78 protein-coding genes, 2 tRNA genes, 3 rRNA genes, 2 pseudogenes and 1 riboswitch (2 of these 86 running past the window's edge) are annotated in these 115,343 nt (G+C 45.7%); of the genes and pseudogenes, 56 read left to right on the forward strand and 29 right to left on the reverse strand.

Features of this window, described 5'->3' with window-relative positions; all coding sequences use genetic code 11:
• The 18 genes from fkpA to WDV74_RS01280 all read left to right on the forward strand — a co-directional run.
• Nucleotides 1-665 carry the 3' portion of an FKBP-type peptidyl-prolyl cis-trans isomerase gene (fkpA, locus tag WDV74_RS01195; protein ID WP_338884135.1) on the forward strand. It extends 100 nt beyond the left edge of the window, so the window shows 665 of its 765 coding nt (coding positions 101-765); the start codon falls outside the window, past its left edge; it ends in the stop codon at nt 663-665.
• 483 nt (nt 666-1,148) lie between these two features.
• Entirely contained in the window at nt 1,149-1,886 is a 738-nt protein-coding gene (locus tag WDV74_RS01200) for a transcriptional regulator (protein WP_338884136.1), read from the forward strand.
• Entirely contained in the window at nt 1,886-2,281 is a 396-nt protein-coding gene (gene tusD / locus WDV74_RS01205; protein ID WP_338884137.1) for a sulfurtransferase complex subunit TusD, read from the forward strand. The genes WDV74_RS01200 and tusD overlap by 1 nt, the downstream gene beginning before the upstream one ends.
• A 34-nt stretch (nt 2,282-2,315) precedes the next feature.
• Nucleotides 2,316-2,675, forward strand: coding sequence for a sulfurtransferase complex subunit TusC (gene tusC, locus WDV74_RS01210; RefSeq protein WP_338884138.1), 360 nt, complete (start codon nt 2,316-2,318; stop codon nt 2,673-2,675).
• Between the two features lie 19 nt (nt 2,676-2,694).
• The gene (tusB, locus tag WDV74_RS01215; protein ID WP_189759325.1) at nt 2,695-2,982 is read left to right on the forward strand and encodes a sulfurtransferase complex subunit TusB; all 288 of its coding nucleotides are present in this window, start codon (nt 2,695-2,697) and stop codon (nt 2,980-2,982) included.
• 210 nt (nt 2,983-3,192) lie between these two features.
• Complete coding sequence (rpsL, locus tag WDV74_RS01220; RefSeq protein WP_010848548.1) at nt 3,193-3,567, forward strand: 30S ribosomal protein S12; 375 nt, start codon at nt 3,193-3,195, stop codon at nt 3,565-3,567.
• 98 nt (nt 3,568-3,665) lie between these two features.
• On the forward strand, nt 3,666-4,136 hold the full coding sequence (gene rpsG / locus WDV74_RS01225) for a 30S ribosomal protein S7 (protein ID WP_047770766.1): 471 nt from the start codon (nt 3,666-3,668) through the stop codon (nt 4,134-4,136).
• A 93-nt stretch (nt 4,137-4,229) separates the two neighbouring features.
• The gene (gene fusA / locus WDV74_RS01230) at nt 4,230-6,338 is read left to right on the forward strand and encodes an elongation factor G (RefSeq protein WP_338884140.1); all 2,109 of its coding nucleotides are present in this window, start codon (nt 4,230-4,232) and stop codon (nt 6,336-6,338) included.
• A gap of 70 nt (nt 6,339-6,408) precedes the next feature.
• Nucleotides 6,409-7,593 carry an elongation factor Tu gene (gene tuf, locus WDV74_RS01235; protein ID WP_338804007.1) on the forward strand — a complete coding sequence of 395 codons (1,185 nt, stop codon included), beginning with the start codon at nt 6,409-6,411 and terminating at the stop codon, nt 7,591-7,593.
• Nucleotides 7,594-7,928: 335 nt separating this feature from the next.
• Nucleotides 7,929-8,312 (forward strand): preprotein translocase subunit SecE, encoded by a 384-nt coding sequence (secE, locus tag WDV74_RS01240; RefSeq protein ID WP_074020841.1) that lies wholly within the window; start codon nt 7,929-7,931, stop codon nt 8,310-8,312.
• Nucleotides 8,313-8,315: 3 nt separating this feature from the next.
• Nucleotides 8,316-8,861, forward strand: coding sequence for a transcription termination/antitermination protein NusG (gene nusG / locus WDV74_RS01245; RefSeq protein ID WP_189759071.1), 546 nt, complete (start codon nt 8,316-8,318; stop codon nt 8,859-8,861).
• 214 nt (nt 8,862-9,075) lie between these two features.
• Nucleotides 9,076-9,504, forward strand: coding sequence for a 50S ribosomal protein L11 (gene rplK, locus WDV74_RS01250; RefSeq protein WP_047684958.1), 429 nt, complete (start codon nt 9,076-9,078; stop codon nt 9,502-9,504).
• 3 nt (nt 9,505-9,507) lie between these two features.
• Nucleotides 9,508-10,212 carry a 50S ribosomal protein L1 gene (gene rplA, locus WDV74_RS01255; protein ID WP_189759072.1) on the forward strand — a complete coding sequence of 235 codons (705 nt, stop codon included), beginning with the start codon at nt 9,508-9,510 and terminating at the stop codon, nt 10,210-10,212.
• A 337-nt stretch (nt 10,213-10,549) separates the two neighbouring features.
• The gene (gene rplJ, locus WDV74_RS01260; protein WP_074020846.1) at nt 10,550-11,047 is read left to right on the forward strand and encodes a 50S ribosomal protein L10; all 498 of its coding nucleotides are present in this window, start codon (nt 10,550-10,552) and stop codon (nt 11,045-11,047) included.
• 63 nt (nt 11,048-11,110) lie between these two features.
• Nucleotides 11,111-11,476 carry a 50S ribosomal protein L7/L12 gene (gene rplL / locus WDV74_RS01265; RefSeq protein ID WP_189759073.1) on the forward strand — a complete coding sequence of 122 codons (366 nt, stop codon included), beginning with the start codon at nt 11,111-11,113 and terminating at the stop codon, nt 11,474-11,476.
• A gap of 383 nt (nt 11,477-11,859) precedes the next feature.
• Nucleotides 11,860-15,888 (forward strand): DNA-directed RNA polymerase subunit beta, encoded by a 4,029-nt coding sequence (rpoB, locus tag WDV74_RS01270; RefSeq protein ID WP_273570628.1) that lies wholly within the window; start codon nt 11,860-11,862, stop codon nt 15,886-15,888.
• A 130-nt stretch (nt 15,889-16,018) separates the two neighbouring features.
• A complete protein-coding gene (rpoC, locus tag WDV74_RS01275; protein WP_338884141.1) occupies nt 16,019-20,245 on the forward strand; it encodes a DNA-directed RNA polymerase subunit beta' in 4,227 nt (1,408 codons plus the stop codon).
• Nucleotides 20,246-20,439: 194 nt separating this feature from the next.
• A complete protein-coding gene (locus WDV74_RS01280; protein WP_338885508.1) occupies nt 20,440-21,600 on the forward strand; it encodes a polysaccharide deacetylase family protein in 1,161 nt (386 codons plus the stop codon).
• 499 nt (nt 21,601-22,099) lie between these two features.
• On the opposite strand, the gene malM is transcribed toward WDV74_RS01280, so the two are convergent.
• The 3 genes from malM to malK are packed head-to-tail and all read right to left on the reverse strand — an operon-like array spanning nt 22,100 to nt 25,447.
• Nucleotides 22,100-23,041 carry a maltose operon protein MalM gene (gene malM, locus WDV74_RS01285; RefSeq protein ID WP_338884143.1) on the reverse strand — a complete coding sequence of 314 codons (942 nt, stop codon included), beginning with the start codon at nt 23,039-23,041 and terminating at the stop codon, nt 22,100-22,102.
• Nucleotides 23,041-24,303, reverse strand: a complete 1,263-nt coding sequence (locus tag WDV74_RS01290) for a maltoporin (protein ID WP_338884144.1) — start codon at nt 24,301-24,303, stop codon at nt 23,041-23,043. Before WDV74_RS01290 ends, malM begins: the two co-directional genes overlap by 1 nt.
• Before the next feature lie 34 nt (nt 24,304-24,337).
• Nucleotides 24,338-25,447 (reverse strand): maltose/maltodextrin ABC transporter ATP-binding protein MalK, encoded by a 1,110-nt coding sequence (malK, locus tag WDV74_RS01295; RefSeq protein WP_338884145.1) that lies wholly within the window; start codon nt 25,445-25,447, stop codon nt 24,338-24,340.
• Between the two features lie 436 nt (nt 25,448-25,883).
• Here malK and malE point away from each other — a divergent pair, with 436 nt between their 5' ends.
• From malE to malG, 3 genes are all read left to right on the forward strand, one after another.
• The gene (gene malE / locus WDV74_RS01300; protein ID WP_338884146.1) at nt 25,884-27,083 is read left to right on the forward strand and encodes a maltose/maltodextrin ABC transporter substrate-binding protein MalE; all 1,200 of its coding nucleotides are present in this window, start codon (nt 25,884-25,886) and stop codon (nt 27,081-27,083) included.
• Nucleotides 27,084-27,173: 90 nt separating this feature from the next.
• A complete protein-coding gene (malF, locus tag WDV74_RS01305; protein ID WP_338884147.1) occupies nt 27,174-28,730 on the forward strand; it encodes a maltose ABC transporter permease MalF in 1,557 nt (518 codons plus the stop codon).
• Between the two features lie 12 nt (nt 28,731-28,742).
• A complete protein-coding gene (malG, locus tag WDV74_RS01310) occupies nt 28,743-29,633 on the forward strand; it encodes a maltose ABC transporter permease MalG (protein ID WP_189759082.1) in 891 nt (296 codons plus the stop codon).
• Between the two features lie 189 nt (nt 29,634-29,822).
• Here malG and malQ read toward each other — a convergent pair whose 3' ends face one another.
• Nucleotides 29,823-31,958, reverse strand: a complete 2,136-nt coding sequence (gene malQ / locus WDV74_RS01315; RefSeq protein ID WP_338884148.1) for a 4-alpha-glucanotransferase — start codon at nt 31,956-31,958, stop codon at nt 29,823-29,825.
• A gap of 9 nt (nt 31,959-31,967) precedes the next feature.
• A complete protein-coding gene (gene malP, locus WDV74_RS01320) occupies nt 31,968-34,412 on the reverse strand; it encodes a maltodextrin phosphorylase (protein ID WP_338884150.1) in 2,445 nt (814 codons plus the stop codon).
• Nucleotides 34,413-34,884: 472 nt separating this feature from the next.
• Here malP and malT point away from each other — a divergent pair, with 472 nt between their 5' ends.
• The 6 genes from malT (at nt 34,885) to WDV74_RS01350 (ending at nt 42,688) form a co-directional block, all read left to right on the forward strand.
• Nucleotides 34,885-37,599: an HTH-type transcriptional regulator MalT gene (gene malT, locus WDV74_RS01325; RefSeq protein ID WP_338884151.1), complete on the forward strand. Its 2,715-nt coding sequence runs from the start codon at nt 34,885-34,887 to the stop codon at nt 37,597-37,599.
• A gap of 236 nt (nt 37,600-37,835) precedes the next feature.
• On the forward strand, nt 37,836-39,089 hold the full coding sequence (locus WDV74_RS01330) for an aspartate aminotransferase family protein (RefSeq protein WP_338884153.1): 1,254 nt from the start codon (nt 37,836-37,838) through the stop codon (nt 39,087-39,089).
• Nucleotides 39,083-40,144, forward strand: coding sequence for an alcohol dehydrogenase catalytic domain-containing protein (locus tag WDV74_RS01335; protein ID WP_338884155.1), 1,062 nt, complete (start codon nt 39,083-39,085; stop codon nt 40,142-40,144). Before WDV74_RS01330 ends, WDV74_RS01335 begins: the two co-directional genes overlap by 7 nt.
• Nucleotides 40,145-40,169: 25 nt before the next feature.
• Nucleotides 40,170-40,826, forward strand: coding sequence for an HAD-IA family hydrolase (locus tag WDV74_RS01340; RefSeq protein ID WP_338884156.1), 657 nt, complete (start codon nt 40,170-40,172; stop codon nt 40,824-40,826).
• Between the two features lie 99 nt (nt 40,827-40,925).
• Complete coding sequence (locus WDV74_RS01345; protein ID WP_338884157.1) at nt 40,926-42,077, forward strand: MFS transporter; 1,152 nt, start codon at nt 40,926-40,928, stop codon at nt 42,075-42,077.
• 14 nt (nt 42,078-42,091) lie between these two features.
• On the forward strand, nt 42,092-42,688 hold the full coding sequence (locus WDV74_RS01350) for a DUF1349 domain-containing protein (protein WP_338884158.1): 597 nt from the start codon (nt 42,092-42,094) through the stop codon (nt 42,686-42,688).
• A gap of 128 nt (nt 42,689-42,816) precedes the next feature.
• On the opposite strand, the gene thiH is transcribed toward WDV74_RS01350, so the two are convergent.
• From thiH to WDV74_RS01385, 7 genes are all read right to left on the reverse strand, one after another.
• Complete coding sequence (gene thiH, locus WDV74_RS01355; protein ID WP_338804300.1) at nt 42,817-43,941, reverse strand: 2-iminoacetate synthase ThiH; 1,125 nt, start codon at nt 43,939-43,941, stop codon at nt 42,817-42,819.
• On the reverse strand, nt 43,938-44,708 hold the full coding sequence (locus tag WDV74_RS01360) for a thiazole synthase (RefSeq protein WP_338884160.1): 771 nt from the start codon (nt 44,706-44,708) through the stop codon (nt 43,938-43,940). Before WDV74_RS01360 ends, thiH begins: the two co-directional genes overlap by 4 nt.
• Before the next feature lie 19 nt (nt 44,709-44,727).
• Complete coding sequence (thiS, locus tag WDV74_RS01365) at nt 44,728-44,943, reverse strand: sulfur carrier protein ThiS (RefSeq protein ID WP_273570657.1); 216 nt, start codon at nt 44,941-44,943, stop codon at nt 44,728-44,730.
• Nucleotides 44,940-45,725: a HesA/MoeB/ThiF family protein gene (locus WDV74_RS01370; RefSeq protein WP_338884161.1), complete on the reverse strand. Its 786-nt coding sequence runs from the start codon at nt 45,723-45,725 to the stop codon at nt 44,940-44,942. The genes thiS and WDV74_RS01370 overlap by 4 nt, the downstream gene beginning before the upstream one ends.
• Nucleotides 45,719-46,393 (reverse strand): thiamine phosphate synthase, encoded by a 675-nt coding sequence (thiE, locus tag WDV74_RS01375; RefSeq protein WP_273570661.1) that lies wholly within the window; start codon nt 46,391-46,393, stop codon nt 45,719-45,721. Before thiE ends, WDV74_RS01370 begins: the two co-directional genes overlap by 7 nt.
• Nucleotides 46,377-48,353: a phosphomethylpyrimidine synthase ThiC gene (gene thiC, locus WDV74_RS01380; RefSeq protein ID WP_338884162.1), complete on the reverse strand. Its 1,977-nt coding sequence runs from the start codon at nt 48,351-48,353 to the stop codon at nt 46,377-46,379. Before thiC ends, thiE begins: the two co-directional genes overlap by 17 nt.
• Nucleotides 48,354-48,422: 69 nt before the next feature.
• Complete coding sequence (locus WDV74_RS01385; RefSeq protein ID WP_338882532.1) at nt 48,423-49,322, reverse strand: IS982 family transposase; 900 nt, start codon at nt 49,320-49,322, stop codon at nt 48,423-48,425.
• Between the two features lie 194 nt (nt 49,323-49,516).
• Nucleotides 49,517-49,641: riboswitch (TPP riboswitch) on the reverse strand.
• Between the two features lie 264 nt (nt 49,642-49,905).
• Here WDV74_RS01385 and nudC point away from each other — a divergent pair.
• From nudC to WDV74_RS01415, 6 genes are all read left to right on the forward strand, one after another.
• Nucleotides 49,906-50,673, forward strand: a complete 768-nt coding sequence (gene nudC / locus WDV74_RS01390) for an NAD(+) diphosphatase (RefSeq protein WP_273570665.1) — start codon at nt 49,906-49,908, stop codon at nt 50,671-50,673.
• Nucleotides 50,674-50,779: 106 nt separating this feature from the next.
• Nucleotides 50,780-51,844: a uroporphyrinogen decarboxylase gene (gene hemE / locus WDV74_RS01395; RefSeq protein ID WP_338884163.1), complete on the forward strand. Its 1,065-nt coding sequence runs from the start codon at nt 50,780-50,782 to the stop codon at nt 51,842-51,844.
• 4 nt (nt 51,845-51,848) lie between these two features.
• Nucleotides 51,849-52,526 carry a deoxyribonuclease V gene (gene nfi / locus WDV74_RS01400; protein ID WP_273570668.1) on the forward strand — a complete coding sequence of 226 codons (678 nt, stop codon included), beginning with the start codon at nt 51,849-51,851 and terminating at the stop codon, nt 52,524-52,526.
• A 76-nt stretch (nt 52,527-52,602) separates the two neighbouring features.
• Nucleotides 52,603-53,193 carry a YjaG family protein gene (locus WDV74_RS01405; RefSeq protein ID WP_273570670.1) on the forward strand — a complete coding sequence of 197 codons (591 nt, stop codon included), beginning with the start codon at nt 52,603-52,605 and terminating at the stop codon, nt 53,191-53,193.
• Nucleotides 53,194-53,378: 185 nt separating this feature from the next.
• Nucleotides 53,379-53,651 carry a nucleoid-associated protein HU-alpha gene (gene hupA, locus WDV74_RS01410; RefSeq protein ID WP_010848914.1) on the forward strand — a complete coding sequence of 91 codons (273 nt, stop codon included), beginning with the start codon at nt 53,379-53,381 and terminating at the stop codon, nt 53,649-53,651.
• 41 nt (nt 53,652-53,692) lie between these two features.
• Nucleotides 53,693-54,367, forward strand: coding sequence for a DUF1481 domain-containing protein (locus WDV74_RS01415; protein WP_338884165.1), 675 nt, complete (start codon nt 53,693-53,695; stop codon nt 54,365-54,367).
• A gap of 29 nt (nt 54,368-54,396) precedes the next feature.
• Here WDV74_RS01415 and purD read toward each other — a convergent pair whose 3' ends face one another.
• Both purD and purH read right to left on the reverse strand, forming a co-directional pair.
• Nucleotides 54,397-55,692 carry a phosphoribosylamine--glycine ligase gene (gene purD, locus WDV74_RS01420; RefSeq protein WP_273570671.1) on the reverse strand — a complete coding sequence of 432 codons (1,296 nt, stop codon included), beginning with the start codon at nt 55,690-55,692 and terminating at the stop codon, nt 54,397-54,399.
• Nucleotides 55,693-55,722: 30 nt separating this feature from the next.
• Complete coding sequence (gene purH, locus WDV74_RS01425; protein WP_338884166.1) at nt 55,723-57,312, reverse strand: bifunctional phosphoribosylaminoimidazolecarboxamide formyltransferase/IMP cyclohydrolase; 1,590 nt, start codon at nt 57,310-57,312, stop codon at nt 55,723-55,725.
• A 589-nt stretch (nt 57,313-57,901) separates the two neighbouring features.
• Between purH and WDV74_RS01430 the strand changes: the two genes are divergently transcribed.
• The 5 genes from WDV74_RS01430 to rrf all read left to right on the forward strand — a co-directional run bounded on the left by WDV74_RS01430 (nt 57,902) and on the right by rrf (nt 62,970).
• A 16S ribosomal RNA gene (locus WDV74_RS01430) occupies nt 57,902-59,443 on the forward strand.
• A 66-nt stretch (nt 59,444-59,509) separates the two neighbouring features.
• Nucleotides 59,510-59,586: transfer RNA gene (locus WDV74_RS01435), tRNA-Ile, on the forward strand.
• A 20-nt stretch (nt 59,587-59,606) separates the two neighbouring features.
• Nucleotides 59,607-59,682: transfer RNA gene (locus WDV74_RS01440), tRNA-Ala, on the forward strand.
• Between the two features lie 171 nt (nt 59,683-59,853).
• Nucleotides 59,854-62,765, forward strand: a 23S ribosomal RNA gene (locus tag WDV74_RS01445).
• A gap of 89 nt (nt 62,766-62,854) precedes the next feature.
• Nucleotides 62,855-62,970: ribosomal RNA gene (gene rrf / locus WDV74_RS01450) — 5S ribosomal RNA — on the forward strand.
• Together the 16S, 23S and 5S rRNA genes with 2 tRNA genes alongside form the textbook arrangement of a ribosomal RNA operon.
• A gap of 55 nt (nt 62,971-63,025) precedes the next feature.
• On the opposite strand, the gene WDV74_RS01455 is transcribed toward rrf, so the two are convergent.
• Nucleotides 63,026-63,691 carry a GntR family transcriptional regulator gene (locus WDV74_RS01455; RefSeq protein WP_338884167.1) on the reverse strand — a complete coding sequence of 222 codons (666 nt, stop codon included), beginning with the start codon at nt 63,689-63,691 and terminating at the stop codon, nt 63,026-63,028.
• 370 nt (nt 63,692-64,061) lie between these two features.
• Between WDV74_RS01455 and WDV74_RS01460 the strand changes: the two genes are divergently transcribed.
• The 5 genes from WDV74_RS01460 to WDV74_RS01480 all read left to right on the forward strand — a co-directional run bounded on the left by WDV74_RS01460 (nt 64,062) and on the right by WDV74_RS01480 (nt 71,717).
• A complete protein-coding gene (locus tag WDV74_RS01460) occupies nt 64,062-65,312 on the forward strand; it encodes an NRAMP family divalent metal transporter (RefSeq protein WP_338884168.1) in 1,251 nt (416 codons plus the stop codon).
• 10 nt (nt 65,313-65,322) lie between these two features.
• Entirely contained in the window at nt 65,323-66,090 is a 768-nt protein-coding gene (locus WDV74_RS01465; protein ID WP_338884170.1) for a 5-oxoprolinase subunit PxpA, read from the forward strand.
• Nucleotides 66,091-66,133: 43 nt separating this feature from the next.
• Nucleotides 66,134-67,762 (forward strand): 5-oxoprolinase/urea amidolyase family protein, encoded by a 1,629-nt coding sequence (locus WDV74_RS01470; RefSeq protein WP_338884171.1) that lies wholly within the window; start codon nt 66,134-66,136, stop codon nt 67,760-67,762.
• The gene (locus WDV74_RS01475; RefSeq protein ID WP_338884172.1) at nt 67,759-69,528 is read left to right on the forward strand and encodes a biotin carboxylase N-terminal domain-containing protein; all 1,770 of its coding nucleotides are present in this window, start codon (nt 67,759-67,761) and stop codon (nt 69,526-69,528) included. The genes WDV74_RS01470 and WDV74_RS01475 overlap by 4 nt, the downstream gene beginning before the upstream one ends.
• Nucleotides 69,529-69,623: 95 nt before the next feature.
• Nucleotides 69,624-71,717 (forward strand): TonB-dependent receptor, encoded by a 2,094-nt coding sequence (locus tag WDV74_RS01480; protein ID WP_338884173.1) that lies wholly within the window; start codon nt 69,624-69,626, stop codon nt 71,715-71,717.
• 91 nt (nt 71,718-71,808) lie between these two features.
• Here WDV74_RS01480 and frdD read toward each other — a convergent pair whose 3' ends face one another.
• Genes frdD through frdA form a run of 4 tightly spaced genes read right to left on the reverse strand, consistent with a single transcriptional unit; the run spans nt 71,809 to nt 75,112 of the window.
• Complete coding sequence (frdD, locus tag WDV74_RS01485; RefSeq protein ID WP_273571106.1) at nt 71,809-72,165, reverse strand: fumarate reductase subunit FrdD; 357 nt, start codon at nt 72,163-72,165, stop codon at nt 71,809-71,811.
• Nucleotides 72,166-72,178: 13 nt separating this feature from the next.
• Complete coding sequence (gene frdC / locus WDV74_RS01490; RefSeq protein WP_338884174.1) at nt 72,179-72,574, reverse strand: fumarate reductase subunit FrdC; 396 nt, start codon at nt 72,572-72,574, stop codon at nt 72,179-72,181.
• Between the two features lie 14 nt (nt 72,575-72,588).
• A complete protein-coding gene (locus WDV74_RS01495) occupies nt 72,589-73,323 on the reverse strand; it encodes a succinate dehydrogenase/fumarate reductase iron-sulfur subunit (protein ID WP_338884175.1) in 735 nt (244 codons plus the stop codon).
• Nucleotides 73,316-75,112, reverse strand: coding sequence for a fumarate reductase (quinol) flavoprotein subunit (gene frdA / locus WDV74_RS01500; protein WP_338884176.1), 1,797 nt, complete (start codon nt 75,110-75,112; stop codon nt 73,316-73,318). The genes WDV74_RS01495 and frdA overlap by 8 nt, the downstream gene beginning before the upstream one ends.
• A 711-nt stretch (nt 75,113-75,823) precedes the next feature.
• Here frdA and epmA point away from each other — a divergent pair.
• Nucleotides 75,824-76,801 (forward strand): elongation factor P--(R)-beta-lysine ligase, encoded by a 978-nt coding sequence (gene epmA / locus WDV74_RS01505; protein WP_189759582.1) that lies wholly within the window; start codon nt 75,824-75,826, stop codon nt 76,799-76,801.
• A 73-nt stretch (nt 76,802-76,874) separates the two neighbouring features.
• Here the strand turns inward: epmA and glpQ are convergent, their stop codons facing one another.
• Both glpQ and glpT read right to left on the reverse strand, forming a co-directional pair.
• Nucleotides 76,875-77,951, reverse strand: coding sequence for a glycerophosphodiester phosphodiesterase (gene glpQ / locus WDV74_RS01510; protein ID WP_338884177.1), 1,077 nt, complete (start codon nt 77,949-77,951; stop codon nt 76,875-76,877).
• Between the two features lie 610 nt (nt 77,952-78,561).
• A complete protein-coding gene (gene glpT / locus WDV74_RS01515) occupies nt 78,562-79,914 on the reverse strand; it encodes a glycerol-3-phosphate transporter (protein ID WP_338884178.1) in 1,353 nt (450 codons plus the stop codon).
• Nucleotides 79,915-80,893: 979 nt separating this feature from the next.
• On the opposite strand from glpT, the gene WDV74_RS01520 reads away from it, so the two are divergent.
• The 3 genes and pseudogenes from WDV74_RS01520 to WDV74_RS01530 all read left to right on the forward strand — a co-directional run bounded on the left by WDV74_RS01520 (nt 80,894) and on the right by WDV74_RS01530 (nt 82,648).
• Entirely contained in the window at nt 80,894-81,199 is a 306-nt protein-coding gene (locus WDV74_RS01520; protein WP_338884179.1) for a hypothetical protein, read from the forward strand.
• Entirely contained in the window at nt 81,187-81,369 is a 183-nt protein-coding gene (locus WDV74_RS01525; protein WP_273571095.1) for an MbtH family NRPS accessory protein, read from the forward strand. The genes WDV74_RS01520 and WDV74_RS01525 overlap by 13 nt, the downstream gene beginning before the upstream one ends.
• Before the next feature lie 185 nt (nt 81,370-81,554).
• Nucleotides 81,555-82,648, forward strand: a pseudogene (locus tag WDV74_RS01530) (Fic family protein).
• Between the two features lie 70 nt (nt 82,649-82,718).
• On the opposite strand, the gene WDV74_RS01535 reads toward WDV74_RS01530, so the two are convergent.
• A complete protein-coding gene (locus WDV74_RS01535; protein ID WP_338884180.1) occupies nt 82,719-83,819 on the reverse strand; it encodes a glycerol dehydrogenase in 1,101 nt (366 codons plus the stop codon).
• Between the two features lie 195 nt (nt 83,820-84,014).
• Entirely contained in the window at nt 84,015-84,683 is a 669-nt protein-coding gene (locus WDV74_RS01540; RefSeq protein ID WP_338884181.1) for a 7-cyano-7-deazaguanine/7-aminomethyl-7-deazaguanine transporter, read from the reverse strand.
• A gap of 168 nt (nt 84,684-84,851) precedes the next feature.
• Here WDV74_RS01540 and tusA point away from each other — a divergent pair, with 168 nt between their 5' ends.
• Nucleotides 84,852-85,106, forward strand: coding sequence for a sulfurtransferase TusA (gene tusA, locus WDV74_RS01545; RefSeq protein WP_338884182.1), 255 nt, complete (start codon nt 84,852-84,854; stop codon nt 85,104-85,106).
• 256 nt (nt 85,107-85,362) lie between these two features.
• Here the strand turns inward: tusA and WDV74_RS01550 are convergent, their stop codons facing one another.
• From WDV74_RS01550 to rsmD, 4 genes are all read right to left on the reverse strand, one after another.
• Entirely contained in the window at nt 85,363-87,723 is a 2,361-nt protein-coding gene (locus WDV74_RS01550) for a zinc/cadmium/mercury/lead-transporting ATPase (protein WP_338884183.1), read from the reverse strand.
• Between the two features lie 262 nt (nt 87,724-87,985).
• On the reverse strand, nt 87,986-88,612 hold the full coding sequence (locus WDV74_RS01555) for a lysoplasmalogenase (protein WP_338884184.1): 627 nt from the start codon (nt 88,610-88,612) through the stop codon (nt 87,986-87,988).
• Nucleotides 88,613-88,823: 211 nt separating this feature from the next.
• Complete coding sequence (locus WDV74_RS01560) at nt 88,824-89,105, reverse strand: DUF1145 family protein (RefSeq protein WP_338884185.1); 282 nt, start codon at nt 89,103-89,105, stop codon at nt 88,824-88,826.
• A gap of 41 nt (nt 89,106-89,146) precedes the next feature.
• Nucleotides 89,147-89,725 carry a 16S rRNA (guanine(966)-N(2))-methyltransferase gene (gene rsmD, locus WDV74_RS01565; protein ID WP_338884186.1) on the reverse strand — a complete coding sequence of 193 codons (579 nt, stop codon included), beginning with the start codon at nt 89,723-89,725 and terminating at the stop codon, nt 89,147-89,149.
• A 227-nt stretch (nt 89,726-89,952) separates the two neighbouring features.
• Here rsmD and ftsY point away from each other — a divergent pair, with 227 nt between their 5' ends.
• The 6 genes and pseudogenes from ftsY (at nt 89,953) to WDV74_RS01595 (ending at nt 95,921) form a co-directional block, all read left to right on the forward strand.
• The gene (gene ftsY / locus WDV74_RS01570; protein WP_338884187.1) at nt 89,953-91,497 is read left to right on the forward strand and encodes a signal recognition particle-docking protein FtsY; all 1,545 of its coding nucleotides are present in this window, start codon (nt 89,953-89,955) and stop codon (nt 91,495-91,497) included.
• Between the two features lie 6 nt (nt 91,498-91,503).
• Nucleotides 91,504-92,169, forward strand: a complete 666-nt coding sequence (gene ftsE / locus WDV74_RS01575; RefSeq protein WP_338884189.1) for a cell division ATP-binding protein FtsE — start codon at nt 91,504-91,506, stop codon at nt 92,167-92,169.
• The gene (gene ftsX, locus WDV74_RS01580; RefSeq protein ID WP_338884190.1) at nt 92,162-93,136 is read left to right on the forward strand and encodes a permease-like cell division protein FtsX; all 975 of its coding nucleotides are present in this window, start codon (nt 92,162-92,164) and stop codon (nt 93,134-93,136) included. The genes ftsE and ftsX overlap by 8 nt, the downstream gene beginning before the upstream one ends.
• Nucleotides 93,137-93,346: 210 nt before the next feature.
• Nucleotides 93,347-94,204 (forward strand): RNA polymerase sigma factor RpoH, encoded by an 858-nt coding sequence (gene rpoH / locus WDV74_RS01585; RefSeq protein ID WP_338884191.1) that lies wholly within the window; start codon nt 93,347-93,349, stop codon nt 94,202-94,204.
• A 76-nt stretch (nt 94,205-94,280) separates the two neighbouring features.
• A pseudogene (locus tag WDV74_RS01590) lies at nt 94,281-94,701 on the forward strand (transposase); the annotation flags it as partial.
• 86 nt (nt 94,702-94,787) lie between these two features.
• Complete coding sequence (locus tag WDV74_RS01595) at nt 94,788-95,921, forward strand: glycerate kinase (RefSeq protein ID WP_338885509.1); 1,134 nt, start codon at nt 94,788-94,790, stop codon at nt 95,919-95,921.
• Between the two features lie 15 nt (nt 95,922-95,936).
• Here WDV74_RS01595 and WDV74_RS01600 read toward each other — a convergent pair whose 3' ends face one another.
• A complete protein-coding gene (locus WDV74_RS01600) occupies nt 95,937-97,151 on the reverse strand; it encodes an MFS transporter (RefSeq protein WP_338884192.1) in 1,215 nt (404 codons plus the stop codon).
• Between the two features lie 137 nt (nt 97,152-97,288).
• Between WDV74_RS01600 and WDV74_RS01605 the strand changes: the two genes are divergently transcribed.
• On the forward strand, nt 97,289-97,753 hold the full coding sequence (locus tag WDV74_RS01605; RefSeq protein WP_338884193.1) for a MarR family transcriptional regulator: 465 nt from the start codon (nt 97,289-97,291) through the stop codon (nt 97,751-97,753).
• A gap of 89 nt (nt 97,754-97,842) precedes the next feature.
• Here the strand turns inward: WDV74_RS01605 and WDV74_RS01610 are convergent, their stop codons facing one another.
• Nucleotides 97,843-98,145: a helix-turn-helix transcriptional regulator gene (locus WDV74_RS01610; RefSeq protein ID WP_338884194.1), complete on the reverse strand. Its 303-nt coding sequence runs from the start codon at nt 98,143-98,145 to the stop codon at nt 97,843-97,845.
• A 2,865-nt stretch (nt 98,146-101,010) separates the two neighbouring features.
• Here WDV74_RS01610 and WDV74_RS01615 point away from each other — a divergent pair.
• On the forward strand, nt 101,011-115,343 hold the 5' portion of the coding sequence (locus WDV74_RS01615; RefSeq protein ID WP_338884195.1) for an amino acid adenylation domain-containing protein. It continues 1,165 nt past the right edge of the window; the window shows 14,333 of its 15,498 coding nt (coding positions 1-14,333); it begins with the start codon at nt 101,011-101,013; its stop codon lies beyond the right edge, outside the window.

Below are 115,343 nucleotides of genomic sequence, written 5' to 3' on the forward strand. Positions count from 1 at the left end.
TAAAACTAAATAATGCTTTTAAAACAGCAGAACAGCAAAATTCTTATGCTCTGGGTGCTTCTTTGGGAGGCTACATGGCCAACTCATTGCAAGAGCAGAAAACGCTCGGTATCAATATAGAAAAAGAACAGTTGCTGGCCGGTGTTGAAGATGCATTAAATAATAAAGCCAAACTGACGGACAAAGAAATTCAGGAAACTCTGAAGGCCTTTGAATCTAAAGTGAAAAGTGCTGCCTTGGCCAAGGTAGAAAAAGAAGCCAGTGAAAATGGTGAAAAAGGGGCCAAATATCGCAAAGAGTTTGCTAAGCAAGCGGGTGTAGTGGAAACCAAAACCGGGCTGCTTTACAAAATTGAAAAAGAGGGTACTGGTAACGCACCTAAAGAGACTGATACTGTCGTTGTTAACTACAAAGGTTCTTTGATTGATGGCCAGGTTTTTGACAGCTCTTATGACCGTAAAGAGCCTCTGACAATTCGTTTGGACAGTGTCATTCCGGGTTGGAGAGAAGGTATACAGCATGTGAAGAAGGGGGGAAAAATCACATTAGTTATTCCTCCTAAGCTAGCTTATGATCAGGCAAACTTACCTAAAATTCCAGCTAACTCCACTTTAGTTTTCAATGTTGAATTACTGGATATTAAGCCTGCTGCTAAGGCAAAATAATTCCTGTAATTAAAAGATATTTGCAGGGGCTTGAGGCTCCTGCTTTATCATACATTTCTTCCACCTTTCGATTTGCTGCTGATATTTATCACTATTTGATTAGTAATTAGTAATAAGCATGGAAAGAATAATAAATTTATTTGCTTATTATTTCCCACGGTATTAAATGGGGTATTGCTTTCCGTATTTCAGGTGGATTCGGCATAAAGCTGTGATAGAACCCTGCGCTATACTCAGCAAGAGCTTGACGGCAGTTCAATGTGGTTTTAACGTCACTATTCTGAATAGTCCGAATAGAATATAGAACAAATATTTTAACCTTTTGTTTTTTTAGAGCTTATCACATAAGGCTATTTAACTTGCTTGTAACAACAGGTAGTTATCGAAGTAGTCGATGCTGAGTTGCAGTAATATGATTTTATAATAAATCTTGCCCTGGTGTTTTTGTGAGGCAAAGTCAGAATTTGAAGGATGGTGTATTACATGTCTACCCCACTATTAATTGGTGATAATATCTCTACTGATAACAGTGATATTGATTTACTGGAAAACCAACCGTTTAGTGAAACTGATCACGAAATTTTAAAATCTTACGAAGCTGCTGTTGATGGCCTGGCTATGTTGATTGGTGGGCATTGTGAAATAGTTCTTCATTCACTGGAAGATCTTAAATGTTCAGCCGTCAGAATAGCTAATGGCGAGCATACAGGGCGTAAAATTGGTTCTCCGATTACTGATCTGGCGTTGCGAATGTTGCATGATATTACGGATGAAGACAGTAGCGTTTCCAGGGCGTATTTCACACGGGCTAAAAGTGGCTCGTTGATGAAATCTGTCACGATTGCTATCCGCAATCGCCAGCGTCGAGTCATTGGGCTTTTGTGCATCAATATGAACCTTGATGTGCCTTTCTCTGAAATTATTCAGACCTTTATCCCAGAAAAAACCCATGAAGTTGCTTCAAACGTCAATTTTGCCTCTTCCGTGGATGATCTGGTCGCACAAACGCTGGAATTTACTATTGAAGAAGTGAATGCTGATCGCAATGTTTCCAATAATGCGAAAAACAGACAGGTAGTGCTGAACCTTTATGAGAAAGGTATCTTTGATATTAAAGATGCCATCAATCAGGTCGCTGATCGTTTGAATATCTCCAAGCATACGGTATACCTCTATATTCGCCAGTTTAAAAATGGTGAATGTGCGGGTTCGGAGAAGTAATGTCGTCACTGTCTTATTGTTTGCTGGTCACTGGGCCAGCTTACGGTACTCAACAAGCCAGCAGTGCTTACCAATTTGCTCAGGCGCTGATCGCCTCAGGTCATAAACTGCATAGCGTGTTTTTTTATCGCGAAGGTGTCCAAAACGGCAATCAATTGGTTGCCCCTGCCAATGATGAGTTTGATTTGGTCAAAGCCTGGCAGATATTGGCAGTCCAACATCAATTCGATCTGTTTATCTGTGTTGCCGCGGCATTGCGCCGTGGTATCGTAGATGAACAACAAGCCCGTGAATTGAATCTGCCCACCGCTAATTTAGCCGAAGGGTTTGAGCTTAGTGGATTGGGATCGTTAGCGGAAGCCATGATGCTATGTGATCGTGTCATACAATTTTAGCGCTGGTTAGGTTTGGGAATCTTCGTGGGTATCGATGAAAAAAATTGCCTTTGTTTTTACTGAAGCTCCTCACGGCTCTTCTGCCGGTAGGGAAGGGTTGGATGCACTGCTTGCGACGTCAGCATTGACTGAACAGATCGGTGTATTTTTTATTTCTGATGGCGTATTTCAATTACTGTCCGATCAGCAGCCGGATAAAATCCTGGCTCGTGACTACATCTCAACTTTTAAAGTTTTGCCGCTTTATGACATTGATAAATGTTACGTTTGTCTGGATGATCTGGTGATACGAGGAGGCAGTCCAGCCAGCAATTTTGTGCTGGAAGCTGAATTTCTTTCTGCCGCAACAATCCGAAAATTGTTGGCGGGCTATGATTTTGTGTTGAAATTTTAATCTATTTCAGGCAGGTAACATGTTATATACTGTCAGTCGCTCACCTTACCATGACGACTTCAATGCAATGCTTGGTCTTGTATCTGATACTGATGATGTTCTATTGATGCAAAATGGAGTGTTATTGGGCATCAATGATAACCGCTATTTGGCTGAGTTGTTCCGTACCGGGGCAGGCATTTATGTTTTGAAGGAAGATCTCAATGCACGTGGGCTGATTGAACAGATTTCAGACCGTGTAAGGGTGATTGATTACAATGGTTTTGTTAGTTTAACGGTAAAACATCAGCAAAATTTTGCCTGGTAGATGTAAATGGCACTTTTCAGTAACTTTACCCGCTCAGCGCTTTACCAGTAGTACCTTACCGATATTATTTTGCCGATATAGAAAAACTGTATATTTCTTGACACCTCGTCAAGTCAGCAATAAAATTCCGCGTCCTCTTGTTTTGTCATAATGACAGAGAGAGGATAAAATCCGTGTTTACGAAGCAAAAAACCAGGAGCTTTTTTAATAATGGCAACTATTAATCAGCTGGTTCGCAAATCTCGTAGCTCGAAAGTTGTGAAAAGCAACGTTCCTGCTCTGGAAGCTTGCCCGCAAAAACGTGGCGTATGTACTCGTGTATATACCACCACTCCTAAAAAACCAAACTCCGCACTGCGTAAAGTATGCCGTGTGCGTTTGACTAACGGTTACGAAGTTTCTTCCTACATCGGTGGTGAAGGCCACAACCTGCAGGAACACTCCGTTATCCTGATCCGTGGCGGTCGTGTTAAAGACTTGCCAGGTGTGCGTTACCACACCGTTCGCGGCGCTCTGGACTGTGCCGGTGTTAAAGACCGTAAACAAGGTCGTTCTAAGTACGGTGTGAAGAAGCCAAAGGCTTAATGGTTCTCCGTTAAGTAAGGCCAAACATTTTTCACATTAATGTCAAAATAAACTCGTAGAGTTTTGGACAACCCTGAAATTCGAAACGGAGTATTTCCATGCCACGTCGTCGTGTAATTGGTCAACGTAAAATTCTGCCAGATCCAAAGTTCGGATCTGAACTGCTGGCCAAATTTGTAAATATCCTGATGGTAGACGGTAAAAAGTCTGTCGCAGAAGCAATTGTATATGGTGCGCTTGAGACCCTGGCTCAGCGTTCTGGTAAAGATCATCTGGAAGCATTCGAGCTGGCACTGGATAACGTGCGCCCGACTGTCGAAGTTAAGTCCCGCCGTGTTGGTGGTTCTACTTATCAGGTTCCAGTTGAAGTTCGTCCGGTTCGTCGTAATGCTCTGGCAATGCGTTGGATCGTTGAAGCTGCTCGTAAACGCGGTGATAAGTCCATGGCTCTGCGCCTGGCAAATGAATTATCTGATGCGGCTGAAAATAAAGGCGCTGCTGTGAAGAAACGTGAAGACGTTCACCGTATGGCAGAAGCTAACAAGGCGTTCGCACACTACCGTTGGTAATCCCCTATTGGGTATTTCATCGGCAGTGAATATGTTCCGGGTGGCTGTCTGGCTACCCGTTCTCTAAATTGAACGCCCACGAGAGAGGAAAAAATGGCTCGTAAAACCCCTATAACTCGTTACCGTAATATCGGTATCAGTGCGCACATTGACGCGGGTAAAACCACTACCACCGAACGTATTCTGTTCTACACTGGTGTAAGCCACAAGATCGGTGAAGTTCATGATGGCGCTGCTACTATGGACTGGATGGAGCAGGAACAAGAGCGTGGTATTACCATCACGTCTGCTGCGACTACCGCATTCTGGTCTGGTATGGCTAAGCAGTATGAGCCACACCGTATCAACATCATCGACACCCCAGGCCACGTTGACTTCACTATCGAAGTAGAACGTTCCATGCGTGTTCTTGACGGTGCAGTAATGGTTTACTGTGCAGTTGGTGGTGTTCAGCCACAGTCTGAAACTGTATGGCGTCAGGCGAACAAATATAACGTTCCACGTATCGCGTTCGTTAACAAAATGGACCGTATGGGTGCGAACTTCCTGCGCGTTGTTGAGCAGATCAAAACTCGTCTGGCTGCCAACCCTGTTCCTCTGCAATTGGCAATCGGCGCAGAAGATACCTTCACCGGTGTTATTGATTTGCTGAAAATGAAAGCAATCAACTGGAACGACGAAGATCAGGGTATTACCTTCGAATACGAAGATATCCCGGCTGACATGCTTGAGCAGGCTCAGGAATGGCATCAAAACCTGATCGAATCCGCAGCAGAAGCATCAGAAGATCTGATGGATAAATACCTGGGCGGTGAAGAGCTGACTGAAGAAGAAATCAAGGCAGCTCTGCGTAAGCGTGTTCTGGCTAACGAAATTATCCTGGTTACCTGTGGTTCTGCATTTAAGAACAAAGGTGTTCAGGCAATGCTGGATGCAGTTGTTGAATATCTGCCAGCGCCAACGGATGTTGAATCCATCAAAGGTATGCTGCCAGACGGTAAAGACACTCCAGCAGAACGCCACTCCAGCGATGAAGAGCCGTTCTCTGCACTGGCGTTTAAAATCGCGACTGACCCATTTGTGGGTAACTTGACGTTCTTCCGCGTTTACTCTGGTGTGGTTAACTCTGGTGACACCGTACTGAACCCGGTAAAAGACAAAAAAGAACGTTTTGGCCGTATCGTTCAGATGCACGCTAACAAACGTGAAGAAATTAAAGAAGTCCGTGCAGGCGACATCGCTGCTGCTATCGGCCTGAAAGATGTCACCACCGGTGATACTCTCTGTGACATGAACTCTCCAATCATTCTGGAGCGCATGGAATTCCCAGAGCCAGTTATCTCTGTTGCTATCGAGCCAAAAACTAAAGCTGACCAAGAAAAAATGGGTATCGCTTTAGGCCGTCTGGCTCAGGAAGACCCATCTTTCCGCGTGAGCAGTGATGAAGAGTCTGGTCAGACTATCATCGCAGGTATGGGTGAGCTGCACCTCGACGTTCTGGTTGACCGTATGCGTCGTGAATTCAACGTTGAAGCGAACGTAGGTAAACCTCAGGTTGCTTACCGTGAAACCATTCGTGCTTCTGTTGAGCAGGAAGGTAAACACGCTAAACAGTCCGGTGGTCGCGGTCAGTACGGTCACGTTTGGCTACGTATCGAGCCTCTGGAAGCCGGTGGTGCTGGTTACGAATTCGTGAACGAAATCGTTGGTGGTGTTGTTCCTAAAGAATACATCCCAGGTGTTGACAAAGGCGTTCAGGAACAGCTGAAGAGCGGTGTTCTGGCTGGTTACCCAATCGTTGACGTTAAAGTTGCCCTGTTCGATGGTTCTTACCATGACGTTGACTCCTCAGAAATCGCCTTTAAAATTGCTGCATCCATGGCATTTAAAGAAGGCTTCATGAAAGCGAAACCAGTTCTGCTGGAACCTATCATGAAAGTCGAAGTGGAAACACCAGAAGATTACATGGGTGACGTCATCGGTGACCTGAACCGTCGCCGTGGTATGATCGATGGTATGGATGATATAGCTACGGGCAAAATTGTTCGTGCTCAAGTACCATTGTCTGAAATGTTTGGTTATGCTACTGACCTGCGTTCTCAGACCCAAGGTCGTGCTTCTTACTCCATGGAGTTCTTGAAGTACAACGAAGCGCCTAGCAACGTCGCTCAGGCTATTATCGAAGCTCGTAAATCTAGATAAGTTTTCGAGTTTACTATCTTTTTGGCTCCCTCATCTTTGTGACGGGGGAGCGGTATTAAGGAATAGAGTCGTGTCTAAAGAAAAGTTTGAACGTTCAAAACCGCACGTTAACGTTGGTACTATCGGCCACGTTGACCACGGTAAAACTACCCTGACTGCTGCAATCACTACCGTTTTGGCAAAAACTTACGGCGGTAACGCGCGTGCATTCGACCAGATCGATAACGCACCAGAAGAAAAAGCGCGTGGTATCACCATCTCTACTTCTCACGTAGAGTACGATACTCCAACTCGCCACTACGCACACGTTGACTGCCCAGGCCACGCCGACTACGTGAAAAACATGATCACCGGTGCTGCTCAGATGGACGGCGCGATCCTGGTAGTTGCTGCAACTGATGGCCCAATGCCACAGACTCGTGAGCACATCCTGCTGGGTCGTCAGGTTGGCGTTCCTTACATCATCGTGTTCCTGAACAAATGTGACATGGTTGATGATGAAGAGCTGTTGGAACTGGTGGAAATGGAAGTTCGTGAGCTGCTGTCTCAGTACGATTTCCCAGGCGACGACACCCCAATCATCCGTGGTTCTGCGCTGAAAGCGCTGGAAGGCGATGCTGAGTGGGAAGCGAAAGTTATCGAACTGGCTGAAGCACTGGATTCTTACATCCCAGAACCAGAGCGTGACATTGACAAGCCATTCCTGCTGCCAATCGAAGACGTATTCTCTATCTCTGGCCGTGGTACTGTAGTTACCGGTCGTGTAGAGCGTGGTATCGTTAAAGTTGGTGACGAAGTTGAAATCGTAGGTATCAAAGAGACGACCAAAACCACTTGTACCGGCGTTGAAATGTTCCGCAAACTGCTGGACGAAGGCCGTGCGGGTGAGAACGTGGGTGTTCTGCTGCGTGGTACTAAGCGTGATGACGTTGAGCGTGGTCAGGTTCTGGCGAAGCCAGGCTCTATCCACCCACACACTCAGTTCGAATCTGAAGTGTATATCCTGAGCAAAGATGAAGGTGGTCGTCATACGCCATTCTTCAAAGGTTACCGTCCACAGTTCTACTTCCGTACGACTGACGTAACCGGTACTATCGAACTGCCAGAAGGCGTAGAGATGGTAATGCCAGGCGACAACATCAACATGAAAGTGACTCTGATTGCGCCAATCGCAATGGACGAAGGTCTGCGTTTCGCAATCCGTGAAGGTGGCCGTACTGTAGGCGCCGGTGTTGTTGCTAAAGTGATCGCATAATTTTTTTAATGTGTTCATTTTGGAAGGGCATCGATAGATGCCCTTTTTATACGTTGTCTTAAGAAGAACCTATCTCATCAATAGTTGTTCATTATTGGCCAATTAAGGCAGATAAATTGCTATTTGATTGCTATCCTTAATTATTGGTGAGATAGGCTCTGATACAACGGATAGGCTTAAATATCATTAAGATATAAAAGTCCTGCTGAATTAAGGTGCCGAGTCAGATACAATTACAATTATCTTTGGGTTCGGTCTGATTTGTTTTGCTCTTGCGAGGCAAGCTGGCTATCTATTTACATCATAGTTACTTACATATAGTTACAGGTTGGTTTATGAGTGCGAATAGCGATGCTCAAGAAAGCGGGCGTGGTCTTGATATAGCAAAATGGCTATTGGTGGCAGTGCTACTGGTGGTTGCTATTGTGGGTAATTACTATTACCGAGAGTATAACCTGCCTCTGCGCGCGATAGCCGTGGTTGCTATTGTTGCCCTTGCAGGAGCAGTTGCATTGTGGACTGTAAAAGGTAAAGCTGCATTAGCCTTTGCCCGTGAAGCCCGCATTGAAATGCGTAAAGTCATTTGGCCAACTCGCCAGGAAGCACTGCATACGACTTTAATTGTTGCAGCTGTAACGGCTGTCATGTCTCTTATTTTGTGGGGGCTTGATGGTATTCTGGTGCGTTTAGTTTCATTTATTACAGGCCTGAGGTTTTAAAAAATGTCTGAGTCCCCAAAAAAGCGTTGGTATGTCATCCAGGCATTTTCTGGGTTTGAAGGTCGCGTCGCTCAATCTCTGCGTGAACATATCAAATTACAAGAGATGGAAGATTTTTTTGGCGAAGTGATGGTGCCGACAGAAGAAGTTGTTGAGATCCGCAGTGGTCAGCGCCGTAAAAGCGAGCGTAAATTCTTCCCTGGCTATGTCTTGGTACAAATGGTAATGAACGATGCGACTTGGCATTTGGTTCGTAGTGTACCTCGCGTAATGGGTTTTATCGGTGGCACCTCTGACCGCCCAGCACCAATCAGCGATAAAGAAGTTGATGCGATCATGAATCGTCTTCAACAGGTTGGTGATAAACCACGGCCAAAAACTCTGTTCGAACCAGGCGAAATGGTTCGAGTCAGCGATGGCCCGTTTGCAGACTTCAATGGTGTGGTAGAAGAAGTCGATTACGAGAAGAGCCGCTTGAAAGTATCGGTTTCTATCTTTGGTCGTGCTACGCCTGTTGAGCTGGATTTCAGCCAGGTAGAGAAAGTCTAATCTGGTGATTAAGTAAGCGTTTATGCTTGCAAAGGGTGTGAAATTAGCATACAATTTCGCGCCTTTTGTTTTTATCCAAGCATCATTTTTAGATGATACTTAGATAATATTAGGTTAGTTAAAGTTTTTAGTGACCTGGTCTTTAATAGACGGGGTTCGAATCGTCAGGGGAGCCTCATTTTGAGGCGATAAGACCCGCATAGAGGAAAAATAAATGGCTAAGAAAGTACAAGCCTACGTTAAGCTGCAAGTTGCAGCGGGTATGGCTAACCCAAGCCCACCAGTTGGTCCAGCTTTGGGTCAGCAGGGTGTTAACATCATGGAATTCTGTAAGGCATTCAATGCTAAAACTGAAAGCATTGAGAAAGGCTTGCCAATTCCAGTTGTTATTACTGTTTACGCAGACCGTTCTTTCACTTTCGTTACCAAAACCCCACCAGCGGCTGTTCTGCTGAAAAAAGCAGCAGGCATTAAATCTGGTTCTGGCAAACCGAACAAAGATAAAGTTGGTAAAGTAACCAGCGCTCAGATTCGTGAAATTGCTGAAACTAAAGCTGCGGACATGACTGGTGCTGACGTTGACGCGATGATGCGTTCAATCGAAGGTACTGCTCGTTCCATGGGCCTGGTAGTGGAGGGTTAATCAATGGCTAAACTGACCAAGCGCATGCGCACTATCCGTGAAAAAGTTGATGCAACTAAACAATATGACATCAACGAAGCTGTTACTTTGCTGAAAGAACTGGCGACTGCCAAATTCGTAGAAAGCGTTGACGTAGCTGTTAATCTTGGCATTGATGCTCGTAAATCTGACCAGAACGTTCGTGGTGCGACTGTACTGCCACACGGTACTGGCCGTTCAGTACGTGTTGCTGTATTTACTCAGGGTGCAAACGCTGAAGCGGCTAAAGCTGCTGGCGCAGAACTGGTAGGTATGGAAGATCTGGCTGAACTGGTTAAGAAAGGCGAGATGGATTTCGACGTTGTTATCGCATCTCCAGATGCAATGCGCGTTGTTGGCCAACTGGGTCAAATCCTGGGCCCACGCGGTCTGATGCCAAACCCGAAAGTAGGTACTGTAACTCCTAACGTTGCTGAAGCTGTACAGAACGCTAAAGCGGGTCAGGTTCGTTACCGTAACGACAAGAACGGTATCATCCACACCACTATCGGTAAAGTTGACTTCGACGCTGACAAACTGAAAGAAAACCTGGAAGCTCTGCTGGTTGCGCTGAAAAAAGCAAAACCATCTTCTGCTAAAGGCGTTTACGTTAAGAAAGTTAGCCTGTCTACTACCATGGGTGCAGGTGTTGCGATCGACCAGTCTAGTCTGAACGCATCAGCAGCTTAATGATTTAAGCTGAGAATAACGCTTTACCTTAGCGTCAGATTTGTCTAAAATCTGACGCTTCAAATTTGCCTGATCAGTGTGTTTTATAACACACAGCTTTCGAAAAATAAGGCAGTATCGGCAAATAACAAGTTTTCGGTTGGAGCTTGGCCTCATCCAAGCCCCGTCCAAGACCGCAGGCGTAAGTAATTACTTAATATCCTGCGTAGACGGTGACAGAGCCAAATGAAATTTATTTTCTGGATTCTGCTCACCGTGTTTCAGCGCTCAGGCACATTTGGTGTTTTGAGTGAAGTGAGTCCCGGGTTTGCCCGGTTAATCCAGGAGCAAGAAGCTAATGGCACTAAATCTTCAAGACAAACAAGCGATTGTTGCTGAAGTCAGCGAAGTAGCCAAAGGCGCGCTGTCTGCGGTTGTTGCGGATTCTCGCGGCGTTACCGTAGATAAAATGACTGAACTGCGTAAAGCAGGTCGCGAAGCTGGCGTTTATATGCGTGTTGTTCGTAACACTCTGATGCGCCGTGCTGTTGAAGGTACTGAATTTGAGTGCCTGAAAGAAGCGTTTGTTGGTCCAACCTTGATTGCTTTTTCTAACGAACATCCGGGCGCAGCTGCTCGTCTGTTCAAAGATTTCGCGAAAGCGAACCCAGCATTCGAGATTAAAGCAGCAGCCTTTGAAGGTGAGTTTATCCCAGCGAGCAACATCGATCGCCTGGCAACACTCCCAACTTACGAAGAAGCAATCGCACGCCTGATGTCAACCATGAAAGAAGCCGCTGCAGGCAAACTGGTTCGCACTCTGGCTGCGCTACGCGATCAGAAAGAAGCTGCTTAATTGCTTATTTCCTTCGTTGCTTTTTAACGTATAAATTTTTTCTGAATTTTAGGAACACTTGTTATGTCTATCACTAAAGAACAAATTCTGGACGCAGTTGCAGAAATGTCTGTAATGGACGTTGTTGAACTGATCAGCATGATGGAAGAAAAATTCGGCGTTTCTGCTGCTGCAGCTGTAGCTGTAGTTGGTGGTGCTGCTGAAGCCGTTGAAGAAAAAACTGAATTCGACGTAATCCTGACTGGCGCTGGCGCTAACAAAGTTGCTGTAATCAAAGCAGTACGTGGCGCAACTGGCCTGGGTCTGAAAGAAGCGAAAGACCTGGTTGAAAGCGCACCAGCAGCTCTGAAAGAAGGCATCAGCAAAGAAGACGCTGAAGCTCTGAAAAAATCTCTGGAAGAAGCAGGTGCTTCTGTTGAGATCAAGTAAGATCTGTTTGAAGTTCGCAGCCTGATTTTTTAAGGCTGGCGGCTGGCGGTTTTTTAATCGCCAGCCTTTTTGCGCTGTAAGGGCATTATCTGAAAACCAGATTTGCCTGAAAGGCATTAATAGGGAGTTAGTAGCATTTCACACTGTTTGGCTGCTAATAAACCCAAAATACTTCTTCCTATTGACGACTTAATATACTGCGTTCTCAGCTACGATCCACTCGGGTAGCTCGGTAGTAAAGGTAACGCAATGAAATGATTTAAGAGTAATAGTAATGGGTATTACGGAAAATATTCTGTTTTCTGTTCGAAAAAATAGTGTTGCAGAGTGCTGTCCTTAAGGGCGGACAGAGTGGGTCACTTATCAGCGAGCTGAGGAACCCTATGGTTTACTCCTATACCGAGAAAAAACGTATTCGTAAGGATTTTGGTAAACGTCCACAAGTTTTGGATGTTCCATACCTTCTTTCTATCCAACTTGACTCGTTCCAGAAGTTTATCGAGCAAGATCCTGAAGGCCAAAATGGACTGGAAGCGGCCTTCCGTTCAGTGTTTCCAATTCAGAGCTACAGCGGCAATTCAGAGCTGCAATATGTAAGCTATCGTCTTGGCGAACCTGTCTTTGATGTCAAAGAGTGTCAGATCCGTGGCGTGACTTTCTCCGCACCTCTGCGTGTTAAGTTGCGTCTGGTGATCTATGAGCGCGAAGCGCCAGAAGGTACAGTTAAGGACATCAAAGAACAAGAAGTCTACATGGGTGAAATTCCACTCATGACTGATAACGGGACTTTCGTTATCAACGGTACTGAGCGCGTTATCGTATCTCAGTTGCATCGTAGCCCAGGCGTTTTCTTTGACAGCGATAAGGGTAAAACCCATTCATCCGGTAAGGTACTGTATAATGCACGTATCATTCCTTACCGCGGTTCGTGGTTAGATTTCGAATTTGATCCAAAAGATAACCTGTTTGTGCGTATCGACCGCCGCCGTAAGTTGCCGGCTTCGATTATTCTGCGTGCGATGGATTATTCTTCTGAAGACATCCTGAATCTGTTCTTCAAAAAAACCGTTTTCGAAATTCGCGACAATAAATTGCAGATGATCCTGATTCCAGAACGTCTGCGTGGCGAGACAGCTTCATTTGATATCGAAGCAAACGGCAAGGTTTATGTTGAAAAAGGCCGCCGTATCACTGCTCGTCATATCCGCCAGTTAGAAAAAGAGCAGGTAGACCGTATTGAGGTGCCTGTTGAATACATCGCGGGTAAAGTTGTAGCAAAAGATTACATCGACCAGAACACAGGTGAAATCATCTGTGCGGCTAACATGGAACTCTCTTTGGATCTGCTGGCGCGTTTAAGCCAGGCTGGTTACAAATCTATCGAGACCCTGTTCACCAATGATCTGGACCACGGTGCTTATATTTCCGAAACTCTGCGTGTTGACCCAACCAATGATCGCCTGAGCGCATTGGTTGAAATCTATCGCATGATGCGTCCGGGTGAGCCACCAACACGTGAAGCCGCAGAAAACCTGTTTGAGAACTTGTTCTTCTCTGAAGATCGTTATGATCTGTCTGCGGTTGGTCGTATGAAGTTCAACCGTTCACTGGATCGTGAAGAGGTTGAAGGTTCCGGTATCCTGAGCAAAGAAGACATCATTGACGTGATGAAGAAGCTCATCGATATCCGTAACGGTAAAGGTGAAGTCGACGATATCGACCACTTGGGCAACCGTCGTATCCGTTCCGTTGGTGAAATGGCTGAAAACCAGTTCCGTGTTGGCCTGGTTCGTGTAGAACGTGCAGTGAAAGAGCGTTTGTCTCTGGGCGATCTGGATACCCTGATGCCACAGGACATGATCAACGCCAAACCAATTTCTGCGGCGGTGAAAGAGTTCTTTGGTTCGAGCCAGTTATCTCAGTTCATGGATCAGAACAACCCACTGTCTGAAATCACCCATAAACGCCGTATTTCTGCGTTAGGTCCAGGTGGTCTGACCCGTGAGCGTGCAGGCTTTGAAGTTCGAGACGTACACCCAACTCACTACGGCCGTGTATGTCCAATCGAAACGCCTGAAGGTCCAAACATCGGTTTGATTAACTCATTGTCCGTTTATGCGCGTACCAATGAGTATGGTTTCCTGGAAACCCCTTACCGCTTAGTTCGTGACGGCGTGGTGACTGATGAAATCCACTACCTGTCTGCAATCGAAGAAGGTAACTACGTTATTGCTCAGGCGAACACCGTATTGGATGAAGAAGGCCATTTTGTTGAAGAATTGGTTACTTGCCGTCATTACGATGAATCCAGCTTGTTCAACCGTGATCAGGTTCAGTACATGGACGTTTCGACACAACAGATCGTGTCCGTCGGTGCTTCTCTGATCCCATTCCTTGAACACGATGACGCCAACCGTGCATTGATGGGTGCGAACATGCAACGTCAGGCGGTTCCAACTCTGCGCGCTGATAAGCCGCTGGTCGGAACAGGTATGGAGCGTGCGGTAGCGGTTGACTCCGGTGTAACCTCTGTGGCTAAACGCGGCGGTGTGGTTCAGTACGTTGACGCATCTCGTATCGTTATCAAGGTTAACGAAGATGAAATGTACGCAGGTGAAGCGGGCATTGATATCTATAACCTGACCAAGTATACCCGTTCAAACCAAAACACCTGTATCAACCAGACACCATGTGTTTCTTTGGGTGAACTGGTAGAACGCGGTGACGTGCTGGCTGATGGTCCATCCACTGACTTGGGTGAACTGGCTCTGGGCCAGAACATGCGTGTGGCGTTCATGCCTTGGAATGGTTATAACTTCGAGGACTCCATCCTCGTCTCTGAGCGTGTTGTTCAGGAAGACCGTTTCACCACTATTCACATTCAAGAACTGGCTTGTGTGTCTCGTGACACTAAACTGGGGCCTGAAGAGATTACGGCTGACATCCCTAACGTGGGTGAAGCTGCGCTGTCTAAACTGGACGAATCCGGTATCGTTTATATCGGTGCGGAAGTGAAAGGTGGCGACATTCTGGTTGGTAAAGTGACACCGAAAGGTGAAACTCAGCTGACTCCAGAAGAAAAACTGTTGCGTGCGATCTTCGGTGAGAAAGCGTCTGATGTGAAAGATTCCTCACTGCGTGTACCAAACGGTGTTTCTGGTACTGTTATCGACGTACAAGTCTTTACCCGTGATGGTGTAGAAAAAGACAAGCGTGCGTTGGAAATCGAAGAGATGCAGTTGCGTGAGGCTAAGAAAGACCTGACCGAAGAACTGCAAATTTTCGAAGCTGGCTTGTTTGCGCGTATCCACTCTGTATTGGTTGCCGGTGGTGTTGAAGCGGAAAAACTCAGCAAACTTCCTCGTGCGCGTTGGTTGGAGCTGGGTCTGGCTGATGAAGAAAAACAAAATCAGTTGGAGCAGTTGGCAGAACAGTATGACGAACTGAAAGTAGAGTTCGAGAAAAAACTGGATGCTAAACGCCGTAAGATCACTCAGGGTGACGATCTGGCACCAGGTGTGCTGAAAATTGTCAAAGTGTACCTGGCGGTGAAACGTCAGATCCAGCCTGGTGACAAGATGGCAGGTCGTCACGGTAACAAAGGTGTTATCTCCAAGATCAACCCGATCGAAGACATGCCTTACGATGAAAACGGCACACCAGTGGACATCGTCCTGAACCCGCTGGGCGTACCATCACGTATGAACATCGGTCAGATTCTGGAAACTCACTTAGGTATGGCGGCGAAAGGCATTGGTGACAAGATCAATGCAATGCTGAAACAGCAACAAGAAGTTGCCAAGCTGCGTGAATTTATCCAGAAAGCGTATGATCTGGGTGATGATACCCGTCAGAAAGTTGACTTGAGTACCTTCACCGATGAAGAAGTGATGCGTCTGGCAGAAAACTTGAGAAAAGGTATGCCGATCGCAACACCTGTCTTTGACGGTGCAAAAGAGACCGAAATCAAAGAGTTGTTGAAACTGGGTGGCTTGCCGACTTCCGGTCAGATCACGCTGTTCGACGGCCGTACAGGTGAACAATTCGAGCGTCAGGTAACCGTTGGTTACATGTACATGCTGAAATTGAACCACTTGGTTGATGACAAGATGCACGCCCGTTCTACCGGCTCTTACAGCCTGGTGACTCAGCAACCGCTGGGTGGTAAGGCACAGTTCGGTGGACAGCGTTTCGGTGAGATGGAAGTGTGGGCATTGGAAGCATACGGTGCGGCGTACACCCTGCAAGAAATGCTCACCGTTAAATCCGACGATGTTAACGGTCGAACCAAGATGTATAAAAACATCGTGGATGGTAACCACCAGATGGAACCTGGCATGCCGGAATCTTTCAATGTATTGCTGAAAGAAATCCGTTCGTTGGGTATCAACATCGAGCTGGAAGACGAATAAATCGTTTTCCCGCTGGTACTGCCCGATATAAGAATGTCGGGCGGCTTACCGGCCAGTGGTTATACTGGTTATAGAGGGGAGTGGCATGGGCCACTCACCTAACAGGTCTAACTCCGACAGGAGCCATTTCGTGAAAGACTTATTGAAGTTTCTGAAAGCGCAAACCAAGACCGAAGAGTTTGATGCGATCAAAATTGCTCTGGCCTCTCCAGATATGATCCGTTCGTGGTCATTCGGGGAAGTAAAAAAGCCGGAAACTATTAACTACCGTACGTTCAAGCCTGAGCGTGACGGTCTTTTCTGTGCGCGTATTTTCGGGCCAGTAAAAGATTACGAATGCTTGTGTGGTAAATACAAGCGTTTGAAACACCGTGGTGTGATTTGTGAGAAATGTGGCGTTGAAGTAACCCAGACTAAAGTTCGTCGTGATCGTATGGGTCACATTGAACTGGCATCTCCAACCGCTCACATTTGGTTCCTGAAATCTCTGCCATCCCGCATCGGCTTATTGCTGGATATGCCTCTGCGCGATATTGAACGCGTACTGTACTTCGAATCCTATGTGGTTGTTGAAGGGGGGATGACCAGCCTTGAGCGTGGACAAATCCTGACTGAAGAACAGTATCTGGATGCACTGGAAGAGTTCGGTGATGAATTTGACGCAAAAATGGGTGCAGAAGCTATCCAGGCTTTGCTGAAAAGCATCGATCTGGAAAACGAATGTGAAACCTTGCGCGAAGAACTGAACGAAACCAACTCTGAAACCAAGCGTAAGAAGCTGACCAAGCGTATTAAGCTGCTGGAAGCGTTCATTCAGTCTGGCAACAAACCAGAGTGGATGGTTCTGACCGTTCTGCCAGTTCTGCCACCGGATTTGCGTCCACTGGTTCCACTGGATGGCGGCCGTTTCGCAACTTCAGACCTGAACGATCTGTATCGTCGCGTGATTAACCGTAACAACCGTTTGAAGCGCCTGTTGGATCTGGCCGCGCCAGATATCATCGTACGTAACGAAAAACGTATGTTGCAGGAAGCGGTTGATGCGCTGCTGGACAACGGCCGTCGCGGTCGGGCAATTACCGGTTCCAATAAGCGCCCTCTGAAATCCCTGGCAGACATGATCAAGGGTAAACAGGGTCGTTTCCGTCAGAACTTGCTGGGTAAACGTGTTGACTACTCAGGTCGTTCGGTTATTACCGTAGGTCCATATCTGCGTCTGCATCAGTGTGGTCTGCCTAAGAAGATGGCACTGGAGCTGTTTAAGCCATTTATTTACGGCAAACTGGAACTGCGTGGCCTGGCGACGACTATCAAAGCCGCCAAGAAAATGGTTGAGCGTGAAGAAGCGGTGGTATGGGATATCCTGGATGAAGTCATCCGTGAGCACCCTGTTCTGTTGAACCGTGCACCTACCCTCCACCGTTTGGGTATTCAGGCATTTGAACCCGTTCTGATCGAAGGTAAAGCTATTCAGTTGCACCCACTCGTGTGTGCGGCATATAACGCCGACTTCGACGGTGACCAGATGGCTGTTCACGTACCGTTAACACTGGAAGCTCAGTTGGAAGCGCGTGCGTTGATGATGTCTACCAACAACATCCTGTCTCCAGCGAGCGGTGAACCTATCATCGTTCCATCTCAGGACGTTGTATTGGGTTTGTACTACATGACCCGTGACTGTGTTAACGCGAAAGGCGAAGGCATGGTTCTGACTGGTCCTAAAGAAGCAGAACGCGTATACCGCGCAGGTCTGGCTTCTCTGCACGCCCGTGTCAAAGTTCGTATCACAGAAGAAGTGAAAGACGGTGAAGGTAATGTCACTGTCAATACAGGATTGGTTGATACGACCATTGGCCGTGCCATCCTGTGGATGATTGTACCGCGTGGCTTGCCATACTCATTGATTAACCAGCCACTGGGTAAAAAAGCTATCTCCAAGATGCTAAATACCTGTTACCGCATACTGGGTTTGAAGCCAACCGTTATTTTGGCTGACCAGACCATGTATACCGGTTTTGCTTACGCTGCTCGTTCAGGGGTATCCGTAGGTATTGACGACATGGTTATTCCTGAGAAGAAAGAAGGCATCATCGCGGAAGCAGAAGCGGAAGTGGCCGAAATTCAGGAACAGTTCCAGTCAGGTCTGGTAACTGCTGGCGAACGTTATAACAAAGTTATCGATATTTGGGCTGCGGCGAACGAACGTGTTGCTAAGGCGATGATGGAAAACCTGTCTTCTGAAACAGTGATTAACCGTAACGGTGAAGAAGAACAACAGGTTTCCTTCAACAACATCTTTATGATGGCCGACTCCGGTGCGCGTGGTTCTGCGGCTCAGATCCGTCAGTTGGCGGGTATGCGTGGTCTGATGGCAACGCCAGATGGCTCCATCATCGAAACCCCAATTACCGCGAACTTCCGTGAAGGTCTGAACGTACTCCAGTACTTCATCTCAACCCACGGTGCTCGTAAAGGTCTTGCGGATACCGCATTGAAAACGGCGAACTCCGGTTACCTGACCCGTCGTCTGGTTGACGTTGCTCAAGACTTGGTTGTAACTGAAGATGACTGTGGTACTCACGACGGTATCCTGATGACCCCAGTTATCGAAGGTGGTGATGTTAAAGAACCACTGCGTGAACGTGTATTGGGACGTGTAGCGGCGGAAGACATCCTGAAGCCAGGCACAGCCGACATTCTGGTTCCACGTAACACGCTGCTGAACGAAAAATGGTGTGATCTGTTAGAAGAGAACTCCGTTGACAGCGTGAAAGTACGCTCCGTAGTAAGTTGTGAAACTGACTTTGGTGTTTGTGCGAACTGTTACGGCCGTGACCTTGCTCGTGGTCACCTGATCAACAAAGGTGAAGCGATCGGTGTTATCGCAGCACAGTCAATCGGTGAACCAGGTACACAGTTGACGATGCGTACGTTCCACATCGGTGGTGCGGCATCTCGTGCGGCAGCAGAATCCAGCATTCAGGTACGTAACAAAGGTCATCTGAAACTGATCAACGCGAAATTCGTTACGAACTCAGCAAGCAAACTGGTTATTACCTCTCGTAATACCGAATTGCGCCTGATCGACGATTTCGGTCGTACCAAAGAGAGCTATAAAGTTCCTTACGGCTCGGTATTGACGAAAGGTGATGGTGAGACAGTAGCTGGCGGTGAAACCGTTGCAAACTGGGATCCACACACCATGCCAATCGTGAGTGAAGTATCCGGTATCATCCAGTTCTATGACATGGTTGATGGTCAAACCATTACCCGTCAGACGGATGAACTGACGGGCCTGTCTTCACTGGTGGTTCTGGATAGTGCAGAACGTACTGGTAGCGGTAAAGACCTGCGTCCGGCACTGAAAATCGTAGACGCTCAGGGTAACGACGTTCTGATCCCAGGTACAGATATGCCTGCTCAGTACTTCCTGCCGGGTAAAGCGATCGTTCAGCTGGAAGATGGTATGTCCATCTCTGCGGGTGATACATTGGCGCGTATTCCTCAGGAATCTGGCGGTACTAAAGATATCACCGGTGGTCTGCCACGCGTTGCGGACTTGTTCGAAGCTCGTCGTCCGAAAGAGCCTGCTATCCTGGCAGAAATCAGCGGTATTGTTTCCTTCGGTAAAGAAACCAAAGGTAAGCGCCGTCTGGTTATCACTCCGCTGGATGGTGGTGAACCTTACGAAGAGATGATCCCTAAATGGCGTCAGCTCAACGTGTTCGAAGGTGAGGTTGTTGAACGTGGTGATGTGATCTCCGATGGTCCAGAATCTCCACATGACATTCTGCGCTTGCGTGGTGTTCATGCTGTTGCTCGTTATATCACTAACGAAGTACAGGAAGTTTACCGTCTGCAAGGCGTTAAGATTAACGATAAACACATTGAAGTTATCGTTCGTCAGATGCTGCGTAAAGCAACCATTGCGAATGCGGGTAGTTCCGAATTCCTTGAGGGCGAGCAGGTTGAATACGCCCGCGTTAAGGTTTCGAACCGCAAACTGGAGCAGGATGGCAAAGTACCAGCTCTTTTCCAGCGTGACCTATTGGGTATCACCAAGGCATCACTGGCAACAGAATCCTTCATCTCTGCGGCGTCGTTCCAGGAAACAACCCGCGTTCTGACTGAAGCAGCTGTTGCTGGTAAACGTGATGAACTGCGTGGCCTGAAAGAGAACGTCATCGTTGGTCGCTTGATCCCTGCGGGTACAGGTTATGCTTACCATCAGGATCGCATCCGTCGTCGTCAAGAAAATGAAGTGGCTGAAGCGCCACAGTTTAGCGTTGACGAAGCCACTGCAAACCTTGCTGAATTGTTGAATGCAGGTTTTGGTAGCAGCAGCGATAACGAGTAATCGTGATGCATAGCATACCCTATATAGTATAGCTAGTCGTAAAATGCCCTCTCCTGGTAGAGGGCATTTTTTTTGGATGGAAAATTAAAATGAGACGAATTATTTATGTTCTTACAAAAGGTTTCTTAGCACTTTTGATATGTTTTTCTAATCCGGCTTTATCGCAATACCATGATTTTCCACATTATCATTACATGGAAGTGACTAAAGAGAGTGAAATCTATTCTTGGGTAGGTGAGCATATCATTAAGGTTGGTTTATTCAAGAAAGGGCAAGTCCTTAAAGTTGCTGAAGAAGAAGGGGAAGAAAGTGGTCACTATGTGCTTCATTTCGGAAATGGAAGAGGTTATATAGCTAAAGAAAATTTAAAGGAAATTAAGCAATCTGCATTCCCCAGTGATCCCTTTAGCATTGATCTCTTTCACAAAAAAGCAGTCCAAAACTTGATGATAATTAAGGCAGCTCAAGTTTATAGCACACCTGATACGGATAGCCAGCCAATTGCTGTTTTGAGGGAAAATCTCCGCTATCCGGTTTTAGATAAATTACAAGATCCTTTCCATCATACTTGGTACGAAATTAATTTGGGTGATCGATTAGGTTACATTAGTGATCGGGATGCTGAACTGGATAATGGTATTCCTTTATTAACCTACCATCATATTCTTAAAGATATTAAACGTTTTTTACATAGCTCAACAACAACATCCTTGACTGCTTTTCGTGAGCAGATGGCGTATTTGAAGCGAGCAGGTTATATCACAATTTCATTCTATGAATTAGAAGGCTACCTAAATGGCTCCATTAACTTGCCGGCAAAAGTGGTTGGTTTAACCTTTGATGATGGGCTGAAATCCGTTTATCGTTATGCTTATCCCATTTTGAAAGAAAATGGTCAGAAAGCTACACTCTTTATTATTTCATCCAGAATTAAACGCCACCCGCAGAAATGGGATCCGGATACCTTGCAATTCTTGAGTTTCCCAGAGTTGTATGCCATGCAAGATGTATTTGATATTCAGTCTCATACCCATTTCTTGCATCGTTTTAGCAAGAATAATCAAAAACCCATACTATTAAGTCGGTCATATCATAATATCCTGTATGATTTCAAACGTTCCAAACGGGTATTATCGCAATTCAATCCGCATGTGTTTTATCTCTCTTATCCTTTTGGTAGATATAATTTAAAGGCAATGAAAGCAGCTAAACAAGCTGGATTTCATTTGGCTGTTACCACGGTAAAGGGAAAAGTTAAATTGGGAGATAATCCCTTTTCTTTGAAACGGTTATATATATTGCGCACAGATCCAATTGAGAAAATGGCAAAAATGATTGCTAATAAATCTACTTAACGCCTTTACGATCGCTTAATAATTGAATATAGGATATAAAATCATGTAATTGCTAAATAGCAAGAGAATATTTTAATATAATATTTTTCATTGAGGATAGAAGTGATAGGTTTCTTGGGATTAATATTGGAAATCTTTTATAGGATCATAAAGTGCACTATCAAGTTTTTTGCGTGGATATTTAAGATTACCATGAAGGAAAGGGTGATTTTATGACTTTCCATAGGGGGTTTATTTTGCATTATATTTTCATTCATAATACCTCGGTTTATTTTTAGTATTTTGCTATTACTAATTTTTATCTATTTGGTTTATAAATTTCGTGAAAAAATAAATAATTATCTGAATAAGAAAGGGATTATGGGTTACTTTAAGTAAATATGATGTTGATAATACTATGTAATGAAAATTTATCCAATAAGGATAATAAATGTATCTTTTAAGAGCCTATTCCTTTAGGCTCTTAAGTTTAATATCTCGCTATAATGATTTGATGAATTTATTTTTTGTTTTTTATCGCCTTAATAAAAGTTTCCCGTGCGGTTGAAGAACCAAGTCGTTCTGCTTCATCTAACAGTTTCAATGCCTTATCAACATCACCATTGTTAATAGCGCTTTTGATAGCGTCATTGAAATACTGTTCGGTATCGTTCAGTACAGGTTTAACTACTGGGGCATCAGCCGGGGTTGTTTTTATCGGCGATGCAGATACTGTTTGTGTTGAACCAACTGTAACGGGTTTAGGTGAAGGTGAAGAAAATACCTGGCCTATCAGGATATTGCCTGCATTGTTTTCTGATTGCATTTTTAGCGTCAGTATACCTGTTGCTGTATGGCGAGCGATCGGATCTGGAATATCTGGCACAGAATTACCGACACCTTTGGCATAAGCCTTAGCAGGATCAACCATTTGTGTTGAAGCTTGTACATCAGAACGAGTGGTGTAAATCAGCAAATAGATGCGTTGTTGTCCCAATGCTGGGGTTAGCTTTAACACTCCTTCAAGCCTATCGGTGGACATAATACTGGGTTGTTGATAGCGGAAGTAGTGGCTTGGATAGAAAGCGGCAGGGTGGAGTTGTTCATCAAGAACTAAAACATTCGGTGAGTATACCTGCTTATCTTTTACCAGGCTGTTCAGAGTGATTTCCAATGAACCCTGATTGGCCGGTAAAGCAAATGTGGCTACCGCACCCTGAATATGACCATCATTAAGCTGCTGTGATGTGCTATCAAGAATAATAGTCTGTGTGCTATGAGTATTAATGGGCTGCCACTGTAATTTCTGCAAGGTTGGCAAAGACAACGTTGGGGCAGAGTTGGTTGTCTCTATGCCAGCTTTAGCTGTGTCAGACAGTGCAGCATCTGATGTAGCATAACCCGCCGGAATTAAGTTGCAGAGCAGGGCGCTGAGACAAAGTGAGAGTAATTGCTTTTTCATTACCACCAAGCCTCAAATTGGGCGCCAAATGTAAACTCATCTTTGTTCCCACGACTGAATCGATGGGCTGCTGTATCTTTGGCGGCAATGTTACCATCATAACCCCATTTTTCATTCCATTTGGAGTAAGAAGTAAACAAACGGATAGCCGGACGTGACCAGATACTATCACCTGCTTGCCACTGTTGAGCCAAAGTAATCTTGAACTGATCATTATTTGCTTTGGTTCGTTGTGACTTCACATGATCATAACCGACTTCCATTAAGGTACTCATTATTGGCGTCCACTTATACATTGGACGGACACCCACGGTGTACCATGTGTTGCCATTGTTATTGTCGAGGTCAATGTCTTGATACATGGCGGCATACATGAGATCCCATTTCTTGGTGATACTAATGGCACCATGATTCAAAACGCGCAGCATATGCCCGTCATTATTCACATTAGCACCTTCGGCACGGCCATTGCCGCTAGATGTCATAGCGTCGGTTGCGTACTGTAAGACAAATTTGTTGAAACCACCTAACAGGCTTTGGGTATGTTCGGCAGTCAGCATCACACCGTCTTTAGGTGCTTGTTTATCAAGATGGTATCCCTTACGGGTATTCGCACGTCCATAATCAATACCAAGTTCCAGTGTACCGCCAGCATTAACGGGTAAGTTGGCTAACCGTATATCAAAAATGTCATTTGAAGTGTTTGGGGCTTCCTTGCGTTTATCATCAATCCACCCATATGAACCGCCTTCTTCTGTATTGCGGGTTACGGCGAAGGAAAGCTTACCAAACCCAAGGTCAATATTTTCCAATCCTGCACCAGGACCGGAAATATCCCAGTAATAGAAGTCGATCATATGTACATCGTGACGCTGGTAGAAACGTTTACCCGCCCACAGTGTTGAACCAGGCAACCAATCAATAATATTGGTTGCTTTCACGTTGACTTCACGAAAACCAGGTTTGGTATCTTCCCAGTCTTTTTGTTGGCTGACGGAATAGGCTAAATTGGTATCAAAGTAGAAACTTTTATTCCCTTCTTTCCATAACTCTTGCCCTAACTTAAGTTCGGCGTAGGTTTCACATTCGTTACCGAGACGGTATTTACTTGGCGCACCAGTGACTTTGGCACATTTCTGCTCACCACCATTACCAGTCCAGCCAATTCCTGAACGGGCATAGCCGTGGAAGTCAATAGCAATAGCTTGCGTGGATAATAAACCAGTCGTTAGCATAGCCAATGAGAGAGACAATATACGCATAATGATTCTCCTATTATTTTTTATGGCCGCGGATCTAGATTCCGGGTTCTTTATGTAAACGCTGACATGCAGTTCCATCTTCACGGAAAAGATGACATCGGTGGGGAGCGAGTCCTATAGAGAAATCTGCACCTTCTTTAACGAGAACAACATCGGGTTGGCGGTAAATCAAATTTTGATGAATGGCAGGTATGCGGACGTGAATCTGAGTTTCGTTCCCCAGTTGTTCCACGATCTGTACTGTCCCTTCTAACGTAACATCAGCTACATCATTAGGCAAAAGATGTTCGGGGCGAATTCCCAAAGATACATTACTCCCGACAGTTAGCCCTTTACTTTCAACAGGTAACCAAACGAGCTGACCGTTAGGCAGGATGATCTGTACCTGATCAACAGCAATCGCTGAGACTTTGACTGGCAGGAAATTCATTTTCGGTGAACCAATGAAACCCGCGACAAAGCGGTTGGCAGGATAGTGATAAATTTCAAGTGGTTTACCAACCTGAGCAATATTGCCCCCATCCAGAACGACAATTTTATCTGCCAGAGTCATGGCCTCGGTTTGGTCATGGGTGACATAGACCATCGTACGTTGTAGTCGCTTGTGTAGACGTGATATTTCAATTCTCATCTGTACACGCAGAGCTGCATCCAAATTGGAAAGCGGTTCATCCAGCAGAAAGATATTGGGTTCAGCAACAAGTGTTCGACCAATGGCTACTCGCTGGCGTTGACCGCCAGATAACGCCTTGGGACGGCGATCCAATAGATGGGCAAGCTGGAGAGTTTCTGCCACTTGTTGCACTCGCTTTTGGATATCGCTTTTTTTGACACCCGCCAGCTTCATACCAAAGGACATATTGTCTGCAACAGAGAGATGGGGATATAACGCATAAGATTGAAAAACCATGCCGACACTGCGTTTGGCGGGTGGAACATCATTCATTCGCTTTCCGTCTATCAGCAAATCACCGGACGTAATGTCTTCCAACCCCGCGATCATCCTTAGCAACGTCGATTTCCCACATCCTGATGGGCCGACAAAAACGACGAATTCTCCTTCCTGAATATCAAGATTAAGATCTTTGGAGATGACTGTTTCACCATATGATTTAGATACATTGCGGAATGTGATGCTAGACATTTGTTCCCTCCCTCGGATTTACCGCCTCAGTTTTCTGTTCGTTTCTTATGAGTCTTCGTTTTCTATGTTTTCTATTTATTGCAGCGAGAAACTTAATGGAAAACTGATGGCTGGATTGTGTATAAAATACCAAGCGCGAAAATCCTCCATTCCATAATTTTTGATGGTGGAGGAGTCAGGAGGACGAGCTTAATGTGATTGGGAAAGAAAGAAGAAAATTGTCAAGTAAGATGTGATTTAAATCGCAAAAAAGGGCACTGTCTTGGTATTAAGGTTCTGATTTCAATTGTTTTTGTAAGCAAGTTCACACTCATACAGTATGAGGCGTAGAACAGGGGAGGATGAGTCTTTTTTACATTGATTGCACACTGGTGCCATTTTATCACGATGTAACAAAGATAATTATCTTAAATTAACAAATGAAAAAGGCGGAATGATGACCAAGAAAATTTTAAAAGTAGGGACTCGTACCCTGATGCTTTCCGTTCTAACAACATGTGTATTGTCTGCTTCGGCTTTTGCAAAGCCGGAAGAAGGAAAGTTGGTTATTTGGATCAATGGTGATAAAGGTTATAACGGACTGGCACAGGTTGGTGAGAAATTTGCAAAAGAAACGGGAGTTCCTGTCACTGTCGAACATCCTGACAAGCTGGAAGAGAAATATACCCAGATTGCAGCCAGTGGAGATGGGCCGGATATTATTTTCTGGGCACATGATCGCTTTGGTGGCTATGCCCAGTCAGGATTAGTGGCTGAAATCACGCCTGATAAGTCATTTATTGATAAGCTATTTCCCTTTACATGGGATGCCGTTCGTTATGACGGAAAATTGGTCGGATACCCTGTTGCAGTTGAAGCTCTTTCTCTTATCTACAATAAAGACTTGATTAAATCTCCGCCCAAAACTTGGGAAGAAATCCCTGCCTTAGATAATGAGCTGAAAAAGCAAAATAAAAGCGCAATTATGTTCAATTTGCAGGAACCGTATTTTACTTGGCCGCTGATTGCTGCTGATGGTGGATATGCCTACAAGGCAGAAAACGGGACTTATAATGTTAAAGACAGCGGAGTGAATAATGCGGGTTCTAAAGCGGGGCTGACATTTCTGGTTGATTTAGTCAAAAATAAACACCTCAATGCTGATATCGATTACTCCATCGCCGAAGCTGCCTTTAATAAGGGCAAAGCAGCAATGACGATTAATGGTCCCTGGTCATGGGCGAATGTTGATAAAAGTAAGATCAATTACGGCGTTGCGCTATTACCAACCTTTAAAGGAAAGCCCTCCAAACCTTTTGTGGGTATTTTAACGGCGGGAATTAATGCGGCCAGTCCTAACAAAGAGTTAGCGAAAGAATTTTTGGAAAATTATCTACTTACCAATGAAGGTTTGGCAACGATGGATAAAGATAAGCCGTTGGGGGCTGTGGCTTTGAAATCCTATCAGGAGATCCTGGCGAAAGATCCACGTATTGCTGCCACGATGGCAAATGCCCAAAACGGCGAAATTATGCCGAATATCTCCCAAATGAGTAGCTTCTGGTACGCCATGCGTAGTGCTGTTCTTAACACAATCAGTGGGCGTCAGACAGTAGAGGCTGCTCTCAATGATGCTGAAGCGAGAATGACAAAATAAACGAATGACAGGCTCCTGAGTTTGAGGAGCCTTCGCCCTTATTGTGATAGGTGTTGGATAATCACAGTTGTTGGTAACAGGAAGTGCAAGATGTCAGCGACATTAGAAAAAACAGTATGGTGGCAGCATCCTGCCCTGAAATGGTTTGCTGTAGGTTTTTGCCTACTTTTTACAGGTTATCTGGTTGTGCTGATGTATGCACAGGGAGAATACCTGTTTGCTATGGTGACACTGGTATTATTGGGAAGCGGTATCTATGTTTTTTCCAACCGGAAGGCGTATGTTTGGCGCTATACCTACCCTGGAATTGCTGGAATAGGGATATTTATACTATTTCCGCTTATTTGTACGATTGCTATTGCTTTTACAAATTATAGCAGCACCAACCAATTGACGTTTGAACGTGCCCAAACAGTATTAATGAGCCGCCATTATCAGAGTGGAGAGCCATTTAATTTTAAACTCTATCCGGTATCTGAACAGTGGGTTTTGGCGTTGAGCGCCCCCGATAGCACTCACGTATTGATCTCTGAGCCTTTTTCTCTTGCGGGAACGGAAGAAATTATTCTGCCTCTCCATGAGCAGGCGGAAAAATTTGAAGGCAATGTTGCGACATTGCGTACTATTACTCAGTATCGGCAGGCATTGAACCAGTTGGTCGTTGCTCTTCCTGATGGCAGTAAACTGAGAATGAGTTCCTTGCGTCAGTTCTCTGCTATAAATCCTCTTTATTCCCTTGATGAAGATGGCGTTACGCTGACCGATAACCAAACGGGTATAAGATACCAGCCGAATATGGATACGGGGTTCTACCAATCCATTAATGCTAAAGGAGAATGGGATAAGGAAACGTTAAGCCCTGGATTTACTGTTTCTATTGGTTGGAAAAACTTCTTACGGGTGATACAGGATGAAGGTATCCAAAAACCTTTCCTGTCCATTTTTGTCTGGACCGTGGTTTTCTCCCTACTGACAGTGGTATTGACGGTAATATTGGGGATGATTCTCGCTTGTATTGTACAGTGGGAAGCGCTTAAAGGACGAGCAATTTACCGTGTACTGCTTATTTTGCCCTATGCTGTTCCCTCGTTTATTTCCATTCTGATTTTTAAGGGATTATTTAACCAGAGTTTTGGTGAAATTAATTTGGTGCTAAACGGGTTGTTTGGTCTTAAACCAGACTGGTTCACAGATCCGACACTAGCTCGAACTATGTTGATTATTGTAAACATGTGGTTGGGCTATCCCTATATGATGATTCTTTGCATGGGGTTGCTGAAATCTATTCCTGATGATCTTTATGAGGCATCGGCGCTTGATGGTGCAGGGCCATGGCAGAACTTCACCAAAATTACTTTTCCATTATTGATTAAGCCATTGACTCCGTTAATGATTGCCAGCTTTGCTTTTAATTTTAATAACTTTGTTCTGGTTCAACTGCTAACTAATGGTAAACCTGATCATATTGGTACATCGACACCGGCGGGTTATACCGATCTTTTGGTGAATTACACCTACCGTATCGCATTTGAAGGTGGTGGTGGACAGGATTTTGGTCTGGCTGCCGCAATTGCAACATTGATCTTCTTATTGGTGGGGGCATTAGCCATCATCAATTTGAAAACTGCCCGCATGAAATTTGATTAAGGAGGAAAGAAAATGGCGATGGTACAACCAAAATCGCAACGATGGCGGGTATGGGGGACACATATATTGATGCTGGCTTTTATTGCCCTGATTTTGTTCCCCTTGCTGATGGTCATTGCAATTTCTTTACGTCCGGGTAATTTTGCTACGGGTAACCTGATCCCAGATACCATTTCATGGGAACACTGGAAGCTGGCATTTGGTTATAGCGTGGAATCTGCTGATGGACACGTCATGCTTCCCCCATTTCCGGTCATGCAATGGCTTTGGAATTCTGTCAAGGTTGCCTTGATTACTGCCACTGGTATTGTGGCATTATCAACGACGTGCGCTTATGCATTTGCTCGAATGCGTTTTCGTGGAAAAAGTACCCTACTCAAAGCGATGTTAATTTTTCAAATGTTTCCGGCGGTACTTTCTTTGGTGGCACTATATGCCTTGTTTGATCGATTAGGAGAATATATTCCTTTCCTTGGTCTTAATACCCACGGTGGTGTGATTTTTGCCTATTTGGGTGGAATTGCTTTGCATGTATGGACGATAAAAGGTTATTTCGAAACGATAGATCGTTCTCTGGAAGAAGCCGCTATGTTGGATGGAGCGACATCGTGGCAAATTTTCCGTTTGATACTGTTGCCACTTTCTGTACCTATATTGGCGGTGGTATTTATTTTGTCGTTTATTGGCGTGATCACCGAAGTACCTGTTGCATCTCTGTTATTACGTGATGTGGACAATTACACGCTGGCGGTGGGAATGCAGCAATACCTTCACCCACAGAACTATCTCTGGGGGGATTTTGCTGCGGCGGCTGTGCTTTCTGCTATCCCTATCACGGCAGTTTTCTTACTTGCCCAACGTTGGTTAGTCGGTGGATTAACGTCGGGAGGTGTGAAAGGCTAATCCTCTTCCCCAATCATATTTATCTATACGCATTAAACTTCAAATTGTAATTTACAACACTTTATTAAATCTGATTTCTCCCCGCGAAGCGGGGAGAAATCACACGCATATTGAAATTAGATTGGTATAGATATGATTGGGGGTGTTTCTTGCTACTTGGCTACATATAACTGTGCGCTGAGTCAGTTATTAACCCTGTTTTCGGCACTCTCCAATTGTTTTTAACAAGTCATTGATATGAGCATCCGCAAACATCGTTTCCAACGTGGAAGTCAGTTTTCGTCGCCAGTTGGGATACTCCTCTGTTGTGCCAGGGATATTAACGGGACGTTCCATATCCAGCCAATCTTCAGGTTGTAATCCTAACAAGGCACAGGCGCTATGGGCTATATAGCGGTGTATGCTTTGATTTATAGCATGTGACATCGGATGTTCAGCTGGTGCCTGTGATATCGCTCCCTGCAATGGGAAGAGGGTATCTGTTTTGGGCGATAAATAGCCGTGACGATTTAAACTGGTTAATAACGCTTGCTTGCAGCGTTTGCGTTCCGAATATAAATCAGCAAGAAGAGCTTTATCAGGGTATAAACCGATGGAGTCCCCTAAAGTGAGATCTTCATTTTGCCAGAATCCACGTAAGGTAGGTAAATCATGGGTAGTAATAGTTGCCATTGCTTGCACGGGATATTCATCGGGGGAACGGTATTCACCTTGCTCATTGCGTTCGAAATAAAATACCTTATAGGAATAAACACCTCTGTCCCGTAACTTATCGACAATTTCTGCCGGTACAATCCCCAAATCTTCGCCTATCACCAGGCAATGATTGCGCTGGCTTTCTAATGCCAATATTGCCAGCAGATCGTCAACTGGATAATGGACATAAACGCCTTTATCGGCAGTTTCTCCTTGTGGTATCCACCAGAGTCTGAGCAATGACATCACATGATCGATACGCAATGCACCGCAGTGACGCATATTGCTACGCAATAATTCAATGAAAGGTTGATAGGCTTGCGCTTTTAATACATGGGGATTCATTGGCGGTAGCCCCCAGTTTTGTCCCAGAGGCCCCAGAATATCGGGTGGTGCTCCGACGGATGCCTTAGTGCAATAGATGCTTCGGTTACACCAGGTTTCTGAACCCCCTTGCGCTACTCCAACGGCAAGATCACGGTAAATGCCAATTGGCATGTGGTGGGTTTGGCTGGTAGTGAAGCACTCGGCAAGCTGGGTATCAGCCAGCCATTGTAGCCAAAGGAAAAACTCTATCTCCTGTGGATATGAATGGCAGAATGCCTTAACTGCGTCATTTTTTGGTTCACGGTATTCTTCCGGCCATACAGGCCAGCCCCAATAAACATTATTTTCCCCATATAACTTATGGTGTAGGGCATCATAAGCAGCTTGATAATAAAGATTTTTGCCTCCTTTAGTTACAAACTGTTGGAAAGCGATCTGTTGGGGATCATCGCCAGAACGGTGCTTAAATTGCGGATAAGTCAGACGCAATGCAGCCATTTTTAGAGACATGACTGTGGTGTAATCAACCCATTCCGCCTGGCGGGCTTGCTGGAGTTTGGATTGTGTTTCCGTTGAATGCCACCACTTTTGTGCTTCGATGCTATAACTAAAGTCTTCTACTTGGTGCACTGCAATATAGATGATATTGAGCCAGTGGCGAGAAGACGGACTGTAAGGGCTGGCATTTTCCGGCATTGCGGGATATATGGCATGAAGAGGATTCAGGCCAATAAAGGCACCACCACGCTGTGCCAGTTCTTGCAGCATATATCTCAGATCACCAAAATCACCAATTCCCCAGTTATTTTCCGATCGCAGGGTATAAAGCTGAACGCAAGCACCCCAAAGCTTTTCTCCACGTGTTATGGCATCGGGTTCGTAACAACGTTCAGGGGCAACAATAAGTTGTATAGCGTATTGCCGACAGTCAGTTTCTGGTTTTTCCTCCAATATCAGGTTCAGCGTGTGGTATCCCAAAGGGAGATTGGCGGGCAACGTGAGTTGATGTTGGCAGTGGCCATGAAATATTTCCCCTTGTTCAGTCTGTATTTGCCACTGGTAATTATTTGTATCTTCCAGAGGCAGGGTTATCTTTTGTGCCTGAATAACCACCTTAACATTAGGTAAGGGAGAAGCATGTAAATGAGAAACCGGCCTCCCGACCGGTATATCTGTACTCATGGCTTCTAATATTCGATGCCTGATTTCAGCGGGGATCGCCTGGGGTTTTCCATAGGCATTAATATATTCGCTGACAATGCCGGCCTCAGTTGCCAATTCATTGAGGCAGTTTTTTTCCATACTAAGCCCTTATTTGGTTTGCCAGATACGTTGTTGATAATCCTGAATAGCGCGATCAGAACTAAAGTTACCCATTCGAGCGGTATTGAGTACAGTACTGTACGTCCAGCCTTGGGTATCGCGATATCGAGCATCAATTTGCTTGTGAGCGTGGCAATAAGAGGCAAAATCAGCCAGAACTAAATAAGGGTCACCACCGTCAGTCAGGCTATGTAACATAAGATCAAATGCGTGCGTATCTCCGTGGCTGAATTCACCCTTAGCAAGGGAACCAAGGATATCTTTCAGGTGCTGATCCTGTTGAAGTATATCTTGCGGATTGTAGCCACTGTTTAGTAAAGCCTTAGCCTCTTCTACGGTCTTACCGAAAATAAAGATATGGTCGTTTCCAACTTGTTCGGCTATTTCGACATTCGCACCGTCCAGTGTCCCAATGGTCAGTGCGCCGTTTAAGGCCAATTTCATATTACCTGTACCAGAGGCTTCTTTGCCTGCTGTAGAGATTTGTTCTGACACATCAGCTGCCGGGATCATCAATTCCGCGGCGGAAACATTGTAATCGGGGATAAAGGCAATTTTGATGCGATCACGGACAAGCGGATCATGGTTGATTTTTTCGGCGGCATGATTGATGGCAGAGATAATATTTTTCGCCAGATAGTAACCGGGAGCCGCTTTGGCACCAAACAGGAAAACACGAGGATGAATATCCAAGGCCGGATTTTCCTGGATTTGTCGATAAAGTGACAAGATATGGAGTAGGTTCAGATGCTGACGTTTGTATTCATGCAGTCGTTTTATCTGTATATCGAAAATGGCATGGGGATCAATTTTGAGTCCCATGACCTTATTGACATAGTTGGACAAGCGAATTTTATTGTTTTGCTTAACGGTTCGATAGGTGTCACGGAAGGCAGCATCATCGGCATAAGGTTCGAGCTGTTTTAAGGCGGCAAGATTATTTACCCATTCCTGACTTAATGTTTGGTCAATTAATGAAGAGAGTGCAGGGTTGCACTGTTTTAACCAACGACGTGGAGTTACCCCATTAGTCACATTGTGGAATTTAGTTGGCCACAATTGATGATATTCAGGGAACAGATCGGTCACGATCAAAGATGAATGCAGGGCTGCAACTCCGTTGACGGCAAAGCAAGCGACAACACACAGATTAGCCATTCTGACTTGATTGTCATAGATAACTGCCAATTTTTCCCAGACTTGTTGGTTATCAGGCCAAATTTGCTCTACGGTTGTTTTAAAGCGTCGGTTAATTTCCTGGATGATGCGATGATGGCGTGGCAGAAGCTCACTCATCAATTGTTCATCCCAACGTTCCAAGCCCTCTGGTAGCAAAGTATGGTTGGTATAGGCGAAAGTTTTTCCTGTGATTTCCCATGCGGTTTCCCAACTTAATTGGTATTCATCAAGCAGAAGACGCATCATTTCAGGGATTGCGATAGTGGGGTGGGTATCATTCAGTTGGATAACTTCGTATTGTGCTAGCGCTTCTATTTTTCTCCCTGCCTGTTGGTGGCGGCGCAGAATATCTGCCACGGCACAAGCACACTGAAAATATTGTTGCATCAGGCGCAGTCGCTTACCTGCCTGATGATTATCATTCGGGTAGAGAACTTTGGTCAGGCTGGCGGCTTCAATGCCTTGCTGTTCGGCATGTAGGAACTGCCCATCATTGAAGAGTGACAGATCAAAGGGGTTATCGTATGTGGCCTGCCACAACCGAAGTGGCTGGGTTACGCCATTGTTATACCCAATCACGGGTAAATCCCAGGCTTCACCAATGAAAGTAAATGCGGGGAGCCACTTTTCATTGCCATCGGCCGTTGTCACGATTTCGCCACCAAAATTGACGCTCACTTTTAATTGCGTGTTATGGCGAAGCCACGGATAGGAACCACGTTCCCAATCATCAGGCGTTTCAATTTGTTGCCCTTTTTTAAAGGATTGGCGGAAAAGACCATACTGATAATTAAGACCATACCCAATAGCAGGTTGGTTGAGTGTCGCCATTGAATCGAGAAAACAGGCAGCTAATCTTCCTAGTCCACCATTACCCAATGCGGGATCGGTTTCTTCTTCCAGCACGTCACTCAAAATGATGCCATATTCTGCCAGATAAGACTGAATATCGTCATACCAACCAAGATTCAATAAGTTGTTGGCTGTCAGTCGGCCTATCAGAAATTCCATCGAGATATAGTTCACGTGGCGTTGGTTGTCACAGGATGGATTAGCATGGCTTTGCTGAGTGGATAGGGGGAGTAATTCAGATACGGCGGCACTGATAGCCTGCCACCACTGATGTGGCGTCATTTCCTGAGCTGAGTTGAGACCGAAATATTGCCATTGGCGTGTGAGTGCGGCCTGAAATAAGGCTTTATCGAGTTTCGGGTTTTTATCTAATGCAGATGTTTTCAATGTAGATAGTTGCATGGCGTTGCATCCTGTCACTAACTGAGGAAAGTTTGGTGAATTATTTACAGGGATATGCTGAAGGTTAGTGGCTTGGGAAACATCATCCCGTGAAAATATTCGCGGGGGAGGAGCGCAAGGGCGTAGCTATTTCTTTCGAGCTTTTTCGCAATTTCATAGAAAAATAGCAAGGTTGCAAGCAAAGAATGTGACAAGGTGCAATTTAACACAATGAAATTAATCAACTTGTTTGCAAAAGATGGGCGTTTCTCTACATTTGTTGGTCGTAAAGGAATGTTAATGTGTAAGTGACTTAATAGTGTCAAACAGAATTCAGGTATCAGTTTTATACGTATAAAACTTCAAGTTGCAATTTACAACACGCTATGAAGCCTGATATCTCCCCGCTTCGCGGGGGAGATATCACATGCATCTTGAAGTGAGATTGGTATATTCGTTGCTTTTATGCATTACGTGTGAGGGGAGAAATTTAATGCTTATCCCATCGAAACTCAGTCGCCCTCTTCGACTCAATAATATGGTTATGCGGGAGCGCCTGTTGGAAAAGTTCAATGAAATTCAGGATCATCGACTGGTATTGATAACCAGTCCCGCAGGGTATGGCAAAACGACCTTGATGTCACAATGGGCTGCCGGACAGGAACATCTAGGATGGTATTCTCTTGATGATAGTGATAATCAGCCAGAACGTTTCGCTAGCTATCTGATTGCAGCCATTCAGCAGGCAACGCAGGGACACTGTGTGAAAAGTGAGATATTGGCCCAGAAACATCAATATGCCAGCTTATCTGCACTGTTTGCGCAATTATTTATTGAACTTAGCGAATGGCAGCAACCGATTTTTCTGGTGATCGATGATTATCATCTGATCGTGAATGGGATTATTCATGAAGCAATGCGCTTTTTTCTCCGCCACCAACCCGAAAATTTAACATTAGTGGTTCTGTCACGCCATTTGCCCTCGTTGGGAATTGCCAACTTACGCGTGCGTGAACAGTTATTGGAGATTGATAGCCAGCAGTTGGCTTTTGATTATCAGGAAACCCAGCAATTTTTTGCCAAGCGGTTAGCCAATCCATTGGCGCCTGAACACTGCGAACAGTTATGTAATGACGTTGCTGGGTGGGCAACGGCCTTGCAACTGATTGCCCTTTCTGCCCGTCAATCCGGTAATACGACTGAAAGTTCAGCAAAGCGCCTTGCGGGAATTAATGCCAGTCATCTTGCTGATTACCTTGTGGATGAAGTGTTAAATCGAGTGGATCAGAAGACGCGGGATTTCTTGTTGCATAGTTCTATCCTGCGTTCCATGAATGATGGATTGATTAATTGCCTGACGGGAGAGGAAAACGGTCAGCAACGTCTGGAAGACATTGAACGGCAGGGGTTATTTATTCAGCGAATGGATGATTCTGGTGAGTGGTTTTGCTTTCATCCTTTGTTTGCTTCATTTTTGCGCCAACGTTGCCAATGGGAAATGGCAGCAAAATTGCCCGAATTACATAGAGCAGCCGTGCAAGGATGGCTGATGCAGGGGTATCCAGGGGAGGCGATTCATCACGCCCTGGCAGCAGGAGATACTATCTTGTTACGGGATATTTTGTTGCAACATGCCTGGGAGTTATTTAACCACAGTCAACTTTCCCTATTGGGGGAGTGTATGAATGCACTGCCGTATGAACAGTTACTGGAAAGCCCTCGCCTGGTACTGTTGCAAGCGTGGTTGGCACAAAGCCAGCATCGTTACTATGAGGTAAATGCATTATTGAATCAGGCAGAGCAATCACTAAAGCAGAAGCAAATCGCCATAGAACCGGAATTACTGGCAGAGTTTGATGCTCTGAGAGCGCAAGTGGCGATGAATGATGGGCGCCCCGCTGATGCCGATGTTTTGGCCGAAAAGGCGTTAGCGAATTTACTTCCAAATAATCAATATGGCCGTATTGTGGCGATGTCAGTAAAAGGAGAGGTATTGCATTGCCATGGTCAGTTGGTCAGCGCATTGGCATTAATGAAGCAAACGGAGCAGCTTGCCCGCCTTTGTCATGTTTATCACTATGCTTTATGGGCGTTATTGCAACAAAGTGAAATTTTACTGGCACAAGGTTATTTGCAAGCGGCTTATGATACCCAGTCCCATGCTTTTGATTTAATCCGTGAACAGCATCTGGAACAGTTGCCGATGCATGAGTTTCTATTGAGGATCCGTTCACAACTTTTATGGTGTTGGGCCCGTATTGATGACTCAGAAGAGGCCGCGCGTCAAGGGTTGGAAGTGTTGGCCAATTACCAGCCACAGCAGCAATTACAGTGTTTTACCCAATTGGCGAAATGTTCTTTGGTTCGGGGTGATATTGATAACGCTCGCCGTTACTTGACCCGTTGTGAAAATTTACTGAGTAATGGGCAGTATCATCGCGATTGGCGAACGAATACTGACGAGTTGCGTGTCATTATTTGGCAGACTTTGGAAGATAGCAATTCCTTGACTCAATGGTTGGTACAGGCAGAGCGACCAGAGAGTTTCTGTAACCATTTCAATCAAAACCAATGGCGCAACATTGCACGGGCAAAAATCTTATTAGATCAGAATGAGGAAGCCGAATCTATTTTGGTGAAACTGAATGAATATGCCAGAAAATTGGCATTGGTCAGCGATTTGAATCGTAATCTTCTGTTGTGTAATTTGCTTTATTGGCAGCTTGGGCGTAAGGCAGAGGCTCAGGATGTTTTGATCGAAGCCTTGAATTTGGCTAACAGTACAGGCTTCATCAGCCATTTTGTTATTGAAGGTGAGTTGATGGCATTGCAATTGCGCCAGCTTATCCAACTGAATATCTTGCCTGAAATGGAACAACATAGAGCTCAGCGTATTCTTCGGGAAATCAATCGACAGCATCGGCATAAATTTGCTCATTTTGATGAAACGTTTGTAGAACAATTGCTCTCTCATCCTGACGTACCTGAGCTTATCCGTAATAGTCCACTTACTCAGCGTGAATGGCAGGTGTTAGGGTTAATTTATTCTGGTTACAGCAATGATCAAATTGCTACAGAACTGGATGTCGCAGCGACCACGATAAAAACCCATATACGTAATTTATATCAAAAAATGGGAATTGCTCATCGGCAAGAGGCGATTCAGCAGGCCCAGAAATTAATGCGAATGATGGGATTAGGGGTTTAGTTATTAATTGCTAAATGTGATTTGTCCTGCATTTAATATAATTAATCGCTATTAATGAATAACTGTATGATTTTTCAAATTTAAATTAAATTTTAAATTTACTTAATATTTTTTATGGCATTTTCGTGATCGAAATCCAATTTGGATGTGCTTAATCTATTCTCATCACAGTAAGTAGGGTTCTTCGTTGTTTTATATAACGAGTCGTTTAATGTAACTAATAGTGGTGAGTCATTATGGAAAATAAAAACCATCTTGAAAGCATGCTTTCTCGTTTTATCGGTCATGGCCCTTATTTGATCATTGATGGTGAAAAATATATTGACGCGGCATCGGGAACTTTTAATTTGCCGCTCGGCTATACAAATCATCGGATTGCAGAAAAACTCAAACAACAGATTGATAGATGTACACATTTAAGCTCGGCTTATACACGTGAAATGTCACAATATATTTTAAGTAAATTAATTAAATATACACCTGAAGGCGTCGATCGCATCTGGCTGCGAGATGTTTCTGGCTCGGGAGCCGTTGAATGTGCTATCCGCATAGCGCAAAAATCAACGGGACGCTCAGGCGTTATTTCACTTTTCCTTGCTCATCATGGGCAATCTCTTGCTACCGCTCAAATTTCTGGCAATGCATTCAGAATTAAAGACTTCCATATAACTATTGATGGTTCAATAAAAATTCCTACGCCAGCCAGTGTCCTGGCAGGGCAATCGCAGCCGAGCGAAGAACAATTTGTCGATTTAGAACAGTTTATTCAATTAGGCTCTAATGACAATATTGCATGTCTGATTATTGAACCGATTCAGGGGAATGGTGGCAACATGGTTTTCCCTGTGGCTTTCTACCGGAAGCTTAGAGAAATCTGTCACCAGCATGGCATCATCATTATCGCGGATGAAGTACAAACAGGTTTTGGCCGTACAGGTACGTTCTTCGCATCGACGGGTTATGCCAAAGAACTGGAGCCAGATATCATCGTTTTTGCCAAAGGGGCAGGGGGTATCGGTATTCCAACGGGGGGTGTATTGATGCGTCATTCACTGGATATCCTGGAATCATTCGAACATTCCAGTACCTCTGGTGCTAATCCACTCTCTTTAGTTGCCCTCAACGAAGTTATCGACATTATTGAAGATGAGCACGTTTTGGAAAATGTGCAACAAAATGAAGCCTATCTGCGTGATGGTTTGTTGAAATTACAGGAGCAATATCCCGAAATCACGGGAGTGAGAGGTGTGGGATATATGTATGGCTTTGACACACCAACCCCAGATTTTGCAGCACAGGTGATCGCTACTGCTAACCGCCATCACTTGATCTTGCGTGGCTCTCGTTATGGTAAAGGCCGGGCAATCAAAGTTCGCCCACCACTGATTTGTACACAGGAACATTTGGCAGAAATTCTCCATAAACTGGAACTGACTTTCTCAGAATTAACCACTCTCGCACAGATACATAAGGAGGCGGTATCATGTTAGCACTTAAATATCATCAAACCTGGGATGTTGAAATCCAGCAAGTTGAACCTTTATCTTGCACTGAACCCGATGATGTTGTCGTTGATATTGCAGTGTGTGGTATTTGTGGCACGGATGTGGGCATTATCACGGGTGCTTATCCTGTTGCAATTTCAGGAACTACTTTGGGGCATGAAACCACTGGCGTGGTATCCCAAATTGGCAGTAGTGTTACTCAATTTCAGGTGGGTGATCGTGTTGTTGTTAACCCGACTTATTTTTGTGGGCATTGTCGGATGTGTCAGACAGGTAGTCCTAACCATTGTGAGAGAAAACTGGGAACAGAAGCCGGGGTTTCTTATGATGGCGCGTTCGCAGAGCAATATTTGGCAAAAGAGAATTTGCTTATCAAGCTGGATGATCATGTCAGTATGGAGGAAGCCTCACTGACTGAACCACTAAGCTGCACAATAACGGGCGTGGATAAGCTGGGGATCTCTCATACTCATATTCGTGCGGCAGTGGCAGGTGCTGGCCCGATGGGGATGCTGTACATTTGGGCGTTGCATGAGCGGGGTGTAAAAGCCTTTATGGTCGAAAAGAATGAAAACCGAATTCAGTTTGCAAGAGATAATTTGCCGCCGGAATGCCGGTTGTATTCTGGCTTTAATGAAGCATTAATGCAGGAATATGGTGATACGTCAGCCCTGATTGATTTATGTGTGGATACGACGGGGCAGTTGACTGAATATATTTTTGATCATCTGGCACCGGGTGGAAAATTATTAAATGTTGCGCTGAAAGATAAACATGCCAATTTGGATATTATGAGAATTGCAGATAAAAGTCTTTCAGTAATAGGTTCCATTGATTCCCTGAATAATAGTTTTGAACGTGCCTATGCCATGATCCGGGATGGTGTAATCCCCGTTAAGCGTTTTATCAGCCAGATTTTTGATTTCAAAGATTACCAACAAGCTTTTCTGACTATCGGTTGTGATATTGCATCGAAAACACAAGTTCCTCTCAGTACACCAAACTGCAAGGTATTAATTCGTATTTCTGATCTAAAATAATGGATTATTTTGAAGGACGACTTCGATGAATAGATGCAATGTTATTTTTGATATCGACGGAGTTATTGTCGATAGTGAACAACTGCATTTTGATGTATTGCTTGATGTCTTAAGTAATGAATTAGGAGAACAGGCACCTACTCAAATAAGTAATATCCAACCTCAGCAATTAATTGGACTAAGTTTGGTGGAAACCTTAGATAAAGTTGGTGTCCCTCCCGTAATGCATCAAGATATTACCGAGAAAATTATTTCGCGTTACCAGGAAAAATTGTCTATACGCTATTTGCGTCCCGGAGTTACTGATTTAATTGCCGCCTTACAACAAGATGGCACTAACTTTGGATTTGTTTCTACCGCGCCACGTAATGTGTGTCTGGCCAATCTTAGTTTGTTGGATCTCCATGAACCACCGGCTTTGATTTCTGGCGATGATGTGGAAAGAACTAAACCCTTCCCTGATCCTTATTTGGCTATGCTGAAATTAAAAAAGATGGATGTTCAGCAAACGTTGGTGATTGAAGATACCGATTTGGGGATCGCGGCGGCAAAGCAGGCGGGTATTCCGTGGATATATGCCTGGCCCCATGCATTGTCAGTAGCAGAGCAGTATGAACAGGCTTCCTGTGTTATTGAGAAATTAATGGATATTCCCCAGTTTTCAGGAACAAATATAAAGTGATTTTTTATTGAAGACCACTATTTGGCGCTTTCCGCCAGAACGCGTGGAAAGCGTTGTTTTAAAGGGTATGGTTTGAAGGAATAGTTTGGAGGAGTCAAATTGTCTGAAGAATATGCAGTCTCTTCAATAAAGCAGCCTATCATAGCAACGCGAATTTCGTTTTTTATTGCAGGATTCAGTATTGCGAGTTGGGCACCACTGATCCCATTGGTGAAGGAACGACTGGGTCTGGATGATGGTTCAATGGGGCTTCTGATACTGGTGTTTGGTATTGGTTCTTTCATTATGATGCCAATAGCGGGAATGTTGGCTACTCGCTTTGGTTGCCGGAAAGTTTTTACCTTTTTTGCCTTGTTAGCTGTTTTGATATTACCGGGATTAAGTGTGTTCTCAGCCCCGCTGACATTGGCTTGTGCTTTGTTTGTCTTTGGAATGGGAATTGGGGCGACAGATGTGGTGATCAATATCCATGCGGTCAATATTGAGAAAAGAGTACATCAACCGATTATGTCGGGTTTTCACGCATTATTCAGCCTGGGGGGAATTGCGGGAGCCGGTACTGTCAGCCTATTGTTGTTTTTGGGGATCTCACCCTTTCAGGTCACCCTCGCCGTAGGGGTATTCGTTATCCTGTTATTGTTGCCAACATGGAATGGCATGTTGGATAACGCCGAAACGGAGGAAACGCCATTTTTTGCCTTGCCTCGTGGCATTGTTACTCTGATTGGTTCTCTCTGTTTTGTGGTTTATTTGATGGAAGGCTCCATGCTGGATTGGAGCGGGATTTTATTAAGTAGTGTGCATAATATGAGTAGCCATCAGGCAGGTTTTGGTTATACGCTGTTTGCCATCACCATGACTGCGGGGCGATTTTTGGGTGATAAAATTATTGCAACATGTGGATATCGGCGCGTATTTTTAGGCAGTGCGATTTTGGCGACGTCAGGTTTTGTCCTGATCTATCTGGCAACCAACACGATCCAATTGGGAATTTCTTTCCTGATGATTGGGGCGGGGTTATCCAATTTGGCGCCAATGTTTTTCACTGCTTCAGGCCAGCAGAAGGTGATGCCTGATGCGTTGGCAGTTTCTGCCGTTTCTACGATGGGATATTCAGGGATTTTGCTTGGGCCGGCAATTATTGGTGGTTTGGCACATCAGGTAACATTACATGGTGCTTTTGCCTGTATTGCTGTGCTTTCCCTTTCATTGTTAGCGGGATATGGTTTGATTAATCCCACCAGAAAATAACAGGGTAAATATTGATGAATTTGCAGCAATGCCATTGGTTGAATGAACCTGCTTTATGGCGGTGTCAGGATAATGAACTTCATGTCACGACAGACAATAAAACCGATTTCTGGCGTGATACATGGTATGGTTTTCAGCGTCATAGTGGTCATGTATTTGGTGGCTATGTTGATGATTTTAAACTTGAAGAAGGTTTTACTTTCCAGTTTTGTATCGAAGGCCAGTTTGAACAATTATATGATCAGGCTGGTGTTATGTTGTTGGTGGATGAGCAACATTGGCTAAAAGCGGGCGTTGAACATTCTGATGGACAGGCAACTATCGGCAGTGTATTGACAAATGGCTGTTCTGACTGGGCTATGGGGATCTTTCCCGGTAATCCAGAGAAGTTTTGGCTACGGCTGACTTACCAGGATGGGGCTATCAGGTTGCAGTATTCTACAGATGGGGTGACATGGCCGTTACTGAGATTGTCTCCTTTTACCGTTGACAGTCAGCGGATTTTTGTCGGGGCGATGTGTTGCTCACCAGAACGTGAAGGATTGCAGGTGAGGTTTTCCGATTTTAGTCTCACGTCATCGTTGAAAAAGCACCTGCATGATTTAAGTTAGCTTTCTATTCGTTATCACCATAATGTGCATCTTCCTGCACATTAATGGTTCTTTTGCCTATGTATGGTCATATTTTTGCATCTTATAAGAAGGTATGCCGCGATTGCAGCATACCCAAATACCTAAAATTATCGGCCTAGATAATTGTCCCAGTCTTTCCAGACAGGCTGTAAACCCGATTTAATCAAAGATTCAGCGACCTGAAAAACAGAACGATTGTCGTGGGGAGCGAATTGTTCCAACTCGTGGTGCTCATCGGCATAACCGCCTGGCTGGGTTTTTGAACCTGCACTGATATTGTTGATCGCGAGAGGGACAACGTGATCACGGAAAAAGGGGGATTCACGGGTGGACAGGGACAGCTCTACATCCGGTGCCAATAGGCGAAAAGCGCAAATCAGTTGTACCAGTTCAGCTTCATTCATTAAAGAAGCGGGTTCTATGCCACCTGCACAGGGGCGCAGGCGTGGAAAAGAGATGGAGTAACGGCTTTTCCAGAACTGTTTTTGCAGGAAAAAAAGGTGCTCAGCCACCATATAACAATCTGCTCGCCAATTGTGGGATAACCCAATCAAGGCGCCTAGCCCAATCTTGTCAATTCCCGCCCGACCAAGGCGTTCCGGCGTTTCTAATCGCCAATGAAAATCCTGTTTTTTGCCTTTCAAATGATGCAGTTGATAACTGGGTTGATGATAGGTTTCCTGATAGACCATCACGCCATCCAATCCCAATGTTTTCAGTTCAGCATATTCCTCTTGTGCCAGTGGCTGGACCTCCATTGAGACAGAGCTGAAATGGCGGCGGATCAGGGGAAGGTAGCGACGAAAATAATCCATGCCAACTTTGTTTTGGTGTTCCCCTGTGACCAACAGAATATGCTCAAATCCCCGTTTTTTCAGCGCGAGGCATTCCGTCTCAATCTCCTGTTCATTGAGTGTCTTGCGCTTAATGTGATTGCTCATGGAGAAACCACAATAAGTACAGTCGTTGGCACATAGATTGGAAAGGTAGAGTGGGATAAAAAATCCCACGGTATTACCAAAACGCTGGCGAGTCAGTTGTTGTGCACGTTGGGCGAGCGGTTCAAGATAAGGCAGTGCAGCCGGAGAGAGCAGGGCCATAAAGTCATCCAGCGTCAAGCGCACATTGTTTATTGCACGTTCAATGTCCCGTGATGTTTTACTGTTGATGCGTAGGGTGATGTCATCCCAATCCAGTTGTTGCCAGTGTTGGCTGAATGTTCGGTTTGTCATAGTACCCCCAGAAAATCGGTCAGTGGGCTGGAAGCCTCAGCATGGGATTTCTGGCTGGCAACGCCTGCCTGATGTGAAAGTTCGCCGGCTTCAATGGCAGCTTTGAATGCCTGCGCCATCTTAACGGGATTGCGGGCAACAGCGATGGCGGTATTAACCAGCACAGCATCCGCCCCCATTTCGATAGCGGCCAGCGCATGGCTCGGTGCGCCGATCCCGGCATCTACAACAACGGGCACGTTAGCCTGTTCGATGATGATTTGTAAAAAATCGCGGGTCAGTAATCCCTTATTGGAGCCGATAGGGGCGCCCAATGGCATCACGGCAGCGCAGCCGATTTCTTCCAAACGGCGGCACAGGACAGGATCAGCGCCACAGTAGGGCAGAACGATAAATCCTTCTTTGACTAGCTGTTCCGCCCCTTTTAATGTCTCAACGGGATCGGGCAGCAGGTATTTTACATCGGGGTGGATCTCCAATTTTATCCAGTGAGTTCCCAATGCTTCCCGTGCCAGGCGAGCGGCGAAAATAGCTTCCTCCGCTGTTTTGGCGCCAGAGGTATTGGGTAGCAGTTTGACACCCAACTGTTGCAATGGGGCAAGAATGCCATCGTCATTATTGCCGTGGAGATCGAGGCGTTTCATTGCCATTGTGACCAGTTGGCTGCCAGAGGCGCGGATCGCGTCGATCATTAATCCTGCATTGGCAAATTTGCCTGTTCCGGTAAATAAACGGGATTGGAAGATGGTATCTGCAATTTTTAACATAAATTAACCTCCGGCAATATCAGCCACCCGCAATGGCCTGAAACAGCAAGATAGTATCCCCGTCATTAATCTGATGGGTTTGCCATTCTGAACGCGGAATAATGGTTTGATTGATAGCCAACGCAGTGCCTGATTGCGGGCGTTCTATATGTTCCAGCAATTGATGTTCCAGAAATTGTTGCACCGTCATGGGCGCATTCAGTGTCACTGGTTGATCGTTGACGATAATGTTCATGCGACTTCTTTTCCTAACCGTTTTTTATCGGTTTGTCTGGTAGTGCTACAAATTGGGCACTGTGATGAACGGGTAAGCTGTAATGTGCTCCAGCTTTGCTGTTTGCCATCAAATAGCCGGAGTTTTCCGTTTAAGGGAGAAGAAAGGCCCGCTAGCATTTTTATGGCTTCCAGTGATTGCAAAGTGCCGATGACTCCAACAATAGGGCCTAAGATACCGGCTGTCCGACAATTTCGGTGGGGTTCTTCTTGGTTAGGATATAGGCAGGCATAGCAACCGTGCTGGTAAGGGGGAGTCAATACCATTAATTGTCCACTAAAGCCGACGGCACTGCCGCTGATAAGTGGTTTGTTTTCTGCAATACAGGCGGCATTGATGGCATGGCGAGTTGCCATGTTGTCACAGCAATCTAATACTAGATCGACTTGACTGACAGCATTAACCAAAGATCCCCGATCTTGCCGCTCAGCGAGGGCTGTGATATTGATTTGCGGGTTTAACTCAGCCAGTTGTTTTGCGGCTAATTGGGCTTTGTTGGCCGGAATATCTGCGGTGCGATAGATAATCTGGCGTTGCAGGTTTGAGATATGCAACTTGTCATCATCTGCCAGATAAAGGTTTCCCACCCCCGCTGCCGCGAGATAGAGCGCAGCCGGTGATCCTAATCCACCCAAACCGACAACCAATACCTTGCTGGCTTTTAATTTCTCTTGCCCTTCAGAACCAATGTCTTCCAGCAGTAATTGGCGACTGTAACGCATAAATTCTTGATCGTTTAACATAAAAGCCTCCGATCTTGCCCTTCAACCAGATGAAGTAGCCTGGCTGTTGCCTGTCGCCAATCTTTCGCTTTTGTAATGGCACTGACCAGTGCCACACCACCGACTCCCGTTGCCACCACATCAGGCACTCTTTCCAGAGAAATACCGCCAATGGCGACGGTAGGATATTCTGGGGTGATCTCGACCTGATGTTTGAGTGCGGCAAGTCCTTGTGGTGACGAGGGCATCTCTTTCGTGGTAGTGGGAAAAATATGCCCTAGTGCGATATAAGAGGGGCGCAGGGATTTTGCCCGCGCCAGTTCTTGTTGATCGTGGGTCGAAATGCCCAGACGCAACCCAGCGTGCTGGATGGCATTGAGATCGGCGATATCAAGGTCTTCCTGTCCCAAATGAACGCCATAGGCATGATGCTTGATCGCCAGACGCCAGTAATCATTAATGAATAATCGGGCATTATATTGGTGACCGAGGGCAATGGCAGATTGAATAGCTTTCTCTACCTGTTCTTCCGGCTGATCTTTGATGCGCAATTGCAGGGTTTTGACTCCAGCTTCCAGTAACCGCTCAATCCACATGAGGGAATCGACTACCGGATAAAGCCCCAAGCGGTGCACTGTGGGGGCAAAGGGGAGTTGTGGCAGCGTTGAGATATCAGGCTGATTTTTCACGCGTCACCTCCTCAGCACTGTGATAGAGTTCGCTGCCACGCGAACGGAAGGCTTCTGACATCTGTTCCATACCGGCTTCCTGTTCCAGTTTTGCTGCATAGTCGCGCACATCTTGTGTGATTTTCATTGAGCAGAACTTTGGCCCACACATGGAACAGAAGTGGGCAACTTTGCCGGATTCCTGCGGTAAAGTTTCATCGTGATAGGCGCGGGCGGTGTCAGGATCAAGTGCCAGATTAAATTGATCTTCCCAGCGGAATTCAAACCGCGCCTTCGACATAGCATTGTCACGGATTTGTGCACCCGGATGGCCTTTGGCAAGATCTGCCGCATGGGCGGCGATTTTGTAAGTAATCAGGCCCTGTTTGACATCTTCCTTGTTGGGCAGGCCGAGGTGCTCTTTGGGGGTGACATAACACAACATGGCACAGCCAAACCAGCCAATCATGGCGGCGCCAATGCCAGAGGTGAAATGGTCATAACCTGGGGCAATATCGGTCGTCAATGGCCCTAAAGTATAAAATGGGGCTTCGTGGCAATGTTCCAGCTCTTCCGTCATATTACGGCGGATAAGTTGCATTGGGATATGCCCAGGACCTTCAATCATGACCTGAACATCGTATTCCCATGCGATCTTGGTTAGTTCACCAAGGGTATGCAGTTCGGCAAATTGGGCTTCGTCATTGGCATCCTGAATTGAGCCAGGACGCAATCCATCCCCTAAAGAGAGGGAGACATCATAGGCCGCGCAAATTTCACAAATTTCACGAAAGTGGGTGTAGAGGAAATTTTCTTGATGATGGGAAAGGCACCATTTCGCCATAATTGAGCCGCCACGGGAAACAATACCAGTCAGACGTTTGGCGGTCATCGGTACATAACGCAGCAGTACACCAGCATGGATAGTGAAATAATCCACCCCTTGCTCGGCCTGTTCCAGTAAGGTATCGCGGAACATTTCCCATGTCAGGTTTTCTGCAATGCCGTTGACCTTTTCCAGTGCTTGATAAATCGGCACAGTCCCAATGGGAACCGGACTATTGCGCAAGATCCACTCGCGGGTTTCGTGAATGTAGCGTCCGGTGGAGAGATCCATCACGGTATCTGCACCCCAGCGGGTAGACCAAATCAGCTTTTCCACCTCTTCTTCAATGGAGGATGTGACGGAGGAGTTACCGATATTGGCATTGACTTTCACCAGGAAATTGCGACCAATAATCATCGGCTCAGATTCAGGATGATTAATATTGGCGGGAATAATCGCGCGGCCGGCAGCAACTTCCTGGCGGACGAATTCGGGGGTAATGTTTTCCGGTAAGTTGGCACCGAAACTTTGCCCTGCATGTTGCTGGCGCAAGACTTCACTACGAATGCGTTCGCGCCCCATATTTTCACGCAATGCGATAAATTCCATTTCGGGTGTCACGATCCCCTGGCGTGCATAGTGCAATTGGGTGACTCGCTTGCCATGCCTGGCTTTCAGTGGATGCGGGCGATGGTGAAAACGCAGGTGATCCAATCCGGCATCGGCAAGGCGTTGTTGGGTAAAATCGGAACTGAGGATTGAAACAGGTTCGGTATCATTGCGTTCATCAATCCACGGTTGGCGGATCTTAGACAACCCCTTCCTTACATCCAGTATGGCAGCAGGATCGCCATAAGAGCCGGAAGTGTCATAAACGGGAACCGGTTCGTTTGCCTCAAATTGGGGATTTTCTTTCGTGCCACCAATGAATGTGGGAGAAAGTTGGATCTCACGCATAGGAACCTGAATATCTTGACGTGAGCCTTCAAGGTAAATGCGTTTTGAGTTGGGAAAAGTAACCCCTTGAATGGAATGGATAAACGCTTGTGCCGCATCTCGTTGAGCCTTACGTGGCCGTGCTGGATGGGCTTTAGGCGAGATATCAGCCGTTGGAATAACAGTATTCGAAATAACGATATTGTTGGACTTAGACATAGCAAATTCCTGACCGTGTTATCGCCTGTCTCATTGTTGATCAGGCTTAAGTTGACGCGATGCTCGACTTTAACACCCTATAACGTTGGCTTGTTGAAGCCAGTCGCGTTGATTTTTACCTTGTTTAACATTGGCAAAAATACCCAACGTGTGAGAAAGCAGTTTTCTGGCAATTCGATTACTCAAATGCCACAAATCCCGTGCCCAGCACTTCTCGATAGCAAATTGTCCGGCGAGTTGACCAATCACGGTTTCAATTAAACGGCGTTTGGCGTTAATGATCCTTCTCGTTTTTCTGGGGAGGGGATCATCCATATTGGCTCGCACCGGGGTAATCATTTCAATACCCTCCACCCTCATTTCCTGCTTAAATTCAACGCCTAAATACCCTTTATCACCCAGCAAACAGCCTTTTATCGAGCCGAGCACATCCCAGATTGCTTCACGCTCACTGACACTGGCGGGCGTCAGTGTAAACCCGGTTACCACGCCGGTTTCGTCTATCATGAGATGTCCTTTGAAGCCGTAGTAAATTTCGTTTTTGGCGGCGCAGTACCCATAATCGGCTTGTCCTTTGAAGTTGGCACAGCCTTTTGCTCTTTTGAATCCACAGACGGGCAATGGAAATCCGTCGATAATATGTACCGGCCTGTCGAGCGCGCCCAATAACCTCGCCAGTTTTTCTTGCAGTTGTTGTTTAACAACCCAAAGATTCGAAATCTGTTTAGCGAAATTGGCGCGTGAACCCAGCCCCGGAAACCATTCGCGCCAGTGGCCATTAAAGTACGTCCAAATGCCTTTATCTGTTGAAAACCCTAAAAATTCACCCACCACTTCCATCGTGATAGCTTCTGCATCGCTCAGTTTAGGCGGATATCCCCGGCTTCTGAATCGCATACCTTGCTGTAACTGCGTTAAATTGTCATCTACCCAACAAAACACCCAAATGATAAAATCTTGCTGTGACATAGCCTTTTGTTCCTTTATTTCTCTATTTTTGACGACTTAAAGTTATAAAGGAGCGGCTATGTCATTTCAACTCATCATAAAAGTCGAGCATCGCGTTAAGTTGAGAAAATTGCTTGTCTGGAGCGCGCAGGGAGTAATGGTTGGTGCTGATTAATATCTGTACATGTAATGTATAGATGTACGATTGTTGGCAGCGGGGGATTACTCTTGTTCCCTTCGCGGGTATTAGCCCGATCAGGTTCTGCGGATCCCGAATTAACGGTCTCAGCCTGTGTCCATCGTGATATACGTTGAACGCTAGGCACTCCGACAAGAAAAAAACACCCCAAAGTATAAAGGGGATTGTGAAAACTACAACCCCCGTTTTTGGGAGCATGTGTTTATTACTGTGACGCCCATTTAAGAAGAGTATTCGCCAGTGCGGTTAATATAATGAGATTGAAGACGTTATATACCCATCTCACTTCAAGATGCATATTGTTTCTCCCCGCTTCGCGGGGAGAAACAATGAGTTATGTTGTCTTATAATGAGCAACTTGAAAGGTAAAGCGTATAAATCACATAACCCATGATGGAACAGATTATGCAACAAAAACTGACAGGTGGAGAACAAGGCTGGTGGATTGTCAGTCTCGAAAATCGCGTTTGGCTCCCACAAGGAGAGTTACCTTTAGGTACGGCCAGTCAATGGTCCTTGCAAGGCCATATGGCAAAACCGATTGGTGAGTGGTTGGGGGAAACGGTCTGGCTGGTGCGTCATAAAATGGCTTCAGATATGTCCTCTCCCCGTTTAATTGCTGATCGGGATGCTAAGTTATTTCAGTTGGTTGGGCGCGGTGTTCAACTGGCTGAATTTTATCGTTCACATCATTATTGTGGTTACTGTGGTCATGAAATGCAGCATAGTCAGCATGAATGGGCCTGTTTGTGCAACCACTGCCATGAACATTACTATCCACAAATTGCGCCCAGCATCATTGTCGGTATTCGCCGTGATGACCATATCTTGTTGGCACAACACCAGCGTCACCGTAATGGGATCCATACCGTGCTGGCCGGGTTTGTTGAAGTGGGGGAAACTCTGGAGGAAGCTGTGCATCGTGAAGTGATGGAAGAGAGCGGAATTAAGATCCGTAACTTGCGTTATGTCGCCTCCCAGCCGTGGCCTTTTCCAAATTCATTGATGGTGGGTTTTCTGGCCGATTATGAGAGCGGTGAAATCAATATTGATCCCGTCGAACTTATTAGTGCAGATTGGCACCGTTATGATCACCTTCCCTTGATTCCTCCCCCTGATACGATTGCCCGCCGTTTAATTGAAGATACAGTTGCGTTATGCCGACATCAATAATCATCACGTTATTGGCGGTTATGCCAGAAGTTCAAATTTAGGCATGTTAAACTGCACCGGTTTTCTCGTGTGTTTGTCGTGCATAAATTAATCAAGGGAGCTTGTCATGAATGAGTTGAAAAACGACCGCTATCTGCGTGCCTTATTGCGTCAGCCCGTCGATATCACACCGGTATGGATGATGCGTCAGGCTGGTCGATATTTACCTGAATATAAAGCTACGCGTCAGGCGGCGGGAGATTTCATCTCGTTATGTAAAAACACCGAACTGGCTTGTGAAGTCACTCTCCAGCCCTTACGTCGCTTTCCGCTGGATGCAGCTATCCTGTTTTCTGATATTTTGACTATTCCTGATGCGATGGGATTAGGGCTGTATTTTGAAACCGGAGAAGGGCCACGTTTTTATTCTCCGATTCAAAATCATGCTGATGTAGAAAAATTGCCTGTGCCTGATCCCGAACTGGAGTTAGGCTATGTTATGGATGCCGTGCGGGCTATTCGTAAGGCATTGGCAGGGCAAGTTCCTTTGATCGGTTTTTCTGGTAGCCCGTGGACATTGGCCACTTATATGGTTGAAGGCGGTAGCAGCAAGGCTTTCACCAAAATTAAGGCCATGATGTATACAGAGCCTGCTACCTTGCATATGTTACTGGATAAATTGGCAAACAGCGTTATTCTATATCTGAATGCGCAAATAAAAGCCGGTGCTCAATCTGTCATGATTTTCGATACTTGGGGTGGGGTTTTGTCCCATCGCGATTATCTGGCGTTTTCCCTGCAATATATGCATAAAATTGTTGATGGTTTGATCCGCGAACATGAAGGACGTCGTGTGCCTGTTACCCTGTTTACCAAAGGGGGAGGGCAGTGGCTTGAAGCGATGGCGGCGACAGGATGTGATGCGCTGGGTTTGGATTGGACAACGAATATGGCTGATGCGCGTCGGCGCGTTGGAGATAAGGTCGCTTTGCAGGGTAATATGGATCCGTCCATGCTATATGCCCCGCCAGCGCGAATTGAAGAAGAAGTTTCGACAATTTTGCAGGATTTTGGTGTGGGTAGTGGGCATGTTTTCAATTTGGGGCACGGTATTCATCAGGATGTTCCGCCAGAGCACGCAGGTGCATTTGTCGAAGCTGTACATAGACTTTCAGTAAAATACCACCAATGATTTTATGATTGATACAAAGGCATTACGTCAAGAACAGAGAGAGAAATCACAGCTGGTTATCCGCCATGATGTTTTTTCCGCATCTTTTACGCCAAGGTTCATTGCGGGTGCTGATGTTGGATTTGAAAAAAGCGGTACGGTGACGCGTGCCGCTATTGCGGTATTGCAATATCCCTCACTAGAATTGGTCGAGTACCAAATTGCCAGAATTGATACAGTACTTCCCTATATCCCCGGTTTGCTCTCATTTCGTGAATATCCTGCACTGATAGCTGCATGGCAAAAATTAAGTTTGCGGCCTGATTTGGTCATGGTGGATGGTCAGGGTATTGCCCATCCTCGGCGTTTTGGTATCGCCAGCCATTTTGGTGTCTTAGTGGATGTTCCCACCATTGGGGTGGCAAAAAGTCGTTTGTGTGGTGAACATATACCGGTAGGTGAGGTTCTGGGTGATCGTCAGCCATTAATAGATCACGGTGAACAGATTGGTGTCGTATTGAGAAGCAAAAAAAGATGCAATCCGCTCTATATTTCTCTTGGACATAAGATCAGTATTGATAGTGCGGTATTCTGGGTTGAGCAGTGTATAAGGGGATATAAACTGCCTGAACCCACCCGTTGGGCGGACGGGATTGCTTCAAATAGGGCGTTTTTTGAGCAAACAATGCAGAAAAATCTATAATTGTGGCGGAAAAGTGTGGATATTCTTGATTTTCAGGTAAACTTCGACGCAAATTAGGCATTATGAGTAACGACCAATGTTAAGAAACCCGATCCACCTGCGGTTGGAGAAACTCGAAAGTTGGCAACATTTGACTTTTATGGCTAGTCTATGTGAGCGGATGTATCCAAATTATCAGGCATTTTGTCTCCAAAGCGGATTTGCAGACCCTGTACAATATCGACGCATTTTGGATCTTGTGTGGGAAATTTTGGTCGTTAAAGATGTAAAAGTGAATTTTGATAATCAGCTGGAAAAATTGGAAACCATTATCCCATCATCAGAAGATTATGATATTTATGGTGTGTATCCAGCGATTGATGCGTGCATTGCATTGAGTGAAGTAATTCATTCTCGTCTGAATGGCTCGACGTTAGAGTATGCAATAACCGTCAGTGAAACATCCGTCCGTACTGTTGCGATGCTAGAAATGACGCAGGCCGGTAGGGAAATGACTGAGGATGAGTTAAAAGTATTACCTGCCATTGAGGAAGAGTGGGACATTCAATGGGAGATTTACCGTTTGTTGGCAAATTGCGAAGAACGGGACATCGAATTGATTAAAGGATTAAAGGCTGATCTCCGTGAAGCGGGGGTTAGCAATATCGGTATAAATTTGGCGCAATAACTTATAAAACGTGACTTAGTGCTTGATTTGCCGTATTTAAAGGCTTCACATTTGCCCTCACTCTGTTCTACATTGGGGGGCGAAAAGAAGTGGCTATCGGTGCGTGTATGCAGGGGTGCTGTCAAATCGGCATATCCGTCGCACTCGATGCTTTGCAAACGATAAACACACTGTAAGGATAATCTATGAATAAGACTGAATTAGTTGATGCAATTGCAGCAGGTGCAGACCTGACCAAAACCCAGGCTAAAGCTGCTCTGGAATCAACTCTGAATGCAATCACTGAATCTCTGAAAAACGGTGATGCAGTGCAGTTGGTAGGCTTTGGTACTTTCAAAGTTAATCATCGTGCAGAGCGTACTGGTCGTAACCCACAGACTGGTAAAGAAATTAAAATCGCAGCAGCAAACGTACCTGCTTTCTCCGCTGGTAAAGCACTGAAAGACGCAGTTAAGTAATCGAATTGCAAAAAAAAATAAGAGGGGGAAATAAACCCCTTTTGTTGATTCTACAGGGGCTGTTAGCATTAGGGTTCATCTCTTTGCTCAGCGCCTGTTCGATTCAGCCAACAACCCCGCTTTTCAGCGCCAGTGGTTTTGTGACCGATAACGGCGTGATTCGTTTATGGCGTTTAAACGATCAAGACAGTAAGCCTCAGGTTATCATGAGTGTTTACAGCCCCTACCACAATACAGCTCCCCATAATAAAGATACGATTGTGACTTTCTACGAATATCGTCATGGCAGCTTGTGGCAAATTCGCCGCAATGTGTTTGATAATCCACCCATTGTAGAGACATTACGTATTTCCCAGGATAATTCTGTCATTTTCAAGCTACGGCAATTACAAAAACGCAATGAACCGTTGTCCGATGATGATGTGGCTCGTCTGAAAGTTGATGCTAAGCAGATAGAAAAAATCAGTGACGCTTTAATTGCCGATAAGGTTAAGTTGCTGCAAGGGCATTGGCAGAATGGACGAGTGACCACCTGCTTAGGAAAACAATTATTCATTGAATTTGGGCCTCATGCGCAAAAATGGCTCGAAGAAAGGCAAAGCAATAGCTCCGGTTTACTGACTATTGCATGGTTGGATTCGCCTGAAGGTAAAAAGCTATTGTTGGTCGCCAATGATGATTTTTGTCGTTGGGAACCGACGAAAGATAAGCTGTAATTCTGTTATTTTCGTCGGTTGAGGTTGAGCTATTTCAAACGGGCAATGGCTCGGTAGCCAATATCTTTACGATAAAAGCACCCTTCCCAGTCGATTTGTCCGGCTCTCAGATAGGCTTTTTTCTGGGCCTCTGCGATATCGCAACCTAAGGCAGTAACACATAAGACACGCCCGCCCGCGGTGATAATATTTTCATCTTTAAGGGCTGTCCCTGCGTGGAAGACTTTTTCATTGGTGTCAGATTCATCGGCATCAGACTTCTCTAACCCACTGATAACGTCACCTTTGGTATAACTGGCCGGATAACCGCCCGCCGCCAGTACAACGCCCAAAGCAGGACGAGCGTCCCATTCAGAGGTTTTTTCACCTAACTGACCTTTAGCTCCGGCAAGACACAGTTCGACCAAATCAGAACGTAGACGCATCATGATAGGTTGGGTTTCGGGATCACCAAAGCGACAGTTAAATTCGATCACTTTCGGTTCACCTTGGTTATCAATCATCAATCCCGCATACAGAAATCCAACGTAGGTATGGCCTTCAGCCGCCATTCCTTCCACTGTGGGGTAAATGATTTTTTCCATCACTCGCTGGTGGATCTCATCTGTGACTACCGGAGCGGGGGAGTAAGCCCCCATTCCGCCGGTATTTGGCCCTGTATCACCGTCACCTACGCGCTTGTGATCTTGACTGGTTGCCATCGGAACCACGTTTTTGCCATCCACCATAACAATAAAACTGGCTTCTTCTCCTGCCAGAAATTCTTCAATGACAATACGATGCCCGGCATCACCAAATGCATTGCCTGCCAGCATATCTTTGATCGCGTTTTGTGCTTCTTCCAAGGTTGTAGCAACGACTACACCTTTACCGGCAGCTAAACCATCGGCTTTGATAACGATTGGCGCGCCTACTTTTTCCAGATAAGCCAGTGCGGGTTCAATTTCTGTGAAATTTTGGTAGGCCGCTGTAGGTATATGATGGCGGGCAAGAAAATCTTTAGTAAAGGCTTTGGAACCTTCCAATTGCGCAGCCGCTTTTGTTGGGCCGAAAATAGTCAGCCCTGCCTGTTGGAAAGCATCAACTACACCGATAACCAGTGGCGCTTCAGGCCCCACAATGGTTAGGCCAATATCATTATCTTGGGCAAATGCCAGTAACCCTTCAATATCTGTCGCGGCAATGTCCACATTTTCTAAATTAGCTTCCAACGCAGTACCTGCGTTACCTGGTGCGACATATACCTTGTTTGCCAGAGGCGATTGTGCTGCTTTCCAGGCTAATGCATGTTCTCTTCCGCCACTGCCAATAACTAATATGTTCATCTAGATCTCCTATTAATAAGACATAAGTTGTTAATGGCGAAAATGGCGCATGCCAGTGAAAATCATGGCGATGCCGTGTTCATTGGCAGCGGTAATCACCTCATCATCACGAATGGAGCCACCAGGTTGGATAATACAGCTCACACCTACAGCGGCTGCGGCATCAATACCATCACGGAATGGAAAAAATGCATCTGAAGCCATGGCACAGCCCTGAACTTCCAATCCTTCATCTGCTGCCTTAATGCCTGCGATTTTGGCAGAGTAAACACGGCTCATTTGTCCGGCTCCAATACCAACGGTCATATTATCCTTGGCATAAACAATCGCATTGGATTTGACGAACTTAGCAACTTTCCAGCAAAACAGAGCATCCTGCATTTCTTGTTCCGTTGGCTGACGTTGGGAGACAACAACCAGATCATCGTTTGTCACCATACCTAAATCGCGATCTTGGATCAGCAAACCGCCGTTGACACGTTTGAAATCCAAGCCAGCAACCGGAGAATGCCATTCACCACACGCCAAAACGCGGACATTTTGTTTTGTTGCCAGAATTGGCAGTGCTGCTTCACTAACAGAAGGCGCAATGATGACCTCAACAAATTGACGTTCAATAATGGCCTGAGCGGTGTTGATATCGAGTTCACGGTTAAAGGCAATAATGCCACCGAATGCGGAAGTAGGATCGGTTTTAAAGGCGCGATCGTAGGCGGTATGGATATCAGAACCAATCGCAACGCCACAAGGATTGGCATGTTTGACAATGACACAAGCTGGTTCGGAAAAGCTTTTTACACATTCCAGTGCGGCATCGGTATCTGCGATATTGTTATAAGAAAGTGCCTTACCTTGTAACTGGGCTGCCGTAGCAATTGAAGCTTCTGCGATTTGGTCTTCTATATAGAAAGCGGCATCTTGGTGGCTGTTTTCACCATAACGCATATCCTGCTTTTTAATGAAATTGAGATTCAGCGTGCGGGGGAAGCGTCCTGATGGCTGATCAGTTTCGCCATAATATGGCGGAACCAACTTGCCAAAATAATTGGCAATCATGCTGTCATAAGCGGCGGTATGTTCAAACGCTTTGATGGCTAGATTAAAGCGAGTGGAGTGTGTCAGTGAATTTTGATTGTTGTCCATCTCCTCAATAATTTTGTCGTAATCCTGACTATTGACAACAATCGCCACATCTTTGTGGTTTTTAGCCGCGGAGCGAACCATTGTTGGGCCGCCAATATCAATATTCTCTACTGCGTCTTCCAGAGAGCAATCGGGTTTCGCTACGGTTTGGGCAAAGGGATAAAGGTTAACAACCACCATATCAATCTGTGAAATCTGGTGTTGTCCCATCACTTCATCATCTAATCCACGCCGACCCAAAATGCCGCCATGAATTTTAGGATGGAGTGTTTTGACACGCCCATCCATCATTTCGGGAAAGCCTGTATAGTCAGAAACCTCGGTGACATTCAATCCTGCTTCGGCCAGCAGACGAGCAGTGCCTCCTGTTGAAAGCAGTTCGACACTGCGATTGGATAAGGCTTTGGCAAATTCAACAACCCCCGCTTTGTCAGAAACACTTAGCAGGGCACGGCGGATTGGACGAAGCTGTTGCATTGGTGTGATCCCTTGAATTTCATAAAACAAGAATGTGCTATTGGGGAAAATCCACTGATTGAGAGAAAAAAATGGTTTCTGCAATAACATTTCAAAACAATCTGAAAAAACACTTGGTGATTTTTCCTTCGCAGATTGTAACGAAAACGTTTGCGTGATGCTCGATAAATTTTATCAAAATATCACTTTGTGGATAAATCTGTGCATATGTAGGTATAAGGCAGTGTTTTGCTGTGTAATTCATCAAACGATAATTATTTCAAAAAAAACTATTGCCAGCGCCGAAAAACTCCCTATAATGCGCCACCACTGACCGACGCTAAGCTGAAACACGCCGCGAAGGCCGGTGAGAGAAAAGGGAAAATAATCGCTTGACTCTCAAGGCGAAAAGCGTAAGATACGCAGCCTCGCAACCCGGAAGACGCTTCCGGTTGCCAACGCTCTTTAACAAGTTAATCAGACAATCTGTGTGGGCACTCGCAAGAGACTATCGAATTGCCGCAAGGCAAAAAAGATTAAAGTCTTAAAGAGTGACTAAGCAGTTAATTCATTATGAACTAACAGTGAAATTCTTTGAGCATCAAACTTTTAATTGAAGAGTTTGATCATGGCTCAGATTGAACGCTGGCGGCAGGCCTAACACATGCAAGTCGAGCGGCAGCGGGGGAGAGCTTGCTTTCCTGCCGGCGAGCGGCGGACGGGTGAGTAATGTCTGGGGATCTGCCCGAGGGCGGGGGATAACCACTGGAAACGGTGGCTAATACCGCATAATCTCTAAGGAGCAAAGTGGGGGACCTTCGGGCCTCACGCCTTCGGATGAACCCAGATGGGATTAGCTAGTAGGTGGGGTAATGGCCCACCTAGGCGACGATCCCTAGCTGGTCTGAGAGGATGACCAGCCACACTGGGACTGAGACACGGCCCAGACTCCTACGGGAGGCAGCAGTGGGGAATATTGCACAATGGGCGCAAGCCTGATGCAGCCATGCCGCGTGTATGAAGAAGGCCTTCGGGTTGTAAAGTACTTTCAGTGGGGAGGAAGGCACAGGGTCGAATACACCTTGTGATTGACGTTACCCACAGAAGAAGCACCGGCTAACTCCGTGCCAGCAGCCGCGGTAATACGGAGGGTGCAAGCGTTAATCGGAATTACTGGGCGTAAAGCGCACGCAGGCGGCCAATTAAGTTAGATGTGAAATCCCCGGGCTTAACCTGGGAATGGCATCTAAGACTGGTTGGCTAGAGTCTCGTAGAGGGGGGTAGAATTCCACGTGTAGCGGTGAAATGCGTAGAGATGTGGAGGAATACCGGTGGCGAAGGCGGCCCCCTGGACGAAGACTGACGCTCAGGTGCGAAAGCGTGGGGAGCAAACAGGATTAGATACCCTGGTAGTCCACGCTGTAAACGATGTCGATTTGGAGGTTGTGGCCTTGAGCTGTGGCTTCCGGAGCTAACGCGTTAAATCGACCGCCTGGGGAGTACGGTCGCAAGATTAAAACTCAAATGAATTGACGGGGGCCCGCACAAGCGGTGGAGCATGTGGTTTAATTCGATGCAACGCGAAGAACCTTACCTACTCTTGACATCCACGGAATTCTGCAGAGATGCGGGAGTGCCTTCGGGCACCGTGAGACAGGTGCTGCATGGCTGTCGTCAGCTCGTGTTGTGAAATGTTGGGTTAAGTCCCGCAACGAGCGCAACCCTTATCCTTTGTTGCCAGCACTTCGGGTGGGAACTCAAGGGAGACTGCCGGTGATAAACCGGAGGAAGGTGGGGATGACGTCAAGTCATCATGGCCCTTACGAGTAGGGCTACACACGTGCTACAATGGCAGATACAAAGAGAAGCGACCTCGCGAGAGCAAGCGGACCTCATAAAGTCTGTCGTAGTCCGGATTGGAGTCTGCAACTCGACTCCATGAAGTCGGAATCGCTAGTAATCGCAGATCAGCATGCTGCGGTGAATACGTTCCCGGGCCTTGTACACACCGCCCGTCACACCATGGGAGTGGGTTGCAAAAGAAGCAGGTAGCTTAACCTTTTGGAGGGCGCTTGCCACTTTGTGATTCATGACTGGGGTGAAGTCGTAACAAGGTAACCGTAGGGGAACCTGCGGTTGGATCACCTCCTTACCAAACGATAGTGATTGTGCAGTGCCCACACAGATTGTCTGATAAAAGAAGAGACGGAAACGAAATAGGCTTGTAGCTCAGGTGGTTAGAGCGCACCCCTGATAAGGGTGAGGTCGGTGGTTCAAGTCCACTCAGGCCTACCAATTTTGCTGTCCGGTGACATGGGGCTATAGCTCAGCTGGGAGAGCGCCTGCCTTGCACGCAGGAGGTCAGCGGTTCGATCCCGCTTAGCTCCACCATGACTCTTCTTCATTTTAATGATTTCAGAACGCATCAAACGCGGTGTGTTGTGAAATCATTGCTCTTTAACAATCTGGAACAAGCTGAAAATTTGAAACCGTCAGTGTTATGGAATGATAACATTGGTGAAACTCTCAACACTCCGACCGGAAGACTTCTTCGGGTTGTGAGGTTAAGCGACTAAGCGTACACGGTGGATGCCTAGGCAGTCAGAGGCGATGAAGGACGTGCTAATCTGCGAAAAGCGCCGGTGAGCTGATATGAAGCGCTATCAGCCGGCGATGTCCGAATGGGGAAACCCGGTGCAATCCGTTGCACCATCATTAACTGAATCCATAGGTTAATGAGGCGAACCGGGGGAACTGAAACATCTCAGTACCCCGAGGAAAAGAAATCAACCGAGATTCCCCCAGTAGCGGCGAGCGAACGGGGAGGAGCCCAGAACCAGCATCAGTGTGTGTGTCAGTGGAAGCGCCTGGAAAGGCGCACAGTAAAGGGTGATAGTCCCGTACACGAAGAGACACAGGCTGTGAGTTCGATGAGTAGGGCGGGACACGTGTTATCCTGTCTGAATATGGGGGGACCATCCTCCAAGGCTAAATACTCCTGACTGACCGATAGTGAACCAGTACCGTGAGGGAAAGGCGAAAAGAACCCCGGCGAGGGGAGTGAAAAAGAACCTGAAACCGTGTACGTACAAGCAGTGGGAGCCTTGATTTATCAGGGTGACTGCGTACCTTTTGTATAATGGGTCAGCGACTTATATTCTGTAGCAAGGTTAACCGCATAGGGGAGCCGCAGGGAAACCGAGTCTTAACGGGGCGTTAAGTTGCAGGGTATAGACCCGAAACCCGGTGATCTAGCCATGGGCAGGTTGAAGGTTGGGTAACACTAACTGGAGGACCGAACCGACTAATGTTGAAAAATTAGCGGATGACTTGTGGCTGGGGGTGAAAGGCCAATCAAACCGGGAGATAGCTGGTTCTCCCCGAAAGCTATTTAGGTAGCGCCTCGTGAATTCATCTTCGGGGGTAGAGCACTGTTTCGGCTAGGGGGTCATCCCGACTTACCAACCCGATGCAAACTGCGAATACCGAAGAATGTTATCACGGGAGACACACGGCGGGTGCTAACGTCCGTCGTGAAGAGGGAAACAACCCAGACCGCCAGCTAAGGTCCCCAAGTCATGGTTAAGTGGGAAACGAAGTGGGAAGGCTCAGACAGCCAGGATGTTGGCTTAGAAGCAGCCATCATTTAAAGAAAGCGTAATAGCTCACTGGTCGAGTCGGCCTGCGCGGAAGATGTAACGGGGCTAAACCATGCACCGAAGCTGCGGCAGCGACATGTAAGTGTCGTTGGGTAGGGGAGCGTTCTGTAAGCCGTTGAAGGTCCACTGTGAGGTGGGCTGGAGGTATCAGAAGTGCGAATGCTGACATAAGTAACGATAAAGCGGGTGAAAAACCCGCTCGCCGGAAGACCAAGGGTTCCTGTCCAACGTTAATCGGGGCAGGGTGAGTCGACCCCTAAGGCGAGGCTGAAAAGCGTAGTCGATGGGAAACAGGTTAATATTCCTGTACGGGCCCGAATTGCGATGGGGGGACGGAGAAGGCTAGGCAAGCCGGGCGACGGTCGTCCCGGTTTAAGTGTGTAGGTGGGCTAACTTGGCAAATCCGGTTAGCCACAACACTGAGGCACGATGACGAGGCACCACGGTGCTGAAGTTGCTGATGCCCCGCTTCCAGGAAAAGCCCCTAAGCTCCAGATTCGGGTCCATCGTACCCCAAACCGACACAGGTGGTCAGGTAGAGAATACTCAGGCGCTTGAGAGAACTCGGGTGAAGGAACTAGGCAAAATGGTGCCGTAACTTCGGGAGAAGGCACGCTGGCGTTAGGTGAAGGAACCTGCTTCCGGAGCCGAGGCCAGTCGCAGATACCAGCTGGCTGCAACTGTTTAATAAAAACACAGCACTGTGCAAACACGAAAGTGGACGTATACGGTGTGACGCCTGCCCGGTGCTGGAAGGTTAATTGATGGGGTTATCGCCTCGGCGAGAAGCTCTTGATCGAAGCCCCAGTAAACGGCGGCCGTAACTATAACGGTCCTAAGGTAGCGAAATTCCTTGTCGGGTAAGTTCCGACCTGCACGAATGGCGTAATGATGGCCAGGCTGTCTCCACCCGAGACTCAGTGAAATTGAACTCGCTGTGAAGATGCAGTGTACCCGCGGCAAGACGGAAAGACCCCGTGAACCTTTACTATAGCTTGACACTGAACATGGAGCCTTGATGTGTAGGATAGGTGGGAGGCTTGGAAGTGTGGACGCCAGTCTGCATGGAGCCATCCTTGAAATACCACCCTTGAATGTTTGATGTTCTAACGCCGGCCCGTTATCCGGGTTGCGGACAGTGTCTGGTGGGTAGTTTGACTGGGGCGGTCTCCTCCCAAAGTGTAACGGAGGAGCACGAAGGTTAGCTAATCACGGTCGGACATCGTGAGGTTAGTGCAAAGGCATAAGCTAGCTTGACTGCGAGAGTGACGGCTCGAGCAGGTACGAAAGTAGGTCTTAGTGATCCGGTGGTTCTGCATGGAAGGGCCATCGCTCAACGGATAAAAGGTACTCCGGGGATAACAGGCTGATACCGCCCAAGAGTTCATATCGACGGCGGTGTTTGGCACCTCGATGTCGGCTCATCACATCCTGGGGCTGAAGTAGGTCCCAAGGGTATGGCTGTTCGCCATTTAAAGTGGTACGCGAGCTGGGTTTAGAACGTCGTGAGACAGTTCGGTCCCTATCTGCCGTGGGCGTTGGAAGATTGCAAGGGGCTGCTCCTAGTACGAGAGGACCGGAGTGGACGCACCACTGGTGTTCGGGTTGTCATGCCAATGGCACTGCCCGGTAGCTAAGTGCGGAAGAGATAACCGCTGAAAGCATCTAAGCGGGAAACTTGCCTTAAGATGAGTCTTCCCTTACCCCTAGAGGGTACTGAAGGAACGTTCGAGACGAGGACGTGGATAGGCCGGGTGTGTAAGCGTTGCGAGACGTTGAGCTAACCGGTACTAATGAACCGTGCGGCTTAACCTGACAACACCGAAGGGGTTTTCGGGAGTGGAAAGAGAGAGACGGGTTTCAGCGTAGAAAAGCAGCTTGTTCGGGATTGAAAACAGGATTTGTCTGGCGGCAATAGCGCGGTGGTCCCACCTGACCCCATGCCGAACTCAGCAGTGAAACGCCGTAGCGCCGATGGTAGTGTGGGGTCTCCCCATGTGAGAGTAGGGCACTGCCAGACATCAATTAGCCAGAGAAGCCATCCGTCACCGGATGGCTTTTTTGCGTTTAATTTTTTAGGATGTTCGATTATTTTTGCGTGTATAAGCGGCCAATATCGCCCTTTCTGATAATTCCAGATAATCTTTCATTGCCTTGGCTGCTTGATCATTTTTCCCTGAATTGAGTAATTCCAGAATATGTGCATTTTTATCGATATAAGGTGCATACAAAAGCTCAGGATCATTCAAAATACCAAAAGCCAGACGCAATTCTGCGGAAATATTGTGATAGAACGCGATCACCCTATCACTATCAGTTAATTCTACGATTGCGGCATGAAAGTGCATATTTTCTGTTCCGGCACTAATCCAATCTTGTTGCTCGCGACATTGTTGAGCGGCTTCAACAGCTTGTTTCATTTTGGCAACACTGGGATGCATTGGATAAGCCTGAGCAAGCGCCTGACATTCAATTAACTGTCGAACTCGATAGATATCAATAATAGATGCGATATCGGGCGTTGCAACAAACACTCCACGATTAGGTTCATGTTTCAGCAGCCCTTCTTGCGTGAGGAGGCGGAACACTTCACGTAATGTATTTCGTGAAATTTCAAGCTGTTCACTCAACGCAGCTTCCGATAGTCGTTGTCCAGGTAATAACTCCCCAACAACCAGTTTATTTCTGATGGTTTCAGCGATTCTTTTGCTCAAAATTTGGGGAGAATGGTTTTTTTTCATAGTTATCCGTTAGATTTAATGGCTGATAACAAACACCTTCAAAGCATATACGAAAGCAGATCTTCACATATTCCCCGATAACCAGCAAGTTACAACCACTGAACCAATATAGGGCAATGTTGTTGTATTTATTGCACCTAAATTGTGCATTTTGACGATAAATCCAATGAGGAATGTTAATAAAGTGATCTCCATTGGATTTTGAAGATCGATAATACAATTTTATTTGCTTATTTACTCAGCAGATCTTATTTATTGTTCAACAATGTATTAACTTTTATCAAACAATTCTCTTCTTTAGTTCCACAATGGTACAGATGTTGCTTAGAAAACAATAAATGCAATAACGATGGCTGGGGGGAAATAGACTATGGCGACGCAGGAAATAGTGAAAAAAGACACAGCAAATTTTGTATTAAATCGACGTTCGTCTTTAATTGCTGCGGTTTTTCTGATGGCAACATCAGCGATTGGACCAGGATTTATCACTCAAACGGCTACATTTACTGCGACGATGGGAGCCGCTTTTGCCTTTGGTATTTTAGCCTCTATATTGATCGATTTTGTGGTACAACAAAATATTTGGCGAATTGTTACATTAACCAGAATGCAATCAGCGGATATTGCCAATGCAGCTGTTCCAGGAAGTGGCTATTTATTGGCTATGTTAGTGATTTTGGGCGGATTAGTATTTAACGTCGGTAATATTGCGGGAGCGGGATTAGGGCTTAATGCTTTGATAGGGTTGGAGCCGAAGTGGGGCGGATTACTCAGTGCGCTGATGGCTATTGGCATTTTTACTTCTCGTAAAGCTGGTATCGCTATTGATCGTATTATAGTGATATTGGGTCTAATAATGATAGGAATGACATTGTTTGTTGCGATAGTTTCTAATCCACCAGTGGGAGAAGCCTTACGCCAAACAGTACTACCTGATGAAATCAATTTTGCGACAATAACAACCATCGTTGGTGGAACTGTTGGTGGTTACATTTGTTATGCTGGCGCCCATCGTTTATTGGATAAAGGGGCGGTTGGCGTTGAAAACATCAAAGTTGTTTCCAGTGCAGCAACGAAAGGGATCTTGGTTGTTGGTCTGATGCGATACCTGTTATTCCTTGCCATTTTGGGTGTAGTAGCCAGTGGTGTGACACTTGATGTTGCCAGTAAAACAGCAAATCCTGCCTCACAAGCTTTTCAAATAGCTGTTGGTGAATCCGGATTGCGCATCTTTGGCTTAATTGTCTGGGCTGCGGCAATTACTAGCATTATTGGTGCTGCTTATACTTCTATTTCTTTTTGCAGTGTCTTTCGAAAACAATTTACTGAGCGCCAGCGCAATATTGCGACTTTGTTATTTATAGCCATATCGTTAGCTATTTATTTATTCATGGGAACTCCGCCAGTCGCTTTACTGGTTTTCGCCGGTGGTTTCAATGGGCTTATTCTTCCTCTTGGTTTAACTATCTTTGTTTACGTTGGCTGGAAACGTGCTGATTTGATGGCTGGGTATGTCTACCCTCGTTGGTTGCTGTGGTCTGGTGCGATGACTTGTGTGTTGACATGGTATATGGGTGCCATGTCCGTCGGTTCAATCTTTGAGTTTTTGAAATCAGCTTAGGGAAATCATCATGATAAAAACGATCGATTTAAATAGTGATCTTGGTGAAAGCTTTGGTCAATGGCGCATGGGACATGATGAAGAAATACTGGGGATCGTCAGTAGTGCTAACGTTGCTTGTGGTTTTCATGCGGGTGATCCGGTTGGGATTTTGCAAACATTGAAATCTGCGCAGAAAAATGATGTAGCGGTAGGTGCCCATGTTTCTTATCCCGATTTAGTTGGCTTTGGGCGGCGTAAAATGGATATAGCCAGTCATGAACTTACCGCTGACGTTATTTACCAGATTGGCGCTTTGCAAGGATTGGCCACGGCGGCAGGTACTAAAGTGAGTTATGTCAAACCGCATGGCGCGCTTTATAACACGATCGCAAATGACGAATATCAGGCAATTGCTGTTATTGAAGGAATTCTGGCGATAGATCCTAACCTTGTGTTGGTTGGTTTGGCAGGATCAAACATTCTCAAATTAGCTCAGGAAAAGGGATTAAGAACCATAGCAGAAGCGTTTGCTGATCGTGCGTATACCTCACAAGGAGAATTAGTCTCCCGTCGTGAAACAGGATCTGTTTTGCATGATGCAGATCTCGTTGCTCAACGTATGTTGCAATTGGTGGCAGAAGGGGGAATTGAGTCAATTGATGGCAAATTTACCCCTATTCGGGCGGATTCAATTTGCGTACATGGTGATACTCCTGGCGCGGTAGCGATGGCAAAACAGATTAAGGCCGTTTTGCAGCAGGCAGGAATAACTATTCAGCCATTTATTCATTCATAAGAATGGATCGCATTAATATGGTTAATCATTTGAGGAGATAGCCTTGCGTTTTTTACCTGTTAATGGCAATACCATCATGGTTGAATTGAATGGATTGGCAGAAACATTGGCTCTGCTTGATTCACTGAACATGGCACCTATTTTGGGGATTGAAGAAATTATTCCGGCAGCGAGAACGCTGATGGTTCGTTTTCATCCGGCAAAAATATCAATCCAACAATTGGCGGCAGCAATCAGTAGCCGGGATTTGCAAGAACGCAGTCATACAACGGGAAAAAGCATAGAAATTCCTGTGCATTACAACGGTGATGATCTTGCACTGGTTGCGGAAATATTGGGATGTACTGTTCAGGAGGTTATCCAGCAACATACCGAAAATGAATATACCGTCGCCTTCACTGGCTTTGCCCCTGGGTTTGCCTATATGGTATCGAATACCTCACAATGGAATATACCTCGCCGTAACACCCCCAGAACGCGCATTCCGGCAGGGGCTGTTGCATTGGCAGGTGAATTCAGCAGCATTTATCCGCAGGCAAGCCCCGGAGGATGGCAGCTTATCGGTATTACGGCCGAACGTATGTGGGATCTTTCTCGCCCATCTCCGGCCTTATTGCAACCGGGTTATCGTGTTAACTTTCGAGATGTTGGGCGTCACCCTGCAACAATCAGTTTACCTGAAACTAGTGAGATAGAAATTAGCCTGCCTGATACATCGAACCATAACATGGTTCTTACTCCAGGGGATTCCTGTCATTTGGAAATTTTGTCGGTGGGATTACTAACCTTATTGCAAGATCTGGGGCGGGTTGGTCAGGCAAAATCGGGGATCTCAGCATCGGGTGCAATGGATAAAAGCGCCTTGCGCAGCGCAAACCGTATTGTTGGCAATTCCTCTGACCAGGCTTGTCTGGAAATCGTTTCGGGTGGGTTTAAGGCAATCGCATATGGACAGATGCTGGTTGCAATTACGGGAGCTTCATGTCCAATAGAGATCAAAACGCCATCGGGTGAAATATTCCATGTGAATACTTACCAACCCATTGATTTAAACGATGGTGACGAAATTTCGTTGGGTGTTCCTGTCGCTGGCATACGTTCTTATTTATCGGTACGCGGAGGCTTTACGGTTCCAGCCATCTTATCCAGTCGTTCATTTGATACGTTGTCCAATATTGGGCCGGCTCCATTAAAAATGAATGACAAATTAGTTGTTGGAGAAACATCTCGCTGTGCAGCGATATCCATCTCTGAGACTCCGGCTTTTGACATGCCAAATAGAGATGAAATCGTCGTATTGGATATCTTATTTGGTCCTCGTACAGATTGGTTTACGCAAGAATCCATTGACTTATTGAGCAAGCAGATTTGGCAGGTAACACCTCAATCCAATCGGATTGGTTTGAGGCTAAATGGTGAATGCTCACTATCGCGAATTAAGTTACAAGAATTACCCAGCGAAGGAACATGTATGGGGGCGATACAAATTCCTGCCAGTGGGCAGCCGGTACTATTTTTGGCTGACCATCCATTGACCGGAGGATATCCAGTTATCGCTTCAGTTGCTGATTATCACCTCGATCTTGCTGGCCAGATCCCCGTTAATGCCAAAATTCGGTTCAACCCCATTAGCCAATTCCATGAAATTCAAGGGAGTAATGATTTGCCATGAACACCACTGTGAATCCTTTAAATAACAAAATTAATAAGAAAGTGCTGATTGCCAACCGTGGTGAAATTGCTGTTCGGATCATTCGAGCTTGCCGCGATTATGGAGTGCGGACAGTCGCTGTCTATGCGGATGCCGATATCAACGCACAACACGTCCAACTGGCTGATGAGGCTTATTCTTTAGGAGGAAATAGCCCTACAGACACTTACCTCAATATTCCTCGTTTGCTGGAAATAGCGAAGAGAGCTGGTGCAACCCTGGTGCATCCAGGTTACGGTTTTCTGTCTGAGCGAGCGGAATTTGCTCAGGCAGTGATTGAAGCTGGCTTAACTTGGATTGGCCCTAACCCTGAAACGATTGATGAGCTGGGGGACAAAGTTAAGGCGCGTAAGATAGCCCAGAAAGTGGGAGCGCCGTTGGTCGTTGGGACATCCGAGCCAGTTAAAAATGTACAGGAGGTTGTTGCTTTTGCGGAGCAACATGGCTTGCCGATTGCCATCAAAGCGGCTTTTGGTGGCGGTGGACGAGGCTTGAAAGTTGCCTGGCGCATGGATGAAGTGGCAGAACTTTATCACTCAGCGGTACGTGAGGCGACAGCGGCATTTGGCCGTGGTGAATGTTTTATTGAGCAATTTTTGGATAAACCCCGCCATATAGAAGCACAGGTTATTGCGGATAAGCAGGGTAATGTTGTGGTACTTGGCACCCGTGACTGCTCTTTACAACGTCGTAACCAAAAGTTAGTGGAAGAAGCACCTGCGCCATTTTTAACTCAAGAACAACGAGAACGTATTCATCAGTCGGCAAAAGCCATTTGTGAGGAAGCCAATTATGTGGGAGCGGGTACAGTAGAATTTTTACTGAGCGCAGATGGCACACTTTCTTTCTTAGAAGTCAATACTCGCTTACAAGTAGAGCACCCAGTAACAGAAGAGACAACAGGTATTGATCTGGTTATCGAGCAGTTGCGGGTAGCGGAAGGTTATCCATTAAGTATTCAGGAAACACCGATCCCAAGAGGACATTCATTTGAATTTCGTATTAATGCGGAAGATGCGGCTAAAGGCTTTCTGCCGATGTCTGGCACAATTACCGAATTTATCCCGCCTGCTGGCCCTGGCATTCGTTTGGACTCTGGTGTGATTAATGGCTCCACAATTCCGGCAACTTTTGATTCACTAATGGCAAAATTAATTGTTACAGGGGCAAGTAGAGAACAGGCCATTGTTCGGGCACGTCGGGCGTTGAAAGAGTTTAAACTCTGTGGTGTAGCTTCTGTTTTACCTTTCCACCAAGCAGTAATGGAGCATTCTGATTTTGTTTCTAGTGATAAATTCAATGTCCATACCCGCTGGATTGAAACAGATTTTGTGAATGAACTAGAGGCTTCATTACGTCAGTTTCCACTTGAAGATAAAAATATTACCCGTACTGTTATTGAGATTGATGGCCGCAGGCATGAATTGGGATTGCCATTGGATTTATTGGCACATTTAGCCCCTGTAGGTGAACAACCGTTTTCGTCGTCAGTGATCAAGGAAAAATTGTTGGAAGATCCCTGTCAGGTAAAAGCGCCTATTTCCGGCATCTTGCATTCTTGGATGGTTAAAGAAGGTGAGAAAGTTAGTGAAGGCGACGTGATTGCAGTGATGGAAGCGATGAAAATGGAAGTACAAATCAATGCTCATCGTTCGGGAAAAGTCACATTCTGTTCTCAGGCAGGGGATTATCAGGATGCAGGAAGTGTGCTGGCTAACATAGATTAGTTATTAATGTATCTTATTCGTTCTTAAAGTTATTTACATTTCTAATAGAAATGTAAATAATAACCCTTCTCAATAGTATTACCACTTGAAAATAAATGTCCAAAATTACCAAAATTTACGCTAGCCTGGCTAAAAATGGCTTGTGTGTTCCTTTGATGTCTGCATCTATGCTGACAGTGGCTATCTCTACCAACGCATTTGCAAATGTTGAAGAGGCGACTAAAAAATCGACTAAAACTAGCGATATACTGGTTGTTATTGCAGATAACAATGCCCAAGATACACCAGAAGATAGAAAAGTCAGCCGTAATGAAATCAGAGTTAAACAAGCACAAAGTGTTGGTGAAATTTTAAAGAATGTACCGGGTGTACAAGCCGGTCACCCTAGCGCGATAGGACAACGTTTTAAAATTCGTGGCATGGATGATCAATTCATCAACGTGACGATTGATGGTGCAAGGCAAGAAGGATATCACTTCCACCACGCAGGAAATTATGGCATTGATCCTGAAATGTTGAAGCAAGTTGATATCAAAGTTGGTAGTAACAGTATTACCTACGATACCGGTGCTATTGGTGGTGCATTAAAATTTGAAACTGTTGATGCGGGTGATCTGTTAGAGCCAGGGCAATTGTTTGGTGCCAAAGGAAAATTAAACTACTCAAGCAATGGTTCTGAATTCCAACAATCCTTAGCGACCTATGGTCGATTGGGTGCTGTTGATTTATTAGGTTACTTTACCCATCGCAATATGCATGATGCTGAATCTGGTAGAGATAGTTATGGGCGAGATTCAATTCCGACGGACGGGAAACTGATTAATTATTTATTAAAAGCAAAATTCAATCTGACAGATGAGCAATATATTAATGTATCAACGGAACATTATAAGAATGATGCTGATACTAACTTTAGGTTGAATTTTGGTGATGATATTAATGAAGGGAAAAAAGGGAAGTATGCTATTGACCGTAAAACCCATAATATCACTTATAGATATACCCCAGTCGATAATGATCTCATTGATTTAAAAATATCTGCCTATCACACTGAACAGGCCTTTACCCATATGAGAGAAATCACCGGAAATGGGAAAGGATTTGATAGTATTGTTGAAACCCAAGGTATTAAGGTTCGTAATACTTCTAGTTTTGATACTCAGAAGTTAGCTCATGCTTTAATCTATGGGTATGAATATTTTGATACCAGAATGGCATACACTGATGTAACAGAAAATGCATACAAAAAAGAAACAGAAAGAGGAAATGCATCCTCCATTTATTTAGAGGATGATATTCAATTTGCTAATTTCCATATCATACCGGGTATCAGATGGGATCACTATAAATATCATACGATTAATAAACAGAATGAATTATTTGATAGAACCTATTCCCACGTCTCAAAAGCACTCGGGGTGAAATACGAGCTTGGGGCATCTACAACATTATTTGCCAATTATACCGAACTCTTTAGGGGTCCATTGGGCAAAGAAATTGGTTTGGGACGAACTGGCCATAATGATAACTTAAAGGCCACAACCGGTTACAACTTAGAAACTGGATTGGTAGGTTCTTATCCTGACGTTTTTGCTGAAAATGACACATTGATGGTTTCAGGTAAGGTATTCCAAACGAATTTAAAAAACCTGTCTACAACTTTAGCTAAGAGGGAATTACACAATATCCCAAAATCCAGATTAGAAGGGTTTGAATTAGCGACAGGCTATAAACTGGGTAATCTGTCCTTAAAAGCTACTTATGCTAAAGTCGACAACAAGATTATTCAAGGTAATGAGCTGATTAATAAAGCGTTTACCAAAGGATTAGAGTTTGAGCCATCAATCGGTGACTCTATCACTGTGGGTGGTAGTTATCTATTTGAAAAAACTGACATTGAACTCGGCTGGAATACCCGCTTTGTGATGTCAAAAAATTCAAAGGGTAAAGAAAAAAATGAGAACAAAGAAGACATTATTGTCGATGTCAATAAACCAGGATATGGCGTAAGTAATATGTATATCTCTTGGGCACCAAAATTAGGGGTATTTAAAAATACCGAACTCTTGTTTGGTATCGATAATATCTTCGACAAGCGTTACAACGAACACTCTTACTATTTGAATACTACACGAGGACAAGAAGAAAAAGGCCGCACATATAAAGCGACAATTTCTTATAAGTTCTAATGAACAGACCTTAAAAGTATCAAAAATACCTTTCGTAACAAGTCTGCGGATAAACCGCAGACTTTTTTCTGACATTATTTTCAATTCACAATTACAGCGTAAAAATCCCAATCAGGGCGATCACAGTCAAAATCGCGGCTGCACCATAAAATACCCACTTACTGGCAGGAATAGGGATTTGCAGATCGTGCATACCATGATGCAGGCGGTGCAAACCGCACCATAAAGGCAAGCTAATCATCAACAGTAAAAAGATGCGGCCAATAAAACTTTGGCAAAAGGTCAGGATACGTTCATAAGAAAGCGCTTCTGGCGCCAATCCCAGTGGCAGCAAAATACCCAGCAGCAGAATGATTGCTGGTCCAACAATCGCGCTCCACATACCGCCGGCACCAAATAGCCCCCAGAAAATCGGTTCATCGGAACGTTTAGGTACTTGATTCATCAGCTCCTCCTTGGGATTAGAAAAACAGGGCTACGCCGAGGATCACGACAGTAGCAATAATCGTGATTGTCCATAGCAGCTTGATAATCGGCTCTGGCGGCATTTTCTCATTGTTAACGATAATATTGAGAGCCTTGGGCGCCAGCTCAAACCAGGTTTTGGTATGCAGCAAAGTAGCCAGCAGGGTAATGATATTAATCAGCAATACCAGTGGATTTTGCAGAAAAGAGACAAATCCCGACCAGCTTTCAGGGCCACCTTTCAGGGAAAACAAGCCGTAAAGTACCAGGACACTGAACCAAATGGTGGGGATGGACGTTCCTTCACGCAACATATAAAAGCGATAAAAACCGAGTTTACGCCACCAGTTAGCTTCCATACCACGCACATAAGGCTTACGTTTTGTTGTCATTACTCTCTCCTCCCTTATTGTGGTTTCAGCATGGAGATAAGAAAATCTTTGGCGCTTTCTGCTTTGCTCTGTTGGATCGCACCGGCTGGATCAACATGTTTCGGGCACACTTCAGAGCAGTAACCGACAAAAGTGCAAGACCAGACGCCATTATCGCTGTTGATTTGCGGCATACGTTCTTTCTTGCCGTGATCGCGGCTATCAAGGTTATAGCGATGTGCCAGAGTGACTGCGGCAGGCCCAATGAATTCAGGATTCAGGCCAAATTGAGGACAGGCGGCGTAGCACAGGCCGCAATTGATACAACCAGAAAATTGATGATATTTTGCCATCTGGGCAGGTGTTTGCACATTTGGGCCATCGGCGGGTTTGCGATCATTGCCAATGATATAAGGCTTGATAGCTTCCAGGCTCTCAATAAAGTGAGTCATATCCACAACCAGATCCCGCTCAATGGGGAAATTACCTAGTGCTTCGACTTTCATTCCTTGAGCATAATCGCGCAGGAATGTTTTACAGGCCAGTTTTGGCACACGGTTTACCATCATGCCGCAGGAGCCACAGATTGCCATGCGGCAGGACCAGCGGTAGGAGAGGTCAGGCGCCAGATTGTCCTTGATATAACCCAATGCATCCAGTAGTGAAGTTTGTTCATCATAAGGCACTTCATAAGTGACGAAATGGGGTTCATTGTCAATTTCCGGGTTATAGCGCATGACTTCCATTTTCAAATTGTTCATCTCAGCCATTCGCTTGCTCCTTCTGTTTTTTCTCTTGTGCTGCCGCCTCCCCCCCATAGACGCGTTTCGCAGGTTGAGATTTGGTGATCTTCACATCACTGTATTCCAGACGTGGGGCACCCTCTGGGTTATAGAACGCCAGTGTATGTTTCAGGAAATTCGTATCATCACGTTCGGTACAGCCTTCATCAAGACGCTGGTGGGCGCCGCGGGACTCTTTGCGATTCATGGCAGAATGCGCCATACATTCAGCAACGTCCAAACCAAATCCTAATTCAATGGTGTAAAGCAGATCGGTATTGAATACACTGGAACGGTCGCTAATTCCGATATGTTTGAACCGCTCTTTCAATTCGGCAATTTTATCAATGGTTTTCTGCATGAGTTCTGGTGTACGATAAATTCCGCAGCCTTCTTCCATGGAGGTTCCCAGTTCATCGCGGATTTTCGCCCAGTTTTCACCACCCTTCTGGTTCAGCAATTGATTGAGTTTATCTTCAACATCACGAGATTGAGCATCCAATACGCTATTATTGGCGGGTTTCACTTCCTGGATATGTTTGACTGCTTCTTCACCGGCCAGGCGGCCAAAGACAACTAATTCAGCCAGCGAGTTAGAGCCGAGGCGGTTTGCACCATGCAAACCAACAGAAGAGCATTCACCAATAGCGAACAATCCCTTGATGCGAGTTTCACACTGTTGATTGGTTTCGATTCCGCCCATCGTGTAATGTGCCGTTGGACGAACAGGGATTGGTTCTTTGACCGGATCAACGCCGACATAGGCTTTTGCCAGTTCACAGATAAAAGGCAGGCGTTCGAGCAGCTTTTTCTCACCTAAATGACGCAGATCCAGATGCACTACATCGCCACGCGGTGTTGCGATAGTGCGGCCTGCCTGCCATTCATGCCAGAACGCCTGAGACACTTTGTCACGCGGGCCTAATTCCATATATTTGTTTTCAGGGTGTCCAAGAGGCGTTTCTGGCCCCAGACCATAATCCTGTAGATAACGATAACCCTCCTTGTTCACCAGAATCCCGCCTTCACCACGGCAGCCTTCGGTCATCAAAATACCGGAGCCAGGCAGGCCGGTTGGGTGATATTGCACAAATTCCATATCGCGTAATGGGATACCGTGACGGAACGCAATTCCCATACCATCACCCGTCACAATGCCCCCATTCGTGTTATAACGGTATACACGCCCGGCACCGCCAGTTGCCATAATGACTGCATTAGCGCGGAGCTGAACTTTCGTCCCTTCCACCATATTCAGCGCAACCAATCCGCGTGCCTGCCCTTCATCCACCAAAATATCGAGGACAAAATGTTCATCAAAGCGCTGGATTTGTGGATATTTGAGCGAAGTCTGGAACAGTGTATGGAGCATATGAAAACCTGTCTTATCGGCAGCAAACCATGTGCGCTCAATTTTCATGCCTCCGAAACGACGTACGTTTACAGAGCCATCATCCTTGCGACTCCACGGGCAGCCCCATTGTTCCAGTTGGATCATTTCTGTCGGGCAATGCTTGACGAAATACTCAACCACATCTTGCTCACATAGCCAGTCACCACCGGATACCGTGTCATTGAAGTGAAAATCATAGGAATCGTGCGCCTGAGTGACAGCGGCGGATCCACCTTCTGCGGCCACAGTATGGCTACGCATAGGATAAACTTTTGAGAGCAAGGCGATTTTGAGTTGGGGATGGGTTTCAGCAGCAGCGATGGCGGCTCGTAGCCCTGCACCACCGGCTCCGATAATCGCGAGGTCGACATTGAAGGTTTGCACTGCTCTTCTCCATTGTTCAAGTGAGAGTCAATCTACTATTTTTTTATGGTTTAATTATAGCGAAGAGTGTCGGGGGTAAATTTGATATGAATGTGGGTTTTGCTGGATTTTGCCGGTAAAACGTGATCTAACGCATATTTTTACTGATCCAAATGTTGCAGTTAATAAATGCCTAACTACATCAAGAGGATTTATATAAAAGTAACCATAAGATTAATTTGGATAACAAACAGGTTGTTATTATAAATTTATACCATTACCGTCTTTTTTATTAACGGCTTATACCAAATCAACTTCAATTTTCAGCTTGCAAGTCAATGTGATTATTATATCTCCTCGCGTAGTGGGGAGATATAAGGCGTATCTTGAAAGGCGATTGGTCTATATTAGAATGCGGATTTAATTTAGATATTAATAGAACAAAAATAAATTTAATTAAATTTTTTTATTTATAAATAAATGGATAACAAATAGAGTGAATAGCTCTTAAAATTAAAAAATTAAGTGTATAAAGAATAAGAATATACGCATTAAACTTAAAGTCGCAATTTACAACACGATATGAAGCTTGATTTCTCCCCGCTTCGCGGGGAGAAATCACATGCATATTGAAGTTAGATTGGTATATAAAGAAATTGAGGACAATGAATTGTCTGGTAGGCTTGATGAAGGTAAACTGCGCGTTTTGTTTTATTTTGGAGTCATAGAAATATGAACGAAAACGCGAATTGGCAGCCAAGTGCCCCTATCGCCAATTTATTGAAAAGGGCAGAGATTTTAGCAGAAATACGGCGCTTTTTCGCAGATCGTGGGGTGTTGGAAGTTGAAACACCTGCCATGAGTCAGGCGACTGTCACCGACGTTCATCTGGTCCCTTTCCAGACACAGTTCGTTGGACCGGGAGCGGCAGATGGCTTGACTCTATACCTGATGACTAGTCCTGAATACCATATGAAGCGCCTGCTGGCAGCTGGCAGTGGTTCCATTTATCAGATGGGAAGAAGTTTCCGCAATGAGGAAGCGGGTCGTCATCATAATCCAGAGTTCACTATGCTGGAGTGGTATCGTCCGCACTACGACATGTATCGCTTGATGAACGAAGTAGATGATCTGTTACAGCAGATCCTGGATTGTGAAAGCGCTGAATCGCTGTCTTACCAACAGGCCTTTATGCGATATCTGGATATTGATCCCCTTACCGCAAGCAAAGAAAAATTGCGTGAAGTTGCGGCTAAGCTTGATCTCAGCAATATCGCTGATCAGGAAGAAGATCGGGATACCTTATTGCAGTTACTTTTTGTCATGGGGGTAGAAACTCAGATCGGCATTGAAAAACCGACGTTTATCTATCACTTCCCAGCCTCTCAAGCGGCATTGGCAGAAATTAGCAAGGAAGATCACCGTGTTGCGGAGCGTTTTGAGGTCTATTTTAAAGGTATGGAGTTGGCGAATGGTTTTCGCGAACTAACCGATAGCAATGAACAACGTCTTCGTTTTGAACAGGATAACCGTAAGCGTGAAGAAATGGGCTTGCCGATTCAGCCAATTGATGAATACCTGCTTGCTGCCCTTGCTCACGGAATGCCTGAATGTGCAGGTGTAGCATTAGGGGTTGATCGTTTGATTATGCTGGCATTGGGTGCTGAACGGATTAGTGAAGTTATCGCTTTTCCTGTGGGGATCTCGTAGCAAAATCATTTATGCCATCAGCCAAGGGGCAGTCCTAGACTACCCCTTGGTTTTTCTACATTATTTGCACTGATTATTTATGCTCGTGGTGTTTTCTCAGGAACTTCACTGCCAAATCAGGGAAATCTGTGAATGCCCCATCGACATTGGCTTTGTCGAAAACGATATCAAACAATTGGTTGCCGCTGGTGGCATATTTTGGCAATTGATCGATACGGATGGTATACGGGTGTACCGCCAGATGGCTGGCGTGAGCTTCTTTTACCATGCCAGTTAATTTAATGTGCTTTGGCGTAGAGTCACTGGCGATAAGCATATGGTAATCAGGACCAATTCCATCAGCATATTTTGCGACTTCTTTCATCGCGCCAGGTTTAAACATCCAGTCATAACTATAATTCTGCCATGTACCATCTGACTTTTGTTCGTAGGTTTCGTTCCAGTCAGTGTAAGCGATAAGCTGAATCAGTTTCAGATCCATCCCCAATTTCGGCTCCAGTTCATTTTTGATGCGTTTGAGTTCATTGGCATCAAAACATTGCAGATAAACTTTATCGCTCTTTTTGGTGTAACCATATTGTTTCAGGACTTCCAGCACTTTGCGGGTGATATCTTTGCCTTCCTGGCGATGGAACCACGGCGCCTTGATTTCAGGGTAGATGCCAATATCTTTACCCGTGGATTTATTCAGGCCTTGAATAAACTCCAGTTCTTCCTGGAAGGTATGAATGTGAAAATCAGACTTACCCATCGGGAAACGTCCGGGATAGCTTTGGACTTTCTTGCCATCTTTGATATCAAAACCTTCCGTAAATTTCAGTGATTTAATTTCTGGCAGGGTAAAGTCTATCGCATAATAGCGACCGTCAGCACGGGCGCGGTTTGGGAAACGTTCTGCGACATCTGTTACGCGATCAAGATAGTGATCGTGCAATACAATGAGCTGGTCATCTTTGGTCATAACCAGATCTTGCTCAAGATAATCTGCGCCTTGTGCATAGGCCATTGCTTTGGCGGGTAATGTGTGTTCAGGTAAATAACCGCTAGCGCCACGATGGGCGATAACAATCTTATCTGCTGCATGTGCAATACCTGACATGGATGATGCTAACAGAATACCAGCCATAATAGCCTTAATCGGGGTCTGCATTGAGATTCTCCATTTATTCTAATAAAAGTCTTAAACAAAAAATTAGGTTACTTACTGTCTTACTGATTTTTCGTCAGTCGCCAGAAAAATAGGGTGATCATTCGAGTCGATTTTTATAGAAAATAATGACATAACACAATCCTGAATATTATTTTTATCAGCGGTATGTCACAGTTTTATGACATAAAAAATTTTCTCCATGTTCTGTTTATATCCCGTTTTATTTTGGCTGTCATTAAATTAACAAAATCACCATATAAGATGGTTTTTTTATTACCAATGAAAGATGTAATATACCCATCTCACTTCAAGATGCGTGTGATTTCATATCGTGTTGTAAATTACAACTTGAAGTTTAATGCGTATAGAAAAGCATTGGCTTATATAATATGAGAATAGAGCATGTAAAATATAGAGTTCCGATTAAAATAGAGCATCTTGAAAGTGTTAAATCAAAAGACTGTTAATACCGTATGGATATAAAGAAGATATCCATAAGTAAAAGTAAGCAATATATTTAACGCTGTATAACATGATAACCCATGAAATCGCAGTACAAGAGCGTTGTACTGCGATTGATGTGGTTATTAATCAGCGTATTGCAATGATATTACTGACCTTGACGGGCAATTTCCTGCTTATGCTTATTTTCACTCAACATAACAAGCAGCAGCAGAATAACCGAGAGGATACAACCGCCGATCATGACCATAAAGCCGCCGTCCCAACCGAAGTAGTCAACGGTATAGCCGACGATGATACTGGCCGCAACCGAACCGCCCAGGTAGCCAAACAAACCGGTAAAGCCTGCGGCTGTGCCTGCTGCTTTTTTCGGTGCTAATTCCAGGGCATGTAGGCCGATTAGCATCACCGGACCGTAAATCAGGAAGCCGATAACCAGCATACAGATCATATCGATATCAGGATTACCTTCTGGGTTTAGCCAGAATACGATAGTGGCGATGGTGACAAGGATCATGAAGAATACGCCCGTGGCACCACGGTTGCCTTTAAATACTTTGTCCGACATCCAGCCACACAGCAGCGTACCCGGAATACCTGCGTATTCATACAGGAAGTAAGCCCAGGAAGACTTATCCATGGTAAAGTCTTTCACTTCCTTCAAGTAAGTTGGTGACCAGTCAAGAATACCGTAGCGCAGTAAGTATACGAATACGTTGGCAACTGCAATCATCCATAGCAATTTATTCGGTAAAACGTACTGCATGAAAATTTCTTTTGCTGTCAGTTCTTTTTCGTTTTTTTCCGTATAGTCAGGTGGATAATCGTTTTTATACTCTTCAATAGAGGGTAAGCCACAAGATTGTGGTGTATCGCGCATTAAAGCGAAAACAATGAGTGCCACGATGATAGCCGCAAAGGCTGGCATGTAGAACGCGGCTTTCCAGTCATTGAACCAGGCCATTCCCAACATGAACAGTAATGGTGGCACGCCGCCGCCAACGTTATGTGCACAGTTCCAGACAGAAACAATTCCACCACGCTCTTTCTGTGACCACCAGTGAACCATGGTACGCCCGCAAGGAGGCCACCCCATACCCTGGAACCAGCCGCAAAGGAACAGCAGAGAAAACATGATAGCAATGCTGGAGGTCGCCCATGGTACAAAGCCCATAATCAGCATCACTACCGCTGCCAGTATCAAACCCGCGGGCAAGAAAACACGTGGATTCGAGCGGTCGGAAACGGAACCCATGATGAATTTTGAGAAGCCGTATGCAATTGAAATCCCTGATAATGCAAAACCAAGATCTCCCTTAGAAAAGCCTTGTTCGATCAAGGAAGGTATGGCGAGAGCAAAGTTTTTTCTTACCAGATAGTAAGCTGCATATCCGAAGAAGATCCCCATAAAAATTTGCCAGCGCAAGCGACGATAGAGTGGATCTATTTCCTGCGCAGGCACCCGAGCCTTATGAGGCGCCGGCTTGAAAATACTTAACATATTTTTTGTCTCCACATGACTTTTGTATGAGCGAATCACCACCATCAAGCAATGATGGCGTTAAACGAAAAATTTTAACTATTTATTTTCTATATCGAAGCTAATATTAGCTGAAAACAACCTTATCTGACTGTGAGGTATCGCTAACATATAGATATAATTTCGAAAAGTCGATAATTTTGAGTGATTTAGCGCTTTTTTTGAATACAAATTATTTATATTAGTGTGATAGCAGTCACAATAAACGGCTTTTGGGCTATTTTTTATTTTTGCCCGTTTAAAGTTTGTATATATTCTCGACCAAATAAAAGCTCATTATTATTAGGGGAATTTGGCTGATGTAGTAACCATTGAAAAGTCAGATAAATATAATTCACACAAACGTTTCTATTATAAAAATTATTTAATAAATAACTGTTGGCGTTTTCTGTCTGCTTTTTTTAACAAGTGGTGCTGTTTTCCTGATGGTGTTATTTAAATAACATTCTCATTTGTATATGTGATTTGTTTTTATTTACATGCTTTGCGTTTTTTATAACGTGGTTATAAATAAAATGTTTGAAATTAAAAGTCAAAATAATAGATATTACTACAAATAGTTATTCATGCTGCTGACAGCAGTTTTCATGCAGAGTTGGATAACTGTTTTACGATATAAATTTCAATAATATCAGTTGGTTGATTGGTTTTGGTTGCAGGTTGTATAGGCGTAATACCTCCTGTCTTCCAAATAATCATGGTTTTTATATAAGTTGATTGTTTAATTAATAAAAGATTACAAATTAATACTAATTAATATATTTATTAAATTCGCAATAAATTTTTTCAATTTATTTTTTTAATCCAGTTAGCGTCAACATAAGGTATTTGAAAATACTGAATGTGGACAAAAATTGGAAGATAACGACTACCAGCATTAATGCCCCTACTCATCATGAAAAATGATGAAACCAATGGGGTTCAGAATGAGAGCATCATTATGAATACTGACACACACAAGGCAATATTACACACAGCATTTACTACTGGGCAAAAAAAATCTTCCGTTGTTGAAGCTGAATTTCATCGTAATATCAGTCATATGACAGCAGAACTTGAACCGTGCTTTAAGAACGTTCCTTCGGGGAGTCGTGATTTTTCCCGAATTCGAGCGCTTGCTACAGTATTACTGACGGGGGTGACCGGATATGTCCACCAAATATTACGCTATCTGATTGGTATTGGATTCTTACCGGCAGCGCTTTCAAAAAGTTGCAATATGGAGGCTGTATCATGGAACGATTAATCAGAAAAGAAATCATGAATTGGATGATCGTTACCAATGGTAAACAGCATTATTCAGTCTGGCCTATTGAGTATGAGATCCCGCAGGGATGGATGGTCATAGGCAGAACAGGGACGAAAGAAGAATGTTTGAGTTATATTACTAAAATTTGGCAGGAGCCAACAAGATAGACATTGTTAACCAAGTTATGGGCATGTTCCTTCGGGTTCATGCCCGTTTTATTTCGCCAGTAAGTTTCGGTCAGTGAGTCAATTAATTATGCTATTCGCCTCATTTTGTGAGGCGAATAGCGTTGTTATTTGCCTCATTCTATGAGTAGAATGATTAGACTATTGGCGTCATAAGGTGGAATTCAATGTGGATCTGGGAACAAAAAAATTGGCCTAATTTCCAATGGGATGAGCATGTACTGAATCCTATTTTGCGGGAAATTCACTTTAATCAGGGGGTGCTATTAGGAAAATCTGACGTTGAAAGTACAGAGCAAGCAACACTGGATAATCTTCTTGCCAGTATCCTCTATTCCTGTGAAATAGAAGGTGAAAAGTTGAATGCAGCATCAGTACGCTCTTCATTGGCAAATCGATTCGGGATCAGTGAAGCTAAGCCCTATCCAACCAGTGAGCAGACCGATGGTATGGCAGAAATTGCCTTTGATGTGGTGGTGAGATATAACGAATCTCTGACGCTAAATCGCCTTTTGAAATGGCACGAATTGATGTTTCCCGCGGATTATACTTTGTTTAGTCCCATTAAAGGTGGTCAACTGCGGCACGGGGGATGCAAGTCATCTCTGGTAGAATAGATAATCCTATTGTTCATTTTGAAGCGCCACCTGCCGAAAAATTGCAGGGAGAAATGACACAGTTTATTACCTGGTTTAATCAATCTCGTCATGAACTCTATCTTGATCCGATTTTGCGGGCAGCAATCGTACATTTATGGTTTGTCACGTTGCATCCAATGGAAGATGGTAATGGGCGCATTACCCGTTTTTTGACTGATTTAGTATTGGCGCAAGGTGAAAGCCGTTCGATTCGATTTTATGCCATGTCAGTAAGTATTTGTGAACGCCGTAAGCAATATTACGAAATACTGGAACAGACTCAGCGTGGTGATCTGGATATTACCGATTGGATGGTGTGGTTTCTGCAAACACTCAATAGCACCCTTATTGCTAAATTGAAGCAAATTGATGACCTAGTGAAAAAGACTCGATTCTGGCGTCGTGTTGATCAAAGCCAGCTCAATCAGGAACAAATAAAAGTATTGAACAGAATGTTAGATGCTGATTTTCAACAAGGTATTAATAGCAGCCAATATCAAAAAGTGGCTAAAGTGAGTCGTGCAACTGCGACCCGACATTTAAATCATCTAACAGAACTCGGTTGTTTGGAAAAAACTGAGGCTGGGGGTCGTAGCACACGTTATATTATTCATCATATTTGAATCTATTTTGGTCAAACTCTTAGGGCGGGAATTCCCGCTCTAAGAGCAATCGAATTAATTTCGCAATCACTTAATACAACCAATCTTTACCCACTTGGTCTGCGGCCAAAATTGCGGCGTAAACGTGTTCTGGTGTCACAACAAATGGCATATTGTGAATGGTTTCACCTTCGGCACAACTTGCGATAGCGACTTGCATGATTTTTTCATGCAGTTTCTCATTATCACGTAAGCCCAATTGCTCCAGTGTGACGGGTAACCCGACCTGTACACAGAAATCGAGCACAGTTTCCAATTCTTCACTTGGGCTATTTTCTAAGATCAATTGTGTCAGAGTTCCAAACGCAACTTTTTCGCCATGATAGAGATGATGACACTCTTCCAGCACGGTAAAGCCATTGTGGATGGCGTGAGCTGCTGCTAATCCTGCACTTTCAAAACCAATGCCACTCAAGTAGGTATTTGCTTCCACAATATTTTCAACGGCTGGTGTACTGACACCGGCTTCTACCGCCAGTTTTGCTTTATAACCTTCCGCCAGCAAGGTTTCATAACACAGTTTTGCCAATGCCAAACCTGTGGTGGATGTTGCACCGCCAGCCATGGTTGGTTTGTGGGCTGTACTGCTGGCTCGTGCCTCAAAATAGGTGGCGAGTGCATCTCCCATACCTGCGACAAGCAGGCGAACCGGTGCCTTAGCAATGATATTGGTATCCATTAGCACGATGTTTGGATTTTGTGGATAGAACAGGTAGCTGTCGAATTCACCGAGTTCAGTATAAAGAACGGAAAGGGCACTGGTCGGTGCATCGGTTGAAGCAAGGGTAGGAGAAATAATGACGGGTATTTTGGCTTCGTATGCAACCGCCTTGGCAGTATCAATCGTCTTTCCTCCCCCGATCCCGATAACAGCCTGACATTGTTGTTTCAACAAAATGGCAGACAAGCGATAGATCTCATTGCGGCTGCACTCACCATTGAAAAGTTCGAAATGGCTAGTCACTTCGTGTTCTTCGAGACTCTGGCTGACGGTATCCCCAATAAGGCTCATCACGAAATTATCAGCAATTACGAAAACATGGTCAGCAAGTATTTTGGTATATCGACCAATGTGAGATAACGCACCTGGCCCTTGGATATATTTGGATGGAGACTGGATCACTTTCAGCATAAGAAATATTCCTTCTTTACCGGAAACTAGGCATAGAGTGTCACAATACTGGCGTAGGGCAAGTTACGCATTGCCCCTCCACACTATACGGCAAAATATGCAGAGAAGTTATGAGCAAAAGCAGGAAATGAGTGATGTGAGGGGAAACGCTGGCGGAACGTTTGTTCCCCCCTGATTGACTCAGGGAGGATGTTTTTAGTTGGCTTTGGCCAGGATTTTTTCTTCTGTTTGGGCGAAAAAGTATTTCAGGATTAAGTTCAACAGAATGCCATAAGCAGGCAGGAAGAACAGCATGCAGATAAACAGCTTGAAAGCATAATCCACTAACGCAATTTCTACCCAGTGGGTTGCCATAAATGCATCCGTGCTGCGGTAAAACGCGATAAAGAAAAAGGCCAGTGTATCAAGCATATTGCCGAAAAACATGGCGGCAGCCGGCGCTATCCACCAGCGGCTTTTTTGGCGAAGACGATTGAAAACACCAACATCTAATATCTGGCCGAGCACATAGGCCATAAAGCTAGCGGCGGCAATGCGAGCGACAAACACATTAAAGGTTCCCAACGTCTCGAATCCTTGCCAGATCCCCTGGAAAAACAGAGCCGAAATCAGATAAGAGATCAGCAATGCCGGCAGCATAACGGAAATAATGATCCGGCGCGCCAATGGCGCACCATAAATACGCACGGTCAGATCAGTTGCCAAAAAGATAAAGGGAAATGTAAATGCTCCCCAAGTGGTATGAAAACCCAAAATTGAGATGGGTAATTGCACCAGATAGTTACTGGAAGTAATGATCAAAATGTGAAAAAGCGACAGCCAGATCAAGGCCGTAGCCCGCTGTTGCGTAGTTAATTGCAGCATATTGTACCTTTTTGGTGGCTGGGGTGAGGGAACCCAATAAATCCATTTACCTGACGATCAGGCGGTGGGATCATACGTGTGTTATGCAATAAAAGTAAAGTACGGCAGTTGACGATATTTTGTAATATAATCCATTGCCATAGATTGTTTGAACCTACAGAGATTGTTATGTCCGATGTTTTTGCCAACCCTGACAAAACACTTGATACGTTGGGATTACGTTGCCCGGAGCCAGTAATGATGGTGCGCAAAGCTGTCCGCCATATGACTGTCGGTCAGACGTTGTTGGTCATTGCGGATGATCCGGCAACAACCCGCGATATTCCGGGGTTCTGTCGCTTTATGGATCATGCGTTGATCGCCCAAGAGACAGAGCAAACTCCGTATCGATACCTGCTCAGAAAAAGCGAAAATTCTGTTTAATTGAGAAAGGACTATATAATTAACTGGCGAAAAAAAGGAGCCGTGCTAGGATTTAAACATGGCATTTGGTTACTTATCTATCACCTCGCTGGATGCCATATTTTCTTTTTCCTTTAATAGCAACCTTTTGTAATTAATTATGATTTTGAAAAGGTGCATAATAATAGTATTAATATGCACCTTTTCAGTTTGTTATTTACCTTTGCCACGTTTCCATCCATCTGCTTGTGGCAATGTAGGTTGAATATTCCGTGTATTATTTCTGTGGTTTGCTCCTAAGTAGCCGAACTGCGTTGGCTGTTACCAAAGCCGTGGCTCCTGAATCGGCCAGAACGGCCATCCATAGTCCGGTAATACCCAATAGACTCGTGATAAGAAATATCGCCTTTAATCCTAACGCAATGGTGATATTTTGACGGATGTTATAATGGGTTGTTCGGGACAAGGCGATAATTTCAGGTAAACCCGTCAGCCGGTTATGCGTCAGGGCGGCGTCAGCTGTTTCCAGTGCAACATCAGTACCGCTGCCCATAGCAACACCTATCGTGGCCGCTTTCATGGCTGGCGCATCGTTGATACCATCACCAACCATCATGGTGCGGTGTTTTTGGTTCAACTCAATGACCGCTTTCACTTTATCTTCAGGCAACAACCCGGCGCGATAATCAATGCCCAGTCGATTCGCAATAGCTGCCGCGGCACGGGGATTATCTCCAGTCAGCATGACTGCATCGACACCTTGTTTTTTCAGAATACGGATAGTCTCTATGGCATCCTGACGCAAGGTATCTTGCATTGCTATCAGCCCCATAAGTTGCCCATTTTGTATGACAGCAACGGCTGTTTTTCCATTGTCTTCCAGCTCAGTGACTCTCTTTTTCCATTGTTCGGACAAAGTATTTTCCGGCAATCTTCCAGGGGCTGCGACGAGAATTTTTTGCCCCGATAATTGCCCTTCAACTCCTATACCAGCCAGCGCCTTGCGCTGTTCTGCTTCAACAATTGTCACACCGCTGTTTTCTGCGGCATTCAGGATAGCTTTTGCCAGTGGGTGATGGGAGCCACTCTCTACAGCACCCGCCAGTGCCAGTAAGGTTTCTGTACTGACGTTTTCCACCGGTTCAATTTCAGTAACCTGGGGTTTGCCTTCGGTCAAGGTTCCGGTTTTATCCAGTGCAATGGTGCGCACTGAACCAAGTTGTTCCAAGGCTGCTCCACCTTTGATGAGGGAACCACGACGGGTTGCTGCGGCCAGCGCGGAAGTAATGGCGGCGGGCGTCGAGATGACTAATGCGCAAGGGCAACCAATTAACAGCAGAGTCAGGCCACGGTAGATCCAGGTTTCCCATGAGCCAGCAAAAAACAGGGGTGGGATCATTACCACCAATGCTGAGAACAAGATAATCAGCGGAGTATAGATACGACTGAAACGGTCGATAAAGCGTTCAATCGGTGCGCGGCGCTCTTCCGCTTCTTCAATCAGTTGTAGAATGCGGTCAATGGCGTTGTGACCCGGTTCAGAGATCACTTTCATCTGTACGGCACTATCAACAGAAAGGCAACCCGCGGCGACTTTTTCTCCTTGCTGCCGTTCAACCGGAACCGATTCACCGGTTAGGGCACTTTCATCGAAACTGGCAAAGGGGCTGAGCAGTTCGGCATCGGTAGGTAAGCGTGCACCGGGGGCGATTTCGATGATATCCCCTGGACGCAGATCCGCCGCTGGCACGGTTTTCTTTTTTCCATCCTTAATAAGTAGGGCTTGTTCAGGAACTAATGCCATCAAGGCACTGACGCCGCGACGTGCGCGTCCGGCGGCATAGGATTCCATTATTTCCCCCAACTTGAACAGGAGAATAACCATTGCCGCTTCTGCGGTAGCATCAATAAACAAGGCACCGATGGCTGCAACACTCATCAACGTTTCAATGGCGAAAGGTGTGCCAGAACGGATCAGTTTGATGGCCTTGGTCGCTACCGGATATAACCCAATGAGTGTAGTGATGATGAAAGCAATCTGCCCTGCGGGGGCATTCGCTTTTGCTATTCCCCAACTGACGAACATCAAGGCGGCTAGAATCAAAATAGGGGAGAAAGTCTTCCAGTGACTGACTGCCGGAGGCAATTTAGATGCCGAACTTGCCTCTTTGATGGCAAAGCCGGCCTGTTTTACTGCTTGTTCAACGGCAGCACGGATATCAATATCAGCATCGACTACCAATTTCTCGGTTGTAAACAGAACCTTGACCTGTCTGGCTTCTGGCAGTTTTTTGACAGCATTTTCGATCTTTCCTGCACAACTTGGGCAATCCATGCCTTGGATAGTCCAATTAAAACGTTGTCTCGCGGTTAATTCGGTGAGAACGTTATCCTGCATAGTATGTGCATGATCGTGTGAACAGTGTGCACCATTATGTTCATGGGAGTGTGCTGTGCCAGTAGAACAACAAGAAGAGTTATGGTTTGGCGTGGGAGAATGATGCAAATGTTCGTGGCTGTGATCGTGATGTTGATGTGAATGTTCACTTACATTATTGGCGATAGCCTGATGTCCATCTTTTTGCAAAGATAGAGAATTGTGCTGTGATTGCTTATGTTTTTTGGACGTGGATAACATAGGCGACCTCTTAAATAGAGTTAATCTTAATCATTAAGATTAACTCTACACGTTGGAGTAAACTCCAGAGTCAAATCCAATAAGAGGAATTATTTTGATGATTTGTGCTATTTGCAACCATCAATGCCCTTCCTTTTGATGTTACCTGCTCTCCAATTCTTTGGTTATAAAATTCGCCGTAAATCCATCGCACAGACGGTTACGGCCTGGGAAGTGGGAAGCCCCCCGATAGGGCGGGGAGCGGTCACTAAGAGTTAAGCTATCATAGGAATAGTGAACGAATAATCAAAAAATGCCCGATAAAACCACAGGTAGCAACCATCGCTTTTGACAGTTTAAAAGGGAAACGATACTGAGCAATGATATTGATACTGTGTGCGAGGAGTAACAGGATAGCGCCGGAGATAACAGAGAAGTAGCTGTCGTTGCTGAGCGAAAAATATTGTTCTCCGGCAACCCAAACCATCAGTAGCGCCATAATGAAGCTATCAACTACCCGCCAACGCATATTATCTAGACGACTCCAGACTGTCAGTATGATCACAATGCCAACGACCAGCAAGATCAAAGGTAGCGGGAAGAAAAAACTAAAGCCCATATGTAAGGCAAAGCTGATAGTGTATAACAGGTAACTCAAGAACAGAGTGATGAATGAGAATAGTAAATACTTACCAGGGAGCATGCGGAGCGTATCAGAGAGCAAAGCAGTCAGAAGGCCCGCAATGATAAGGTAACCTGAAACCTCAAGGTTGGGCGCTTGGCAAGCCCATAATAGTAAAAGTAACATAGTGACGGGGCGGAAAACCCATTGCTGCCAGTTGGTGCCACGATAGGCAGCGTCAATATATAACCACCCAGAGAAAAACACAGCAAGAAATGGCCAACTCATATTTTTCCTTTCCTCAAAGTTCAGCGCCTGTTTTGTCAGGCAATTTTATTTATGATGGATTTGGTACGGAGAGTATCTTGATCTATTAATATTAATTCATTATTAACGAGAAAATAACGTTTTATTATCAAAAGCAAAGAACGTCAATGAGTAATTACGCGGATCACTCATTGACGAAGGAAAAATAAGATGAACCACTGGGTATGGGAAGTTACTCTTTCTCCCGTTGTTTTTCTTTTTGTTGTTTCTTTTGCCAGGCCAATAATTCAAAGACGCCAAAAAAGAAGATCTTAGTCTGGAGAAAACCAGACAGCTTTTGATCTTTAGGCTGGGAGTTTTTCAGCAGTAGTAACTGAAAAGCATGCATGAGTACCGTAAATACCATTGCAATATCCATAAAATATCTCAATGGCTTAGGGAATGGGTGAAACAAATTGAAGATCATGATCCCCCAAACTAAGATCATGATCCCTCTTCCTAATTGAATAAACATCATCGACTCCAAAAGCGTGTTTAAACCGTTCAGACTCCCGATTACGGGTGGCGAATATATAAACGATAAGCAACTTGTCCGGCCGTTTTTTCCCGATGCAGTTGCCAGTTTGGGGGAACTTCTGTCGCAGCAGATTCTGCTTCTGCCTCAACATAAATCCAGCTTTCTTCTGCTAGCCAGTTATTGGCTTCCAATAAATTGATTGTTTCAGCCAGCATTCCCTTACGGAATGGTGGATCGAGGAAAACCACATCAAACGGTGTTCCGGTGTTGTTAAGGTATTGTAGTGTATTACCTTGCACCACATCGGCATTTTCAGCTTTCAGTAAGGCCAAGTTAGCCGATAGTTGTTTCGCCACATTACGATCATATTCAATTAAGGTCGTGTGGCTTGCATAACGAGACAACGCTTCAAATCCAAGCGCTCCGCTACCTGAAAAACAATCCAGGCAACGAGCACCTTGAATCACTGGCATAAGCCAGTTAAAAAGTGTCTCACGGACGCGATCTGTTGTTGGACGCAGGCCGTCACTATCAGGGACCGGCAATTTTCTTCCGCGCCATTTTCCGCCAATAATGCGGATTTGTCCCAAAGACGCGCGCTGTGGTTTTTTAGTCATAATTTACATAACTTAAATATTTGCCATCCGACGTGACTCAATAATATCTGGCGGAGACAAAAAGTGAGTGAAAACGAAGATATCCATTGATTAATTTACCACGAAATCCTCTATAGATATGTGTTGTGGTGTGATGAAAATGTTAGACTGGATTCATTACTGTTAGAACCTATCTCAGTGGATATAAAAGCATATATCTAACTTAACTGCGAGGAGTGTAGTGGCCGATGGCAAAAGAGAAAAAAAGAGGTTTCTTCTCTTGGTTTGGACTTGGTCGTCAAGATAACAAACAGCAAGAAGAACAAGCTGAACAAGAAAGAGTAGCTGCGGAGGAAGCGGCTCGTCATGCGGCAGAAGAAGCGGAGCAGCAGCGTTTGGCGGAAGAAGCCGCCCGTCGCGCCGCAGAAGAGGCAGAACAGCAACGTTTGGCGGAAGAAGCCGCCCGCCGCGCCGCAGAAGAGGCAGAACAGCAGCGTTTGGCGGAAGAAGCCGCCCGTCGCGCCGCAGAAGAGGCAGAACAGCAACGCTTGGCGGAAGAAGCCGCCCGTCGCGCCGCAGAAGAGGCAGAACAGCAACGCTTGGCGGAAGAAGCCGCCCGTCGCGCCGCAGAAGAGGCAGAACAGCAGCGTTTGGCGGAAGAAGCCGCCCGTCGCGCCGCAGAAGAGGCAGAACAGCAACGCTTGGCGGAAGAAGCCGCCCGTCGCGCCGCAGAAGAGGCAGAACAGCAACGTTTGGCGGAAGAAGCCGCCCGTCGCGCCGCAGAAGAAGCAGAACAGCAGCGTTTAGCAGAAGAATCAGCTCGTCAGGCAGAAGAACAGGCGCCCTTACCTAAGGAACAAGAACGGCCGACTAAAGAAGGATTTTTTGCTCGTCTGAAACGCAGCCTGGTTAAAACTCGTCAAAATCTTGGCTCTGGTTTCTTGGGACTATTTCGTGGCAAGAAAATTGATGATGATCTGTTTGAAGAGCTGGAAGAGCAATTATTGATTGCCGATGTGGGCGTTGAAACTACCCGTAAGATCATTGCTAATCTGACAGCTCATGCTAGCCGCAAGGAGTTGAAAGATGCAGAAGCGCTTTACTCTAAACTGAAAGAAGAGATGTCAACCATTCTGGCGAAAGTTGATAAACCGCTGGAGATAGAAAGCAAATCACCTTATGTCATTTTGATGGTGGGAGTAAATGGTGTTGGTAAAACGACCACGATTGGAAAGTTGGCGCGTCAATATCATTCACAAGGCAAATCTGTCATGCTGGCGGCTGGAGATACCTTCCGTGCGGCTGCGGTAGAACAGTTACAAGTTTGGGGGGAACGCAACAAAATCCCAGTGATTTCCCAACATACAGGAGCAGATTCCGCCTCGGTGATTTTTGACGCCATCCAGTCAGCCAAGGCTAAAGGTATTGATGTCCTGATTGCAGATACCGCTGGGCGCTTGCAGAACAAATCCCATTTGATGGAAGAACTGAAAAAAATCGTTCGCGTGATGAAAAAACTGGACGAAGACGCACCTCATGAAATTATGCTGACTCTGGATGCCAGCACCGGTCAAAATGCAGTAAGTCAGGCTAAACTATTTCATGAAGCTGTGGGGTTGACGGGTATTTCACTGACCAAACTGGATGGTACTGCGAAAGGGGGTGTTATCTTCGCTATTGCCGACCAATTTGAGATCCCAATCCGTTACATTGGTGTGGGTGAAGGCATTGAAGATCTCCGTCCATTTAAGGCAGACGATTTTATTGAGGCTCTTTTTGCCCGAGAGGATTAACTATCAATGATTCGCTTTGAACAGGTCAGTAAAGCCTATCTGGGAGGGCGGCAGGCGCTGCAAGGGGTGGATTTTCATCTACTTCCAGGAGAAATGGCATTTTTAACCGGTCACTCAGGGGCCGGTAAAAGTACACTTTTGAAACTTATCTGTGGCATCGAACGCCCTAGCGCAGGCCATATTTTGTTTTCTGGTCATGACATTAGCCGACTAAAATCCCGTGAGATCCCTTTTTTACGCCGTCAGATCGGCATGATTTTTCAGGATCATCACCTGCTGTTGGATCGCACCGTATACGAGAATGTCGCTATGCCGCTGATCATCTCAGGAGCCAGTGCTGAAGACATTCGTCGACGGGTATCTGCGGCGTTGGATAAGGTCGGCTTACTGGACAAAGCGAAAAACTTCCCTATTCAGCTTTCCGGTGGAGAACAACAACGTGTTGGTATCGCCCGTGCGGTGGTGAATAAGCCAACCGTCTTGCTGGCAGATGAACCGACGGGAAATTTGGATGGGGAATTATCAGAAGGGATCATGCGTCTGTTTGAAGAATTTAACCGAGTTGGTGTGACGGTTCTGATGGCTACCCATGATACAGCTCTCATTGAACGAAGGAAATATCGTATCTTGACCCTGAATCAGGGACGTATACAAGGAGGACATCATGGCTAAGCATGTCCGTCATTCAGCGAAAAAAAACCAGCCCCCAAAATCTAAATCATTAAAAGGGGGATGGCGTGTACAGTGGCGTTATGCGTGGAAGAGTACGCTGTCCGATATGTTTCGCCAACCGTTGGCAACGTTGCTGACTGTTATGGTGATAGCGATTTCCCTGACCTTGCCGAGTGTGTTCTATATTGTTTGGAAAAACGTCAATCAAGCGGTGATGCAGTGGTATCCCATTCCACAACTCACGGTCTATTTGGATAAGTCTCTGAATGATAATAGTGTCAAGCAGGTGATTGATCAGTTGAAAGGCATGGATGGCGTGAAATCGGTAAATTACCTTTCCCGTGAAGAAGCCGTAAACGAATTTCGGGCTTGGTCCGGTTTTGCCAGTGCACTAGATCTGCTGGAGGAAAACCCTCTGCCGGCAGTTGCTATCGTCTCTCCTAAATTAAATTTCCAAGATTCTCAGGCGCTAACAACATTACGAGATCAAGTTGCACAGATTAAAGGCATTGAAGAAGTCAGAATGGATGATAGCTGGTTTGCCCGCTTGACCGCGTTGGCTGACCTTGTTGGTAGAATTGCTGCGGTGATAGGTATCTTGATGGTGGTTGCTCTGCTCTTGGTCATTGGTAATAGTGTCCGGTTGAGCATCTTTAGCCGTCGTGAGACGATTAACGTCATGAAGCTGATTGGGGCAACGGATGGTTTTATTTTACGTCCTTTCCTTAATGGTGGAACCTTATTGGGGATTTTGGGGGCAATATTCTCCTTGATCCTCTCTTCTCTGCTGGTGTGGAAACTTTCTAACGTGGTCACAGAAGTGGCGAGTGTTTTCGGTACAAGTTTTATATTGCATGGTTTGGAGTGGGATGAATCACTCTTATTAGTGCTTATTTCGGGTATGATTGGTTGGATTGCTGCATGGTTTGCGACAATTCAGCATTTACGTCGTTTTAGGCCGGAATAAAGGCATTTCAGGGCTTGCCAGCGAACTTTTGGGTTTAATTGTTGCCCAAGTCACAGTTATGTTTTGTATTGGTATTCACGCAACTGAGACGAGTTGAATATGATCTTTACGGTGGTAAAATAGACATCTCTTTAGCTTGAATAAACCTTATGGGTTAATTCAGGTGAGCTTAAAGGCCATCAATTTGGATCTAATTTTGAGAGAATTTGAATGACAAAAGAAATGCAAACTTTGGCGTTAGTTCCACAAGGTAGTTTGGAAGGGTACATCCGTGCCTCCAATGCTTATCCTATGCTTTCTGCCGAGGAAGAGAAGGAACTGGCAGAAAGGCTGCATTACCAGGGAGATCTGGATGCAGCGAAAAAGCTGATCCTTTCTCACCTGCGCTTCGTTGTTCATATTGCCCGCAGTTATGCCGGTTATGGTCTGCCGCAAGCGGATTTGATTCAGGAAGGTAATATTGGCCTGATGAAAGCGGTTCGTCGTTTTAATCCAGAAGTGGGCGTACGTCTGGTTTCTTTTGCTGTTCACTGGATTAAGGCAGAAATCCATGAATATGTATTGCGTAATTGGCGTATTGTGAAGGTCGCAACAACAAAAGCTCAGCGTAAGCTGTTCTTTAATTTGCGCAAGGCTAAACAGCGTCTGGGGTGGTTCAATCAGGATGAAATTGAACTGGTTGCCAAAGAATTGGGCGTGACCAGCAAAGATGTCCGAGAGATGGAATCCCGCATGTCAGCGCAGGATATGGCATTTGATATGTCTTCTGATGATGACAATCATGATAGCCATCCAGTGGCTCCAGTGCTGTATTTGCAAGATAAGGCTTCTGACTTTGCCGATGGCATTGAAGAAGATAACTGGGAAACTCACGCTGCGGATAAGCTTTCTGTGGCGATGGAAGGGCTGGACGAACGTAGCCAGGACATCATTCGTTCTCGTTGGTTGGATGATGACAACAAAACCACCTTGCAAGAATTAGCGGATAAGTATGGTGTATCTGCTGAACGTGTTCGGCAGCTGGAAAAAAATGCCATGAAGAAATTGCGACTGGCTATTGAAGCGTAATCTCTTAACTGAGCAAAATTTTCTGGATTAAAAAGCGATAATTTGTTTATCGCTTTTTTTATCAGGCGCGGTTTTCCGACTAACATTCAGCGCAAACTGGCAGAAACAAAAACGGAAAATCCAGTGTTTGCACTCGCACATTGCCAATATCCGGCGCGACTACCTTCACAAAGTCACCAGTGAATACGGGATCAAGGCTGGCATGAAATGCGCCGTCAGCTTGAGTACAAGCAGCTCTGGCGCGGTGGTCAGGACTGGCGATACCTCCGGCATACACCAGCCAGCGGTGTGCCTGCTGTGGTCATACGGCGAAAGAAAACCGTCAGACGCAAAGTCAATTCGTGTGTCAGGTATGCGGCTACACCGCGAACGCGGATGTAAACGCCGCACGTAATATTTTAGCGGCAGGACATGCCGTGCTTGCCTGTGGAGGGATGGTGCAGTCAGACCGCCCGTTGAAGCAGGAACCCACCGAGGTGAGTCAGGCTTCGGTCTGAACGCTGTAGGAATCCCCGTCCTTTAGGGCGGGGAGGATGTCAAGCGTGTAAAACAAACAGCACCAAAGAACTGAGGAAATTCCATGATGAAAATTGTGATTGCCCCTGATTCATTTAAGGAAAGTTTGAGTGCCTTGCAGGTGGCACAGGCAATAGAGCGGGGATTTAAGGAGATTTATCCGCAAGCAGACTATATCAAGTTACCTATGGCGGATGGCGGCGAAGGGACAGTCGAATCACTGGTGGCTGCAACCGGAGGAAAACGTATCGTGTGTACTGTTACTGATCCTTTGGGGCAACCTGTTGAGGCATCCTTTGGTCTGCTTGGCGATGGAAAAACCGCAGTGATTGAAATGGCTGCCGCTTCTGGTTTGCACTTGGTGCCGGTGAAACAGCGTAACCCTCTGATAACGACGAGTTATGGAACGGGAGAATTGATTCTGGCTGCATTGAAACAGGGGGTACACAAACTGATTTTAGGCATTGGCGGCAGTGCGACCAACGATGGTGGTGCAGGCATGATGCAGGCACTTGGTGCGAATTTATTGGATGGTGACAGTCGTATTCTGCCATTCGGCGGTGCGGCATTAACTCGGCTGGAAGGGATTGACTTAACGAACCTTGATCCATGTCTCAGGCAAATTGAATTTATCGTGGCTTGTGATGTGAATAACCCATTATGTGGTGAACAGGGAGCATCAGCGGTATTTGGTCCACAAAAAGGCGCGACACCGGAGATGGTGAAATCGTTAGATTCTGCATTGCGTCATTATGGCATGAAAATAGAATCCCTAACGGGAAAAAGCGTGATTGATGCTGCTGGTGCAGGTGCGGCTGGAGGGATGGGCGCATCCTTATTGGGGTGCTTGGGAGCAAGATTACAGCCTGGTATTGCCATTGTTATCGAAACCTTGCAACTGGAAAAAGCGATTCAGGGTGCGGATTTGGTCATTACGGGGGAAGGGCGTCTGGATAGCCAGACCATATACGGTAAAACCCCTATTGGTGTTGCCCGTGTTGCGAAAAAGTTTGGCATTCCCACCATTGCGTTAGTTGGGGGAATGAGCCGAGACTATCATGTTGTGCATCAGCACGGGTTGGATGCGGTCTTTTCCATCATACCGGAGGCCTGTTCCCTTGCTGATGCCCTTGCCAATGGTGCCGATAATTTGCAGGTAACGGCACGGAATATTGCCGCGATTTGGGCTATTTCCCACTAAATTGTCTTATGAGCGCTATTGCCGTTTACTGTGTCGTTGAGTCATGATGGCAGTGAAACCGATAGATGCAGCAAATAACAACGCTCCCATTAAAAATACCCATTCATAGTGGTTATTGAATAACAAGACACTGCCAACCATTGGGCCAACAGCCATTCCCATATATCGAATAAAATTATAAAGCCCAATCACAGTTGCTCGTTCTTCCACAAATGTTGTTAGTAGTAAAGTGGTATGTGTAGGTATCGATAACCCCAGCGTGAAACCGTATAAAGCGGTGACAGTAATTAATGTGGGAATGCCGAACCGAAATGTGATGGAAAACAACAGGATTAAAGCCAGATTTAGCAAACTGCTGATAATCAGGCCATTTATCTCAGAAAACCGATGATGGAGTAAACGATAGCTATAGTTGCCACCAATCATTGCCAGTGATATGGGAATGTACATCCAACCGATATCGGCAGGACTGAAACCATATTCATGGTTTAGGATGATGGGTAAAAAAGTCAAAAAACAGAAATAACAATAGGACAGCATAAAGCCAATACAGAAAACGGATTGCGGGATGCGAGCTGACAAAATCTGGCCGAACTGCCAAAACACCCTTTTGGCACTTGCTGACGGTTTTGGCTTATTTTCGGGTATGGTTTCAGGTTTAGTTTCTGGTAACCAAAGCAAATTGCTGATCAGTATTAGCCCACCGATAACAGCAATAAATTGGAAAATCGCAACATATCCGTTTAATTCGGCTAAATAGCCACCGAGCAGTGGTCCCAAAGCCGGGGTCAGCGTTAACAACATCTGATAAGTACTGATAGCTTTGGCACGATGTTGCTCTTCATACAGATCACCAATAATTGTTGCTGCAATAACAGGAATAGCTGCAATCCCAATAGCTTGAACTATTCGAAAGGCAATCAGCCAATAAATATCGGAAGCCATCGCACAACCAACAGAGCCAATGACGGAAATAGTCAGGGCAGGAAGTAAAATGGCTTTACGGCCTTTACTGTCCGCTAATGGACCATACACGATTTGCATAATCGCTAAAACAAACGTGAATGCTGATACAGTCAGGTTTACTAAAGGTAGAGGTGCATTGAATAGCGCCTGTATGGTAGGAATAACGGGAACATAGATATTTTGTGTAAGAGCGCCTAATAGGGCACTGAAACATACGAGGTAGAAGATCACTTTGACATTATGAGCTGAGTTATATTGATTCATCTTTTTCTCCATTTTGTTTCCAGGGAAACAATATTGAGATTAATAAATGAGGAGATTTAGTAAAGATCTTTTTCTTCTTTTTTTGTTATGATGCCAAAAATATTTTCCTTGGAAATATTATTTTGGAAAAGTCGTAAATGAATAACAGTATAGTTTACCAACGTGAGATCCTTGCTGCCGTTAATCACTTGATGCATCTAAGAGAGGGTATGAAGAGAGGGCACAGTGAAGAGACACTTCGCAAATATGGGCTTAGTGGTTATTCATTGTCTGAATTACATGTGGTTCAGTGTATTGGAGGATCAGTATTATTAAATATCACAAGTATCAGCCAAGAGCTGGGAATGACTAAGGGTGCTATCTCGAAGATCTGTGCGAAACTTCTTCAACGCTCTATCGTTGAAAAACTGAAAATGGTAGATAACCAGAAAGAGACCTATTTCAGTCTCACTGACAAAGGGAAGCAAATATTTTCTGCTCATAAAAAACTGCATCAGCAAGTAGAATCAAGATGGTTGCAAATATTGGAAAACTATTCACCGGAAGAGTTGATAACCATTAAGCGATTTATGACAGATATAGTCAGTCAAACTCGATACTGAAATGCAGTAATACAGCGGCATGACAAAAATCAGAAGCCTGAATGGGGTAAGTAACACAACAGGCTTCTGATGAATTTATCTTGCCTCATTTAAAAACCATTCTTACCTATAATTGTCTCGGCAATGGGAATATATTGATCCGTCATTTTATTAACTGCACCAACTTCTTTTTTTTTTGGTTGGCAATCTTCGAAAAACCACGCAATTGGCGTATTTAATAACCCGGCAATTTCAACCAGATGAGTGAGGTTAATCCGGTTTGTTCCTCTTTCGTAACGTGAAAGTTGTTGTTGACTGAGGCCAATTTGCTTTGCTAACGCAGTAGCGGTGACACCTTGTTCTTTCCTTTTGACCTGAATACGGTTTCCGACTAATAGGTTTGCATCTTCCATATCTTATCCTTTTAATTAGTAAGTTATGGCGTCATCAAGGAGAATTGCTGGAGCTTAAAATGAATTCGATTTTTGCCCCACGAGTTGCTCGTAAAATAAAGCTTGCCTTGACGGATTTGCTGCCGTTCACGGTATGCCTATTGTTACCACCTGATTCGCCGTTTTTGTTTTGACATGCGCCTTGTTTTGCAATCCCTGTCTTATGGTTATCCCTGCATATTTTTCGGTTGAGTTATCTGTACGGCTTAAACAGAGTTTCTACTCCCCCTTGCATGTAAGATAACCAATATTTTTTAATTTTTTAAAAATTCATTATATTGATTTTTAATGATTTTTTTGTTTATTAACGTAAATTTGCAAAAAAAACATTAAATTTTTATCTAACCTTATATTTGTTGGCATATTTAGTACTAGTTGACGATTTTCTAGAGGTTACAAACTGGACAAAATATACCAAACTGTAAACATAATCCTACATAATTTAACCTAAGTCAAATTTCATTACATACTACAAATTATTATACTTAAGTAATTATAATATATGAATTTTTTTTGTGATTCACATGTTTTGTTACATTGCAATAATATTGATAATTAAAAAACGTTACTTGATGCCAGTCAAGTATTGATAGGTTATCCAGAATTAATGTTTTAAAATCATTATATATCCGAAATTTAATCCCACCTTTCTCTATCTATATGGATTATAAATCTAAAGTAGACAGTTTGGTATAAATTGTTTTGTTTTTTAATAAAATCTTATAAATTTGATTTATGTAAAATTATTTTAATGTTTTTTTAGATTGTTTCGGTAAATCTGCTCTTTTTTTATCAGAAATATTATTTACTATTACCTTTTTCACTAAATAGACTTTAAATTAACCTAAAAATGGCGTTCACTCGCACATTTGAATTTTTTGAAGATAGTTGGAATATCCTCACGAAATATTAAGTGATATTTGTTATTTATATAATAAAAACAGTAGCATATGTATTTTTCTTGGTAAGGGGATGTTTTACCAGATTGTATTCTGTTTCTCTTTGATGGCTTGTCTATGGAAAATGAAGGTATTGAAGTATTTTTTCGAGATATAGCATGAAAATGGGAAAAAACAACAAAAGAACGACATCCTAGAGTAATTAAAACAATCCCTGCGATAAAAGCAAATGAGAGAATAATCCCAATGGTTTTCAATGGATTAAAATAATTGTCTAAAAATGTTACAGAAACCCGACTTGCAGGGACAGAAGACATATTTATTAATCTGATTAAGCCTGTTGTTTTTCCGGGAGGTTCTTGAGGTATTATCTGACTTCTGACGGTACGCAAATAGACATTGAAAACACCATCAAAAGCTATCAATCGCATGTAAGCCAAAAAGGTACATCATATAATAGATAGAAAACATCATTAGCATTGCCAGACAAAATCATTGCACAAAAAGAAATTGTTCCTTCCATATTAAGCCACACAAGTGCAGAAGCACTTTATTCTTCTAAAGAACTATTCCTTCCTGTTTATTAGAATCACTCAATGACTTGAAACTGATTTTATCTTTAATACTGACATTACGTTATTTCAGAAATAGATAATTAATCGTTGAAATAGAAAAAATCCCCCTGCAATAACTAAAATAGAATTGATACCACCATAAAGAGAGATTACTGCTACTTATCCTCTCACGGGTTACTACAAAAATCACTTCCTGAATGGAAAATAGATAATCCATTTCCAAGAAATGGCCTACATAATTACTCTTCCAAAAACATGATTACCACTAAAAACTAAAATATTTATTGAAGATTTTATGCAATGGTTAGAATAAAAAGGTAATCATTAGAATAGGCTTGTTTAAGATCATGAAACACTTCATTTTCACGCAAATGAGACATTGAACAATGCTTTAATGAGAAAATTTCAAGGCAATAACTGGATAAGGATAAAAAAGATATATTAGTAATGCCTATTTCTACGAGGATCTAAATAACGACTCTTAATCCATCTACATCGGTAACCATATCATAATAAATGCCAGTGACAGTATACAGGCATAATTTTGTACTAATTTATCGTATCGTGAATAAAAGTTGCTTATTCCAAAAAGCATCCGACAACATGTTTTTGGCGAAAACAATTAAAAAACTTACCTATGTATAATAAAAAATAATATAGACTTAAATACAAATGAATATCAATATTATAATAGAAAAATAATGTGATAACGAAACAATTAGTAACTAAAAATGGTTATTGGTGGAACGATGAAATTTTAAAATTACATGGAAATTAAGATTGAATAGCATAGATAGCAAGAATAATTATCTATATATGAAGAGAAAATCCTACTGACAGAAGAAGGTTGTTAATATTTCCAATATGAATTAAAAATCACTTGCGAACGGAATACATTATATGAGCAGTAAGTGGATATTTCGATAAATTTTTTAAATGAAAGTCTATATCAGATTGTCTTGATTTGCGTAGCGGCTGAAAAATATTATTTACTCTCTAAGTTTCAGTCAACATTTCATATTTATTTTGTTATGGAATTCAGCGTAATAAAAAATTGATGTAGATCGAAAACGCGTATCTAAAAAAACAGGGAAAAATGGAACCCCTTCTTATGGTTCATCAAATGGATCATTTATTCCGTTGTCTGGGAAATTATTGCCACATCATTTTTTGCTGTGCGGTTATTAACCGGACTATGACATCCAGCGCCTGAGAAAAATATTGTCTGAGTATCTTTCGATGCTTGGCATGCCCGTTGTTATTTCTCCTAAAAGTAAAAGAAAAATATTTGTGACGGCGGCTGGGAATAACAGTTTTCAAATATCCGATAGATTCGTTGAGGTAGTAAGTAAATGAAAGACAGTATTACCAGCACGGAAAATACCCTTAAAGCGGGGTTGCTGGAAACTTGGAACGCCACGGAAACTCCCTATCCTGACCATGTATGCATTCATCAGTTGTTTGAACAACAAGCAGAGAAAACCCCGATTGCCACCGCATTAATCGCTGGCGATCAGACTCTGAGCTATGCGGACCTGAACGCCAGGGCCAACAGGTTGGCTTGCCAACTGATTGAACAAGGGGTTTGCCTGGGTGACCATGTAGCGATCTTGTTAGAACGCTCAATTGAACTGGTGGTGGCTCAGTTAGCTATCCTTAAGGCGGGGGCGGTTTATGTCCCTGTCGATCCCAATGTCCCGGATGAACGGAAAAACTGGCTGATAAACGATTGTGCCGCCAAATTACTGCTAACGGATATGCAGACGGCGATCCCCGCTGAATTGCTTGTCCCGCGGCTCCGTCTTACCGGCGAGATAGAGCCGATTCAAGCAGAAGATCACTGCAATCTTGATTTATCGGGAACCAGTGCCGAACCCGCGTATATCATGTACACTTCTGGTTCGACGGGGACACCAAAAGGCGTCATCGTGCCTCATCGGGCTGTCGTCCGGTTGGTTATCAATAATGGCTATGCTGACATCGAACCTAATGACCGGATTGCCTTCGCCGCTAATCCCGCTTTCGATGCCAGTACCTTTGAAGTTTGGGCGCCGTTGCTTAACGGTGCTGCGCTGGTGGTTATTGATCATACTACGTTGCTGACACCGCGGGATTTTGTTCAGGCGTTACAGGCGCATCGCATTACGGTTCTGTGGATGAGTGTCGGGCTGTTTAACCGGCTGGCGGAGGAACTATCCCCAGTGTGGCCTCAGCTTAAAATACTGCTGGTGGGAGGGGATGTCCTCGATCCGCATATCATTGCTCAAGTGCTGCGTAAAAACCCGCCACAAAAGTTATTGAATGCCTACGGTCCGAGTGAGGGAACCACGTTTACCACGACTTACCCTATTCACGGCTTAACATCGGGTACAACTTCAATTCCTATTGGTCGGCCTATTGCCAACACCCGAATTTATTTGCTGGATACTGACGGCCAGCCGGTGCCATTGGGGATGACCGGTGAGATTTATATCGGGGGTGACGGAGTGGCCTGCGGTTATCTCAATCGCCCTGAACTGACTGCTGAACGCTTTCTCCCCGATCCATTTAGCAATAAACCGAATGCACGTATGTATCGCACCGGCGATTTAGCCCGCTATCTGCCGGACGGCAATCTTGAATTTTTGGGCCGTAACGACCAACAGGTGAAAATCCGCGGTTTCAGGATTGAACCGGGAGAAATTGAAGCTCGACTGGTGGAGTATCCGGCAATACGTGAAGCGGTGGTGCTGGCATTAGGAGAGGGGCAAGACAAACAACTGGTTGCTTATGTGCTAACCCAAGAGAGTGACGGTTTGGCTGTTCGCCTGCGTGAACACCTGAGTGTGCGGTTGCCGGATTATATGCTACCGGCGGCCTTTGTGCGTCTGGATGAATTCCCATTGACGCCGAATGGTAAATTGGATCGCCGAGCGTTGCCAGCACCAGGGGAGGATGCCTTCGCCCGTCAGGTTTATGCCGCCCCGTTAGGAGAAAAGGAAATTATTCTGGCGACCCTTTGGCGCGAATTACTGGGTATTGAGCGAATTAGCCGACATGATAGTTTCTTTGCGCTGGGCGGTCACTCTTTGCTCGGTATCCGGATGATTGAACGCCTGCATAACCTGGGATTGACACTGGCCGCCCGTAACCTGTTTCAATGTCCGGTGTTGTCAGAACTGGCCCAGGCATTGGAACAACATCAGGCTGTAGTCGTACCGCCGAATGTCATTACCCCAGCGACCACCGTGCTGACACCCGCAATGTTGCCACTGATTGATCTGTCCCAGTCTGAGATTGACAACATTGTTGAACAGGTGCCGGGTGGGATCGCTAATATTCAGGATATTTATGCTCTGTCGCCGTTGCAGGACGGTATCTTATTTCACCATCTGCTGGCGAAGGAAGGTGACCCTTATCTGTTGGCCTACCCGATGATTTTTTCTGACCGGACGCTGCTGGATCGCTATCTGGCAGCCGTGCAACAGGTGGTTGATCGCCATGATATCTTGCGAACCGCATTTATCTGGCAGGGATTACCTGCACCGGCGCAGGTGGTTTGGCGTCAAGCGCCTTTATCGGTCACTGAACTGACTCTGGATCCGGCTGATGGGCCAGTGGGTGAGCAATTGGCTCACCGCTTTGACCCACGTCAGTACCGTTTTGATCTGAGTCAGGCTCCATTGTTGCGCTTTGTAGTAGCACAAGAAACAGTAGCACAAGAAACAGCAGCACAAGAAACGGATGGCCGCTGGCATGTGCTGCAATTGCAGCATCATCTGATTGGCGATCATACGACAATGGAAGTGATGCACCGCGAAGTGCAAGTTTGTCTTGCCGGGCAAGATGACAACTTGCCAGTACCGGTGCCTTTCCGCAATCTGGTGGCGCAGGCTCGATTGAATGCCAATCAAGCAGAACATACCCGTTTCTTTACTGATATGTTGGCTGACGTGGATGAGCCGACGCTGCCGTTTGGTCTCACCGAAGTGCATCGTGATGGTTCGCAAGTTACACAATCACACCGGATGTTATCGCCGGAATTAAACGACCGTCTTCGTCAACAGGCAAAACGTCTGGGCGTCAGTGTAGCAACATTGTGTCATTTGGCTTGGGCGCAGGTGCTGTCGCAGACCAGTGGTCAGGAAAAAGTGGTGTTTGGCACGGTGCTGTTTGGGCGTATGGCGGCGGGGGAAGGGGTTGATAGCGGCATGGGGCTGTTTATCAATACCTTGCCGTTGCGACTGGATATGGATGATACACCGGTGCACGACAGCGTACGGCTGGCACAGTCTCGGTTGGCCGGATTGCTGGATTATGAGCATACTTCACTGGCGCAGGCCCAACGTTGCAGTGGCGTAGCGGGTGGCACGCCACTATTTAGCGCCCTGTTGAACTACCGACATAATGAGCAGCCACTGATCCCACATGAGGTTGTACCGGGTATCGAATTTCTGGGTGAACAGGAGCGAACCAACTATCCGTTAGTGCTGTCGGTAGAGGATGGCGGTTCTACTCTGGGGCTGACTGCTCAGGTAGTACAGCCATTTGAGCCGGATCGGGTATGTGGTTATATGCAACAGGCGCTGACCAGTCTGGCAGAAGCGCTGGAGCAAGCACCAGAAACACCGGTACGGGAACTGAACATTTTGCCTGCAACGGAACGTACGTTATTGCTGGAAACCTGGAACGCAACTGAAACACCGTATCCTGGGCAGTTATGCATTCATCAGTTGTTTGAACAACAAGCAGAGAAAACGCCGGTTGCTACAGCGCTGATAGCGGGAGATCAAACCCTCAGTTATATGGAACTGAATATCCGTGCTAACCGGCTGGCTCGTCAGTTAATTGAGCAAGGGGTTTATCCGGGGGAACATGTTGCGCTCTTGTTAGAGCGATCCATTGAATTGGTCGTGGCTCAGTTAGCTATTCTCAAAGCGGGTGCGGTGTATGTCCCGATAGATCCGGGTGTACCGGACGAGCGGAAAAACTGGTTGATAAAAGATTGTTCAGCCAAATTGCTGCTCACCGATATGTGGACTGATATTTCGGCTGATCTCCTGACTGTGCCGATATTTCGCTTCTCTGGTGAAATGAGCACCATCGGGGAAGAAGATCGCCTCAATCTTAATTTACCCGCTTCCAGCACGGGAGCGGCGTATATCATGTATACCTCTGGCTCTACTGGTACACCCAAAGGCGTGGTAGTGCCTCATCGGGCGGTGGTTCGGTTGGTTATCAATAATGGTTATGCTGAAACCGGACAGGCTGACCGAGTGGCCTTTACCGCTAACCCGGCTTTCGACGCCAGTACCTTCGAAGTCTGGACGCCTTTGCTCAATGGTGGCGCGCTGGTGGTCATCGACCACGCGACCTTATTGACGCCACAGGCGTTTGTTCAGAGTTTACAAGTTCACCGGATCACTGTCCTATGGCTGACGGTTGGATTGTTTAACCGACTGGCAACGGAGTTGTCTGCGGTTCTCCCACAGATCAATATCTTGATTGTCGGAGGGGATGTTCTAAATCCGCATGTGATCGCTCAGGTCCTGCGTCATAGCCCACCTCAGCAGTTATTGAATGGCTATGGGCCGAGTGAAGGAACGACGTTTACCACGACATACCGTATCACTGAATTGCCGGAAGGGATGACAAAACTTCCCATTGGCCGACCCATCGCTAACACACGCCTCTATTTATTGAACGCTTATGGCCAACCAGTGCCACTGGGGGCGATCGGTGAAATTTATATTGGTGGAGACGGTGTTGCCTGTGGTTATTTGAATCGGCCTGAACTCACAGCTGAATGCTTCCTGGTTGATCCTTTTAGTGATAAACCGGCGGCGCGCATGTATCGAACCGGCGATTTCGCCCGCTATCTGCCGGATGGCAATCTGGAATTTTTTGGCCGTAATGATCAGCAGGTCAAAATCCGTGGTTTTCGGATTGAACCAGGGGAAATTGAAGCGCGCTTGAAGGAGTACACTGCGGTGCGTGAGGCTGCGGTGCTGGTGTTAGGTGACGGGCAGGACAAACGGCTGGTCGCCTATATCATAGCGCAAGCAGATGATGGATTAATCAACAACCTGCGTACCCACTTAAGCGCAATCTTACCTGATTATATGGTGCCGGCGGCTTTTGTCCGTCTGGATGAATTCCCGTTGACGCCAAACGGTAAGTTGGATCGTCGGGCATTGCCGATGTCGGGGGAGGAAGACTTTGCCCGTCAGGTTTATGAAGCGCCACAAGGGGAAGTAGAAACGGCATTAGCGGCTATCTGGCGTGAGGTGTTAGGGGTTGAACAGATTAGTCGGCATGACAATTTCTTTGCTCTGGGGGGCCATTCGCTGTTGGCGATGCGGGTGATGAACCGTGTTGCGGCTTTAGGTGCCGAACTGCCGCTGACTACATTGTTTAAATCGCCTGTCTTGCTGGCTTTTGCTAAGGTGGTTGATGAGCATCTTTATGAACAAAGTGGGGCATTGCCTGCCATCACTCCGACACCCCATGATAGAGCGCTGCCCCTGTCGTTCGCACAACAGCGTCTGTGGTTCCTGGCACAGTTTGAGGGGATGAGTGATACCTACCATATTCCGTTAGCACTGCGTTTACGGGGCCAGCTTGATATTCATGCCTGGCAGCAGGCGCTGAATCACCTGTTTGCGCGCCATGAAGCATTACGTTCCATTTTTATCACGGTAAATGAGCAGCCACAGGTTGAACTCCTGCCGGCGGACTTTGGTTTGCCGATGAAAAAATACGATTTACGTAAAGTGCTTGAGGTGGATGAACAGCTTAAGCGTTTGTGTGAGCAGGAAGCTAAAATGCCGTTTAATCTTGCCTGTGATCCCTTAATTCGTTCTGTTCTGATACAACTGGCTGACGATGAGTATGTCTTCCTGCTGACCCAACACCATATTGTGTCTGATGGCTGGTCTTTAGGAATATTGAAATCAGAACTAAATGCGCTTTATTCAGCCTGTTTAAACCAACAACCTAATCCATTGCCGCCGTTGATGATCCAATACCCTGATTATGCGGCATGGCAGCGTCAGTGGCTTTCTGCAGAAAGGATTCAGGTTCAATCTGATTATTGGCGCAGGGTATTGGCTGACGCGCCAGTTTTGCTGGATTTGCCAACTGATCGACCACGTCCGCCTGAACAGTTGTTTGCCGGGAACCTATGGCCTATCAATCTGGACGCAGAGTTAACAGCATCTCTTAAGCGTCTGAGTGAACAACAGGGAGCCACGTTATTTATGACCTTGCTATCAGCCTGGTCAATAGTTCTGTCGCGTCTGTCAGGTCAGGATGATGTGGTTATCGGTACACCTTTTGCCGGTCGCAGTCGTCGGGAAGTGGAATCCTTGATTGGTTTCTTTGTTAATACCTTGGCCTTGCGTATTGACTTATCGGGTGAGCCTAATGTGACGGAGTTACTGGCGCGTGTGCGGCAAACCGCGCTGGCGGCACAGGAGCATCAAGATTTACCGTTTGAACAAGTGGTAGAAATCGTACAACCACCGCGTAGGCTGGCACATACCCCGTTGTTTCAGGTGATGTTTGCCTGGCAGAGCAATGAGATTGTGGAATGGCGATTGCCGGGGCTGACAATTTCACCGTTCGAGCAAGCCCTTGATGTCGTTAAATTTGATCTTGAACTTAACTTGTTTGAAGAGGAAGACCGGATTGTCGGTTATCTTGGTTACTCAACCGCTTTGTTTGATCAATCGGCAATCGAACGACACGTTGAATATTTGCACACAATACTGCAAGCGATGGTCGCGGATATTCAGCAGCCAGTCGGGGAAATGAATATTCTGGCACCCGTAGAGCGCCAGTTGTTGCTGGAAACCTGGAATGCAACCGTAGCACCATATCCTGAACAATTGTGTATTCATCAGTTGATTGAACAACAGGTAGAGCGAACCCCAGATGCGATAGCGGTAAGGTATGAAAACCAGACGCTCAGCTATGCTGAATTGAATGCCCGTGCCAACCGATTAGCACATCAACTGATGGCATTAGGTGTCATCCCCGATCAACCCGTAGCCATTTGTGTGACCCGATCACTGGAGAGGATCGTGGGATTGCTGGCGGTGTTGAAAGCGGGCGGGGCATATGTGCCATTAGATCCGGCTTATCCGGGCGAACGTCTGGCTTACCTGCTGACTGATGCTGCGCCAACTGTTTTGTTGGCGGATCATATTGGACGGGCTGCATTGGGTGAAGAAGCACTGACGACGTTAACTGTACTCGATCCAAATACTCTGCCGGATCAGCCAGACAATAACCCACAGATCCCTAATCTCACCTCACGGCATCTGGCGTATGTGATCTACACATCCGGCTCCACTGGCAGACCGAAAGGGGTGATGATTGAACATCAGAGTCTGGTTAACCTGACGCTGGAACACATTGCTCAGTTTGATATTGGTGTCACCAGCCGGATGTTGCAGTTTGCCTCATTTGGCTTCGATGCCAGCGTCTGGGAAATCATGATGACGTTGGGCAGTGGGGCTATGCTGGTTATTCCGACGGAAACAATCCGGCAAGACCCGCACCTTCTCTGGCATTATTTGGAAGAGCAATCGGTGACGCACGCTTGTTTGACACCTGCGCTGCTGCGGGATGGTGCGGATTTACCCATGCTGACGATAAAGCCGACCGTGATACTGGGCGGTGAAGCACCTAGTCCGACGCTAATCCAGACATTAAACCGCCAGGCCACGCTATTCAATGCCTATGGCCCGACGGAAATCACCGTTTGCGCTACCACCTGGAATTGCCCGTCAGACTATACAGGGGGATTAATTCCCATCGGTAGACCGACAGTGAACAAACGCGTCTATCTATTGGACAAACATGGTCAGCCGGTGCCGTTGGGCGCCGTAGGTGAATTACATATTGGCGGTGTGGGTATAGCCCGAGGCTATCTCAATCGCCCTGATCTGACGGCTGAACGTTTCCTGATGGATCCTTTTAGTCAGATACCGGATGCACGGATGTACCGCACCGGCGATTTGGCTCGTTACCTGCCGGATGGCAATTTGGTATTTGTTGGCCGTAATGACCAACAAGTTAAAATCCGTGGCTTCCGAATTGAATTGGGAGAGATTGAAACTCGGTTGACTGAACACCCGTTGGTGAGTGAAGCATTGGTCGTGGCGTTGGGTGATGGACAGAATAAACGCTTGGTGGCTTATGTGGTGGCGCAAACCGATGATGGATTGGCTACCAGTCTGCGTGAACATTTGAGTGCGCGGTTGCCGGATTATATGGTGCCGACGGCTTTTGTACGTCTGGATGCGTTTCCGTTGACGCCAAACGGCAAGTTGGATCGCCAGGCGCTGCCCGCACCAGGCGAGAAAGCCTTTGCCCGTCAGGTCTATGAAGCCCCGCAAGGGGAGATAGAAATAGCATTAGCGGCCATTTGGTGTGAATTGCTGGAAGTTGAGAAGATCAGCCGGCACGACAGCTTCTTTGCTCTGGGGGGGCACTCCCTGTTGGCAGTGCGGATGATTGAGCGTTTGCGGTGTATGAGGTTGGGTATCTCGGTACAAGCGTTATTCCAGCATCCGACATTGAGTGTGCTGGCTCAGTCTTTGTCTCAGCATTGTGAGATCAAGGTGCCTGAGAACCGTATTACACCGGATACGTCCGTGTTAACACCGGAGATGTTGCCGCTGATTAACCTCAGTCAGGGTGAAATTGACTGTATTGTTGATCAGATATCGGGTGGGATGGCTAACATTCAAGATATCTATGCCTTGTCTCCGCTACAGGATGGCATTTTATTCCACCATTTGCTGGCAAATGAAGGCGATCCTTATCTTCTGTTAACCCAACAGATGTTTGCCGATCGGTCTTTGCTGGATCGTTATCTGGCAGCCGTTCAACAGGTGGTTGATCGCCATGATATCCTGCGAACCGCTTTTATCTGGGAAGGATTATCCGCTCCAGCTCAGGTGGTTTGTCGTCAAGTTCCCTTATTCATCACAGAATTGACACTCAATCCGGCTGACGGCGCGATCAGTGACCAACTATTCCAACGCTTTGATCCGTGCCAGTATCGCATTGATCTGAGTCAGGCACCGTTGTTGCGCTTTGTTATTGCACAGGATATTGATGGCCGCTGGATCTTGTTGCAACTGTTACATCACCTCATTGGTGACCATACCACGCTGGAAGTGATGAACAGCGAAGTGCAGGCGTATCTTACCGGACGGGGAGACAGTTTGCCTGCGCCAGTACCTTTTCGTACTTTGGTCGCTCAGTCGCGATTGGGGATCAGTCAGGAAGAACATACCCGCTTCTTTACCAATATGCTGGCGGCGGTGGATGAGCCTACATTGCCATTCGGATTGACGGAAGTACACCATGACGGCTCACAGGTGACAGAATCGCACAGAATGCTGCCGCCTGCACTGAATAACCGCCTGCGTAATTTGGCTCGGCGTTTGGGCGTCAGTGTGGCGGCGCTGTGCCATTTGGCCTGGGCGCAGGTATTGTCGCGTACCAGTGGTCAGAGGCAAGTGGTATTTGGCACAGTGCTGTTTGGGCGTATGCAGGCTGGCGAAGGTGCCGACAATGGCATGGGGCTGTTTATTAATACCTTGCCGTTACGGTTGGATATAGATGAAACTCCGGTGCGAGAGAGCGTACAGGCTGCCCATAACCGATTGGCAGGGCTATTAGCGCATGAACATGCATCACTGGCGCTGGCTCAACGTTGCAGTGGGGTAGCGAGTGGGACACCGCTGTTCAATGCGCTGTTAAATTATCGGCATAATACCCAGCCAATCACATCAGATGAGATCATCAGCGGAATTGAATTCCTTGGGGCACAGGAACGGACTAACTACCCGTTTGTATTGTCGGTAGAAGATGGTGGTTCCGATTTGGGGCTGACGACTCAGGTAGTGCAACCTTTTGATCCAGAAAGGATATGCGGTTACATGCAGCAGGCTCTGGAGAGTCTGGTAGACGCACTTGAACAGACGCCAGAAACGCCGGTACAGATGTTGGAAATTTTGCCGGAAACAGAGCGCACATTATTGCTGAAAACCTGGAATGCGACCGAAACACCCTATCCTGATCAACTGTGCATTCATCAATTGTTTGAACAACAGGTGGAGAATGCCCCGGACGCCACGGCATTGGTCTATGAAAACCAAGCCATTAGCTATGCGGAATTAAATATCCGTGCTAACCGGCTGGCTCGTCAGTTAATTGAGCAAGGAGTTTATCCGCGGGAACATGTTGCGCTCTTGTTAGAGCGATCTATTGAGCTGGTCGTGGCTCAGTTAGCTATTCTCAAGGCGGGTGCGGTGTATGTCCCGATAGATCCGGGTGTACCGGACGAGCGGAAGAGTTGGTTGATAAAAGATTGTTCAGCCAAATTGCTGCTCACCGATATGTGGGCTGATATTTCGGCTGACCTCCTGACTGTGCCGATATTACGTTTCTCTGGTGAGATGAGTACCATCAGGGAAGAAGATCTCCTCAATCTTGATTTACCTGCTTCCAGCACGGGAGCGGCGTATATCATGTATACCTCTGGCTCTACTGGCACACCCAAAGGCGTGGTAGTGCCTCATCGGGCGGTGGTTCGGTTGGTTATCAATAATGGTTATGCTGAAACCGGACAGGCTGACCGAGTGGCCTTTACCGCTAACCCGGCTTTCGACGCCAGTACCTTCGAAGTCTGGACGCCTTTGCTCAATGGTGGCGCGCTGGTGGTCATCGACCACGCGACCTTATTGACCCCACAGGCGTTTGTTCAGAGTTTACAAGTTCACCGGATCACTGTCCTGTGGCTGACGGTTGGATTGTTTAACCGACTGGCAGCGGAGTTGTCTGCGGTTCTCCCACAGATCAATATCTTGATTGTCGGAGGGGATGTTCTAAATCCGCATGTGATCGCTCAGGTCCTGCGTCATAGTCCACCTCAGCAGTTATTGAATGGCTATGGACCGAGTGAGGGAACGACGTTTACCACGACATACCGTATCACTGAATTGCCGGAAGGGATGACAAAACTTCCCATTGGCCGACCCATCGCTAACACACGCCTCTATTTATTGAACATTTATGGTCAGCCAGTGCCACTGGGGGCGATCGGTGAGATTTATGTTGGTGGAGACGGTGTTGCCTGTGGTTATCTTAATCGGCCTGAACTTACAGCTGAACGCTTCCTGGCGGATCCTTTTAGTGATAAACCGGCGGCGCGCATGTATCGAACCGGCGATTTAGCCCGCTATCTGCCGGATGGCAATCTGGAATTTGTGGGGCGTAATGATCAGCAAATTAAAATCCGTGGTTTTCGAATTGAACCGGGGGAAATTGAAGCTCGGCTGGCAGAACATTTTGCGGTACGTGAAGCGCAGGTATTAGCGCTGGGTGATGGGCAGGATAAACGTTTGGTCGCTTATGTGTTAGCAGAATCGCATGACGGATTGGCTGCGAGCCTGCGTGAGCATTTGAGTGCCCTGTTACCTGATTATATGGTGCCGGCGGCTTTCGTCTGTTTGAGCGCTTTCCCGCTAACTTCTAACGGCAAGTTGGATCGTCGGGCATTGCCAGCTCCGGGAGAGGAAGACTTTGCCCGTCAGGTGTATGAAGCGCCACAAGGGGAAGTAGAAACGGCATTAGCGGCTATCTGGCGTGAGGTGTTAGGGGTTGAACAGATTAGTCGACATGATAATTTCTTCGCGTTGGGAGGGCATTCATTGATGGCTGCGCGAGTGATGAATCGTGTAGCCGCTTTCGGTGCTGAGCTTCCGCTTGTTACCTTGTTTATGGCACCTACTCTGGCTGCTTTTGCGGAGAGAATTTACGCACAATGTAATGAGGATAGTGACAGGTTGCCTGAGATTACTCCGGTATCTCGCGAGAGTGCTCTGCCACTGTCGTTTAGCCAGCATCATTTGTGGTTCATTTCGCAGTTTGAAAGGGTGAGTGATACTTACCATATTCCTGTAATACAGCGTGTGCGTGGTCAGTTTGATATCGCTGCCTGGCAGCAGGCGCTGAATGCGCTGTTTGCCCGCCACGAAGCCTTGCGTTCTGTCATTGTGACGGTTGACGGCCAACCCCAAGTCAAGCTATTACCGCCTGAACCCGGTCTATCCATGAAGCAATATGATCTGCGCGGCGTACCTGATGCGGATGGACAACTTAAGCGTTTGTGTATGGAGGAGTTTGGGCGATCGTTTGATCTTGCACAGGGATCATTAATCCGCTCCAGTTTGATACAGCTGGCGGACAATGATTATGTATTTTTGTTGATCTTACATCATATTATTTTTGATGGCTGGTCTTTGGGAATACTGAACACAGAGCTAAGTGCCCTCTATACAGCTTTTTTGACCGGTCAACCTGATCCACTACCGCCGTTGATGATTCAGTATCCTGATTATGCGGCATGGCAGCGTCAGTGGCTTTCGGGTGAGCGCTTACAGTCCCAATCTGACTGTTGGCGTACCATGTTGGCTGGTACACCGGTACTGCTTGATTTACCAACCGATCGGCCACGTCCCCCCCAGCAATCGTTTATAGGGAGTTCATTGCCTATCAATCTGGATGAAGTGTTAACGAAATCCCTCAAGCGCCTGAGTGAACAGCAAGGGACAACGTTATTCATAACCATTCTGTCAGCTTGGGCGATGGTTCTGTCACGTCTGTCAGGCCAGAGTGATCTCGTTATCGGCACACCTTTTGCTGGCCGTGGTCGTCAGGAAATTGAATCCTTGGTGGGTTTCTTTGTCAATGTATTGGCTTTACGTATCGACTTATCGGGCACGCCGGATGTGGCGGAATTACTGGCGCGTGTACGGCAAACTGCGTTGGCAGCACAGGATAATCAGGATCTGCCGTTTGAACAGGTGCTGGAAATTGTGCAACCACCGCGCAGACTGGCGCATACCCCGCTGTTCCAGGTGATGTTTGCCTGGCAGAACAATGAGAGAATAGAGTGGAAATTGCCAGAGCTGGAAGTCTTACCGGTTGATCAGGGTTTTGATGTGGTTAAGTTTGATCTTGAACTTAACCTGTTTGAGGAAGAAGGCAGAATTGCAGGTACTCTGAATTATGCAACGGCCTTGTTTGATCAACAGACAATCGAGCGGTATGTGGGTTATCTGCACACCGTATTGCAAGTCATGGTGGCTAATCCACAACAACCCGTCAGGGAAATTGATATTTTGTCGCCAGCGGAACGTAAGTTGTTGCTGGAAACGCGGAATGCGACGGAAATAGCCTATTCCGAGCAAATGTGTATCCATCAGTGGGTTGAACAACAGGTGGAGAAAACCCCAAATGCTACAGCGATGATACATCGGGAGCAGATCTTCAGCTATGCGGAACTGAATGTTCAGGCCAACCGACTCGCTCATCAGCTTATCTCTCTGGGGGTAGTACCGGAGCAGCGGGTGGCGATTTGTGTGACCCGGTCGCCAGCGATGGTGGTGGCGCTATTGGCAGTACTGAAAGCGGGTGGCGCCTACGTACCACTGGATCCCGCCTATCCGGGTGATCGTCTGGCGTATATGCTGAATGATGCTGCTCCGTTGGTAGTACTGGCGGATAATATCGGGCGTGCTGCATTAGGTGAAGAAGCACTGGCGAAATTAACCGTACTTGACCCGAATACTCTGTCTGACCAACCGGATAACAATCCGCAGATCCCAGCGTTAACTCCACGGCATCTGGCCTATGTGATTTATACTTCTGGCTCGACCGGTATGCCGAAAGGAGTGATGGTTGAACATCGTGGGTTGGTCAACCTTATCCGAGATAAAATCAGCCAGTTTGACATTCATTCTCATAGCCGGATGTTGCAATTCGCCTCATTTAGTTTCGATGCCAGCGTCTGGGAAATCATGATGGCATTGTGTGGTGGTGCCACCTTGGATATTCCTGTCGATGCGGTTCGTCAGGATCCACTCCGCCTTTGGCATTATCTGGAAAAACAGGCGGTGACTCATGCCTGCCTGCCACCGGCTTTGCTCAGGGATGGCGCAGATTTACCAGAGATAAACATAAGACCAACGTTGATACTGGGCGGAGAAGCTCCTGGTGCGGCGCTACTTCAGTCACTGTGTGGCCGTGCCACGCTGTTCAATGCCTACGGTCCGACAGAAATCACGGTATGTGCCACCACCTGGCGTTGTCCGGCAGATTATATCGATACATTAACGCCTATCGGACGTCCGACAGCCAACACCTGTGTTTATCTGCTGGATGATTGCGGCCAGCCGGTTCCACTGGGAGCGGTCGGCGAGTTGTATATTGGTGGTGATGGTGTAGCACGTGGCTATCTCAATCGCCCTGATCTGACGGCTGAACGTTTTCTGACGGATCCTTTTAGTCAGATACCGGATGCACGGATGTACCGCACCGGTGATTTGGCCCGTTACTTGCCGGATGGTAACTTAGTATTTATTGGCCGTAATGACCAGCAAGTGAAAATTCGGGGATTCCGTGTTGAGCCGGGGGAAATCGAAGCTCGGCTGATGGAGTACCCGACCGTGCGTGAAGCTATCGTCCTGGCTTTGGGTGAGGGGCAGGATAAACGTCTGGTAGCTTATGTGGTGGCACCGGCGGATGATGGCCTGACAACCTGTTTGTATAGCCATTTGAGAGCACTGTTGCCTGACTACATGGTGCCGGCTGCTTTTGTCCGTCTGGATGCATTTCCGCTAAG

Origin of the sequence: Xenorhabdus sp. TH1 (assembly GCF_037260955.1) — a bacterium.
Classification (GTDB): Bacteria; Pseudomonadota; Gammaproteobacteria; order Enterobacterales; family Enterobacteriaceae; genus Xenorhabdus; species Xenorhabdus griffiniae.

Excerpts from the sequence above, each read along its gene's own strand:
- WDV74_RS01550 (WP_338884183.1), bottom strand. The coding sequence starts at position 87,723 with ATGTTATCCACGTCCAAAAAACATAAGCAATCACAGCACAATTCTCTA.
- WDV74_RS01360 (WP_338884160.1), bottom strand. The coding sequence starts at position 44,708 with ATGTTAAAAATTGCAGATACCATCTTCCAATCCCGTTTATTTACCGGA.
- WDV74_RS01495 (WP_338884175.1), bottom strand. The coding sequence starts at position 73,323 with ATGGCTGAGATGAACAATTTGAAAATGGAAGTCATGCGCTATAACCCG.
- nudC (WP_273570665.1), top strand. The coding sequence starts at position 49,906 with ATGCAACAAAAACTGACAGGTGGAGAACAAGGCTGGTGGATTGTCAGT.
- malQ (WP_338884148.1), bottom strand. The coding sequence starts at position 31,958 with ATGGAAAAAAACTGCCTCAATGAATTGGCAACTGAGGCCGGCATTGTC.
- thiC (WP_338884162.1), bottom strand. The coding sequence starts at position 48,353 with ATGTCTAAGTCCAACAATATCGTTATTTCGAATACTGTTATTCCAACG.
- glpQ (WP_338884177.1), bottom strand. The coding sequence starts at position 77,951 with ATGCAGACCCCGATTAAGGCTATTATGGCTGGTATTCTGTTAGCATCA.
- WDV74_RS01280 (WP_338885508.1), top strand. The coding sequence starts at position 20,440 with ATGGAAGTGACTAAAGAGAGTGAAATCTATTCTTGGGTAGGTGAGCAT.
- WDV74_RS01330 (WP_338884153.1), top strand. The coding sequence starts at position 37,836 with ATGGAAAATAAAAACCATCTTGAAAGCATGCTTTCTCGTTTTATCGGT.
- epmA (WP_189759582.1), top strand. The coding sequence starts at position 75,824 with ATGAACGAAAACGCGAATTGGCAGCCAAGTGCCCCTATCGCCAATTTA.
- ftsE (WP_338884189.1), top strand. The coding sequence starts at position 91,504 with ATGATTCGCTTTGAACAGGTCAGTAAAGCCTATCTGGGAGGGCGGCAG.
- ftsY (WP_338884187.1), top strand. The coding sequence starts at position 89,953 with ATGGCAAAAGAGAAAAAAAGAGGTTTCTTCTCTTGGTTTGGACTTGGT.
- WDV74_RS01535 (WP_338884180.1), bottom strand. The coding sequence starts at position 83,819 with ATGCTGAAAGTGATCCAGTCTCCATCCAAATATATCCAAGGGCCAGGT.
- tusA (WP_338884182.1), top strand. The coding sequence starts at position 84,852 with ATGTCCGATGTTTTTGCCAACCCTGACAAAACACTTGATACGTTGGGA.
- WDV74_RS01525 (WP_273571095.1), top strand. The coding sequence starts at position 81,187 with ATGGAACGATTAATCAGAAAAGAAATCATGAATTGGATGATCGTTACC.
- rplL (WP_189759073.1), top strand. The coding sequence starts at position 11,111 with ATGTCTATCACTAAAGAACAAATTCTGGACGCAGTTGCAGAAATGTCT.
- purD (WP_273570671.1), bottom strand. The coding sequence starts at position 55,692 with ATGAACATATTAGTTATTGGCAGTGGCGGAAGAGAACATGCATTAGCC.
- rplK (WP_047684958.1), top strand. The coding sequence starts at position 9,076 with ATGGCTAAGAAAGTACAAGCCTACGTTAAGCTGCAAGTTGCAGCGGGT.
- malF (WP_338884147.1), top strand. The coding sequence starts at position 27,174 with ATGTCAGCGACATTAGAAAAAACAGTATGGTGGCAGCATCCTGCCCTG.
- WDV74_RS01520 (WP_338884179.1), top strand. The coding sequence starts at position 80,894 with ATGAATACTGACACACACAAGGCAATATTACACACAGCATTTACTACT.
- WDV74_RS01465 (WP_338884170.1), top strand. The coding sequence starts at position 65,323 with ATGATAAAAACGATCGATTTAAATAGTGATCTTGGTGAAAGCTTTGGT.
- thiH (WP_338804300.1), bottom strand. The coding sequence starts at position 43,941 with ATGACAAACCGAACATTCAGCCAACACTGGCAACAACTGGATTGGGAT.
- WDV74_RS01475 (WP_338884172.1), top strand. The coding sequence starts at position 67,759 with ATGAACACCACTGTGAATCCTTTAAATAACAAAATTAATAAGAAAGTG.
- fusA (WP_338884140.1), top strand. The coding sequence starts at position 4,230 with ATGGCTCGTAAAACCCCTATAACTCGTTACCGTAATATCGGTATCAGT.
- rpsL (WP_010848548.1), top strand. The coding sequence starts at position 3,193 with ATGGCAACTATTAATCAGCTGGTTCGCAAATCTCGTAGCTCGAAAGTT.
- glpT (WP_338884178.1), bottom strand. The coding sequence starts at position 79,914 with ATGTTAAGTATTTTCAAGCCGGCGCCTCATAAGGCTCGGGTGCCTGCG.
- WDV74_RS01540 (WP_338884181.1), bottom strand. The coding sequence starts at position 84,683 with ATGCTGCAATTAACTACGCAACAGCGGGCTACGGCCTTGATCTGGCTG.
- rpoH (WP_338884191.1), top strand. The coding sequence starts at position 93,347 with ATGACAAAAGAAATGCAAACTTTGGCGTTAGTTCCACAAGGTAGTTTG.
- tusC (WP_338884138.1), top strand. The coding sequence starts at position 2,316 with ATGAAAAAAATTGCCTTTGTTTTTACTGAAGCTCCTCACGGCTCTTCT.
- nfi (WP_273570668.1), top strand. The coding sequence starts at position 51,849 with ATGATTGATACAAAGGCATTACGTCAAGAACAGAGAGAGAAATCACAG.
- ftsX (WP_338884190.1), top strand. The coding sequence starts at position 92,162 with ATGGCTAAGCATGTCCGTCATTCAGCGAAAAAAAACCAGCCCCCAAAA.
- tusD (WP_338884137.1), top strand. The coding sequence starts at position 1,886 with ATGTCGTCACTGTCTTATTGTTTGCTGGTCACTGGGCCAGCTTACGGT.
- frdC (WP_338884174.1), bottom strand. The coding sequence starts at position 72,574 with ATGACAACAAAACGTAAGCCTTATGTGCGTGGTATGGAAGCTAACTGG.
- WDV74_RS01595 (WP_338885509.1), top strand. The coding sequence starts at position 94,788 with ATGAAAATTGTGATTGCCCCTGATTCATTTAAGGAAAGTTTGAGTGCC.
- hemE (WP_338884163.1), top strand. The coding sequence starts at position 50,780 with ATGAATGAGTTGAAAAACGACCGCTATCTGCGTGCCTTATTGCGTCAG.
- WDV74_RS01610 (WP_338884194.1), bottom strand. The coding sequence starts at position 98,145 with ATGGAAGATGCAAACCTATTAGTCGGAAACCGTATTCAGGTCAAAAGG.
- WDV74_RS01455 (WP_338884167.1), bottom strand. The coding sequence starts at position 63,691 with ATGAAAAAAAACCATTCTCCCCAAATTTTGAGCAAAAGAATCGCTGAA.
- malM (WP_338884143.1), bottom strand. The coding sequence starts at position 23,041 with ATGAAAAAGCAATTACTCTCACTTTGTCTCAGCGCCCTGCTCTGCAAC.
- WDV74_RS01480 (WP_338884173.1), top strand. The coding sequence starts at position 69,624 with ATGTCCAAAATTACCAAAATTTACGCTAGCCTGGCTAAAAATGGCTTG.
- rpoB (WP_273570628.1), top strand. The coding sequence starts at position 11,860 with ATGGTTTACTCCTATACCGAGAAAAAACGTATTCGTAAGGATTTTGGT.
- WDV74_RS01200 (WP_338884136.1), top strand. The coding sequence starts at position 1,149 with ATGTCTACCCCACTATTAATTGGTGATAATATCTCTACTGATAACAGT.
- WDV74_RS01350 (WP_338884158.1), top strand. The coding sequence starts at position 42,092 with ATGAATTTGCAGCAATGCCATTGGTTGAATGAACCTGCTTTATGGCGG.
- hupA (WP_010848914.1), top strand. The coding sequence starts at position 53,379 with ATGAATAAGACTGAATTAGTTGATGCAATTGCAGCAGGTGCAGACCTG.
- rpsG (WP_047770766.1), top strand. The coding sequence starts at position 3,666 with ATGCCACGTCGTCGTGTAATTGGTCAACGTAAAATTCTGCCAGATCCA.
- WDV74_RS01605 (WP_338884193.1), top strand. The coding sequence starts at position 97,289 with ATGAATAACAGTATAGTTTACCAACGTGAGATCCTTGCTGCCGTTAAT.
- malE (WP_338884146.1), top strand. The coding sequence starts at position 25,884 with ATGACCAAGAAAATTTTAAAAGTAGGGACTCGTACCCTGATGCTTTCC.
- malP (WP_338884150.1), bottom strand. The coding sequence starts at position 34,412 with ATGCAACTATCTACATTGAAAACATCTGCATTAGATAAAAACCCGAAA.
- rsmD (WP_338884186.1), bottom strand. The coding sequence starts at position 89,725 with ATGACTAAAAAACCACAGCGCGCGTCTTTGGGACAAATCCGCATTATT.
- WDV74_RS01405 (WP_273570670.1), top strand. The coding sequence starts at position 52,603 with ATGTTAAGAAACCCGATCCACCTGCGGTTGGAGAAACTCGAAAGTTGG.
- purH (WP_338884166.1), bottom strand. The coding sequence starts at position 57,312 with ATGCAACAGCTTCGTCCAATCCGCCGTGCCCTGCTAAGTGTTTCTGAC.
- WDV74_RS01290 (WP_338884144.1), bottom strand. The coding sequence starts at position 24,303 with ATGCGTATATTGTCTCTCTCATTGGCTATGCTAACGACTGGTTTATTA.
- secE (WP_074020841.1), top strand. The coding sequence starts at position 7,929 with ATGAGTGCGAATAGCGATGCTCAAGAAAGCGGGCGTGGTCTTGATATA.
- rplJ (WP_074020846.1), top strand. The coding sequence starts at position 10,550 with ATGGCACTAAATCTTCAAGACAAACAAGCGATTGTTGCTGAAGTCAGC.
- WDV74_RS01560 (WP_338884185.1), bottom strand. The coding sequence starts at position 89,105 with ATGTTTATTCAATTAGGAAGAGGGATCATGATCTTAGTTTGGGGGATC.
- WDV74_RS01370 (WP_338884161.1), bottom strand. The coding sequence starts at position 45,725 with ATGTTAAACGATCAAGAATTTATGCGTTACAGTCGCCAATTACTGCTG.
- WDV74_RS01600 (WP_338884192.1), bottom strand. The coding sequence starts at position 97,151 with ATGAATCAATATAACTCAGCTCATAATGTCAAAGTGATCTTCTACCTC.
- WDV74_RS01460 (WP_338884168.1), top strand. The coding sequence starts at position 64,062 with ATGGCGACGCAGGAAATAGTGAAAAAAGACACAGCAAATTTTGTATTA.
- rplA (WP_189759072.1), top strand. The coding sequence starts at position 9,508 with ATGGCTAAACTGACCAAGCGCATGCGCACTATCCGTGAAAAAGTTGAT.
- WDV74_RS01385 (WP_338882532.1), bottom strand. The coding sequence starts at position 49,322 with ATGTCACAGCAAGATTTTATCATTTGGGTGTTTTGTTGGGTAGATGAC.
- nusG (WP_189759071.1), top strand. The coding sequence starts at position 8,316 with ATGTCTGAGTCCCCAAAAAAGCGTTGGTATGTCATCCAGGCATTTTCT.
- WDV74_RS01335 (WP_338884155.1), top strand. The coding sequence starts at position 39,083 with ATGTTAGCACTTAAATATCATCAAACCTGGGATGTTGAAATCCAGCAA.
- malG (WP_189759082.1), top strand. The coding sequence starts at position 28,743 with ATGGCGATGGTACAACCAAAATCGCAACGATGGCGGGTATGGGGGACA.
- tusB (WP_189759325.1), top strand. The coding sequence starts at position 2,695 with ATGTTATATACTGTCAGTCGCTCACCTTACCATGACGACTTCAATGCA.
- thiS (WP_273570657.1), bottom strand. The coding sequence starts at position 44,943 with ATGAACATTATCGTCAACGATCAACCAGTGACACTGAATGCGCCCATG.
- malK (WP_338884145.1), bottom strand. The coding sequence starts at position 25,447 with ATGTCTAGCATCACATTCCGCAATGTATCTAAATCATATGGTGAAACA.
- WDV74_RS01555 (WP_338884184.1), bottom strand. The coding sequence starts at position 88,612 with ATGAGTTGGCCATTTCTTGCTGTGTTTTTCTCTGGGTGGTTATATATT.
- WDV74_RS01340 (WP_338884156.1), top strand. The coding sequence starts at position 40,170 with ATGAATAGATGCAATGTTATTTTTGATATCGACGGAGTTATTGTCGAT.
- malT (WP_338884151.1), top strand. The coding sequence starts at position 34,885 with ATGCTTATCCCATCGAAACTCAGTCGCCCTCTTCGACTCAATAATATG.